Source organism: Rothia mucilaginosa, assembly GCF_964211445.1.
GTDB lineage: Bacteria > Actinomycetota > Actinomycetes > Actinomycetales > Micrococcaceae > Rothia > Rothia mucilaginosa_E.
The window spans coordinates 1-108,013 of the sequence record NZ_CAXOQT010000004.1 but is presented as its reverse complement, the minus strand read 5'-3'; the positions used below and the strand labels follow the sequence as shown (position 1 = coordinate 108,013).

General features: G+C 57.8%; 66 protein-coding genes and 1 tRNA gene. 12 read left to right on the top strand and 55 right to left on the bottom strand.

Annotated features, from left to right (window positions below; translation table 11 throughout):
* Positions 1 to 326: 326 nt before the first annotated feature.
* The 3 genes from AB8E48_RS01835 to AB8E48_RS01825 all read right to left on the bottom strand — a co-directional run bounded on the left by AB8E48_RS01835 (position 327) and on the right by AB8E48_RS01825 (position 3,823).
* Positions 327 to 902 carry an HIT family protein gene (locus tag AB8E48_RS01835; protein ID WP_049342029.1) on the bottom strand — a complete coding sequence of 192 codons (576 nt, stop codon included), beginning with the start codon at positions 900 to 902 and terminating at the stop codon, positions 327 to 329.
* Between the two features lie 87 nt (positions 903 to 989).
* The gene (locus AB8E48_RS01830; RefSeq protein ID WP_368885592.1) at positions 990 to 1,637 is read right to left on the bottom strand and encodes an aspartate ammonia-lyase; all 648 of its coding nucleotides are present in this window, start codon (positions 1,635 to 1,637) and stop codon (positions 990 to 992) included.
* Between the two features lie 509 nt (positions 1,638 to 2,146).
* The gene (locus tag AB8E48_RS01825; protein WP_368885591.1) at positions 2,147 to 3,823 is read right to left on the bottom strand and encodes a potassium channel family protein; all 1,677 of its coding nucleotides are present in this window, start codon (positions 3,821 to 3,823) and stop codon (positions 2,147 to 2,149) included.
* Positions 3,824 to 4,013: 190 nt separating this feature from the next.
* Between AB8E48_RS01825 and AB8E48_RS01820 the strand changes: the two genes are divergently transcribed.
* On the top strand, positions 4,014 to 4,916 hold the full coding sequence (locus AB8E48_RS01820; protein ID WP_368885590.1) for a hypothetical protein: 903 nt from the start codon (positions 4,014 to 4,016) through the stop codon (positions 4,914 to 4,916).
* Between the two features lie 240 nt (positions 4,917 to 5,156).
* Positions 5,157 to 8,063, top strand: a complete 2,907-nt coding sequence (locus tag AB8E48_RS01815) for an FAD-binding and (Fe-S)-binding domain-containing protein (protein WP_368885589.1) — start codon at positions 5,157 to 5,159, stop codon at positions 8,061 to 8,063.
* A gap of 126 nt (positions 8,064 to 8,189) precedes the next feature.
* On the opposite strand, the gene AB8E48_RS01810 is transcribed toward AB8E48_RS01815, so the two are convergent.
* The 10 genes from AB8E48_RS01810 to AB8E48_RS01765 form a co-directional block, all read right to left on the bottom strand.
* A complete protein-coding gene (locus AB8E48_RS01810; RefSeq protein ID WP_368885588.1) occupies positions 8,190 to 9,440 on the bottom strand; it encodes a hypothetical protein in 1,251 nt (416 codons plus the stop codon).
* Positions 9,441 to 9,539: 99 nt separating this feature from the next.
* On the bottom strand, positions 9,540 to 10,919 hold the full coding sequence (locus AB8E48_RS01805; protein WP_368885587.1) for a hypothetical protein: 1,380 nt from the start codon (positions 10,917 to 10,919) through the stop codon (positions 9,540 to 9,542).
* Positions 10,920 to 12,108: 1,189 nt separating this feature from the next.
* Positions 12,109 to 13,392 (bottom strand): hypothetical protein, encoded by a 1,284-nt coding sequence (locus AB8E48_RS01800; protein ID WP_368885586.1) that lies wholly within the window; start codon positions 13,390 to 13,392, stop codon positions 12,109 to 12,111.
* A 57-nt stretch (positions 13,393 to 13,449) separates the two neighbouring features.
* Positions 13,450 to 15,225 (bottom strand): hypothetical protein, encoded by a 1,776-nt coding sequence (locus AB8E48_RS01795; protein ID WP_368885585.1) that lies wholly within the window; start codon positions 15,223 to 15,225, stop codon positions 13,450 to 13,452.
* Positions 15,203 to 16,576 carry a hypothetical protein gene (locus tag AB8E48_RS01790; RefSeq protein WP_368885584.1) on the bottom strand — a complete coding sequence of 458 codons (1,374 nt, stop codon included), beginning with the start codon at positions 16,574 to 16,576 and terminating at the stop codon, positions 15,203 to 15,205. The genes AB8E48_RS01795 and AB8E48_RS01790 overlap by 23 nt, the downstream gene beginning before the upstream one ends.
* A 395-nt stretch (positions 16,577 to 16,971) precedes the next feature.
* Positions 16,972 to 19,005: a threonine--tRNA ligase gene (gene thrS, locus AB8E48_RS01785; RefSeq protein ID WP_294628531.1), complete on the bottom strand. Its 2,034-nt coding sequence runs from the start codon at positions 19,003 to 19,005 to the stop codon at positions 16,972 to 16,974.
* Between the two features lie 131 nt (positions 19,006 to 19,136).
* On the bottom strand, positions 19,137 to 19,604 hold the full coding sequence (locus AB8E48_RS01780; protein ID WP_368885583.1) for an ArsR/SmtB family transcription factor: 468 nt from the start codon (positions 19,602 to 19,604) through the stop codon (positions 19,137 to 19,139).
* Between the two features lie 277 nt (positions 19,605 to 19,881).
* Entirely contained in the window at positions 19,882 to 22,596 is a 2,715-nt protein-coding gene (locus AB8E48_RS01775) for a Rib/alpha-like domain-containing protein (RefSeq protein WP_368885582.1), read from the bottom strand.
* A gap of 933 nt (positions 22,597 to 23,529) precedes the next feature.
* Positions 23,530 to 24,420: a fumarylacetoacetate hydrolase family protein gene (locus AB8E48_RS01770; RefSeq protein WP_368885581.1), complete on the bottom strand. Its 891-nt coding sequence runs from the start codon at positions 24,418 to 24,420 to the stop codon at positions 23,530 to 23,532.
* Positions 24,421 to 24,525: 105 nt separating this feature from the next.
* Entirely contained in the window at positions 24,526 to 25,224 is a 699-nt protein-coding gene (locus AB8E48_RS01765; protein ID WP_368885580.1) for a biotin/lipoate A/B protein ligase family protein, read from the bottom strand.
* Positions 25,225 to 25,606: 382 nt separating this feature from the next.
* Here AB8E48_RS01765 and AB8E48_RS01760 point away from each other — a divergent pair, with 382 nt between their 5' ends.
* Both AB8E48_RS01760 and AB8E48_RS01755 read left to right on the top strand, forming a co-directional pair.
* Positions 25,607 to 27,103 (top strand): anion permease, encoded by a 1,497-nt coding sequence (locus AB8E48_RS01760; RefSeq protein WP_368885579.1) that lies wholly within the window; start codon positions 25,607 to 25,609, stop codon positions 27,101 to 27,103.
* A gap of 214 nt (positions 27,104 to 27,317) precedes the next feature.
* Positions 27,318 to 28,799 (top strand): glycoside hydrolase family 1 protein, encoded by a 1,482-nt coding sequence (locus tag AB8E48_RS01755; protein WP_368885578.1) that lies wholly within the window; start codon positions 27,318 to 27,320, stop codon positions 28,797 to 28,799.
* Positions 28,800 to 28,970: 171 nt separating this feature from the next.
* On the opposite strand, the gene AB8E48_RS01750 is transcribed toward AB8E48_RS01755, so the two are convergent.
* The 10 genes from AB8E48_RS01750 to AB8E48_RS01705 all read right to left on the bottom strand — a co-directional run bounded on the left by AB8E48_RS01750 (position 28,971) and on the right by AB8E48_RS01705 (position 44,551).
* On the bottom strand, positions 28,971 to 30,134 hold the full coding sequence (locus AB8E48_RS01750; protein ID WP_368885577.1) for a GNAT family N-acetyltransferase: 1,164 nt from the start codon (positions 30,132 to 30,134) through the stop codon (positions 28,971 to 28,973).
* A 44-nt stretch (positions 30,135 to 30,178) separates the two neighbouring features.
* On the bottom strand, positions 30,179 to 33,067 hold the full coding sequence (gene uvrA, locus AB8E48_RS01745; RefSeq protein ID WP_368885576.1) for an excinuclease ABC subunit UvrA: 2,889 nt from the start codon (positions 33,065 to 33,067) through the stop codon (positions 30,179 to 30,181).
* 141 nt (positions 33,068 to 33,208) lie between these two features.
* Positions 33,209 to 33,982: an MBL fold metallo-hydrolase gene (locus AB8E48_RS01740; protein WP_368885575.1), complete on the bottom strand. Its 774-nt coding sequence runs from the start codon at positions 33,980 to 33,982 to the stop codon at positions 33,209 to 33,211.
* 1,290 nt (positions 33,983 to 35,272) lie between these two features.
* Positions 35,273 to 36,985 carry a formate--tetrahydrofolate ligase gene (locus AB8E48_RS01735; protein WP_005508799.1) on the bottom strand — a complete coding sequence of 571 codons (1,713 nt, stop codon included), beginning with the start codon at positions 36,983 to 36,985 and terminating at the stop codon, positions 35,273 to 35,275.
* A gap of 234 nt (positions 36,986 to 37,219) precedes the next feature.
* Positions 37,220 to 38,263 (bottom strand): zinc-binding dehydrogenase, encoded by a 1,044-nt coding sequence (locus AB8E48_RS01730; RefSeq protein ID WP_368885574.1) that lies wholly within the window; start codon positions 38,261 to 38,263, stop codon positions 37,220 to 37,222.
* A 298-nt stretch (positions 38,264 to 38,561) separates the two neighbouring features.
* Positions 38,562 to 39,539, bottom strand: coding sequence for a class 1b ribonucleoside-diphosphate reductase subunit beta (gene nrdF / locus AB8E48_RS01725; protein ID WP_049342043.1), 978 nt, complete (start codon positions 39,537 to 39,539; stop codon positions 38,562 to 38,564).
* A 147-nt stretch (positions 39,540 to 39,686) separates the two neighbouring features.
* Complete coding sequence (gene nrdE, locus AB8E48_RS01720) at positions 39,687 to 41,867, bottom strand: class 1b ribonucleoside-diphosphate reductase subunit alpha (protein ID WP_070615837.1); 2,181 nt, start codon at positions 41,865 to 41,867, stop codon at positions 39,687 to 39,689.
* Positions 41,840 to 42,370 carry a class Ib ribonucleoside-diphosphate reductase assembly flavoprotein NrdI gene (gene nrdI, locus AB8E48_RS01715; protein WP_368885573.1) on the bottom strand — a complete coding sequence of 177 codons (531 nt, stop codon included), beginning with the start codon at positions 42,368 to 42,370 and terminating at the stop codon, positions 41,840 to 41,842. Before nrdI ends, nrdE begins: the two co-directional genes overlap by 28 nt.
* A 73-nt stretch (positions 42,371 to 42,443) precedes the next feature.
* On the bottom strand, positions 42,444 to 42,668 hold the full coding sequence (nrdH, locus tag AB8E48_RS01710; protein ID WP_296545116.1) for a glutaredoxin-like protein NrdH: 225 nt from the start codon (positions 42,666 to 42,668) through the stop codon (positions 42,444 to 42,446).
* A 773-nt stretch (positions 42,669 to 43,441) separates the two neighbouring features.
* On the bottom strand, positions 43,442 to 44,551 hold the full coding sequence (locus AB8E48_RS01705) for an App1 family protein (protein WP_294628986.1): 1,110 nt from the start codon (positions 44,549 to 44,551) through the stop codon (positions 43,442 to 43,444).
* Positions 44,552 to 44,728: 177 nt separating this feature from the next.
* Here AB8E48_RS01705 and AB8E48_RS01700 point away from each other — a divergent pair, with 177 nt between their 5' ends.
* The 3 genes from AB8E48_RS01700 to AB8E48_RS01690 all read left to right on the top strand — a co-directional run bounded on the left by AB8E48_RS01700 (position 44,729) and on the right by AB8E48_RS01690 (position 47,688).
* A complete protein-coding gene (locus tag AB8E48_RS01700; protein ID WP_368885572.1) occupies positions 44,729 to 45,847 on the top strand; it encodes a polysaccharide deacetylase family protein in 1,119 nt (372 codons plus the stop codon).
* A 219-nt stretch (positions 45,848 to 46,066) separates the two neighbouring features.
* Complete coding sequence (locus tag AB8E48_RS01695) at positions 46,067 to 46,819, top strand: DsbA family protein (protein ID WP_368885571.1); 753 nt, start codon at positions 46,067 to 46,069, stop codon at positions 46,817 to 46,819.
* A gap of 284 nt (positions 46,820 to 47,103) precedes the next feature.
* On the top strand, positions 47,104 to 47,688 hold the full coding sequence (locus AB8E48_RS01690; protein ID WP_368885570.1) for an excalibur calcium-binding domain-containing protein: 585 nt from the start codon (positions 47,104 to 47,106) through the stop codon (positions 47,686 to 47,688).
* Positions 47,689 to 47,765: 77 nt separating this feature from the next.
* On the opposite strand, the gene AB8E48_RS01685 is transcribed toward AB8E48_RS01690, so the two are convergent.
* The 4 genes from AB8E48_RS01685 to AB8E48_RS01670 all read right to left on the bottom strand — a co-directional run bounded on the left by AB8E48_RS01685 (position 47,766) and on the right by AB8E48_RS01670 (position 54,969).
* On the bottom strand, positions 47,766 to 49,154 hold the full coding sequence (locus AB8E48_RS01685) for a hypothetical protein (RefSeq protein WP_368885569.1): 1,389 nt from the start codon (positions 49,152 to 49,154) through the stop codon (positions 47,766 to 47,768).
* 2 nt (positions 49,155 to 49,156) lie between these two features.
* Entirely contained in the window at positions 49,157 to 50,080 is a 924-nt protein-coding gene (locus AB8E48_RS01680; RefSeq protein WP_368885568.1) for a hypothetical protein, read from the bottom strand.
* A gap of 5 nt (positions 50,081 to 50,085) precedes the next feature.
* A complete protein-coding gene (locus tag AB8E48_RS01675; RefSeq protein WP_368885567.1) occupies positions 50,086 to 52,026 on the bottom strand; it encodes a hypothetical protein in 1,941 nt (646 codons plus the stop codon).
* Positions 52,027 to 52,179: 153 nt separating this feature from the next.
* Positions 52,180 to 54,969 carry a Z1 domain-containing protein gene (locus AB8E48_RS01670; RefSeq protein ID WP_368885566.1) on the bottom strand — a complete coding sequence of 930 codons (2,790 nt, stop codon included), beginning with the start codon at positions 54,967 to 54,969 and terminating at the stop codon, positions 52,180 to 52,182.
* 296 nt (positions 54,970 to 55,265) lie between these two features.
* Here AB8E48_RS01670 and AB8E48_RS01665 point away from each other — a divergent pair, with 296 nt between their 5' ends.
* Complete coding sequence (locus AB8E48_RS01665; RefSeq protein ID WP_368885565.1) at positions 55,266 to 56,423, top strand: DNA cytosine methyltransferase; 1,158 nt, start codon at positions 55,266 to 55,268, stop codon at positions 56,421 to 56,423.
* A 21-nt stretch (positions 56,424 to 56,444) separates the two neighbouring features.
* Positions 56,445 to 57,623: a restriction endonuclease PLD domain-containing protein gene (locus AB8E48_RS01660; RefSeq protein WP_368885564.1), complete on the top strand. Its 1,179-nt coding sequence runs from the start codon at positions 56,445 to 56,447 to the stop codon at positions 57,621 to 57,623.
* Between the two features lie 112 nt (positions 57,624 to 57,735).
* On the opposite strand, the gene AB8E48_RS01655 is transcribed toward AB8E48_RS01660, so the two are convergent.
* The 17 genes from AB8E48_RS01655 to ileS form a co-directional block, all read right to left on the bottom strand.
* Entirely contained in the window at positions 57,736 to 58,008 is a 273-nt protein-coding gene (locus AB8E48_RS01655; protein WP_070847853.1) for a hypothetical protein, read from the bottom strand.
* Positions 58,009 to 58,051: 43 nt separating this feature from the next.
* Positions 58,052 to 59,068: a polysaccharide deacetylase family protein gene (locus tag AB8E48_RS01650; RefSeq protein ID WP_368885563.1), complete on the bottom strand. Its 1,017-nt coding sequence runs from the start codon at positions 59,066 to 59,068 to the stop codon at positions 58,052 to 58,054.
* Between the two features lie 317 nt (positions 59,069 to 59,385).
* Entirely contained in the window at positions 59,386 to 60,762 is a 1,377-nt protein-coding gene (locus tag AB8E48_RS01645; protein WP_368885562.1) for a glutaminase, read from the bottom strand.
* Between the two features lie 298 nt (positions 60,763 to 61,060).
* On the bottom strand, positions 61,061 to 62,041 hold the full coding sequence (locus AB8E48_RS01640; protein WP_368885561.1) for a cation diffusion facilitator family transporter: 981 nt from the start codon (positions 62,039 to 62,041) through the stop codon (positions 61,061 to 61,063).
* A 112-nt stretch (positions 62,042 to 62,153) separates the two neighbouring features.
* Positions 62,154 to 62,226, bottom strand: a tRNA-Ala gene (locus AB8E48_RS01635).
* Between the two features lie 193 nt (positions 62,227 to 62,419).
* A complete protein-coding gene (gene rsfS, locus AB8E48_RS01630; RefSeq protein ID WP_044142238.1) occupies positions 62,420 to 62,857 on the bottom strand; it encodes a ribosome silencing factor in 438 nt (145 codons plus the stop codon).
* A gap of 67 nt (positions 62,858 to 62,924) precedes the next feature.
* Entirely contained in the window at positions 62,925 to 63,974 is a 1,050-nt protein-coding gene (locus tag AB8E48_RS01625) for a sulfite reductase subunit alpha (protein WP_368885560.1), read from the bottom strand.
* Complete coding sequence (gene nadD / locus AB8E48_RS01620) at positions 63,967 to 64,716, bottom strand: nicotinate-nucleotide adenylyltransferase (protein WP_049354513.1); 750 nt, start codon at positions 64,714 to 64,716, stop codon at positions 63,967 to 63,969. Before nadD ends, AB8E48_RS01625 begins: the two co-directional genes overlap by 8 nt.
* Positions 64,717 to 65,115: 399 nt before the next feature.
* Positions 65,116 to 66,723: a GTPase ObgE gene (gene obgE, locus AB8E48_RS01615; RefSeq protein ID WP_070831046.1), complete on the bottom strand. Its 1,608-nt coding sequence runs from the start codon at positions 66,721 to 66,723 to the stop codon at positions 65,116 to 65,118.
* Positions 66,724 to 66,916: 193 nt separating this feature from the next.
* Entirely contained in the window at positions 66,917 to 67,174 is a 258-nt protein-coding gene (gene rpmA / locus AB8E48_RS01610) for a 50S ribosomal protein L27 (RefSeq protein ID WP_005505766.1), read from the bottom strand.
* A 40-nt stretch (positions 67,175 to 67,214) separates the two neighbouring features.
* Entirely contained in the window at positions 67,215 to 67,526 is a 312-nt protein-coding gene (rplU, locus tag AB8E48_RS01605; RefSeq protein ID WP_005505764.1) for a 50S ribosomal protein L21, read from the bottom strand.
* 496 nt (positions 67,527 to 68,022) lie between these two features.
* Positions 68,023 to 71,826 carry an Rne/Rng family ribonuclease gene (locus tag AB8E48_RS01600; RefSeq protein WP_368885559.1) on the bottom strand — a complete coding sequence of 1,268 codons (3,804 nt, stop codon included), beginning with the start codon at positions 71,824 to 71,826 and terminating at the stop codon, positions 68,023 to 68,025.
* 567 nt (positions 71,827 to 72,393) lie between these two features.
* Positions 72,394 to 72,633, bottom strand: a complete 240-nt coding sequence (locus AB8E48_RS01595; RefSeq protein WP_368885558.1) for a nucleoside-diphosphate sugar epimerase — start codon at positions 72,631 to 72,633, stop codon at positions 72,394 to 72,396.
* A 282-nt stretch (positions 72,634 to 72,915) separates the two neighbouring features.
* The gene (locus AB8E48_RS01590; RefSeq protein WP_368885557.1) at positions 72,916 to 73,578 is read right to left on the bottom strand and encodes a vitamin K epoxide reductase family protein; all 663 of its coding nucleotides are present in this window, start codon (positions 73,576 to 73,578) and stop codon (positions 72,916 to 72,918) included.
* Positions 73,579 to 73,914: 336 nt separating this feature from the next.
* The gene (locus AB8E48_RS01585) at positions 73,915 to 74,592 is read right to left on the bottom strand and encodes a TenA family protein (RefSeq protein WP_368885556.1); all 678 of its coding nucleotides are present in this window, start codon (positions 74,590 to 74,592) and stop codon (positions 73,915 to 73,917) included.
* A 433-nt stretch (positions 74,593 to 75,025) separates the two neighbouring features.
* Positions 75,026 to 76,696 carry a folylpolyglutamate synthase/dihydrofolate synthase family protein gene (locus AB8E48_RS01580; RefSeq protein WP_368885555.1) on the bottom strand — a complete coding sequence of 557 codons (1,671 nt, stop codon included), beginning with the start codon at positions 76,694 to 76,696 and terminating at the stop codon, positions 75,026 to 75,028.
* A gap of 115 nt (positions 76,697 to 76,811) precedes the next feature.
* The gene (gene ileS, locus AB8E48_RS01575; RefSeq protein ID WP_368885554.1) at positions 76,812 to 80,153 is read right to left on the bottom strand and encodes an isoleucine--tRNA ligase; all 3,342 of its coding nucleotides are present in this window, start codon (positions 80,151 to 80,153) and stop codon (positions 76,812 to 76,814) included.
* A gap of 1,485 nt (positions 80,154 to 81,638) precedes the next feature.
* On the opposite strand from ileS, the gene AB8E48_RS01570 reads away from it, so the two are divergent.
* Both AB8E48_RS01570 and AB8E48_RS01565 read left to right on the top strand, forming a co-directional pair.
* Entirely contained in the window at positions 81,639 to 82,574 is a 936-nt protein-coding gene (locus AB8E48_RS01570) for a DUF6318 family protein (protein ID WP_368885553.1), read from the top strand.
* A gap of 355 nt (positions 82,575 to 82,929) precedes the next feature.
* On the top strand, positions 82,930 to 83,910 hold the full coding sequence (locus AB8E48_RS01565; protein WP_368885552.1) for a DUF6318 family protein: 981 nt from the start codon (positions 82,930 to 82,932) through the stop codon (positions 83,908 to 83,910).
* Between the two features lie 157 nt (positions 83,911 to 84,067).
* Here AB8E48_RS01565 and AB8E48_RS01560 read toward each other — a convergent pair whose 3' ends face one another.
* From AB8E48_RS01560 to nirB, 4 genes are all read right to left on the bottom strand, one after another.
* Complete coding sequence (locus AB8E48_RS01560) at positions 84,068 to 85,921, bottom strand: ABC transporter ATP-binding protein (RefSeq protein ID WP_368885551.1); 1,854 nt, start codon at positions 85,919 to 85,921, stop codon at positions 84,068 to 84,070.
* A complete protein-coding gene (locus AB8E48_RS01555; protein WP_368885550.1) occupies positions 85,914 to 87,698 on the bottom strand; it encodes an ABC transporter ATP-binding protein in 1,785 nt (594 codons plus the stop codon). The genes AB8E48_RS01560 and AB8E48_RS01555 overlap by 8 nt, the downstream gene beginning before the upstream one ends.
* 520 nt (positions 87,699 to 88,218) lie before the next feature.
* Positions 88,219 to 89,130 (bottom strand): uroporphyrinogen-III C-methyltransferase, encoded by a 912-nt coding sequence (gene cobA / locus AB8E48_RS01550; RefSeq protein WP_308561302.1) that lies wholly within the window; start codon positions 89,128 to 89,130, stop codon positions 88,219 to 88,221.
* A 1-nt stretch (position 89,131) separates the two neighbouring features.
* Positions 89,132 to 91,801: a nitrite reductase large subunit NirB gene (nirB, locus tag AB8E48_RS01545; RefSeq protein ID WP_368885549.1), complete on the bottom strand. Its 2,670-nt coding sequence runs from the start codon at positions 91,799 to 91,801 to the stop codon at positions 89,132 to 89,134.
* Positions 91,802 to 92,345: 544 nt separating this feature from the next.
* Between nirB and nirD the strand changes: the two genes are divergently transcribed.
* Positions 92,346 to 92,672 carry a nitrite reductase small subunit NirD gene (gene nirD, locus AB8E48_RS01540; protein WP_368885548.1) on the top strand — a complete coding sequence of 109 codons (327 nt, stop codon included), beginning with the start codon at positions 92,346 to 92,348 and terminating at the stop codon, positions 92,670 to 92,672.
* 103 nt (positions 92,673 to 92,775) lie between these two features.
* Here nirD and AB8E48_RS01535 read toward each other — a convergent pair whose 3' ends face one another.
* From AB8E48_RS01535 to AB8E48_RS01505, 7 genes are all read right to left on the bottom strand, one after another.
* A complete protein-coding gene (locus AB8E48_RS01535) occupies positions 92,776 to 93,516 on the bottom strand; it encodes a sirohydrochlorin chelatase (protein ID WP_368885547.1) in 741 nt (246 codons plus the stop codon).
* Positions 93,517 to 93,617: 101 nt separating this feature from the next.
* On the bottom strand, positions 93,618 to 96,404 hold the full coding sequence (locus AB8E48_RS01530) for an HtaA domain-containing protein (RefSeq protein WP_368885546.1): 2,787 nt from the start codon (positions 96,402 to 96,404) through the stop codon (positions 93,618 to 93,620).
* A gap of 195 nt (positions 96,405 to 96,599) precedes the next feature.
* Complete coding sequence (locus AB8E48_RS01525; protein WP_368885545.1) at positions 96,600 to 98,225, bottom strand: enoyl-CoA hydratase; 1,626 nt, start codon at positions 98,223 to 98,225, stop codon at positions 96,600 to 96,602.
* A 337-nt stretch (positions 98,226 to 98,562) separates the two neighbouring features.
* Entirely contained in the window at positions 98,563 to 100,392 is a 1,830-nt protein-coding gene (locus AB8E48_RS01520) for a hypothetical protein (RefSeq protein ID WP_368885544.1), read from the bottom strand.
* 514 nt (positions 100,393 to 100,906) lie between these two features.
* Positions 100,907 to 102,688 (bottom strand): propanediol dehydratase, encoded by a 1,782-nt coding sequence (locus AB8E48_RS01515; RefSeq protein WP_368885543.1) that lies wholly within the window; start codon positions 102,686 to 102,688, stop codon positions 100,907 to 100,909.
* Positions 102,689 to 102,987: 299 nt separating this feature from the next.
* Complete coding sequence (locus AB8E48_RS01510; protein ID WP_368885542.1) at positions 102,988 to 104,916, bottom strand: adhesin; 1,929 nt, start codon at positions 104,914 to 104,916, stop codon at positions 102,988 to 102,990.
* A gap of 749 nt (positions 104,917 to 105,665) precedes the next feature.
* Positions 105,666 to 107,495, bottom strand: coding sequence for an LPXTG cell wall anchor domain-containing protein (locus AB8E48_RS01505; protein ID WP_368885541.1), 1,830 nt, complete (start codon positions 107,493 to 107,495; stop codon positions 105,666 to 105,668).
* Positions 107,496 to 108,013 lie beyond the last annotated feature (518 nt).

Sequence of the window (108,013 nt, the reverse complement as noted above, 5' to 3'; positions counted from 1 at the left end):
AGCTGAGGCGCTGACCTCTGTGGTTGAGGCAGGGCGCTTACCCTGCCAAGCCCGAAAGCGATCGGTGACCGCTATTTTTCGGTGAGCTATGCGGTGTTCATGGAAGCCGGAAGCTTCCCCGCAGCCTTGCTGCATTTAAAACTTTGCCATATCCAATGGACATAACATCATTCAAATACGCGTCGACTGCCTAATCTGCGCATTTATGAAGCAAGTTTTTTCTGCACTGGTTGGCAAATTGAAGGAACTAGTGCAGATTTTCAAACTCACCAAGCCTGCCAACCGGTCGCAGGACAGTCTAGACCGGGCTGTCTAGACCGGGCCGTCTAGCTGAGGCGAGCAAACCCCTCCGCAATAGCCACACGCATATCATCCAGCGTGCGTGACATGGTCTTGGTGTGAGCGATAATCGGCAGGAAGTTCGTGTCCCCACTCCAGCGCGGCAGAATGTGCTGATGCAGGTGATCAGCAATGCCCGCACCGCCCACCTTGCCCTGATTAATGCCAATGTTGAAGCCGTCATTATGCGACACCTCGCGCAGAACCTTCATGGCGAGCTGCGTCAGCTGCGCAATCTCCATGGTTTCTGCCTCGGTCGCATCATCATAGAACGGGATGTGGCGGTACGGGCAGACCAGCAGGTGCCCGGGGTTATACGGGTAGAGGTTGAGAATCACGAAGGCATGCTCGCCGCGGTGCACAATCAGCGACTCCTCGTCACTGCGGCTGGGCGCGGTGCAGAAGGGGCAGGTCTTCTCGGTATAGTCCTTCTGGCCGCCGCTCACGTAGGCGGTGCGGTGAGGGGTCCACAGGCGCTGGAATTGGTCCGGTGCGCCGGGCAGCTCGAAGGAATCCTGCACCGAGGCTGCGGTGCCGTGCTCGGGGGTCGTGTTCTCGCTCATAGTCCCATTCTATAGCCCGCGCGCGGCAACAGGAACGCCCCGCCCGTCATGCGTGCCAGATATGAGATAACTCCCCCGGCAGCGCGCTTAGCTGTGTTGCTTTTCCAAGTGAATGATGCGGGTGGCACCCTCAAAGGTCATGGGGAAGCTCAGCACGCCGTCCTCCATGACGAATTCCTTAGTTTCCTTATCGGAGGCGTACGGCGCGTGGCTCAGCTTCGCGCGGTCCACGCGCGAAATGTAGCTGAAGTTGCCGGTCTTCGCCTCGAAAGTGCCGACCCAGAAGGGGGTTGCCAGCTCTTCGTGGTTCAGGTGGTAGGTGACCTCGATAATGCCGTCGTGAATGACGGCGTCCATGTAGTTTTCAAGGTTAGTGGAGTCCTGCTGAACCCAGGTGCCGTCCATGATTTTCTGCGAGCGTGCAACGGCTGCCGAGGAAGGCATGGGCGCAGCGGTGGATACGACAGGTTCCTGATTGCTGGTGCTATCCGGCGCGGGGGTCTCAGTGGGCTGGGTTGCGGTCGGGTGAATCGACGGATCCTGCGAGACGCCAGCCGCCGCCTTAATTCCGGTACTGTCGTCGCCGGGGGCGGAAACAGCGCTAGGCTCGGCAGTCTCAAAAGCAGCCTGGTCGACAATAGCGGTTGCGGAGGCATTATTCGGTGCGGATGCGCACGCGGTGAGGGTGAGCGCGCCGAGTAGTGCGAGCACGCTCAGAGTGGACTTAGGTGCCACGAAGGTGTCCTAACAGAGTATGTGTTTGAGTGAGTTTGTGAGTTGAGTGGTGCCTTCTCCCCGTGAGTGAGGTGGGGATACGACGACACCCCGTAGCGTATTTGGGCTACAGGGCGTTCGATAACCGGCACGGTAGATAGTTTATAGGCTCTGGCTAGGAGTTTCACCAGTGGCGGCCATTTTTAAAAGATAGTTTGGTCACATTAGACCTTAAGTTGAGGGGTTTTTCACGCATACGAGCCCCAATTTTCACTCCGCGCGGGCTAATTTTGCCTCGACAAGGCAAAATATCCCGCACGATGGTGTGGCACGGTGGCGTGGGTGGCAATTTTCCTGCCTTCATCTTGCCTCCGCGTGGGCTCGGCACCCAAACCCACCGCTTCAATAAGTATGCGGTGTGGGTTTGAGCGCCAAGCCTCAACTGAACTGTTATATCTGCGCTGCTATCTGCGCTACCGCAACCGAGCCGCTACAGCCCGGTTACTGTCCGCAGGGTATTTGCGAGCGGACTACTGCTTGCGGGAACGTAGCGAGGACTTCTCACGAATAATCGTGAACGTCTGGCGGGTCTCCTCCAGCAGGGCGACCGGCTCCTGCTCGCGCACCGCAACCTCATGAGATGCCGAGGAGTCGGCAGGTTCACCAGCCCGCGCGGCGCCGGGCGCGGTGTTCGGGGTAGCCTCCGCAGAAGCTGCCGCAGCAGCACCCGGAGCGCCAGGAGTACCAGGGGCAGTAAAGCCCGCGGCGGCGCTGAAACCGGCGCGGCGTGCCGCCTCCGCATCCGAAGGAACCGGGTGCACGCCGTCCTCATCCACAACCTCACGCAACGTGTAGTCGTGGGCTTCACGGCGCGCATACTCACGAGCCAGCAGGGCACGCAACTCAGAAATCTCCTGGCGAAGATCGTCCACGTCAGCCTTGGTTGCGGGGTACTCCTGCTCCTCCCTGCCACCAAACTTTTCGATAATCCAGCTCGCGAGCGCACCGGTAGCAACCGCGACCAAGCCCCCGCCGTACAGCATGACGATCACGGCGATGACCCTGCCGATACCGGTGACCGGGTAAACGTCTCCGTAGCCGACCGTGGTGAGGGTCGTGAACATCCACCAGTAGGCGGTGGGCAGGTCACGAATCATCGCGCCCGGCTCGGAGGACTCCACCGAATAGATCGACAGGGCAAACATGATGATGAAGATCGCGGTGTAGCCGAAGAGCTTCATCCCCAGTTCGGAGAGCCTCTTATATTGGCGGTTGGTGGTCAGGTGCATCATGGCGAGGAAGCTGACAATACGCCACGGGGGCAGCAGCACGATGGCCAGGTTCATCAGGTTGTGCGTGATGAAGTAGAGTCGCCGCGGCGCCAGGTACAGGCGCACGCAGTAGTCGGCGGCGAAGAGGCCCCACAGAATCATCTGAATGATGTTGAGGTACCCGTCGTACGGCTCCTGAATGCGTGTGCTCATGATGGGCGCGGCGAACGCGAGCAGGTACAGCACGGACGCCACGAACATGGGCGTGGAGGAGCGGTCTTCCCACGCGGCCAGGTTCTTCTCGCCGCGGTACTTGCTGAGCGTGCGGAAGAGGCGGGTTCGCGGAGTGCGACGCGGCGGGTCCGTGACGGTGCGGGTGACCGTGCGGATGGTCGTGGTGTGCGTTTCAGGTTCGCCCGCGTCAATAATCTCGGCGGCACTATCAGGGTTACCCTGGGTGCCTGCCTTCTGGGTGCCAGCTTTCTGGTCGCCCTTGCCGTGCGGGTGATGCGTGGTGCGGGTGATGCGACGCTCCTCGCGGTGCGTACCGTCCGGCGCGTCGGTGGTGGCGTATTCTTCGACGACCTCTTCGTAGTCGTCGTCGGGGTCCAGGTCGGTGGAGTAGACGGCACGGCTACTGTCGAGGCGCATGGCATCTACCTGGACGGTGTTTGCTGCTGCAGGGCTCTCCTCTGAGGGGCTAGCTACTCCAGTACTGGTTGCCGCAGCATTAGTTTTGGCGGCGCTAGTTTCTGCCGGTGCCGCCTGGGTATAACCAGCCTGTGCCGTATTCTCTGCGGCGGCTTCAGATGCAGAGGTTTCAGATGCAGCACTTTCAGCGTGCACGGGGGCATCACCCGTCGGGCTGCTCGACTTATTGGGTGCTGTGCCGTTCTTTACCGTGTTTTCTGCCTGGTTCTGTTCCGCCTTATCCATAGTGTGAATGATACTCTGCCTTGCAATCCTCGCCCGGTTATTTCTTTGCGCTGTGCTCTTTGCGCGGCGGTCTTTACACTGCGCCGCAGTTTTTGCACGGCGAGCATTTAACCTGACACAATATGTGGTGTACCAACCACTGTGGCCGTGCTGCTGACGTAGCGCTGCTGCCCCGCACATCGGAGTGCCCATGACTCACCAGCACACCACTTCCTCTGCTTCTCGCCCCGTCTTCTTCCGCCAGCTGAGCTTCCGTCAGCTGGGCGCTAGCCTCTGCCTGTCGGGTGCGCTTGCCGCCGCCCTGGGTGGGTGCGCCACCTTGAACTCCTCCCCTTCTGCTTCTGCGGAGGCTTCGTCTGAGCCGACTGCGGCGAGTCACGCGACGGCGCCAGTACTTCAGGATTCTGAGGGTTTTCGTCTGTTTACCGGTCACGGCGCTGTTGAGGAGGCGGTCTTTGAGGGCCCGGCAGCGCCCGCCTCCTATTCGTATGTGGAGTTTGAGCGTCGTGGTGAGCCGGAGGGCACGATGAAGGTTTCGGTTGCGGATGGTTCGGGCACCACGGTTGAGGTGGTTGCTGGCGGTTCGGGTGAGGGTGCGGGCGTGTGGGTTCGCAATACGGCGAGCGCGCTGGCACCGAGCCCTTCTGGTTCCGCGAAGTCTGCGGGTGCGGTGAGCGTGCCGTATAGTTCGGCGCGTGTGACGGCGTCGACGTCGCAGCTGACTGATGATGCTCAGTGGATGGTGTCGGTCCGTGCGGCGGGTGTGGACTCTTCGGGTGAGTTCACTGCGCCGGATGGTGTGCCGTTGACGAGTCAGGGCGCGGAGGTTGGCGAGATTCAGATGCAGGGCAGCCGTGGTTTTGTGCACGATACGAGCGGCGGTTCGGTGGCGGTGGAGAATCGTTCGGATGCGAAGATGACGGTGTATTGTGCGGGTGTGGACCGTAAGGAGCGTAGTGTGCCTGCCGGTGGTCGCGTGTTTGTGGAGGATTTGGGGGTGCGTGCTTCGGCGGGTTCTCCCCTGTTCTGTGGCGTGGTGACCTCTGATAGTACTGCCAGCTGGAATGTTACGGCGCTCGGCGGGCGTGCCTAAAAAATTCCAAATCGGCCTGCGGGCAGGGTAGCTGCCTCCTTCAGGCTCATACAAAAACCCACGGGATACCAAGAAATACAAGGGAAAACCAGATTAATACCCGGCATATGATGACCACCCAATATGGTGACAAGTAGTCGCCAAGCTTAGCCATAACTAACCAGAAAAGACGGTGTTCAAAGGAACATACTGGATAACGGACAGCATACACACCCTTCACCAGTAAGGAAGCTCAAGATCATGACCGTCGTGTCAAACACGTCCGAAGCACTCAAGTCCCCCTACGAAGACACCCTCAAGCGCCTGCTCTCTGACGCACGCGCCGAGGCAGTCGAATCCAGCGTCTCCGAACTCGAACGCCTGGCAATCTCGCACGACGCATCCCACTACCTGCTCGTGCCCGCCGGCCTGATTCGCCCCGACTCCACCGAAGACGTCGCAAACATCTTCCGCGCAGCCGGCGACCTCGGCCTGCCGCTGACCTTCCGCTCCGGCGGCACCTCCCTCTCCGGCCAGGCAAGCGGTGACGGCCTCATGGTCGACACCCGCCGCCACTTCAAGAAGATTGAAGTCCTTGAAGACGGCAAGAAGGTGCGCGTGCAGCCCGGCGCGACCATCATGATGGTCAACAACTACCTGGCACCCTACGGCTACAAGCTCGGCCCCGACCCCGCATCCTGGTCCGCCTGCACCATCGGTGGCGTGGTCGCGAACAACTCCTCCGGCATGTCTTCGGGCACCAAGTACAACACCTACAACACCCTCGACTCCATGGTGTTCGTGCTCCCCAGCGGCACCATCATTGACACCGCCGAGCCGGACGCCGACCAGAAGCTGCGCTCCCTCGAACCCGAAATCCACGAGGGCCTGCTGCGCCTGCGCAAGCGCGTGCTCGAGAACCCCGAGTCCATGGCGAAGATTCGCCAGCAGTACTCCATGAAGAACACCATGGGTTACGGCCTGAACTCCCTGGTCGACTTTGAGACCCCCGTCGACATTCTGCAGCACCTGCTGATCGGTTCGGAGGGTACCCTCGGCTTCGTTGCTTCGGCAACCTACCGCACCCTGCCAATTCTGAAGAATATTTCCACCGGCCTGCTCGTGTTCGACAACCTGATTGACGCGGCACGCTCCGTGCCCGAACTGGTCGCTAACAAGCTGGCAACCGTCGAGCTGATGGACGCCACCAGTATTCGTGTGGCTCAGCGTACCGGCCAGGCTGCGGAGGCGCTCGCCGCCATCGACGTGAAGGATCACGCCGCCCTGCTGGTTGAGTTCCAGGGCAACTCCGAGCAGGAGCTGAGCGACCTTGCCGCCGCCGCAGCACCCATGTTCAAGAGCCTGCCGGTGGCATCGCCGGTGTCGATGACCAGCAAGCTGTCCGAGCGTAACGCCCTGTGGGCGGCACGCCGTGGCCTGTACACCACCGTCGCGGGTAACCGCCCCTCCGGCACGAACGCGCTGCTTGAAGACGTGGTCGTGCCCGTCGAGGTTCTGGGCAACACCTGTAGCGACCTGACCAAGCTGTTCGACGCACACGGCTATAAGGATTCCGTGATTTTCGGTCACGCGAAGGACGGCAACATCCACTTCATGCTGAACGAGCAGTTCCGCGACCCGAAGCAGCTGGACCGCTACCGCGAGTTCACCGAAGAAATGGTTCAGCTGATTCTTGCCGCTGACGGCTCGCTGAAGGCTGAGCACGGTACCGGCCGCATCATGGCGCCGTTCGTGAGCCGCCAGTTCGGTGAGGAACTCTTCGACGTGATGCGCCAGATCAAGCGCCTCATTGACCCGAAGGGCTTCATGAACCCCGGCGTGCTGATCACCGAGCCGAACACCGACTACGTGACCGACCTGAAGGTCGCTGAGACCGTTGAGGAAGAAGTCGACCGTTGCGTGGAGTGCGGCTACTGCGAGCCGGTCTGCCCCTCCCGCAACCTGACCCTCACCCCGCGTCAGCGCATCGTGATGCGCCGTGAGATTGCCGCCGCCGAGGTGAACGGCGACCACGAACTCGCCGAGCGTCTGCGCAAGGAGTACGAGTACAACGGCATCGACACCTGCGCCGTGGACGGCATGTGCCAGACCCGCTGCCCCGTGAACATTAACACCGGTGACCTGATTCGCCGCCTGCGTTCTGAGAACCAGGACAAGCTGGCTGCCGCCGGCTGGAAGGTCGCCGCGCAGCAGTGGGGCATCATGGACAAGGTCGCCGGTAAGGCCCTGACCGTGGCGAAGAAGCTGCCGTTCCCCGTGGTGCACGGCACCACCAACATTGCCCGCAAAGTCATGGGCGACGACATGGTTCCCTCCTACAAGAAGGACCTGCCCGTCGGCGGCCCGGCACGTAAGCCGCACAAGGACGCAACCGCTGAGATTGTGTTCTTCCCCGCCTGCGTGAACTCCATGTTCGGCGGCGTGGACGGCGACGGCAAGCACGACCCGGTCAACGCAACCCAGGCGTTCATCCGCCTGTGCGAGCGTGCCGGCGTGAAGTACCGCATCCCCGACAATATTGGTGAGATGTGCTGCGCTACCCCGTGGAAGTCGAAGGGCTTCACCGACGGCTACTCGGTCATGAGCGACCGCGTGCTGAAGTCCCTGTGGGAGGCTACCGACGGTGGCCGCCTGCCGGTCGTGTGTGACGCTTCGTCCTGTACTGAGGGTCTTGAGGTGATGCGCCAGAAGGTTATTAAGGCGCTTGAGCACAAGATCGTGAACGGTCTGCAGCCGGGCGAGCCGGACTACTCGCGTCTGCGCTTGTACGATGCGGTGCAGTTCGCCGCCGACAACATGCTGGATAAGTTGACTGTGTCTGCTCCCCTGCCGTCGGTTGCGCTGCACCCGACCTGCTCCATGACTCACCTGGGCACTCAGCCTGCGTTTGAGAAGATTGCGAACGCGATGAGTGACGACGTGTACGTGCCGAAGCACTGGGGTTGCTGTGGTTACGCGGGTGACCGCGGTATGCTGCACCCCGAGCTGACCGCAAGCGCTACCGAGGCTGAGGCTGCGGAGCTGAGCGAGCAGAAGAAGTTCGCCGCATACATTTCGGCGAACCGCACCTGTGAGCAGGGCATGACGGAGGCGACCGGCCACACCTACCAGAACGTGCTGCAGCTGCTGGAACGCACCACCCGCTAAACGGCTGAGCGCATAAGCTGACGAAAGAAGGGACCCGGCGGGCTATCTGATGGATAGCCTGCCGGGTCCCTTCAAATTGCTAATCATTTAGATCCAGTCAAGAAAATTCAAGAATCAATGTATCATTTAAATATTAAAATCTTCATCGGATTCAACAATTTTCCTCTTGATTACTGCACCTTTTCCATCCTCGATTACCTCCAACCAGGCAGTACCCGAAACCTTCCCGCCGGTCGGACTCACAGACTTTGGGGAATTAGATTTTTTAGAAATATTTTTATTACTTACATACACTTGCTCACTACACCTTTCAATGAGATACAATAATCCATCATCTTCCATTTTTTTAGTTTTCTCATACTTCATCATTACATCCTCCGAACCTACATAAAAATCTCTCGCCACAGAAACCGCAAATTTATTAAGCAGATTTATATCCATGACATTAGTAAACATCCTTTCATCAATATCGCATTCCTTCAGAACATAGGCTGGAACATGATACATGCCCTTAGAAAAACGAAGTAGTTCAGTGGAAGGGCAAAGAAGAATTACCATTTTAGATGCTAGTGGAATAGAGAATGACACATCGGGATGTGATCCATCGTATTTATACTTAGGAATCGGGCATATTCCAATATCAGGAAGAATAAAATTACCATCCTCACTGATTAGAATAGTTGGCGTATAATTCAAAAGCACATCTTCAAACTCACTAATCCAATTCACCCGAATATTTTGCTTGGAAGTCCAGTATACATTTTTTACATTATTTTCAACCCGTTCAGGATTTATGAACCTATCATAATCTACTCCCGAGTCTTCAAACAGCTTTCGATCATATTCTTCGCCGCCACCTGTAGAGTTGAAATCATATTTATCTCTAATTTTGCCTTCAATATTATCACCTACAAGTGAGGACCTAACCATCATCTGGGCAACATACTTAATAATATAGTTTTTATACACATCAACAGGAATTTGAAGGATATTGTCGGGATTCAAATTTACCCTATCCTTTTCCTTTACATTACCCTCAAAAGCCCTCAGTATTTCATTAGAAATTTTAGAAATTTCACTTTCTACATATTTAAATGAATCATCCAAGCCTATGGCATCTATAATACGGCCCTTATCCTTAGTCACTATCTCATCTGTGTCACTCTCTATCAGGTTTGCGTCAAAGGCGCCACGCCTCCATCCTATATCATCAGCTTTGACCTTGGTGTACCCCTTTTCATCTGTTTCGATACTCGAATACCTCTCTTTATTGAGAATTCTAACCGAAACCTCCTGGTCTCGCGGCCGTCCCTCACCTTGTTGATCCGCAAACCGACCAATAACACTTGCCGGAATTTCGTGATCTCTCTCGTTCATAAACTTCCTCCCTTTTAATAGATAAAATAAGATTATCTACATTATGTACACGATAAAAATCTAGGTTCTCCAATTTATCCTACCTTAATACACTAAAAACTATTTTTTCCTCCCTTCTTGTTGCTCAGCAAATACAAAACTAAGAATTTTTTGAACCCACTTTTGATGAGACAGTCGACTCAAACCAGCCATTATCAAGACAAGGAATGCAAGAAGCCCAAAATAAAAAATAAAACTATGCCAATTATAGACACCATAATTTGCAGTTCCATCATTCAGTAAAGCTACAACCGCCGGAACAACCATTATAATTGCTACCCATAATGCATACCTTGCAAGATTTTCTTGACGTTGAGCAGAGTTAATTCCTTCAACTTTCTGAACAGAATCCATGAGAACATCTAAGTTTTGTTGAAAATGAAGTGCTGATTCAACTTTTTCCATGACAATGACATGTTCTCCACCCCGAGGATTTGTGCGACCCATATCATACATAATATACATTCTGTTGATAACATTATTAATGTCTTTAATTGCTCGTTTATTATCTTCAGCGATATATTCCTGAATCTGATTCGTGTAGTAATTTACAAGCGTGTTTTTCAATACAGATAACATAATTGCATCCAGATGGAATGACTCTGCATGTCCCTGAAAATCAATTGTGAGCTTCCTACTATCCCTATCATGGTCATAAATATAGTAAACTACACCTTTCGATCGCACATAAAAACACCAATCACCATATTTTGAAATATGCAATCCCTTAGGCTTCTCTTTCTTCCATTTTTCTCGAGCGCTTAACGATGGATCATCGCCGGAAGCCAATAAATTCAATTTACTAATAAAATCTATCTTTGCTGAATCTCCTTCTTTGAGCTCATAGAAATTTTTAAGGACATTTGAATCAAAGGAGTCGATGGAATTAACTAAATTAACCTTATACATAAAAGGTCTAATGTTTTTTCTCCACATAACCTTTTGTATTTTCTTCCCTAAGCATTTACCGTCCTTAGAATCAATTATTTTTGCCTCGTGGAGATTAAACCCAGGAATGATAGAATTTACAATAAGGTACTGATATATATCATCTTGCCCAATATCAAATTTTTCGTCCCCGCTGGTTTCAAGCATGACTAAACCAGGCACTTCCGGAAGTGCACAAATATTATTTTCAGCGAATAGAACCTGAATTCTGCTAACACAATAATTATCTTTTATTTTGGAAGCCCTGTCGTCCTTCTCAATATTTCGATAATATCTGTTCCCATTTTCATAGATAAGACCATGGATAGTCTCAGGAAAATTATCCCATCGGCTATCAGCATCGGAGATACGTTCTTCTTTAATACCATTTTCTCGATATTTAACATCGGGGATACCTGCAATCCAGTCTAATCCTTTATCTCCGTTATTATTTTTAAATAATTCCAAACTTTCTTTATCGGTAAAAATTGAAGCCAAAATATATTTCTTCACTGTCTCACTCCTTAAATAATTCTCAGATGTACAAATTTTTTGAATAAACTTCGCCAAAGTCTTACATGCGTGAATGTGTATCTCCTCCTCGAACTTGTAGATAAAATACCTGACGATTAAACACATCTGAGGCGCCCAAAGCGTATCCAGACATCCTTATCCGAATCGCACAATTACCAGCACCTCCGAACGGCAAGGAACGTAAGTACCATCATTCACATTAGCACGAAGACACCCGCCCGGACTAGGAAAAACTCCCCCCACAGCACAACTTTCTGCACCCAACCGCACTCCCCCACCCGCCCCTCCTCAAAGCACACAAAGAAACCACCCCCTCCGCAGCTTGTCGCCGCAGGGGGTCTATATATAGGCTCGATGCCAGTTCGCCAGCTTAGCTGGCCACGGTCAACCGCAGGCAGCCCGCACCGGCCACACCTACCTGAGCGTGCTGCAGCTGCTGGAGCGCACCACCCGCTAAACGGGTTGAGCGCATAGCGGCCCTATAAAGAAGGGACCCGGCGGGCTATCTGAGTGATAGCTGCCGGGTCCTTTCTTTGTCTGTTACAGCACCTATTTTCGACTATTAAATAGTCCAATAATCAATACTGCTATTGAGATACCGTAGAGAATTCCAAGCACCAAGTCGCTGACATTTGACACTACGTTCAAGATAATTGCCAGGATCAAGAACAGCATCCCGACAGGAACATACCTATTCGACTTCATACGCTCGTGCTCCCTCAATAATCAACAGCGACACATCATTTTCGCAGCCATCCAGCTATCCATTTTCTGAATGGCTATGGACGTTTGCCTTACTACTACGCTAGCACTCTGGGGCTAAAAACTAGCCCGCGACACAACTTTCTGCACCCAACCACGCTCCCCCGCCCTCGCATCCTCAATGCACGCAAAAACCACCCCCTCCGCAGCTTGTCGCCGCAGGGGGTCTATATATAGGCTCGGTGCCAGTTCGCTAGCTTAGCTGGCCACACGGTCAACTGCAGTCAGCTCGCACCGGCCACAGCTACCAGAACGTGCTGCAGCTGCTGGAGCGCACCACCCGCTAAACGGGTTGAGCGCATAGCGGCGGTACAAAGAAGGGACCCGGCGGGCTATCTGATGTGATAGCCTGCCGGGTCCCTTTCTGTCGGTTTCAAATATATTTTATAGGCATTTCATAATTTTATTATGTACTATGTTTACTAAAAATATCGGGGACATAGGAAACAATTGACCCTTCCGGTATACTACACGCTTCAACACGAATCAGATTAGGATATTCTTTTCTATCTGGCTTCAAATATTTCAATACATCAATCTTTCTACAACGCCTTTTAGTCCTAAATGTTTCTTCGACAAATTTTTTTAAGTCTGCATAATAATTATCCAACTCAGACTCTCTCAGCTTTCGCTCCTTTTGATTCCTCGATGGAATATAAAGATCCGAGATTATTTCTTTTTTTGTATGTCGCTCAATATTACGATACTCATGCACAGAACCTTTTGTTGCCCCAATGTAAAACTCATACGAATATTTTACGATTTCTTCATTCAGATAATTAATCACCGACCTACCATCTTCAAGAATCCCATTAGTTATATCAATGTAACGTATGGGCAACTTTCCTCTATAAATTCCAGGAATTACATATCGAGGAGTAATTTTCAAAGCCACAGAAGGAGACATTGGCACTAAATAAGCAGGAGGAGTAACCTTACCATTTAGAGCAGAAAATACAACACTCGCTTCCGCTCCCATGTTCTCGTCTACCCTATATGGATCAGTTCCACTTGCAATGGGCGTTATTCCCAAATCAGACAATAAAAACCGCTTTTCTTTATCAACTAATACATCTATTGCATAGAAGTATAAATCAAATTCTTCATACATTTTTATCCACTCCAGTCTAGTCCATTGAATCGAATTCTTTGGCTCAACTATTACTTCATGATTTACAAGATTAGAAATTTCATCGCCACTATCCTGCACACCCAAAGAACGCAAAGCCTCACCTATGGACAAAATTCTACGCTGCTTATCCATTCCCCCCAAAGATGAGTCTAGCCAGTCACCAATAAATTCACCTGTTATCTTAGAACGAACATAAAGATGCGCAATGTATGGAATAAGAATATTTTTATAACGCTCGGCTGTTAATTCTTCTTGCTTTTCAAAAGCGTCAATTAGTTTCGGTAAATCTTTTTCTACTTTTTTAAATTTTTCATCTAAAGCAATTGCGTCACGTACTTCATCATTAGCATCAAGGCCAGATTCGTTATTATTCAAATCTGAACTAAAATCTGAATCAAAGCTCCCTAGCTCCCACCCGATAGAGTCTGCTGTTTTAAAATCAATCGAATGTTTATTAGCATACTTTATATATACCTTATTATCTCTAGAATCTGCTTCTTTAACAGTCGAAAATCGTGCTATAACACAAGCTGGAATTGTGTGGTCCCTCTTATTCACGTCTCCTCTTTCCGGAAATAGGTAAAATTATATGGATTAAAATTGATTAGCACTTCCTTAACATGGCTCAACTAAATTTTTATACTTGCCCTCCCCCTTTATGAATCTACGCCATTCATCATCAGAAATATCAAATGGCATCCGCACAGAGTCACATTCATACATATTTAGGTTTCCTGGTTTCACGTTGCCCTTGTGATATGAATACAAAATATCAAACTCATCAAATTTTTTTTCACCTCTTTTATCTATACATTCTTTCCTAAAAGACATATACTTCTTAAAGTCTTTAATTCCATCTACAGACCTTAGAACCATAACCAGACTTTCGAGAGATATGATATGAACTCCTTCAAGGTACATTGGAGAAATATACTCTGAAGCATGGATAGACAGCGAAATAATCTCATACTCTTTCATGCTCTTAGGAATAGTATAATTTGCAGATTTAGATTTAATAGGCTTTATTTCTTCCCCGTTTTTAATTAGCTTCACACGCTTATTCAACTGCTCAATAGATTTTGTTATATATCCCTTCTTCCCAAACGCTCGCTCCGCAGACATATTGAGTTTGCCATATCTCTGATTTATTTTACATTCACCAAGTATCACAACTTCTTCATCTGATTCCCAAGCTATAACATCTGTCTCGTTAACATCCTTCTTTTTAATATAAAAAGAATCAGCACAATCAGGTTTAAGATAAAGTCTGAAAAATTTTAGAACAATATCTTCAAAGGCTGCACCACGCTTTCCAGATTCTCTGTCTAGTTTATTAAAAGGAATTTTATAGAGCCCCATTGTAGCTTCATGCCCATCACACATATATATATTTCCATTATTATATTTTATAAATTGCATCATCTCATCATCACTAGCATATCTTGACTCAATATTAACAATATCCTTTAGATTATATTCTTCCATTAGTTCCCCCTTATTTTTAGACAGATATTCAATAAACCGTTGGCTTCCATATCCCTTATTACTTATAGGGGATCCAAAGTTCTCCAAATATTCAGAATAAACGTATCCAAGAGTATCTTTTCGTTCTTGATAATTTTCTCCCAATCTTTCCTGGATTTCAGAAAATTTTTCAACCTGGAGCATCTTATCAATAATTTCAAAGCTAACCCATGAAAACCTTACTCGCATTGATTTCAAACGAGCGCATGCATCTTGAATTCGCACAGCATCCTGGCTATCCAAAGGAATATTTCCAATATTTTTTAGTTGTTCTTTATTCAAACATTTACATATTAGTAGCTGCTCCTTAAATGAATTATAAACGGACAAATCTACAGAAGATACATAATTATCTATTCTACTTATAGATATTTTTCCATAAAAATGGTAATCAATAATTCCATCTTCAAAAATTAAACCTAACTTCAATGGACCATTTACCATAACAAACTCTTCATCAGAATCTCTTTGGGCAAATATCTGATCCACCACTTCCTCTCCCATATTTCTTGTTTGTATCCATCCATGTTGCTCACCATTCGGGCCAATGCACTCCTCGGGAGATACTCCTTCTACACCATATATTTTATTCAGCTTTCTACGAACCATATCATCAGTTTTAGGGAAAAATCTGGAAGTTATACCCGAGGAACACAGCAAACAACAGTTTCGAAATAGACTTTTATCTAAATCAGTCACTAAAGAATTAAAATCTTTTTCAGGGCAATCATCTGAATCTACATCCACATTTATTTTTTCGACACTTCCAATACTGGTGGATCTATCAGTAGATTCTTCTAACGCAAAAAAATTTCGAATCCAATTTAGTAAATTTTTACGCATTTTACTCGCCTTCCTCTCCTTCAATTTTTTTATAAATAATGAATGCAACCACAGCAACAATAACTAAAATTTTCCAGACCCAGCAGAGAGGGTGGGGAATACCGATATCTTTCAAAACTGATGAACCATCATTCAAAAATGAGACCACTCCAGGAATAATCATTGCTATCGCTACTAACAATGCATACCTTGCAAGTTTTTCTTGACTAATAGCAAGATTTTCCTGCCTTTGCACAGAGTTAGCCTCTTCAATCCTGTTAGTAGAATCTATCAGAACATTCAGATTATCTTGAAAATGAAGAGCATCTTCGACCTTTTCCATTGCAATATTATGCTGCCCGCCCCGTGGAACTGTACGACCCATATCATACATAATGAACATTTTATTAATAGTGTCATTAATCTTTTTAAATGCCATATTATCACCCATTTTAATGTGATTTTGAATTTGACCTATATAATAATTAACAAGGATATTTTTTAGAATTGACAGCATTATCGCATCCAAATGGAATGATGCCGCATATCCTCGGAAAAAGTGCGGCAAAACTTCCCCATCAATTTTTTTAGGCTGGAAGGGAATGTAGTAGACTATGCCCTTTGAGCGAGCATAGAAACACCAATCACCGGACCCCAAAATTTTCAAACCCCTAGGGCTCTCTTTATCCCATTTTTTTTGCGCATCATATGAGGCCTTCTTGCCATCAGTATGAAGATGTAATTTATTAATAAAGTTTATTTTACGCAGATTGTCATCCATAATATTCTTAGGAGTATCAAGTGAGTCAGAATAATTAATAATACTCATTTTAAACATAAATGGTTTAATATTCTTTTTCCACATAGATTTCTGTAGCTTATAGCCTTCGGATTTACCCTTATGCCTTTTCGCCTCTTCATTATCAATTTTAAGTCCAGGGATTAATTGATTTTTAGCAAGGTATTGGTACACTTCTTCAATATCGATTTTAAATTCTTTACCTGTTTCTTCTTCGGGCACCTCAACCTCAAGTACCGCCAACCCTGGAATTTCATCTGATGAACAAATATTTTTTTCAGATAGAAGCACTTGAATACGAGTGACAGGATACTTATATACCTTTTTCATTTCCTTCACTTCAAGGCAAATTTTTAGGTTCTCCATGTAGTATCTATGTTCATCTGCATACAGCAAATTCCAAATACTCTCCGGAAAATTATCCCATCGGTCTTCAGCATTAGAGATACGTTTTATAATTTGGTTTTTTTCTTTTCTCCAATATTTCACGCCAGGTACACCTGCAATCCAGCCAACACCTTGGTTTCCGCCATTATTTTTGAATTCTTCTAAACTTTTTTTATCAGTAAAAATTGAAGCCAAAATATATTTCTTCATTGTCTCACTCCTTAAATTATTCTTAGACGTACAAATTTTTTGAATCAAATTCTCTAAATTTTAAATACGTGAATATACATCTCCTCCTTGAAATTATGGATACTATGTCCGGCACTATAAATATCTGCAGAACGCTTAGTTTTATCCAGACATCTTTATCCGAATCGTATAATTACCGGCACTTACGAACGGCAACGAACGTTAGCGCCATCACTTACACTAGCACGAAGACACCCGCTCGGACTAGGAAAAACTCCCCTCACAACACAACTTTCTGCACCCAACCGCGCTCCCCCATCCGCGCCTCCTCAAAGCACAAAGAAACCACCCCCTCCGCAGCTTGTCGCCGCAAAGGGGGTGGTTTCTATATATGAGCTAGACCAGCAAGCCTAGTACTACTCAGCAGCCTCCGTGCTGGGCTTGGGGTCTTCGTTCACGCGGTTGCGGATATGCTCCACAATACGTGCCACAGCTTCATCCACGGGCACACCGTTCTCCTGCTTGTTACCGCGGAAACGGAACGAAACAGCGCCGTGCTCCGCATCCTCACCGCCAGCGATCAGAATGAACGGAACCTTCTCAGTAGACGCGGTACGAATCTTCTTGGTGAAGCGATCCGAACCGTAATCCACCTCAACACGCACGCCGTGCGCACGCAGCTTGTCCGCAATCTCGGTCATGTAGTCGTTGAACGCCTCAGCCACCGGAACACCAATAACCTGAACCGGCGACAACCACGCCGGGAACGCACCCGCATAGTGCTCAGTCAGCACACCCAAGAAGCGCTCAATCGAGCCGAACTTCGCCGAGTGAATCATGACCGGCTCCTGCACGGTGCCGTCAGCAGCCTGGTACTCCAGACCGAAACGGCTCGGCTGGTTGAAGTCGTACTGCACGGTCGACATCTGCCAGGTACGGCCAATCGCGTCCTTCGCCTGAACCGAAATCTTCGGGCCGTAGAACGCAGCTCCACCCGGATCCGGAACGAGCTCCAGGCCGGTCTCCTTCGCAACCTGCTCCAGAACCGCGGTAGCCTCTTCCCACTGCTCATCAGTACCGATGAACTTATCCTTCTTATCGCCCTCAGTGTCGCGGGTCGACAGCTCAAGGTAGAAGTCAGTCATGCCGAAGTCCTCAAGCAGGCTCAGCATGAACTTCAGCAGGTGACGCACCTCGTCCGGTGCCTGCTCCTTCGTCACATACGAGTGCGAGTCGTCCTGAGTAATCATGCGCACACGGGTCAGACCCTGCAGCACGCCGGACTTCTCGTCACGGTACACGGTGCCGAACTCGAAGAAACGCAGCGGCAACTCACGGTACGAACGGCCACGAGAACGGTAAATCTCGTTGTGCATCGGGCAGTTCATAGCCTTCAGACGGTAGTGACCGTTATCCAGCTCCATGGGCGGGAACATGCCATCCGCATAGTACGGAAGGTGACCGGAAGTGTAGAACAGGTCTTCCTTCGAAATGTGCGGGGTGCTGACGTACTGGAAACCCTCCTGAATGTGGCGGGTACGCACGTAGTCTTCCATCTCGCGCTTAATCACGCCACCCTTGGGGTGAATCACCGGCAGGCCGGGGCCAATGTTCTTCGGGAAGGAGAACAGGTCCAGCTCACGGCCCAGGCGGCGGTGGTCGCGGCGCTCCGCCTCAGCGATGCGCTCCTTGTACGCCACCAGCTCTTCCTTAGTCGGCCATGCGGTACCGTAAATACGCTGCAGCATGGGGTTCTTCTCAGAACCGCGCCAGTACGCACCACCGGCACGCATCAGGGCGTAGCCGTTAGCAATCAGCTTGGTGTTCGGCAGGTGCGGGCCGCGGCAGAGGTCCTTCCAGACGGTCTCGCCGGTCTTCGGGTGCACGTTGTCGTAGATGGTGATTTCACCCTCGCCGACCTCCACGGATGCGCCCTCGGCAGCATCCGCACCAGAACCGGGGCCCTGGGTCAGGGAGAGCAACTCCAGCTTGTACGGCTCGTTCGCCATCTCAGCAACAGCCTCGTCGTGGGTGACCACGCGGCGGCGGAACAGCTGGCCGGACTTGATGATCTTAATCATCGACTTCTCGATCTTCTTCAGATCTTCCGGGGTGAAGGGCTCAGCCACATCAAAGTCAAAGTAGAAGCCGTCAGTAATGTACGGGCCAATACCCAGCTTGGCGTCCTTGCGGTACTCCTGCACCGCCTGCGCCATCACGTGCGCAGCAGAGTGGCGCAGAACGTTCAGGCCGTCCGGCTCGTGAATGAAAACCGGCTCAACGGAATCGCCAGCAGACAGCTCGTGGGAGAGATCAACGAGCACGCCGTTCACACGTGCCACAACGATCTTCGGGTCGTCAGCGAACAGCTCAGCGGCAGTCTTCGCGGTAACCTCGCGCTCCTCACCAGAAACGCTAATAACAATTGCTGAAGAATCAGCGGCAGACATAAGTCTCCTTAACTCAGGCGCGCGCGGCCGCTCGGGGCGCCGCGGGTGCGCATACTATTCCGCACTGTACTGGTGCACGGACACACACCATCTTACAACGGCTCCCAGCCAACGCTCAGCTTGAGGGCAGACTAGTCCGCATGATGCTCACGCGTATGCTCATACACGTCAACCACAATGTGGCTAATATGGTCGTCCTTCAGACGGTAAATAGTGGTGCGGCCCTGCTGCTCACGGTCAATCACGTGCGCCTCACGCAGGATGCGCAGATGATGCGAAGCGAGCGGCTGCGAAATACCCAGGCAGGTGTGCAGTTCGCTCACACTGTGCGGGCGGTGCATCAGGTGATGCGCAATCGCCAAGCGCAGCGGGTTAGCGAGCGCAGAGAAAATCGCCACGGACGGGCCGAACTGTTCCTCCCAATCCTTGGGGCCGGAGCCTTCGAAGAGAGGTACGGAGGCGGGCGCCTCGTGGCTGTGTTCCGAGGCGTGCTCGGCGACGTGGTCCGCTACATGCGCCGATACATGCTCGGCGCCGTGGTCAGCGTGGTTGTGGGTGGTGTTAGTTTCGTTCTGGTCTGTGTGGTGGCTCTGAGTCATAGTATTTTCACCTTAGGTACAGGAAGGGGGCACGTCAAGAAAGTTACGCCTGCGCGGCGGCTTTCTTGAGCGTGCCCCTCTCCCCTATGTGCACTTGTGTTCGCTAGTGCGCTGATGCGGTTGCAGCTGTCGGGTTGTTATAACTGTCGGTGCGCTGTCATTGTGGCGGCAACATCGTGGACCACCGCCCTCCTAGAGCGGTTCATCACATTGCGGTCATAATGCCAAGCGCTGCGCTGTAACTGCGTCAGCTCGCGGGTATGAAACCCTAGAGCACCTAGCGGTTAGCGACTGCCACCTGCAGGTAACCCTCAGCGGACTTTACGCCCTTGTCGGTCACTGCGCGGTAGCGGACCAGCGGTGCGAAGCCCTGCTTATTCTTAGCGGATACTGCGATGCCCTGGGTGCCGTCGGGCAGGGTCACCACGCGGTAGGTGCCGTACTCGTCGCTGTATGCGCTGACGACCTGGCCGCGCTGGTTCAGCAGCTCCAGCTTCTTCACGGTCTCGCCGCGGCTGAATGCGCCGAAGGATGCCTCGTCATTGTTCAGGACTGCCACGTTCTGGGTGGTGCCCGAGTACAGGGAGACGGAGTCCTCACGCGCGATGGGGCTGTTCTTATCCACCACGTGCACCTTCAGCGGGATCGAGTACAGCTGCGCGGCGGAGCCCTTCTTCGCCTTCACATCGGACATGCGGGCGGGCGCCTTACCGGTGCGGTTCACGGTGATGTTCGTACCGTTATCGCGGCGCAGGTCCCAGGTGGTGCCGGTGACATCGTGGGTGTTCAGGTCAATCGAGTAGGTGCCGGTCTTGCCGTTGGAGGCAAAACGGATGCCGGTCTCCGCGCTGGAGAACTGGCCGCCAGCAGTGTTGACCTTCTCCTTGTTCACCCAGCGGCTGGGGCGGAAGTTCGGGGTCTGCTCGATTTCCTGGAAGTTGTAGTCGCGGGCGTAACGGTAGTTCGGGGAAACCTTGTGCGACTGGTGCACGCTCTGCGCAACCGCAGTCTCGCCGGAGTAGACGGTGGCGTGGTGCTCGGCGGGCTGGTAGAACACGCCGGAGCCGGTGCCGGTCTTACCGTAGGCGTTCGAGGGGTACTTGAACTTCACGGCGTCCGAAGACTGGTTCACTGCCGCGTTCTGGGTCTCGGCGTCGCTGATGCGTTCCGCCTTGGGGGTGCGCACGGCGGAGCGGCGCACGGTCACGGGGCGTGCAATCTTGTGTGCGTCAGCGTTCGAGTCGGCAGCCTGGTTGTTGCTCTGCGGCAGAACCTGGGTGCCCTCGCGACGTGCCGTGTTCTCAGCGGACTCAGTGTAGTTCACGGGCATCCACTGCACCTGGTGCCAGGGGAACTGGGTGCCGGTGAAGCCGCTGGGAACGAAGCTTGCGAACATTGCCGCCAGCTGCGGGTCTTCCTTGTACACGTTCTTACCCTGGCGGGCGTAGGGCGCGTAGGAGCTTGCCGCCTCCAGGTTGAATGCGTTGGTGAAGAGGTTATGGTCCGAAAGGATGAAGCCGTACTCCTTCATCGCGGTCAGAATCATGCGGCTGAGCTGGTCGTCAGCGTGGCCGGTGTTTGCCAGGTGCTCTTCCACGTCAAAGCTTGCGGGCAGGAAGCCGCGCTGACCCGCGCGGGGTGCGTTCGGGTACTTGCTCGCGTTAATCTTGCCGTCGGTGCCCTTCGCGGGGAAGGAGGAGACCAGCGCCGCATAGTCAGCCGCAGTAATGGACACCATGTGGTTGATCTTGCCTGCCTTGAGCTCGTCCACACCAATCTGGGTGAGCTCGTTCGCCATACCCACCACGGAGGAGGTGCCGTTCTTGAGGGTCAGCCAGTAGTTGTCCTCGCCCACGCCGCCGAAGTTCGGCTTAGCGAGCATGTAACCGCCAGAGGATACGTGGTAGGTTGCCGGGTAGTCGACCGCCACGGGGATGTCCACGGTGCCACGGGTGCCAGCGGGAATCTTGTAGGTAATCTCGCCGGTGCTCTCGTTGATGGACGCGCCGGGCACGTTCTTCGCCAGGCGGAACTTCGCGCCGCGAGCAATCGGGTAGGAGGTGCGGGCGTTGCCGGACTTCGCGTCGATGCTGACGGGTGCCTTAATGGTGACGGTCTGACCTGCGTTGCCGCGGCCGACGTTATCGTACTGAATCTTTGTGCTCTTGGGGGTGGACGCGTTGCCGCCACCCACCTGCACGCGGGCGGTGCTGGTGTAGGTCTGTGCGTCTGCATCCTTGATGAACTTGAAGTAGGAGCGCCAAATGCCGGTCGCCTCATCGTACAGGGCAACGGACTGGTCGCCGGAAAGGCCGTGGTCCTCGGCAAGCCACTTCGGAATCGGGATGCCGCCGGTCAGGATGCGCTTGTTCTCCGCGTTGGCGTTGACGCGGTTGTCGCGGGAGACGACCTCGACGTACTCCTGGTGCGGGTTCGCGGAGTTCACGGCGAGGGTCGGGATGTTCTCGTGGCCGCCAACGGTCTGGGCGCGGTCCTTCTTCACGGTGCCCGCGTTGATGGCGGTGGTGATGGGGTGGTTGCCCGCATCGGCGGAGTATTCGAGGAAGGTGCGGCTGATTTCGCTACTGTTGGCTGCGACGGCTTCGGTGCCGGTAAGCTTCTGCGCTGCGAAGGAGTCGCTGGCGAGCTTGCCGCTCAGAGGCGAGGTGTTCTCGGTGGTGGTCAGCTGCGCCTTGGTGAGGGAGGAGTTGACCGGCGCGAGAGTGTCGATGGTCTGCGCCTGCTGGTCGGGGTTCCAGTAGCAGGTCGGACCGGGGGCGACGTTGGTGATGTTCGCGAGGGTCGGCACGGTGCGGTAGCCTGCGTCAACGCAGGTGGTACCGGAGACATTGCGGGTGGAGGCGGTTGCACCGAAGGCCACGGGGAGGTTTGCGCCGGTGATGACGGTTGCCAGTGCTGCGGAGGCAGCGATGGTGGCACGGCGGCGGTTTGCCGGGCGCTGTGTCGGGTTTTTGGATGCAGTTGTGGTCATGTTTTTCTTCCGTTCGTGTCGGCTTGTTTGAGTGAGTGCGTTTGTATGAACAAACACGGACGTGAGTGAAATATGCATCTGAGGGTGTGCCCGGGTGGGTCCTGATCTTCTGGCAGGAATTCTCAGGAAACTCTCAGATAATCCCCATACCCTACATAGTCTTTTGGGCGAACGCAAAACGAGTTTGTGATTCGGGGCACTGATTTTTTGCTAAAGGTTCAAGCTTAAGCTCATATTTCTTTACACCTGTGTGCACTGACAGATGTTCAGGTTTTCGGAATTTGCACCGCAGTGTTTCAGCTTTACTCCTAGTCAGGCGAGGGTAACTTGAGAAAAACGAAAAACGCGCACGGAAAACTAAACCTTCAACCTTAAAGTTCCCGGAATGACGCGCCAAAACCTTCTGTTGAATTTCTCACACGTGCCCACAATTTGGGATTCTGCCCCAGCAGCAGATATGGTCTCAATCACTGAAACCTACACTTTTATGAACCAAAAGACTGTAATTAGGGTGCCCCATACCCCCAGGCAAAGCCCCTTGATTTATCTACTTAGACCCACAGAACCCACCGAAAAACACTAAGATTCACGTAAAAGTTTAAACTTTTCGTGTGTTTGACAGTGTGTAACCATGCATACGCCACAATCCCCCACACGGAGCGCGCTTCGCGGTGTACCCCAAGAATTCCAAGCCACCCACCGGGAGCTTTGAAAGGAATAAAAAACACCCCGCATGCGCCTCAAAAACACATGCGGAGTGCATAATTATTTATTTACGCGGTCTTTCTAGTACACCCCACGGCAGATACCTGCAGACACCGGCGTGGGTTCATCCGCGATTGCTCACAGAGCTACGAGATAACCACGAGAACTACGGCAGGTTTACAGCGCCGCAGGATAGCCACAGCGCAGGATAGCTACAGCATGAGATAGTTACAGTGCGCCCGCCTCCGAGCAGACATTCACCAGCTCGCCAATACCCTCAATGCGGGTGCGCACCGTCTGCCCCGGCTTCAACCACTGACGCGGATGCAACGACAAGCCAACCCCGGCGGGCGTACCCGTCGCCACCAGGTCACCCGGCTCCAGGGTCATGAACCGAGAAATATAGGACAGCAGCTGCGCCGGGGTGAACACCATATCCGCCGTCGTGCCGCGCTGACGCACCACGCCGTCCACCTCGCAGACGAGCTCCAGGCCGACAACCGGGTCAACCTCATCGGCGCTCACAATCACCGGACCGAACGGAGTCATCGCGTCCCAGTTCTTGCCCTGGAACCACTCCGAGGAACGGCCCTGCCAGTCACGCACCGACACATCATTCATGACCGTGTAACCCATCAGGGCATCAAGCGCCTGCTCCTCCGTGGCGTTACGCAGGCGAGCGCCCACGACCAGGCAGAGCTCAACCTCCCAGTCGACCTTCGTACTGCCGGTGCCGTCATCGGCGGGCATGCGGATCTGCTCGCCGGGGCCAATCAGTGCGTTCGGGAACTTCGCGAACAGCGCCGGGTACTCGGGCACCTCAAGGTTCATTTCTGCGGCGTGGTCGCGGTAGTTCAAGCCGGCGCACACAATCTTGCCGGGCTTATCCAGCGGGCGAATAAACGGCAGGGAATTCCACAGCTCCTCGCCGTGACCCATGACGGTCGCGCCGTTCTCTTTCAGGATTGCCACGGCGTTCTTCGGGTCGCCAAAGTTCAGACGGAACCGGCTGTAGAAATTCAGTAGCGGGCTGAGCTTCGCCGGAAGCTCGTACACGGTCTCCTCAAAGAAGCAGACCGCGCGGCTGCCCTTCGAGTCTTTAATCTGTGCCCAACGCATGGATGCTCCTTCGCTTCAGGTGGGGTAAATCGGGGGTAATCGGGGTGGTTTAGGGGTAAAAGTCAGAGATAAAACAGGCTGGTGAAAACGAGCCCGGTGAATCACCTAGTGAAAGCCGTTTTGGGCGTACACCTCAACGATGGCGTCTTCCAAATCTTCCATGAGCAGGCTCGGGTTCGCGTCCTGTGCGGCGCCGACCGTGGCGGGGTCCAGCTCCATGCCGAGAGCACGGTACACATCCGCAGTGACCGCCCGCAGAGGCGCAGAATCAGAGACCACGATGCCGGTACTGAACCACCAGCCGCCGGTCACCACGCGCTGAGCGGTGCCGACCAGCTTGATGCGGCCACCACCTGCGGATGCGGGCAGCTGCGCGTGCACCGAATACTCGCCGGGGCAGTACTCCCCCGGAATCTCACCCATGCGCGCATCCACGCCGACCTCACGCAGCGCCTGCGCGTACATGGAACCAAACAGTTCGTAGCGTAGGGTGTTACCGCTGCGGGCGTCGGAGGCGGGCTGAAAATGGTCCACGACCAGGCACCCCTGATGGTAGGCGGCGGCATGCCCACCGACCTTGCGCACCAGCACCTCGAAGCCGTGCTCGACACACGCCGCAGAGGCTTCCGCGAAGCCGGGGTTCAGCTCATCACGGCGGCCGAACGCGACCGTCGGGTTCGGCTGATACATGCGCAAAGTGGCTTCACGCTTGCCGGTTGCCACCTCGCGGAGCATCTGCACCGTCTGGTCGTGGTGAATAAGGATTTCGCCGGACTCGGGGCCGGTCTCTCGAATAATCTGCACGTTCCTATTTTACGTTGCGCCCATCACGCTGGCGTGTGGGTGGCGGGGCGTCTCAAGGGCGACCCAGGAGCAGCTCAGGGGTAGCTCAAGGGCGGCGCATTCCTCGGCGCTCGCCCGGTGCTCTCCTCGGCTCTCCCCCGGCGTTCTCCCCCGGTTATTTTCCGCAGAATACCACCCGCCGATACACCCAGCCATATTCACATTTTTTATGCTGAATTTCTTCACTCCGTGAATCCAAACCATTACGATTAAAGGACTACGTGGCATCCCACACGTTGCCACAAGTACACAACACAGCATGACAACGCAGAAGAAACGCGCACACCGTGACGGAGCCACCCGCCACGGACCAAACTGTACGTTTCACATAAGGAGTACGGACATGTCACAGTCCACGAACACAGCGGCCGCCGCCGCATCCAAACCGGAGGTGAACGGCAAGGAGGCGACCGCAGCCCGCAAACAGCGAAACAAGCTGATTCTGCACGTTGCCATCATCCTCGTAGCAACCCTCGCCATCTGGTTCGTTCCCGCCCCCGAAGGCGTCGACCCGCGCGGCATGCACATGCTCGCCATCTTCGTCGGCACCATCCTCGGCCTGATCCTGCAGCCGCTGCCGACCCCGTCCGTGGCGCTCGTCGGCCTGGGTGCCGCGATGATTACCGGCACCATGGCGGCAAAGAACGAGGCGCTGACCGGCTTCGGCAACTCCTCCATCTGGATTATTGTTGCCGCGTTCTTCATCGCCGACGGCTTCCTCATTACCGGCTTGGGCAAGCGCATCGCCCTGCTGTTCGTGCGTGCGCTCGGCAAGTCCTCGCTCGGTCTGTCCTACGGTATGGCAATCACCGACCTGGTTCTCGCCCCCGCCACCCCCTCCAACACTGCGCGTGCCGGTGGCGTGATCTACCCGATTATCCGTTCCCTCTCCGAGGTCAACGGCTCCACGAACGAGACCCCCGAATCGCGCCGTAAGCTCGGCTCCTACCTGCTCATGACCGAGGCGCAGGTCAACACCATCACCGCCGCCATGTTCGTGACCGCGATGGCCGGTAACCCGCTGGCGCAGAAGTTCGCGCACGACCGCGGCGTCAACCTTGACTGGGGCACCTGGGCGCTCGCCGCTATCGTTCCCGGCCTTACCGCGCTGATTGTGATGCCGTGGATTATGTCGAAGATTTACCCGCCGACCATCAAGAAGACCCCGGACGCACCCGAGCACGCCCGCCAGGAACTGCACGAAATGGGCCCCATGAGCTCCAAGGAATGGATCATGCTCGGCACCTTCGTGATGCTGCTGGTCCTGTGGGTTACCGGTACTTCCCTGGGTATTGACGCCACCAGCGCCGCGTTCTTCGGCATCGCAATTCTGCTGGTCACCAAGGTCCTGACTTGGAAGGACCTGGCGAAGAACTCCAGCGCATGGTCCACCCTCATCTTCTTCGCCGTGCTCGTCGGCATGGCGGACCACCTCAAGAAGCTCAAGGTCGTGGACTGGATTGGTCAGCAGGCCGCCCACAGCGTCAGCGGCATGGCCTGGCCCCTGGCCTTCACCGTGCTGGTTCTGGCGTACTTCTTCATCCACTACATGTTCGCTTCGAACACCGCCCAGATCGTGGCCCTGTACGCCGTGTTCCTCGGTGCGGCGGTTACCGCCGGTGTTCCGCCGATGTTTGCGGCGCTGTTCCTCGGCTTCATGGGTAACCTGATTGGCGGCATCACCCACTACGCCTCCGGCCCGGCAGGCGTGTACTACGGTTCCGGCTACTTCAGCGTGAGCGAATGGTTCAAGATCGGCTTCATGGCGGCTATCGTGAACCTCGTCATCTGGGGGTCGGTTGGTACCGCGTGGCTGTTCGCACTCGGCTTCGCTAACTAGTAGCGCAGGCCCCCGCGATAGCGTAGCTCAGCGTCAAGCGCTCTATAAAAGCCCGGTATTCTCACGTGAATTTTCGTGTGAGGATGCCGGGCTTTCGCGTACCCGCAGGACGGTCTGCGCGGCGGTTTTTGCCGCGGTTACAGTGCGAAATCTAGCAATCCCCCACCCCCTCCGCTAGGGTAGAAGAAAGACCCAAAGCACCCTGGAGGATGCCGTGCATCAGGACCAGCACATCACCGCCCAAACCACCTCTTTGCCCAACTCCAACCCGGCGCTGACCGAGCCGCAGCCGCTCGGCGCATTCCCTGACGGGTTCCTCTTCGGAGGCGCCACCGCTGCCAACCAGTTCGAAGGCGCCTGGAACGAAGACGGCAAGGGCCCCAGCCTGCAGGATGTGCTGCCCGCCGGCGGCCTGTACCCGCGCACTGCGGAACCCACCGAGGACAACCTCAAGCTGGAGGGCATCGACTTCTACCACCGCTACCGCGAAGACATAGCCCTGCTCGCAGAGATGGGTTTCAAGGTCTTCCGCTTCTCCATCGCCTGGTCGCGCATCTTCCCCCGCGGCGACGAATCCGAGCCGAACGAGGCGGGCCTCGCCTTCTACGACCGCGTGCTCGACGAGCTCGAAAAGCACGGCATGGAGCCGCTCATCACCCTCAGCCACTACGAAACCCCGCTGCACCTGGTCGAACAGTACAACGGTTGGACCAGCCGCGAACTCATCGGCTTCTACGAACGCTACGCCCGCACCGTGTTCGCCCGCTACGGCAAGCGCGTAAAGTACTGGCTGACCTTCAACGAAATCAACTCGATGTTGCACCTGCCGTTCATGTCCGGCGGCATTAACACCCCGGCGGATCAGCTCAGCGACGCAGACCTGTACCAGGCGATGCACCACGAGCTGGTCGCCTCCGCACGCGCCACCGCTGCGGCACGCGAACTGGCACCCGGCGCGCAGATTGGTTGCATGATTCTTGCTATGCCCACCTACCCGCTCACCCCCGACCCCGCCGATGTACTCGCCGCCATGCAGACGGAGCAGGCGAACTTCGCGTTCGGTGACGTGCACGTGCGCGGCGCCTACCCCGGCTACTTCCTGCGTGCCCTGCGTGAGAAGGGCGTGGAACTGAACATCACCGAGCAGGACCGCGAAGACCTGAAGAACACCGTGGACTTCGTGTCCTTCAGCTACTACATGTCCACCTGCGCCACCGGTGACCCGGCACGAGGCGAGCGCGGCGAAGGCAATATCCTCGGCGGCGTGGCGAACCCGACCCTGCCCGCCAGCGAATGGGGCTGGCAGATCGACCCGACCGGCCTGCGCGTGGTCCTCAACCAGTACTGGGACCGCTGGCAGAAGCCGCTGTTCATCGTGGAGAACGGCCTGGGCGCCCGCGACGAACTGGTCGAGGTGAACGGCGAACTCACCGTGGAGGATGACTACCGCATCGACTACCTGCGCCAGCACCTGCACGCCGTACGCGAGGCGATTGAGGATGGCGTGAACGTGCTCGGCTACACCACCTGGGGCTGCATCGACATGATTAGCGCCTCCACCGCGCAGATGTCCAAGCGCTACGGGTTCATCTACGTGGACCGCAACGACGATGGCACCGGCACCCTGGCACGCTACCGCAAGAAGTCCTTCCACTGGTACCGCGAGGTGATTGCCAGCAACGGCGCGGAGCTTTAGAGAGTTAGCCGCAAGACGCTGAAAGCCGAGAAAATCCCGGCGCGCGAAACTCGTAGCCCGTGAAACTCACAGCGCGTGAAATTCAGCAGCAGAAAGCCCCCGAGACTCCAATCTCGGGGGCTTTCTGTATATGCGTTATGCCTAGCTCGGGCGGCTCTAGTCCATGGACAACTAGTCCATGGGCAAATCGTTCAGGCTGGTGGAGACATACTCCCACCAGGTCGGCACCAGCCCAGCGTTCATCGCCACCCTCTGCGACAGCATATGCGACGGGCTCGTACCGTAGAACGGCAGGTACCCCTCCGCCAGGGTGAGTCGGGCGGCATCACGCACCAGGGAACTGGCGATGCCGGCACCGCGCCAGGCGGGCAACACATCAATACCAATCTGGCGCATAATCGGCGAATCATCGCTCAGGCCAACCATAGCGATAGGGTCTGCGAGCGCGGGGCTCTCCCCCGCTACGGCTGCATCAGATGCCTCAGGTGCGTCCTCGTCCACCGGGTATGCGGCAAGCACCAGCCCATCCGGGCGGCGTTCACTAAAGCCCAGCGCGTTCGAGTAACGCTTATCCCCGCGGAACGACTCGATCTGCTCAGCATCCAGCAGCTCCACACGCAGGCGGGTCACGCGTGCCTCAGTGTCCTCCGGGTCAACCTCAAGCGCACCCGCGGAGGCGTTTGCCTCCCTGCGGATGGTGCGTTCGCCGGTGATTTCGGCAAGCAACGCCGCCTTCAGCTCTGCGGGGTCAACGCGACGCATCATGCCCACACCGGGCACGGCACACTTGACCTCCTGTGCCTGCACGCCCTCGGGTACGACCGAGTTCAGCAGGGCGCGGCCGGGCGTGTAGTAGATGCTCGTGCCGCTGACCTGCTGGGTGTAGGGGGTGAGCAGTTCATTGAGCTGGCGAAGCTGCGCGTAGTCGCCGAGCCAGTTCGACTGGTCGCCGAGCATGTAGTCAATCGCCTTCTCCAGCACGCGCGGATGCTTAGCGCAGAGAATGCCGACGCTCGCGTAGTTGGCGACGCGCAACTCCCAGATGTCGTCGTTGCGGCGGCGTGCGGCACCCATCTTCTCGGAGGGAGGCTGCACGGTGGCGAGCAGCGGCAGGCTCTCGGCCTCGGGATTGTCGCGCATCTCTTGAAGGGCGCGGCTAATCGAACCGGGCGCCTGGCAGAAGTCCGCCTCAAGCTGGGTGTGCAGGATGTGCCGCGCCCGGTCCAGGGTGGTCACGGCACCGCGGTTCACAGCGTCTCGGCGCGCACCGAAGCCCGCAGCACCCGCAGAGTGCTCGGCTCCCGAGTTAGGTTCGGTTCCTTGAGTATCAGTCACGTAGGTTTCCTCTAGTTCAAGTCTCGGCTAGTTCAAGTTCTCGACTAGTTCAGAATCTCGGCAAGGAACGCACCGGTGTGCGAGCCCTTCACCTGAGCCACCTGCTCCGGGGTGCCCTCGGCAATCACGGTGCCGCCGCCGCTACCGCCTTCGGGACCCATGTCAATAATCCAGTCGGCGCACTTGACCACGTCCAGGTTGTGCTCGATGGTGATGACGCTATTGCCCTTGTCGACCAGCGACTGCAGTACGGCGAGCAGCTTGCGAATGTCCTCAAAGTGCAGGCCGGTGGTCGGCTCGTCCAGCACGTAGATGGAGCGGCCGTTGGAGCGCTTCTGCAGTTCGGTGGCGAGCTTCACGCGCTGCGCCTCACCGCCGGAGAGGGTGGTTGCGGGCTGACCCAGGCGAATGTAGCCCAGGCCCACGTCCACGAGGGTGTTCAGGTGGCGCGCAATCGGGGTAAACGCGGCGAAGAACTCTGCCGCCTCTTCCACGGGCATTTCGAGCACGTCGGCAATGGTCTTGCCCTTGTAGTGCACTTCGAGGGTTTCGCGGTTGTAGCGCTTGCCATGGCAGGTTTCGCAGGGCACGTACACGTCCGGCAGGAAGTTCATTTCAATCTTCAGGGTGCCGTCGCCGGAGCAGTCCTCGCAGCGGCCGCCCTTGACGTTGAAGGAGAATCGGCCCGGGGTGTAGCCGCGCATCTTCGCTTCGCTGGTCTCCGCGAAGAGCTTGCGGATATGGTCAAACACGCCGGTGTAGGTGGCCGGGTTCGAGCGCGGGGTACGGCCGATGGGCGACTGGTCCACGTGAATGACCTTGTCCAGGTGCTCCAGGCCGTCGATGCTCTTGTGGCGGCCGGGTACCTGCTTGGCGCCGTTGAGCTTGTTCGCCAGGGCGGTGTACAGAATGTCGTTGACGAGGGTGGACTTACCCGAGCCGGACACACCGGTCACCGCGGTGAACACGCCCAGCGGGAAGGACACGGTCACGTTCTTAAGGTTGTTTTCGCGGGCGCCGCGCACGGTCAGCTGGCGTTCCTTGTCCACGGGGCGGCGGGAGGCGGGCACCTCAATGTTGCGGCGGCCAGCCATGTAGTCGCCGGTGATGGACTTGGTGTTCTTCAGCAGCTCCTCGAAGCTGCCGGAGTGCACGATTTCGCCGCCGTGCTCGCCTGCGCCGGGTCCTACGTCCACGATCCAGTCGGCTTCGCGCATGGTGTCTTCGTCGTGCTCAACCACAATAAGCGTGTTGCCCATGTCGCGCAGCTTAGTCAGGGTCTCAATGAGGCGGCGGTTGTCGCGCTGGTGCAGGCCGATGGAGGGCTCGTCGAGCACGTAGAGCACGCCAACCAGGCCCGAACCAATCTGGGTGGCGAGGCGGATGCGCTGCGCCTCACCGCCGGAGAGCGTGCCGGCGGAGCGTGAGAGGGTCAGGTAGTCCAGGCCCACGTCCAGCAGGAACTGCAGGCGCGCGTCAATTTCCTTGAGGACCTGCTCGCCAATCTTGGCTTCGCGGGTACTGAGCTGCAGACCGCGCACGAAGGCGAGTGCGTTGGCGAGGGACAGGTCGGTAATGTCTGCGATGGACTTGCCGCCGACCTTCACGCCGAGGATGGTTGGGTTCAGGCGTGCGCCACCGCAGGAGGGGCAGGCGACCTGGCGCATGTACTGTTCGTAGCGGTCGCGGGCGAAGTCCGATTCGGTTTCTTCGTGCTTGCGCTTGATGTACGCCTTCACGCCTTCGAATCCGGAGGTGTAGCGGCGTTCGCGGCCGAAGCGGTTGCGGTAGGACACCTCGACCTTGTAGTCCTTGCCGTCCAGGATGGCGGCGCGGGTCTTGGCGGGCAGGTCCTTGAAGGGGGTGTTCAGGTCGAAGCCGAGCTCCTCCCCCAGGCCGGCGAGCAAGCGCAGCCAGTATTCGGTGGTTGCTTTACCCTGCGACCAGGGGGCGATAGCGCCCTCACCGAGGGTCAGGTCGGGGTTGGGTACGAGCAGTTCGGTGTCGACTTCCAGGCGCGAGCCGATGCCGTCGCAGGCGCTACACGCGCCGAACGGCGAGTTGAAGGAGAAGGCGCGCGGCTCGATGGTGTCGATCTGCAGCGGGTGGTTGTTGGGGCAGGCGAGGTTTTCGCTGAAGGAGCGGGTGCGTTCGGGGTCGTCCTGCTCGCGGTCCACGAAGTCGATGAGCACGCGGCCGTCGGCGAGCTTGAGCGCGGTTTCGATGGAGTCAGTCAGGCGCTGGTGAATACCGTCCTTGATAACGATGCGGTCGACGACCACCTCGATGGTGTGTTTGTACTGCTTGGCGAGCTTGGGCGGGTCGGAGAGCTGCACGGTTTCGCCGTCCACGCGGGCGCGCGAGTAGCCCTGGGTGAGCAGGTCCTTGAACAGGTCTACGAACTCGCCCTTGCGTGCGCTGACGACGGGTGCAAGAATCTGCAGGCGGGTTCGTTCGGGGTACTCCTGCAGAATGTCCACGATCTGCTGCGGGGTCTGCTGGGTGATTTCCTCACCGCATTCGGGGCAGTGCGGGTGACCGATACGCGCCCAGAGCAGACGCATGTAGTCGTAGATTTCGGTGATGGTACCGACGGTCGAACGCGGGTTCTTGGAGGTGGACTTCTGGTCGATGGACACCGCCGGCGAGAGACCCTCGATGAAGTCAACATCGGGCTTGTCGACCTGGCCGAGGAACATACGCGCATAGGAGGACAGCGACTCGACGTAGCGGCGCTGACCCTCCGCAAAGATGGTGTCGAAGGCGAGGGAGGACTTACCGGAGCCGGAAAGGCCGGTGAAGACAACCATCGCATCGCGCGGAATGGTCAGGTCTACGTTCTTGAGGTTGTTTTCGCGGGCACCCTGAACCCGGATGCTGGTCAGATCGTTCGCTTTGAGTGCGGTGCTTCCGTGTGCCGGGCGGGGTGTCATCGAAAATCCTTTCGTCTTAATCTTCGAACTTAAATTCTACACCCTCACGCCTTTCACCGGCGAGATTATGCGGGCGGTGAAGGCATGAGGGTGCAGTACTTATATGAGGTGGACTAGGAGGCGCAATTCGTCAGGCGCGGTTTACCAGCCGCGGGTTGCCCAGTCTTCCAGGTGGGGGCGCTCGTCACCGAGGGTGGTGGAGCGACCGTGGCCGGGTAGCACGATGGCGTCGTCTTCGAAGCCGCCGAAGAGCTTTTCGAGCACGTTGGAGAAGAGCTCACCGAACTGCTGCGGGGAGTCGGTCTTACCCACGCCGCCGGGGAAGAGCGAGTCGCCGGTGAACAGCAGGGTTGCGGGGGTGCCGTCTTCCCAGGTGGTTTCGAGGGTGTAGACGATGGATCCGGGGGTGTGGCCGGGCACGTGCAGGGCGCGGATGACGGTGTCGGAGCGGTAGAAGTCGAAGCTTTCGCCGCCGGTCAGTTCCTCTTCGACGGTGTAGTCTTCCAGCTCCTTAATTTCGGCAACGTCAGCTGCACCCGCGGAGGTAACAGCACCGGTGAGGTGGTCGAGTTCCTCAATAGCGCGGATGTGGTCCCAGTGGCCGTGAGTAACGAGGATGCCGGTCAAACCGATAGCACGGGGCTTGAGGGAGTTGAAGTCTTCTTCCTTCTCTATGACGCGCACGCGGCGGTCCTCAGAGTCGGTCAGTTCGAGCTGCGGGCAGTCATTCAGGAGCGCGTCGAGGGTGAAGGCGTAGAGTTCTTCTGCGTCGGCTGCGGGGTCGATGAGCACCTGCTCGCCGGTGGCGCGCATGGTGATGAGGTAGACGCTATTGTCCATCTCGGAGACGCTGAGCGCGCGGACGGTCAGCTCGGGGTTCTCAAAGATAAGAGTGGGTTCGGGGTAAGTAGTCATAGTTCCAGTGTAGGGGTTGCGACAGCCCAGCAGGCACCTATGCGTAATACTCCCCTATCAGCGCATTCGGCATTGAACGTGCGGGATGCATGTGCGGGATGCGTATGGAACAGACTCCGAAGCAAGCTCGGCACAGATTAGACTCAGTGAGACTCAGTGCGGATTAGGCAGGCTCCGGTTGAGATTCCAACTGAAATTCGAAAGTTAAACAGAGAAGCGACTGCGCATCGATACACAGTCGCTTCTCATGACACCCAGGGGTATCTATCACTCACTCAAACACAAGCAACCCGAGGACTTTGGAAATCTCACGATTACTTGATGACTCAATAGTAGCGAACTTTTTGGGGGCTGTTTTACAACCCAATTTGGTACGGAGAGCCAGTTTTAGTGACCCATGCCTCAATGTAATCATTCTGTAATAAAAAGAGGTGTTTTTTAGGGTATCCATACGTACCAATTTCATTTTTTTCGACTTTATATGTGACTTATTTCACCCAAAATAATTTTAGATTTTCCCTCTTTTGGCACTTTAGTGCACCTTTAACTTGAGCTTCATGCTCACCAATCATAAAGGCTCAATACCCGGTTTTAGCCCGGTATTCCGCGGAAGTAGAGGGTTAAGGTAAAAGTATCTTCAAGTAGTTGCAACTACATAAACCGGAAAAAATGCACCGCCCACCGTTCAAAATCTGCACAATTATTCGCGCGAGGGCAAAATCAATTGGTCTGTTTTACCCCTGTAGACTCCCCTTAAAGTGGAGGTTTTATTACAAAACAATAATATTGCACCCCTCGTTAGGTTCATTGAGCACACCTAGTAAGCCCCTCCTAAAAAATCAAAATACCTAGTCAACACCATATTTTCACACAATGCAAGATAGTGGGCTATTCAAAAATCAACCTCCAAAGATTGTTTAATAAAACCTGACCTTCAAGCATAAATAGAGCCCAATTATTAACCCGCACGTACCAATTCCACCCTCAGATTAGGCACCCCACAAGCCTCAATGAAAGATTGAAAGTCCCCTCCACCAGGGGTTTCAGATTCCTTCGCTCCCCTGGATTCCCCCTGATGTCAGCCCAGTTTCAGCCTGGTTTCAAACTCGTTTTCAGATACGTCTTCCTTTCTCTCAAGCGCCACAAACCCGCCTCATGCACACAGCAAAACCGCCAATCATATACCACCGGGCACACGCTACCCGGACACAGCAAAGGCGGCGCCCCTCCCCCGCTCTGGGGGAAGGAGCGCCGCCTCCACTAGCTATATATCAGCTGGAACAGTCCACCTTAGGACAGACCGACCATCACGCCGTTCTCGTCGAAGCCGATGCGCTCAGCTGCGGGGCTCTTGCTCAGGCCCGGCATGGTGCGCATGGTGCCGCAGATTGCGTAGACGTAACCAGCACCTGCAGCCAGGCGAACCTCGCGCACGGGCAGGGTCCAGCCGGTCGGTGCGCCCTTCAGGGTTGCATCCGAAGAGATGGACAGGTGGGTCTTCGCGATAACCACGGGCAGGTGCGAGTAGCCCAGCTCAGCGAAACGCTTCAGCTGCTTAGCGGCAGCGGGAGCAATGGAGATGCCGTCCGCACCGTAGACCTTGGTCGCAACCTTCTCAATCTTGGTCTCGATGGAGTCCTCAAGATCGTAGGTGTACTTCAGATCCGAAACGTCGTCACATGCCTCAGCAACCACGTCTGCCAGGTCGGTGGTGCCCTTACCGCCCTCAGCCACACCGCGGTGGATAGCGACGCGAGCGCCAGCTTCCTCAGCGATACGGCGGATGGTCTCGTGCTCGGACTCGAAGTCGGTCGGGAAGGCGTTGATTGCCACGACCGGCTGAACACCGAAGTTGCGCACAATCTCGATGTGCTTCTTCAGGTTCTCTGCGCCCTTCTCGACGTCGGAGGGGCTTTCCTGCAGCATGCCTTCGGGCAGGGGCTTGCCGGGAACAATCTTGTACAGGCCGGAGTGGGACTTCAGGGAGCGCACGGTTACGACGAGCACTGCTGCGTCCGGCTTCAGACCGGAGACGCGGCACTTGACGTTGAAGAAACGCTCCGCACCCATGTCGGCACCGAAGCCAGCCTCGGTAATCACGTAGTCGGAGTACTCCAGGCCAACGTAGTCGGCGACCACGGAGGAGTTACCGGTTGCGATGTTGCCGAAGGGACCCGCGTGAATCAGTGCGGGAGTGTGCTCCAGGGTCTGCAGCAGGTTCGGGTTGATTGCGTCTGCCAGGATGACGGACATTGCGCCGTCAGCCTTCAGGTCGGCTGCGGTGACGGGCTCGCCGTCGTAGTTCAGGCCGATGACAATCTTTGCCAGGCGCTCACGCAGGTCCTTGAAGGAGGTTGCCAGCGAGAGAATCACCATAATTTCGGAGGCGCTGGTGATGTCGAAACCGGTCTCGCGGACCACGCCGTCCATGCGTTCGCCCAGGCCCACGACGATGTTGCGCAGGGAGCGGTCGTTCATGTCGATAACGCGGCGCCACTCGATTGCGCGCGGGTCGATGCGCAGCTCGTTGCCGTGGTGCAGGTGGTTGTCAATCATGGCGGCAAGCAGGTTGTGTGCTGCGGTGACGGCGTGGAAGTCGCCGGTCAGGTGCAGGTTCAGCTTCTCCATGGGAACGATCTGGGAGTAGCCGCCGCCCGCTGCGCCGCCCTTAATGCCGAAGGTCGGGCCCATTGCGGGCTGACGCAGAGCCAGGATTGCCTTGCGGCCGGTCTGTGCGAAGCCCTGTGCGAGGGAGACGGAGGTTGCGGTCTTACCCTCACCGAGCGGGGTGGGGGTGACAGCGGTAACCACGATGTACTTGGAGCCGCGCTTGCGGGCGGTCTCTGCGTTGGTGGTTTCGTCGAGGAGGACCTTAGCGACGTACTTGCCGTAGGGTTCAAGGCGATCTTCGCTGATGCCATTGTCTGCTGCGATCTTGTTAATGGGCCAGAGATCGGCGGCAAGTGCGATTTCGAGGTCGGAAGGGAAAGGCTTCTTCGTCATTGTCATCCTTCGAGTTGTACGAATCATGCTCTTTTATTCTATGCCTTAGCTCACGCATTTGTCCCTCACCTCGCCGAACTCCGACAAATAAACTCAATTTTTAATGCACTAATCCCCGCACCCGGTACCCCACGCTCACGTGGAGCGGGCAGGGTCGGTGCGGGGATCAGTAGCGCATACGCGCCGAGTTACCGGGACGGTGACCGGCACAAGAACCGGCGCTACGACCGGCTATTACGGCATGGTCAGCAGAACCTTGGTGGCGGTGCGCTGGTCCATTGCCTCGTAGCCCTTAGCTGCCTCGTCGATGGGCAGGACCAGGTCGAAGACCTTACCGGGCTCAATTTCGCCCTTGTAAATCAGGTCGATGAGGGTCAGCAGGTACTTGCGCACGGGGGCGGGGCCGCCCTCCAGGTGAACCTGCTTGCCGAAGAGCGCATCGGTGCCGATGGAGCTATCGTGCGGCACGCCCACGAAGCCGATGTAGCCGCCGTGGCGTACGCAGCCGAGAGCCTGGTCGAAGGACTGCTGGGTGCCAACAGCCTCCGCCACGCCGTGTGCGCCCACGCCGTCGGTGAGCTCCATGACCTTGGCGATGCCCTCTTCGCCACGCTCCTCCACGATGTGGGTTGCGCCGAATTCCTTAGCGAGCGCCTGACGTTCGGGGTTGCGGGACATGATGATGATCTTCTCCGCGCCGAGCTGCTTAGCGCCGATGACTGCGCTCAGGCCGACCGCGCCGTCGCCAACAACGACGATGGTCTTGCCGGGGGCTGCGCCAGCTGCGTCCGCTGCGTACCAGCCGGTGCCGAGCACGTCGGATGCCGCCATGAGGTGCGGAATCTGCTCTGCGGTGGGTGCGGCGGGGGTCTTGACGAGGGTGCCGTCTGCGAAGGGTACGCGGGCGTATTCTGCCTGGGTGCCGTTGGAGCGTGCGCCGATGAAGGCGTCGCCAGCTGCGATGGCCTTGAGGCAGCGGGAGGGGTAGCCTGCGGTGCAGGTTTCGCATTCGCCGCAGGAGATGCAGAAGGAGCCTACGACGAAGTCGCCGGGGGCTACGGTGGTGACCTCGGAGCCGACCTCGACGACTTCGCCGATGTATTCGTGGCCCATTGCCCGGTGGTCGACGGGCTGTGCGCCGCGGTAGGGCCACAGGTCGGAGCCGCAGATGCAGGATGCTGCGAGCTTGATGATGGCGTCGGTAGGTTCGAGCAGGGTCGGCTTCTCAACTTCGTTGACGACAACCTTGCCGGGGGCTTCCATAACAACTGAATGCATGATGTTCCTTTCAAATCTGCGTTGATAGTTAGTCGTATCAGAGTACGCCCCGCACCCCGATATATCAATAATTTTTTATGCTACGGGGTGAAGGTAAAAATTCCGGCAACCGGAATCGGTAAAACCGCTCTCGCTCCCCTGTTTCTGCGCGTCTTTTCCCCCGCTTCCGCACCCGGTTAAACGGCGGAACCCCCGCGCATCCACAGTGGACACGCGGGGGTTCCGCTCGGTTTATCTCAGCCTGATATCTCACAGCGAGAAAGGGTGCTTAGAAGTCCCAGCCTTAGAGCTTTCAGCCTTAGAAGTCCCAGTCCTCGTCCTCGGTGTTCACAGCCTTACCGATCACGTAGGAAGAGCCGGAACCGGAGAAGAAGTCGTGGTTCTCATCAGCGTTCGGGGACAGTGCCGACAGGATCGCCGGGGACACGTTAGTCACAGACGCCGGGAACATCGGCTCGTAGCCCAGGTTCATCAGAGCCTTGTTAGCGTTGTAGTGCAGGAACTTCTTAACGTCCTCACTCCAACCCACACCGTCGTACAGGGAGTGGGTGTACGCCACCTCGTTCTCGTACAGTTCGTACAGCAGGTTGAAGGTGTACTCCTTCAGCTCTGCCTGACGCTCCGCGGACTCCTTCGCCAGGCCGCGCTGGAACTTGTAGCCAATGTAGTAGCCGTGCACTGCCTCGTCACGAATAATCAGACGAATCAGGTCAGCGGTGTTGGTCAGCTTCGCGTGCGAAGACCAGTACATGGGCAGGTAGAAGCCCGAGTAGAACAGGAAGGACTCCAGCAGAGTGGAGGCAACCTTCTTCTTCAGCGGGTCGTCACCGGTGTAGTAGGACAGAACAATCTTCGCCTTCTTCTGCAGGTGCTCATTCTCAGCAGCCCAGCGGAACGCCTCGTCAATCTCCTTGGTGGAGGCGAGGGTCGAGAAGATCGAGGAGTACGACTTTGCGTGCACGGATTCCATGAACGCAATGTTGGTGTACACGGCCTCTTCGTGCGCGGTCACAGCGTCCGGCAACAGGGACACAGCACCGACAGTACCCTGGATGGTGTCCAGCAGGGTCAGACCGGTGAAGACGCGCATGGTCAGCTGCTTCTCTTCCTCGGTCAGGGTCTTCCAGGAGGGCACGTCGTTGCTCAGCGGCACCTTCTCCGGCAGCCAGAAGTTACCGGTCAGACGATCCCAAACCTCAAGGTCCTTCTCGTCCTCAATACGGTTCCAGTTGATAGCCTCGACCACGTGGTCGACGAGCTTCACCTTTTCGCTCATTAGTAATTCTCCGATTCTTAAGGGGCGGTTACGGTGCCACGCGCGGCCAGCCAGTCGCGCAGGCGGTTTGCGTGTTTACCGTAACCGCCCCTTCCAGTCTTTAGTTATAGTGTGCCAGCTCAGGCTGAATGCGTCACAGCATTCGGGCTAGAGCATGCAGGATACGCAGCCTTCAACCTCGGTACCCTCAAGAGCCATCTGACGCAGACGGATGTAGTAGATGGTCTTGATGCCCTTACGCCATGCGTAAATCTGGGCGCGGTTGATATCGCGGGTGGTTGCGGTATCGCGGAAGAAGAGGGTCAGCGACAGGCCCTGGTCCACGTGCTGGGTTGCCACGGCGTAGGTGTCGATGATCTTCTCGTAACCAATTTCGTAGGAGTCCTGGTAGTACTCCAGGTTCTCGTTGGTCATGTACGGTGCCGGGTAGTAGACGCGGCCGAGCTTGCCTTCCTTACGGATCTCAATCTTCGAAGCAATCGGGTGAATCGAAGAGGTCGAACCGTTGATGTAGGAGATGGAGCCGGTCGGCGGAACAGCCTGCAGGTTCTGGTTGTACATGCCGTACTGTGCCACGTCAGCAGCCAGCTGAATCCACTCTTCACGGGTGGGGATGTGGTGCTTAGCGAACAGCTCGCGGGTACGCTCAGTCTGCGGTGCCCATTCCTTCTCAATGTACTTGGCGAAGAACTCACCGGATGCGTACTTCGAGTTCTCGAAGCCCTCGAAACGCTGACCGCGTTCCTTAGCAATCTGCATGGAGGCGCGGATTGCGTGGTAGGCGACGGTGTAGAAGTACATGTTGGTGAAGTCCAGTGCTTCTTCGGAACCGTAGTAGACGTGCTCGCGTGCCAGGTAGCCGTGCAGGTTCATCTGGCCCAGACCCACGGCGTGGCTCATGTTGTTGCCGCGCTCGATGGAGGGTACGGAGCGGATGTCGGACTGGTCGGAGACGGAGGTCAGCGAACGGATCGCGGTTTCCACGGTCTTGCCGAAGTCGTCACCGTCCATGGTCAGTGCAATGTTCAGCGAGCCGAGGTTGCAGGAGATGTCCTTACCGACGGTCTCGTAGCCGAGGTCAGCGTGGTAGGTGGACGGCTCGGAAACCTGCAGGATCTCGGAGCACAGGTTGGACATGATGACCTTACCGGCGATGGGGTTCGCGCGGTTGACGGTGTCTTCGAACATCACGTACGGGTAGCCGGACTCGAACTGGATCTCTGCGATGGTCTGGAAGAACTCGCGTGCGTTGATCTTGGTCTTGGTGATGCGTGCATCGTCGACCATCTCGTAGTACTTCTCGGAGACGTTGATGTCGGAGAAGGGCACGCCGTAGATGCGTTCCACATCGTACGGGGAGAAGAGGTACATGTCCTCGTTCTTCTTCGCCAGCTCGAAGGTGATGTCGGGGATGACAACGCCCAGGGAGAGGGTCTTGATGCGGATCTTCTCGTCAGCGTTCTCACGCTTGGTGTCCAGGAAGGCGTAGATGTCGGGGTGGTGTGCGTGCAGGTACACGGCACCGGCACCCTGACGTGCGCCGAGCTGGTTTGCGTAGGAGAAGGCGTCTTCCAGCAGCTTCATGACGGGGATAACGCCCGAGGACTGGTTCTCAATCTTCTTAATGGGCGCACCGGACTCGCGCAGGTTGGTCAGGGCGAATGCCACGCCGCCGCCGCGCTTGGAGAGCTGCAGTGCAGAGTTGATGGAGCGACCGATGGACTCCATGTTGTCTTCCATGCGCAGCAGGAAGCAGGAGACGAGCTCGCCGCGCTGCTTCTTACCTGCGTTGAGGAAGGTGGGGGTTGCCGGCTGGAAACGGCCGGAGATGATCTCGTCGACGATGTCTTCGGCGAGCTTCTCGTTACCTTCTGCCAGCAGCAGTGCCACCATGCAGACGCGGTCCTCAAAACGCTCCAGGTAGCGCTGACCGTCGAAGGTCTTGAGCGCGTAGGAGGTGTAGAACTTGAAGGCACCGAGGAAGGTCGGGAAGCGGAACTTCACGGCGTAGGCGCGCTTGAACAGGTTCTTAATGAACTGGAAGTTGTACTTGTCGAAGAGTTCCGGCTCGTAGTACTGGTTCTCGATTAGGTACTCGATCTTCTCTTCCAGGTCGTGGAAGAAGACGGTGTTGTTGTTGACGTGCTGCAGGAAGTACTGACGTGCTGCCTGGCGGTCTGCATCGAACTGGATCTGGCCGTTCTCATCGTAGAGGTTCAGCAGCGCGTTCAGCTCGTGGTAGCTCATACCCTTGAACTTCTCGGGCACGCTCTTGCCGTTGTGGCCTGCACCGAGAGTTTCTAGTGCTGAGGGCAGTTTTGCGTCCAAAATGCTTCCAATCCTTCGTTGACTTTTTCTACATCTGAATCGGTGCCCATGAGCTCAAACTTGAAGAGCACGGGCACATCGCACTTCTTGGCGACAATATCTGCCGCGATACCGAAGAGCGGACCAAAGTTGGTGTTGCCGGAGCCAATCACACCGAGCATGTGGTTGCGATTCTGCTCCACGTTCAGGAATTTAACCACCTGCGGGGGAACGTTACCGGCGCCTTCAGGCTTGCCGTAGGTGGGGACGATAAGCACGAACGGCTCATCAAGAATGAGGGTGTCCTCGCCGGTGCGCAGCGGCAGGCGGAGGCGGCGGGCACGAATCTTCTCCACGAACTTGTGGGTGTTACCTGAGATGGAGGAGAAGTACACGATGAGTGGTGCTGTGTCGTCCAGTTCGACCTCGGTCGCTCGACCCTCAGAAGCGTTGCGTGCATCCATAAGAATCTTGCGGATTTCTGCGTGCTCGTCGACGGGGGTGGGCGTGAGGGCGGTACTCAACGTGTACTCCTTATCTCTTGTGCCGGGTGTTCCGTACCGATTCCGTTTGTGTGGGTTTCGGCCGGGTTGGTTGTTACGCTGCCAGAGCGTTGATCTTGTCGGGCTGGAAACCGGACCAGTGTTCCTCGCCTGCGATGACAACGGGTGCCTGCATGTAGCCGAGGGACTTGACCATTTCGAGGGCCTGAGCGTCTTCAGTGATATCAACCTTGGTGTAGCTGATACCCTTCGCGTCGAGGGCGCGGTAGGTCATGTTGCACTGGACGCACTGGGGCTTGGTGTACACGGTCACTACCATTGGGGTGCCTCTTACTTTCTCCCGCTCAGGCGGGGTTATCTCGTGAATGAATCTGGCGTGTTTCGTCGGTGGTTCGCCACGTGTTGTTTACGGCGGGCGCTGTGCCGTCCGCTGCCCCCTCCTAGTGGGGTGTGGCGGTTTCCTGCACTGGGGCAGGGCGCTTAAGGTGCCGTAGTGGTGGAACCGAGTATTAATACTACATCTAGTGTCGAGAAATTTCTTCACCACAAGATGATGTGGTGCAAGGGTCGTGTTTCGTTCGATAAACCCACAGCTGAACCCACTTAAGAGGGGGTGTCTACAGATTATCCACACCCTGCCCCGGGGCTAGTTCGCCGTATTTTCGCGGGGTGTGTCAGGTTATCCACAGGTGGGGTTTAAGTTGGGCAGGATTTTTAAGGGTTCATTCGCCCGCTGAGTTGAGGTTTAGTTAACCTCATGTATGCTTTCGGGGGCATAAAACCCGGCAGATTCGGGCTTGATTTTAAAGAGATCTTAACTCTCCCCCGTTCTTGCGCGGAACGGCGCGGTTTTAAAGCAGAATGGACTTTCTTAAAGGCGGGGGTTAACCCCCTTCGAGCGGGTTTAAGCTGTGTGATTAAGGCTGTAGAAAAGATTTTTAACTCTTTTTCGGTAGCCGGTGTGTCGTGGGTTTAAGTTGGTTAATTCCGCTGAAACGCCAAAACCCACCGCATATACCGGTATTTCACGGTATTTACGGTGGGTTTACTGGGTATAGGCGCTGGTTTTAGCAACCGGCGAGCAGTAACCGGCTAGAAATCGATCAGGCCCAGCTCACGCAGTTTCTTACTCAGTGTTACGCCGTCGGTGGCTTCAATCCACAGCGGCGAGCGCATCATCTGTTCGGCACGGTAGTCGCTCCACACGCGGCCGGAGGCGAGCATGGTCTCCCCCACGGTCAGGTTGCGGATGACGATTGCCGCCACGTTGTCCGGGTAGCGTACCGCGAAGCCGTTGTAGATGTACGGGTCGCGCTGCCCGTCGTCGCCGACGAGAATCCACTTCATCTGCGGGAATTCCTCGGCGAGGCGGCGCAGGGACTCGACCTTGTGGTTGGTGCCGGAGCGGAACCAGCGGTCGGGGGTGGGGCCCCAGTCGGTGAGTAGGAACGTGCCGCGCGGGTAGCCGTTGCGGCTGAGGAAGCGGCGCAGGGTCGGGGTGATGTTCCAGGCGCCGGTAGACAGGTACATGAACGGCGCATCCGGGTGGCTGCGGCGGATGCGGTCGGTCATGACCGCCATGCCGGGGGTGGGGATGCGTGCGTGCTCATCGAGGATGAAGGAGTTCCAGGCGGCGACGAGGGGGCGCGGCAGCATGGTGACCATGACGGTGTCGTCGACATCCATGATGACGCCGAGCTTCTGGCTTTCGGGAACGATGTAGACGCTGGTTGCTACGGCGCGGGAGCCGGGCACGTACATGACGACTTCGTGGATGCCGGGTTCCAGGTCAATGGTGAGTTTGACGTCGAGCACGCCGCCGCGGTCGGTGTATGCCTCGTACTTGGTGCCGCCGATGACGATGGTGACGGGCGCATCCGACATTGCGGTTGCGGTGAAGGAGCGCCAGCCGCGCATGGGGTTGGCGGTGTCTTGGGTGCCGTCGACGACCTGCAGGAGGCGTTCGAGGGTGACCGTCTTGTAGAGGGCGCGGGCGATAACGCGGACCCAGCCGGGGTTTCCGTCGGAGGCGGCGCGTCCGTAGCCTTCAGTGGGCACGAGGATAGGCTCGCGTCCGGCTGCGATGGCGCGCTTTTCTCGCCACCGGTGTAGCCGGTCTGCAACGCGGTAGCCGATGTTGACTGCCTCGTCGGCAGCATCGTTCACAAGGTTGCGCAGTTCGTGAGTGCCCAAATTCTCCATCCCACTAGTGTAGCGGAGCGTTACCGGCTTGCGGCTTCTTGGTTCTGTGTTCTTACGCCTAGTTCTTATACCTATTAATACTGTGGTGCTGAGCTCGCGGTGTGATGTGCGCATTATTTAGGGTGTATTCGCTGTTCAGATTCGTTCCTTGCAGGTGGGGGCGTTATCCTGGAAGGTATGACCCACTCACAGCCTAACCGCCGACTTTTTGTGCTCGGCACTGCTATGCTTCCGCTGATTGCTGCCTGCTCGAAGAAGTCGAATGACTACGACGGCACCAGCGGTAATTTCACTCCGTATCAGGCTGGCGGCGAGACCTCTGCTGCCGCTACTCGCCCCGCGCCCACGAATTCGCCGACGGTTGCCGCTGCTGGCAACCCGGTTGATAAGCCGCGCGAATGGCCCGGTATCGGCAACTCCCTCGTTGGTGACGGCAAGTATGTTGCGTGGACTGTTGATGACGGCGCGAGCCCGGAGGCGATTCGCGGCTACGCTGAGTTCTCGAAGCGTACGAATACTCGCCTGACGTTCTTCATTAACGCTTCGTACACCGGCTTCAAGGAGCACGTGTCGTTGCTGCGTCCGCTGGTTCAGAGCGGCCAGATTCAGGTTGCGAACCACACGTACAACCACGCTGACCTGACCACCCTGGATGCTGAGGGTGTGAAGGAAGAGCTGCAGCGTAACGAAGACGAGATTATGAGCATGTTCGGTGTCTCGTCGAAGCCGTACTTCCGCCCGCCGTACGGCCGTTACAACGATACGGTTCTGAAGGCTGCCGGCGAGATTGGTTTTACCCGCCCGGTCATGTGGAACGGCACCACTGGTGATGAAGCGAAGACCAGCTCCCGCGTGGTTTACATGCGCTGCATCCGCTACATGCTGCCGCAGCAGATTGTGTTGGGCCACCTGAACTACGAAACGATCATCCCGATTCTGGATAAGGTGAAGGGACTGATTGATGACCGCGGCCTGACTGCGGTGACGATTCGTGACTACTACGGTGATGCCTCTGAGGAAGAGATTAAGGCGGCGGCTCCTTCGCCGACCCCCACTCCGGAGGAGCACACCCCGTCCCCCGAGGCGACCACGGAGGCAACCCCTACCCCGGAGCCGACCACTGAGGCTCCGACTCAGGCACCGACCACCCGCTATGAGGATGAGGTTGCGGCTAGCCAGCAGGCGACGACCGCTCCGGCGGCAACGACTGCTCCGGCTGCTCGTGCGACCGCTGCACCGGCGGCTACTACGGCGCCGGCGGCTTCGCAGAACGCTTCGGCGACTGCCCGCCGATAGGTTGGTGTAGACCTTCCCCGATGAAGCCCCCTTGACCCGGCTCCCGTACGGACATTCCTGTATTGAGATTCTGTACGGACCGGCGCGAGGGGGCTTTGCCGTGCCCGGCGGGAATAATCGCGGGTAATAGCCGCGGGAATAAGTACGGCAGCCGGGGCGTTAGGTGAGCGTATAGTGGCGGCAGTGTGCCGCATCCGAGTGTGAGAGGAATAGATGACAATGCGTATTGATATTTGGTCCGATATTGTGTGTCCCTTCTGCTACGTGGGCAAGCGTAACCTGGAGCTGGCGCTCGCCGAGTTTGAGCACCGTGACGAGGTTGAGGTGGTGTGGCATAGTTTTGAGCTGGACCCGTCGGCTACGGAGCATCCTGCCGGTTCGCTGCCTGAGCTGATTGCGGGCAAATATCAGATGCCGCTGGAGCAAGCGATTGCGAGCCAGGAGTCGTTGGCGGAGCGTGCCCGCGAGGTGGGTTTGGATTTCAATTGGCGGCAGGCGCGGTACGGTAACACGTTTGATGCGCACCGCGTGATTCATTATGCGGCGGAGCAGGGTTTGGCGGCGGCGGCGCAGGAGGCGTTTAAGCTGGCGTACTTTACACAGGGCCGTTCGGTGCAGGATCACGAGTCGATTCTGGATATTGCTTCTGAGATTGGTCTGGATACTGCTGAGGTTGAGGCGGTGTTGAAGAGTGACCGTTACGCGGCGGATGTGCGTGCTGATGAGCAGTTGGCGCGTCAGCTGGGCATTAATGGTGTGCCGTTCTTTTTGATTGAGTCGAAGTGGGCGGTGAGTGGTGCGCAGCCTGCGAAGATGCTGGTGCAGGCGCTGCGTCAGGTGTGGGAGGAGACTCACCGTGTGGAGTTCCTGAACCCGCTGGCGGGCGCGGTTGGTGACGTCACTGGTGACGGCGCGGGTAGCAATGCTGCGGAGGCGGGTCCGTCCTGCGATGTGAACGGCAACTGCTCCTAGCCTCAGTCTGGGTGGAGCTAGCGGTTCTGGTTAGAGCTGTCTCGGCTGGGGTGCTACTCCCCTAGCGCCCCGGCTGGTGTCCCCTAGATATGGCGAAAGCCCCCTTGTGCTGGTTCTGCGTGAACCGGTGCGAGGGGGCTTTGCCGTGCCCGCACGTTGTATCTTTCATTGTCGGGTTCTTTGTGGGTGGCTCGATGTTGTCTGCGGGTGGGGCGGTTTTCCTTTACACTGGAGTGTGTGTTCTACGGTGAACACGCTTGTCCACTCACTTCTAAAGGAATATTGTGTTGAAAATTCACGCCGCGACCGCTGGTGTTCTTGCGGGTGCTCTGTTGCTGACTGGTTGTTCTTCGTCTGTTCGTGCTCCGAAGTCTACGCCGTCTGCGTCTTCGTCGGTCTCTGCTTCGGCTAGCCCCTCTGTTTCGGCTTCCCCTACTGCTTCTTCGACACCGAGTGCGTCTCCTTCGGAGTCTCCTACCCCGACGGTAACCCCGTCGCCTATTCCGACGACTGAGGCTCCCGCGCAGGCTCCGTCCCAGGCACCGGCGGCTGAGGCGCCTTCTGTGGCGGCGCCGGCGGCTCCGGTTTCTGAGGCGCCCGCTCAGCCGGCTCCCGTTCAGCCGGTGCAGCAGGCTCCGGTAGCTACGGAGGCACCCGCCCAGCAGGCTCCGGCGGCTGAGGCTCCTGCTCAGCAGGCTCCTGCTCAGCCGGTGCAGCAGGCCCCGGCGCAGTCGAGTGTTTACTATGAGTCGTGTGCTGATGCTCGTGCTGCGGGTGCTGCGCCTCTGTATCGTGGTCAGCCTGGTTATCGTCCGGGTCTTGACCGTGATGGTGACGGCGTGGCATGCGAGCCGAAGAAGAAGCATTAGGCTTCTGCCCGTTCTTATAGCGAAAGCCCCCTTGTCCTGGTTCTTAGTTGAACCGGGGCAAGGGGGCTTCTTACTTTTTAGCGCTTCCAGGGCATGTTATCCCAGAACTGTCCCATCTTAGATTTGGGAGGCGTGAGCTTACTCCTGTGAGTCTTAGCTTCAGAAGACTGCTTATTAGCTTCTTCATCCGCGGTTACTTCAGAGCTTTCCTTGTCCAACTTCGCCTTGAGCTTGCTCTGCGGAGTTCGAAGACGTGACGGACGTTCCTCAGGTTCCTCGTCAACGTAGTACCCGTACTGTGTTGAGCTAAAGAGGTTTGATTCGCGGAATTCGTTAACCGGCACAAAGAACGGTTGAGGTTCTGCAGGTTCCTGAGCCTCAGACTCTTCAGCATCAGATTCCTCAGCTTCAGGCTCCGCGGGTTCGATAGCCTCAGCAACCTCGAGGTCTACAGGTTCTTCCTCCTCTTCAGTCTCCTCATCAGAGAAATCCTCATCGTAGCTTTCGTCGTACTCGTCAGCCTCGGTATCCAAGTCTTCTGAGTCTTCCGACTCTTCAAGCTCTACCTCTTCCGACTCGTAGTCTTCTACAGCTTCAGATTCCCAGGTATCTTCATCCTGTTCTTCGGTGATACCCTCCTGTAGCTTGAAGTCCTCGATAACGTCGTTCTTGATGGTCTCAAGGAGTACACACATATCCTCGTACGATTTGTGCTGCACCATTTCAACGCCCATACGCACCGTGAGCTCTTCCGCGATTTTACGTTTGATATCACGGGCAGAGACTCCCCTCTCCAAACCGTAATCACTGGGTACGCCCACAGAGTTTAGAGTTCGAGCAAGAGCCAACGCCAAATCGCGGTTTGTCGAGATAGAGGTTCGGTCAAGAATCTGGTTGAGGTCATCTTCCGTAAGGTAGCCTCCCTCATCCATGACCTCACCCAGGAGGTCATAGGTCAGCCAGGTTCGACGTAGCACGTGACGGCGCAGGTTGCCGATATGTCGAACTTCCTTTGAGGGGGCAAAACGTGCAAAAGCAGCCGCAGGAAGAACCCTCAGACCGATAAACTGCCACACCTCAATAGATTCAGCTTCACCACGAATCATATGCAGGTTCTTGTGCAAGGCCTTACCGATACGGTGAGAGTACTCGTACTTCCACTTATCCCGATCATCAGCAAAAGCCTTAAGATTCTCGAGCTCTTTATCTACGATTGTGCGGAGATTCTCCAAAGTCTGCTTTGGAATCTCGTTGCCGCCAATGTTAAGAATCTCTAGGTTGGTGTCAATATTTCCACAATCCACGTTGCGTAGCGGAACCCCAGAGTTTTTCCATTGCTGTAGTTCATCATCCGCGGAGAAATCATCCAGGCGGTAGTAAAGATACTGTTCTTCCTGCTCGGCAGGCGCCTGAATATTCTCAGGAGTAGCATCCTGCTGTACAGGTTCCACATTCTGCTGAACCATATCTACTTCCATCCCTTCTGCATATATCCGGTAATACCGTCAATCTTGCTCTGCACGGAATTCCAATCCCTCTTCAGCGCATCAATAAGTTCCGGAATTGTCATTGAGAAATTCTCGGAAATAATCTTCTGCGCCACGATTTGGAACTGCTCGCAATTTCCTTCAGTGAGTTCTTTCTGTGACGTATACACAGAAGTCTCGTTCAGATGCGAAATATAAATTTCTCGCACAAGAGTTGCCAGGAAATCTCGAGAAATAGCGGGTTCTAGAATCTCATAATCCTTTTCGTCCCCTCGCACCAAAGCCTTACAAACCGGGTGTTTCGTATTCACAAATACTCGCACGCATCGTGAATACAACGCCTCCGGATTACTGGCATTGCACCTTACAACCCAGGGAGCATTTTTATCCCACTCTCGCACTCGAGAAAAATCAAGCTGCGAGAACGGCATACCAGCACCCTTAGCGCTCAAAGACAGGCTGTCCTCTTGCACAGCAATATAGGCGGTTTCATCGGTGTTATATCCATCGATATTTAGGGCACCCGCCACTAGAGCTGCTCGGAGCTTTAGTTCTCCCGCAACCTTACGTCCAGGAATCTTGGCGCTAACAACCGCGACAAATGATTCCGAATCAAGCTGAACATCTCGACTCTCTTCAATGACGCTCCAGTGGGTCGGTCGACACTGGACCTCACAAATCAGTCGAGGCAGAGACTCCTCATTGCCCAGTACTCGACGGATTCCTTCAAGCTGTACTTTGACGGAAATGGAGAGCTCCAGATCAGTGTCGTAATCCCAGATGGAGGGCAACTTATCCGGGTCAACAATTTCGCCGTTCTGATTACGAATATCCCATTCGCCCCACTCCACTTCATTCGGGAAAAGGGTGAGATGAGGATATGCCTTTACACGCTTACCTGCCATAGCTATTAGCCCTCCACCTCAAAAATATAGGTCTTACCCTTACGCAGCGTGATGACCACAGACCCCTGGTTCTCCTCGGATTCTTCAGGGCCGTCCCACTGCACATAAACATGCCCCACCTTTTGGGTGTCGTTAGCGTCAGGGCCCCAGCCTTCGCTCCACGAAGGCTCAAGGTCGTGCGAGTCTGTGTACTCCAGAGTCCTCTCATCACCGGTTGCGATAGAGACCTTGATACCAATACGCTGACCAGCCTTCCAAGCGCTACTGCAGGAGAAGCTAATGAAATACTGCACATAATCAGGGTTCTGCGGGTGAACGCCAGTCATCGATGCAGACTCAATCGATACCGAGGCACGACGAACAACGCCACCAGGGCGCTTTTTATTCTTACCTTCGTCCTCTTCCGTCAGCTCAGTAACGACACCGCCTCCGGAGGACATAATCGGATTGAATCGAGCAAGCTTCTGCGAAATCTTCGACAAAGAACCCAGTGACCCGCTATCGCGCTTAGTGTCCTTCGATTCGAAAAGACTCTTCAGGCTCTTAGTGATATTCGAAGCAGCATAAACAACAATGTTCTTGTGCTTAGCATTTTCGAGAGAGCTCGGGTTCCATTCGTCATGGGCCGGAGGTTCAGCCTCTCGGAAGGCAACATCCGTTTCAAGGTCGGGCTTGAATACGCCGTACCAGGTGGCCTTTGAATCGTCCAGGTCATTTACTTTTCGGTATTGGACAACCAATTCAGCCTCATTACGCATCAAACATACAGTGTTTTGCGGATAGATGGACCTTTCAGCGTTAATATCGTACGCACCTCGAGCAATCCTTAGATATCCAATATTATAGGAATCCCTGGCTCGCTTAAAAACAAAGCTCTTATAGTAGAAAACACTGTCAAATGGGTCGGCATCAAAATTCATCCTTTTAAGCTCAGCCATTTTCCGCACGTCAATAAGAGAAGAACAGAGCTGCTCAATTCCCTTATATTCAGGATTATTCTTAAGGTCCTGGATTAAGACAGGCTTATTGTTAATCCTGATATCCATAGACCTATTTCCATCTTCAACATCCAATTTGGGCCAAAGATGGTACATCACGATATTTTGAATTTTTTCGTGGGAACGGTCAATAATTCGACTCGGATCATCCGGAATCTTACCTTCATCGTCTGATACTTCCATAAGCTCTGCTGGCTTTGCATCAACGATAAGAATTGAAGTGCCAGTTTCTCCGTTATTAAAGTGACGAGAGAAAATAGCCTCACCCAGCCGACGAGCAGGTTCTCCCGTCAACGGGAGAATGTTACCCGTTCCCTTAACTGTTGGGCCCTCATATCCCCACCAATGGCGACCGGTGTAGTTTCGACCGTCATACGTATATTCTTTGCCGAGAGCGACAGCAATAAGTCGGTAATCAATCTCGCCAGTTTTGGTCTTAAAGGCAGACCAGTAAATAACAGATTGAGACTCGCTCATATTAAAAGCAGCCGTTTTACCGAAGCCGTATGAGCCACCGTTACCTTGACCCTTGTTATCGCTACCAAGGTTCATCGTGAGGTTAACAAAGTTCTGGCTCTCCCCTTCCTCAACGGCTTCGTCTGGGCGGTCCGGGCCATCAAGACCGACGGTGCCGCGGTCCCAGAACTCCAAGAAGTAGACGTCGCCGCGGTTAAAAGTCTGGTCGAGACCGGTGTACTTGCTGTGAATCTCAAAACCAGCTGCAAATACCTCATTCCTCAGGGTATTCAGCACGCCCTGATTGGCGTGCCGAACCAGGCAGCCAAACTCCGGCATGCGCCCTTCAAGGCGTGCGTCCCACGAGTTCTGGGCCATCTCTCGGGTGACCAGAGCAAGCGGGCTCAGATTGGGGCGACCCAAGGTACGCGAGGCACCTCGAGCAGAAATCGAACCAGTGTTTTTAGGAAGGGGGAACCAGTTAAGGCTCACGATGTTATCTCCTTGCCCTGTAGAAGTTGTGGGCACTATTGAATCGTATGGGCGTGTGTTGCTGAGGGAATAAAGCTCCGGGGTGGCATTATCCGGTGAAATGCCACCCCGAAACCTATACCCACTTTTGGGTATTCAAGAAGCTACCTGAGGTTACTCCTTGTAGTCGCCTTCATCATCGCTGTCGACTGCATCCAGAATCGAGCTGTTCTCATCCAACTCTTCCTCATCAAGAGCCAGATCCTCAACCTGCTCAGGAACAACCGAGATGAAGTTGCTGTAGTCGGAACCTGCAACCTGGGGAAGAACCACAGCGTGCAAGACGACCGGTGCAACAGCGTCAAGGTCACGACGGCGAGCGCCCGGCTTAGCCTTCGAGTGGGGGTTGACCACGTAAATGACCAGAAGCGGCACGTTACCTTCAACATAACGAAGGTTTAGCTGTGCAGCTCGACTCGTACGCTTCTTTTCAGATTTCCCAGTGTTCTTCTTTTCCTTTTCTTTCAGACCCTCAAGCAGATCTTTGTACTCCTGATTTCCCGTGTTAGCGAGAATCTTGAAGTCCAGAACCGGAGTCTCACCCGCAGCGATAGCCCTCAAATCAACGATGCCAGATTCAGAGTTAACGTGTGCACTACGAGTTGCCATGCGAATGTCCAGACCAGCAAAGTTCTGCTGCGGCATATCCTTCTGGGTGCCGGAGTAGACGACAACGTTCCAGTCCTGGTCGGCGTACTTCTCAATCCACTCAACCAGCTTGTCCGAGCCAGCTTCGTAATGCGAGGAGTGTGCCTTGAAGTCCTTCAAGTAGGACAGCACGACATCCACAGGCACGCCAGTGAAGAGGTAGCTACCGTTGTTCTTATCCTGCACTACCTCATGAGTACTCGAGATAGAGCCAACAAGGGACTCGAATACCTGAATATTGTGGTTCAGGATTTCGGCGTTCTTCTCTTCGAAGCGAGTCAGCTGATGGAGCTTACCGCTGTAATCAACGGTAAGCGCCTTGGCATGACGCATCTTATTGGCAGCGGTAACCTTTAGCACACCAGGGTGAGTACGAATCTTCACACCAACGGTCTTGGGGGTGCTACCAACGATACGAATTTCTTCGCGGATCTCATCCTCGACACCGGCAAGGTGACGGTAATAGTCCTGAAGGTCCCTGGTCGTCCACAGACGAATCAGGTCATCATAGCCGGGGCGGAAACCGAACCAGCGGCCCATCTGCAGAAGAGTATCGTAGGTCTTGCTCGTCCTGAGGTAGTACGAGCTAATCAAGCCTTCAAGGGTCAGACCACGGGCGAGAGTATTACCGCCGATAACGACATAGGTAGCCGGCGAATCTGCGTCATATTCCAGGCGCTCATCCGAGGAACCGTTGTCCACAATGCACTTGGTCTCGCGGACGACCTGACCCACAGCAAGCTTCAGCTCATCCCATTCGGGGTAAATCTCTTCAGGGCGGATAGCCTGCATACGAGCAACTTCGCGTTCGTACAGACGCTGCATCGCATCGTTAATTTTAGGACTGCCGTAGTTTTCCTTCAGCTCTGAGATGTAGTCCTCAATCACCTTCACCGCTTCGAAGTGAGTCTCAACCCTGTGCGAAAGGTGAATCAGCATCGAGCTGTGCTGCTTCTTCTGAGTGCGACGACGACGAAGAGCCGTGGCAATCATAAACCACAGCACTGCAGCTTCAAGACTGGGAACCATCTCAGGCATGTAGTCCCCACCATCCTTACGAGTAGGAGGACGCAGAATCTTTGCTTCCTCTTCCTCAATATCGCGGACAGCATCGACATCTACGCCATCGTTGAGTACGCCGTCTTCGTCCTCGGTAGCCCACAGCGGGGTACCAAAAATACGGGACGCACCAACGTAGCCATTCGGGCGTTCCAAAGCGTAGATGAAGTCGGAGGGGTACAGACCCGGGTAACGCTCAATAGTTTCGCCCTCGGGGTTCTCAGGATTATCCGATTCTACGTGCTCGGTGTAGCGGTCCTCGTCATTCGGGTCCATCAGAACGTTAGCGAAGGGAGTCGCGGTGTACGCCACGTAGGAGCCATGCTGTACCTGATCCCAAATCTGGCGGAGAAGTCGGTTAATACCGGAGTACGCTTCATCTTCCTTCGCGGTATTGGGAGTCGCCTGATCCGACTCATCATCTATGATAAGCACGGGAACGTCATCCAGCAGACCTTCTCGGTTTGCAGATTCCATATGCTTCAGCAGATTCTTCAAGCGGCTGGGGTTCTTCTTTACCACAGCAAAAACAACACTATCCTTAGTGCGCAGAGCGTTGAGGAGAAGGCCAGAATCCGAAGAGATATCGCCCTTGACACTGGTCAGAGGGAAAACAGACTTCCCAGCATTCTGGAGCGCGGCAACAACATCGCCGTCCAAACGTTCCTGAGTCTGACGACGCAGGTTGTTGTACATACCCGCCAAAACAATGACGAAACGGTAACCCTCGTCAACCGCCTTGGTGATAACCGCCGAGAAGTTCGCGGTCTTACCGGACTGCACGTAGCCGACAACAAGGCCCTTGTGAGTCAGATTCTTCGTCGCGGGGTCGGCAAGAAGGCCGACAACTTTGCCGGATTCCTGGTGAATAGTGGACGTACCGTCCTCACCAATCTTCTTGGTAAGCTTCCTACGCAGGTGGCTCCATCCGGCAGTATCGGGCTTCGCAGCATCGTACCAGTGGTGGTAGTCTTCCTTGGCCGTAGCGGCCTCATCGAACTCGCCCTTGGCGTTCGCGGCTTCACGTTCCTGAATGCTACGAAGTGCCTTCTCATAGATGGGAACGACTACATCTTCAGGAATAGGCACGGCAACCATACCGTCAATTACCTGGCGGCAAGCGTCTTCGTACGAGATGAGTTCACGCGCAGCAGTGTCATAAATCTGCTGTTCCGGCTGGGAAATTTCCTCGGCCATTTTTCTCCTCGTTGAAAAATAGAGATGTGAGTGTTTATGGGAGCCAATGGTTAGCTTCCTCTGTGAGTTTATCACTCGTTCTCACACGTCAACACAGCTTTTCGTCATCACGATGCGCCATCAATCTACTAGAGCCAGGTTGTTTTACTCCATGCAGCAAAATCTACTCGGGGTAAGGGTGCGAGTAAGGCCCCCGGGCTGCTATTCTTAGAGGGTTTAACTCTGAATATATAGAGACGGTAAATCTATGTATTCAACCGGCACCTAACACAGCACTATGACTTGCGGAGAACCTTATGGCTGAGAAGCACACATCATCCTCACCCACAACCTACAAAATGGGTGAGCTCTTCTGTGGCCCCGGCGGCATTGCCCTGGGCGCGCACAACGCTGCCGATAAGGTTCCCGGAATCAAGGTTAAGCATGCCTGGGCTAATGACTACGACCCCACGACTGCAGATACCTACCGCGAAAACACTCCCGGTGCTTCTGAAGAGACCGTGTACGTTGGTGATGTCCGTGAGCTCGATACCGACGCGCTACCCCCGATTGATGGTTTTGCATTCGGTTTTCCCTGCAATGACTTCAGCCTCGTAGGAAAGCAGAAGGGCCTAGACGGTACCTACGGTCCCCTCTATTCCTACGGAATCAACGTGCTCAAGAGTCACAAGCCTGAATGGTTCGTGGCAGAAAACGTGGGTGGTCTCTCCGGTGCTAATGAGGGCCTTGCGTTCCCCTACATCCTGCGTGAAATGCAGCGTGCAGGGTACACCGTTGTCGCTCACAAATACCGCTTCGAAGAGTACGGCCTCCCCCAGGCTCGACACCGCATCATTATCGTAGGCCTGCGTAATGACATTGCCGCGAAGGGTGCAGAGTTCAAGGTTCCAGCTCCTACCACTCTTGAACCTTCAAAGATGCGCACCTCTAAACAGGCGATTACCGAACCGCCCATCCCCGAGTGGGCAACCAACAACGAGCCGACCCGTCAGTCTGAGGTGGTGAAGCAACGCCTCGCCTACATCAAGCCCGGCGAGAACGCTTTCAACGCTACCGATATGCCTGAGGAACTGCGCCTCAATGTACGTGGCGCTAAGCTCAGCCAGATTTATAAGCGTCTGGATCCCAATAAGCCCGCGTACACCGTCACCGGCTCCGGTGGCGGCGGAACGCACATCTACCATTGGGAAGAGCCCCGCGCTCTCACCAACCGCGAGCGCGCACGCCTGCAGACTTTCCCTGACTGGTACAAGTTCATCGGCAGCAAGGAGAACGTACGTCGCCAGATTGGCATGGCGGTTCCTCCGGACGGTGCGCAGGTCGTGTTCGAGGCTCTTTTCAAGACTCTTGAAGGAATCTCCTACGAGAGCATCGAACCGAATATTGATGTAGAGAAGCGCATTCAGGCGATGGAAGATAAGCTCGAGGCAGATAAAGAAGACACTCTTTTCTAGGTAAAAGAAGGACGTATTCCCATGGAAATTTATTCGTCACTCATGGGCGACAACCTCGCTGAGCTTGTTCTCCAATCGCCGTATCCGCAGGATGATTGCGCTGGCCATGAGCTGTGGGCGGTTACCGGGTATATCTCGCGAACCACCATTCTCAGCGCCCTGTACCAGGCTGATTTCACCCCCGGACGTCGTTCCAAGGAAGCCGGCCATTGGGGCGAGATGAGCAAGTTCACCCCCACTTCTACCACGCCTAAGATTCATCTTCTGATTGGTATGGCACGAGACGGTGCGGTGAGCATTACGACTCATAAAATCCTCAAGGGGTGGGTCAAGGCTAGTCGCGGGTTCCTGGATATTCGTTACCCGGATCCTCGCGTCTCTCCCCTGGTGCATACCAAGCTCTACGCTTGGGCGCAGAACGGCTCTTTCGATATTGCCTATGCTGGCTCAGCTAACCTGTCGACGGATGGTCTCAACATTGGTCGTGACGCTTCGGAATGCCAGCAAGAAAACATTCTTGTGCCGGTGTCGGTGGAGTACGCGGAGAACTATATCGACACGCTTTTCGGTGCTTCGCTGAGCTGCACCGACCCTGTGGTTGATTCTCTCTTCACCTTCCCTGAAGCACCCGCGGACGTCCTGGCGAATAAGTCCCTGCCTCCGGTTCCTCCGCTCCCCGAACCTGAGACGGAACGTGAGGAACGACTGAAGGACTTCTCCTCCATCAAGCTGTACCTCTACAGCCACGCGGGCAAGGGTTCTTCGTACAATTGCGGTTCCGGTATTAACTGGGGCCTGCGAGATATCCGAGCCAATAAGGATGAAGCTTACTTCGCTGTTCCTGCGAACATTGGGCGGTCCAACTTCTTCCCGGTGAAAAACACCCCCATTGTGGTGCATTGCGATGACGGTGAAGACCTCATCATGCGCGTTGCCAGTGGTTCCGACCGTTGCGGTAAGGACATGTCGACTATCCCGAACTCCGAGCTTGGCTCGTATATTCGGAAGCGTATGGGCCTCGACGAAGGCACCAAAGTCGGCATTCGCGAGCTGCTCGATTACGGTCGAACCTACGTCACCATCACCCGCACCTCTGAGGGTAACTACTATCTGGATTTCTCCCCCGAGACGGCAGAACCCGATGAGTTCGCGATGCAGACTCCAGAGATTGTCAACGAGTTTTCTCATGAAGACGAATAGCTCCCCTGGCTTCTGCCCGTTCTTATAGCGAAAGCCCCCTTGTACCGGTTCTTTGTTGAACCGGGGCAAGGGGGCTTCGTTATAAGCCTAGTCTTCAGCTCCGCCGGTGAGGTTAGCGCGGCTGGTAGGCGCGGGCACGCTCAGCGCGAGCACGGCGCGCCTCCGCATCCTGCAGGACCGGCACCAGCATACGCACCACCTGCTCCATGCCACGCAACACCATCTTCACCCACAGGGTCACCGACCACGCCGTCGCCAAACGCGGGTGGCGGGTACGCATCCAACGCACACCCTGAAAAGAGACCGTGTAATACAGCAAAAACAGCAGCGCCTCACGGAAACGGTGCACCTGCCGAAGAATAGGGTTCTGAGGAAGCTTCGTCATGCCTCCCAGTATACCCACCAGACCCCGCCGGGACTCCCCCGCGCTACCCGTAATAGTCGCGAATCGTCACCGTCTTCAACCCGCGCCGATCCAACAACGCCCGAATACGGTCCAGCTCAGACACCACACCCCGATAATTCAAATGCCCAATCACAATATGCTGAGCCAACGCATACTTCTCCGCATAGGCATACACCTCAGCCGAAGAAATATTAGACGAATCCGCCAACGACCCAAACCACAACACCGGGCGCGTAAAACCACACGACGCCGCAGCCGCCAACACGCGCGCATCATAATACCCGTACGGCGGGCGGAAATACGGCTTCGAAGACACCCCAAACAGCCGCCTAATCTCCTCATCATTACGGGTCAACTCCTGGACAATCTGCTCATCCGTCAGGCTCGTCAACGCCGCATGACTATACGTGTGGTTCGCAATCTGCAACTGGCCGCTCTTCACCAGCGGAAGCAACAAGTCACGATGCTGCTTAAACGCCGGGTACTGACCGTTGATAAAGAAGGTCAGACGCGTGCCGGTACGGTGTGCGAACTCCGCGTAGGCGCGCACCACCTCCGGGTCGGCGCCGTCATCGACCGTCCACGCAATGTACTTACCTTCACCGGGCAGGCCGGTCTGCGGGCCGGTCCAGGCGCGCGCCGCGGGCACAGGGTTCGACGAGGTCGCGGTCGCAGAAGCCGTCTTAGATGCCGCGGCGGTCGGGGATGCAGAACCCGATGCGGAGCCAGATGCGGAAGGGTTAGCCGCCGCGCTTGCCGAAGGAGTCGCCGAGGCGCTACCGGAAGCACCGCCCGATGCAGATCCGCTAGCCGCCCCGTGGGTGCCTTCCGCCGCGGACGGGGTGCAGCCGGTCAAGCCAAGACCCAGCACGCCGAAGCCCACCGCGCCCAGACCAAAGGTACCAACGTGGCGCAAGAGTTCCCGTCGCCCCATGGAGGCGCGGGCAGAAGTACCCGATACTGCTGGGGTAGCGGCGGGGTCAGCGATAGCGGATTGACGAGGAGCGATAGGTGTTTCTGAGTGTGGAACAGTGTTCATATTATGAGTGTATGATGAGACCGCCGTTAGATATCGAAAAATTCAAAATATTACTTAATGATTAACAACGCTACCAATAACGAACCTTTACGCGTTTTCCTACCGGTTCCTCACCAGAGACCACACTCGACACGCTACAGATTCCAGCGCCGCGCTACAGATTCCAGCACCGCAAGCGCCGCCACGATACAGCAAAAGGCCCCTCCCCCAGAACGCGTTCACAACGCGCCCAGGGAAAGGGGCCTCAATCTATAAAGTTCACGAAACCGTGGAGCCAAGTACTCGGCTAAAACCTACTCGAATTCAGTCTCTACCGGCTACTCCGCCTCAGCAGGCTCCGACGCCTTCAGTGCTTCCAGCGCCGCCGCCTCCGCAGCCTCTTCAGCATCAGCCTCCGCCACGCGCTCAGCATCCGACTCTGCAGAAGTCACCGCCGCCGGGTTCGTCAGAATCTTCACGCCCATGCTGCGCAGCGCATCCGTGTTCGTAATCGTCTCGTCATTATCAATCAGGTACACCTTGTACCCGTCATTCCGCAGACGACGCATCAGCTCCAGGAGCATGCTCTGAGCGACCTCATCCACCGCGTACACGCGCGTCACATCCAGGGCGACCTTCGAGCCCTCCATCGGGGCTTCCACAATCTCACGGATCACGCGCTCCACACCCGCAAAACGGATGCGGCCCTGCAGCTGAATCAGGCGCATCGAATCCTCGCCCGAACCAATCAGGTAGTTCGCGCGCAACGCCGAACGAGCCACCGTCGGCACGTTCATCACGTGCATGCCCATGTCGTCCGAGAACTGCTCGAACAGCTCCACACCGCGCACACTGTTGCCGTGACCGTCCAGGCGCGGGGAGAACGTCGCCACACCCAGCTGACCGGGCACCGCACCAATGATGCCGCCGCCCACGCCGCTCTTCGCCGGAACGCCCACCTGGGTCGCCCAGTCACCCGCCGAGTTATACATGCCGCAGGTGAACATGACGCTCAGCACCTGACGCACCACAGTCTTAGGAACCACCTGCTCACCCGTCACCGGATGCACACCGTAGTTCGCCAGAGTCGCCGCCATCAGCGCCAAATCCTTGACCGTCACCATCAGCGAGCACTGGCGGGTATAGCCCTGCACCGCCACGGTCGGGTCACCAGTCAGGATGCCGTGGCCGCGCAGCATATGCGCAATCGCGTAGTTGCGGTGCGCGTGCTCCAGTTCCGACTCGTACACGCGCTCATTCACCGACAGGCGGCGGCCCGCAAACGCAGACAGACCAGAAATGACGCGCTCCATGCGCTCGCCCTGCGTCGCGCCGGGAGGGCCCACCAGCGAATGGGTGGTAATTGCGCCCGCGTTAATCATCGGGTTCAGCGGCTTACCGGAGCCATCCTCCAGGGACAGCTCATTGAACGGCTCACCGGAAGGCTCCACGCCCACCTTCGCAAGCACATCATCATAGCCGCGATCCGCGAGCGCCAGGGCGTACACGAACGGCTTAGAAATCGACTGGATCGTGAACTCCACATCGGAGTCACCGGCGGCGTACTGCTCACCATCAACCATGGCGATAGACGCGGCGAGCTTGTCCGGGTCCACGGCGGCAAGTTCCGGAATGTAGTTTGCCAACTCACCGGAGGTATCAGAAGCGACCGACTCGAGGGTCTCGGTCAGGTAAGTGGCAATAGGTGAATGCATGGTATTCCGTATCTGCTGCTAATCGTGGTTGTTCTCGTCAAAAATTCCAGGATGCGCCCGCCCGCTGTTCCGTTTCAGCTATTCCGTTTCAGCTGGGCTGAGGCGCTCATCGTTGCAGGCTACCGCGGCTACCAAACTAAAGAGCCAGCCAGCGGGCCTGTCAAAGTGTGCGGGTGAGGAGCACCTTTTGCTCCCTAAAGAGTGTATCTTTTGCGTGTTGAAGCCACCAAATATAACGGTCACTACTCCCCCGCTATTTCAGCCCGCAGAAATCATACACGCAAGGTTTTCAGGTGGCTTACGGGTGGCGAATCGAAGCCGACTCGCGGCCGCCCAGCTCGGCGGTCTCCAACTGGAAGGTCGAGTGCTCCACCGACACCTCAAAATGGGTCGCCACGCAGGAACGAATACGATCCAGAATCGCCACCGCAGAGCCGTCATGGAAGCACGAATCGGCAACCACCACGTGCGCGGTCACCACCGGCAGACCGGTCGCCACCATCGAGGCGTGCACATCGTGCACCTCCACAACGCCGTCAACGCGCAGCATGTGCTCACGCATCGCGTCCAGGTCCAGGCCGTCCGGGGTAAACTCCATGAGCACCGCCGTGGTCTGCTTCATCAAACGTACTGCACGCGGCACAATCAGCGCCGCAATGAATAGACCCGCCAGGGCATCCGCCTGGTAGAAGCCGGTCAGCCAAATCACGATAGCCGCCACAATCACGCCCAGCGAGCCCAGGGCGTCATTGAGCACCTCCAGGAACGCGGCACGCATATTGAAGTTCGAGTTACGGCCCGAAGCCAGCACCGCAATACCAATAGCGTTCGCGACCAGGCCAACCACACCAAAGATCAGCAGTTCGGTACCGGGCACCTCCGGCGGAGCGAACAGGCGATGCACGCCCTCCACCGCCGTGTAGATACCCACCGCCAGCAGTAGCACCGACTGCCCGAGGGCGGCAAGCACCTCAATACGGCGGAAACCCCACGTGCGGCGCGAGGTCGCCGGGCGGGTCATGAGCGAAGCCGCCATGAGCGCAACCAGCAGACCGGAGGCATCCGTAATGGCGTGCGCCGTATCAGTCAGCAGCGCAAGACTACCCGTCACCAGCGAGCCAATCGCCTGCGCCAACACAATAACGAACGCCAGGCTGAACGCAATCAGCAGGCGCGGACGCATCGAGGCGGCTTCCTCCGGGCTCGGGGCATGCGAATGGTCGTGCCCATGGTGATGCCCGTGATGCCCGCCGTGGCCGTGATGTGCGTGCGCTCCCATGCACTACTCCTCAACTATGAACTGCGTTGTTGACTATCGAGAGTTATCAGTGGATAACAAAATCGCCCGATTCACAAGAACCGGGCGACAAGCTCCTCAACCGAGGAAAACGTGGAGATAAGGGGACTCGAACCCCTGACCCCCTGCATGCCATGCAGGTGCGCTACCAGCTGCGCCATATCCCCATATTCTGTTAGTAACCTCAACGAGGCAACATGAATATATTACACACACCCCAGTGAGTGATGCAAACCCGCGCGCCAAAACCACAAAAGTTACCGGCGGGTAAGCCAAAGGCTCAGCAAGAAGGGCGGGCCCCGCGGCACCGTACAGTGCCAGCAGAGCCCACCCCTCATCAGCTAAAAATCAAGCGAAGACTTACGCCTCATCCTGAGCGGGAATGATGCGCGCAGCATCCTCCTCAGTCTCACCCTCGATATCGAAGGGAGCCTCGTTCTCAACGCCCAGCTCAATACGCGGAGCCTCAGCCCACAGACGATCCAGAGCGTAGAACTCGCGGTCCTCCTCATGCTGAACGTGCACGACAATATCGCCGAAGTCCAGCAGAATCCAACGGCCCGAGGAACGACCCTCACGGCGGACCGGCTTCAGATCAGCCTGCTCACGCAGAGCGTCCTCAACCTCATCCGCAACAGCGTTCACGAGGCGCTCATTGTGGGCAGAAACCACCAGGAAGCCGTCAATCAGACCCATCGCGTCGGATGCATCCACAGCGAACAGGTTAGTTCCCTGCTTCTCCTCCGCAGCGCGGGCAGCAATGCGCAGAGCCTCAACCGAGGACTGTGCAGCAGTCATATTTTCCTTTCTTGCCGGCAGAATACCCACCAGCAGCACCCACCCGAAGGGGGCGCATTCTCACGGCCTACTTAGGGCCAAAAATCATAATCAGACCAACAACGACCAGGGCGAGCAGCAGCACAATCCACAGCCACGCCAGGGAGGCCTTCTGCGCAGGCTGTAGAACCTCTTCAGCCTTCTCAACAGCGCTCTTAGAAGCAGACTCTTCCTCAGACTCCTTGGAAGCCTCAGCAGAAGGCACCGGAGCAGACTTAGATTCAGAAGCCTTAGACTCTCCATCTTCAGAGTCCTCTTCAGACTTTTCAGCAGTCTCCTCGACCAGCGCCTCTTCGGGATCCTGACGATCCACCATGCGCTGCAGCAGCTCCTCAACCTCATCCGGGCTCAGAGCAACAGTCGGGTCACCGTCCACCGAATCCACGGTGTCACCAGCGGAGGCGCTATCCAACACGCTCAGGTCAAGACCCTGCGCGTTCACGGCGCTCACGCGGGTGGGCAGCTCGTCAGCAGACTCTTCAACCTCAACAGCCTCAACGGTCTCTTCCTCAACGGAAGCGGCCTCGGTCTCCTCAACCTCAGCAACGGAGCCGTCCAGCTCCTCAACCTTCGGCTCATCGCGCACCAGGTACTGGTGCAGCTTGGGCTCCGGCTCCTCCTCCTTGACCACGGCAATCACCGGGATCGAAGAAGTCATCGGGTTATCCACCGCGGAGGGGCTGGTCGCATCCACACGGTTCTGCGCAATCTCCTCAGGGCGCAGCACACGCAGGCTACTGGTCAGAGGAGCAGGCTCGTGCAGCTTCTCCTCATCGTTCGCCTCAGTCTCAATCTTGCCCTGAGCCGCCAGCGCCGCAAAACGACGCTGAACAGCCAGAACCTGCGGGTCAATAGCACCCGCATGAATCACGGAGCCCATGTTCGCAACAGGCTTCGCGGGCTCACCGCGGCGGGCTGCACGCAGGTACTCGGCAACTTCTTCACGGTAGCGGGCAAGACGACGCGGACCCATCACCTTAGTAGGCGGCGGCACCTCAATGCCGTCCTCGGTCACGTACGTCTCGTAGAGGTACGCTTCGTCCTCGCTATAGGGCTTCGAACCCGTAGCTTCACTCATGTGTTCCCTCATTATTCGTCGATTGGGGTGCCTGCCCAGACTCATCCTTCACGCGGGGCAAGCCGTCACGGTACGCCGTCAAAGCGTCCTTCTTGTACAGGCCATACTTAGCAATGTACTGCACCACACCATCCGGCACCAGGTACCAGATGGGGGCATCCTCAGCTGCTCGGCGACGAATATCGGTCGAAGAAATCGCCATCGCAGGAATCTTCAGAGTCGTAATATGACGACCCTCAGCCAGCGGCGGATCCAGCTCATGATCGGGGCGAGTCACACCCACAAAAGTCGCCAAATCCCACAGCTTATGGGCATTGCGCCAGGTCATAATCTGGCTGATCGCGTCCGCGCCGGTAATGAAGAACAGGTCAGCATCCGGGCGCAGGGCGCTCAGCTCGTTAAGCGTATCAAAGGTGTACGTGGCGCCGCCACGGTCAATATCAATACGGCTCACCGTAAAACGCGGGTTCGACGCGGTCGCAATCACCGTCATCAGGTAGCGATGCTCAGCGTCACTCACGTGCCGCTCCCCCACCTTCTGCCAGGGCTGACCGGTCGGAACGAACACGACCTCATCCAGGTCGAACACGGCGGCAACTTCACTAGCTGCCACCAGGTGTCCGTGGTGAATCGGGTCAAAAGTTCCACCCATCACGCCCAGACGCACCCGACCGGGAGTGCGCGGGGGAATCGACTCGGTGCTCGGAGCACCAAAATCAAGGTGAACAGGCTGGTCAGTCACAAATGCCGTCCTTGCTGGGGACAGAGACCGCACCACGGCAACTTGGGAGCCGCCACAGGCGCGGATGCGGGCAGGTACACAGAAGGCACGCAACACCGAAAAGGTGCCCGCGTACATTCCCCTCTATGCTACCTTCTTACGGTCAAAAACACCGAAATGACGGGGGTGAGCTAAGCCGCCAGTGGAATACCCAGCCAGCACGCCCGCCCACACGCTCACCCGCGTGTTCCGACGCGCAAAACCAGTGCAAGAGGCGGCGTAAGATGCCGTACAAGAGGCTGCGTAAAAGGCAATCAAAGCGTCAGGAAGAAAGAGCGCCGCGCACCGGAGCGAACCCCGGCACGCGGCACCAATACCTAACGACCAAGCATCAGCCAGGCAACAGCTAACGCTCAGCTATTAGTCATCAACGTTCGGCATGTCGATATTCTCGTCGACCTTGCCTTCCTTCAGCTTCTTGCGGTACTCGACCGACTCGGTCCACACGCCTGCAACACGCTCGGACTCCAGCTCGGCACGAGCCTCCGCCTTCGCGTCCATACGCTCCTTGTACTCCACACGCTTCTGCGCACGAGTCGGGCGAATAATCTCTTCCAGACGAGCGTCCGTACCACGCGGGGAGGACAGCAGCTCGGCGCCACCGACCATGGTCGGCTCCCAATCGAAGATGACCGAGTTGTCGTTCTCACCAATCACCACGGCGTCACCGGCACGAGCACCAGCCTTGAACAGCTCATCCTCAACACCCAGGCGCGCCAGGCGGTCCGCCAGGTAGCCGACAGCCTCATCATTATTGAAGTCAGTCTGCTGAATCCAACGCTCAGGCTTCTCACCAATCACGCGGAACAGCGGCTCAAGGTTACGCTCCTCGCGGCGAATAATGAACTCCTGCTTCTTCTTACCGCGGAAGCCCTTCGGGCGAACCACAGGAGCCTCAACCACCACGCGCTCCGCTTCCTTCTCGGCAGCGGCACGAGCTACGCGATCCTCCTCCACGAGCTTTGCCATCGCAAAGATCAGGGATTTCAGGCCCTCATGGGAAGCCGTCGAAATCTCGAAGACCTTAAAGCCCATCTCCTCAAACTCGGGGCGAACAAACTCCGCTAGCTCACGAGCCTCAGGAACGTCAATCTTATTGAGCACCACAATCTGCGGACGCTCATGCAGCGGCACGGTCACACCCGCAGTCGGGTCAACCTCGTAGTTCTGCAGCTCGCCGCGAATCACCTCAAAGTCGCTAATCGGGTCACGGCCCGGCTCCAGGGTAGCGCAGTCAATCACGTGCACCAGAGCCGAAGAACGCTCCACATGGCGCAGGAAGCGGTGACCCAGACCGCGGCCCTCAGAAGCGCCCTCAATCAGACCCGGCACGTCCGCGACGGTGTAGCGAACATCGCCCGCCTGCACAACACCCAGGTTCGGGATCAGAGTGGTGAACGGGTAGTCAGCAATCTTCGGACGCGCCGCAGAAATCGCAGCAATCAACGAAGACTTACCCGCCGACGGGTAACCCACCAGAGCCACATCCGCAATGGACTTGAGCTCCAGAACAATATCAGCCTCTTCACCGGGGGTGCCCAACAGAGCAAAACCGGGGGCCTTACGCTTAGCCGAAGCCAACGCAGCGTTACCCAGACCGCCCATACCGCCACGCGCAGCAACATACTCGTCGCCCACACGCAGCAGGTCAGCCAAAACATTACCCTCGCGGTCCTTCACCACAGTACCCTGCGGCACGGTCAGAATCAGATCCTCACCGTTGAAGCCGTGGTGCATATCGCCACGACCAATATCGCCATTCGGGGCGTGCTGATGCGGGCTGTGGTGGTACTCCAACAGGGTCGTGGTCTGGTTATCCACGCGCAGAATCACCGCGCCACCATTACCACCGTTACCACCGTTAGGGCCGCCCAGGGGCTTAAACTTTTCACGTCGCACGGAGACGCAGCCGTTACCTCCGCGACCGCCAGATACATGCAAGACCACGCGGTCCACGAACTCTGCCACGGGTTCTCCTTATCTTGAACATCTTCACTTCGCCGCCGCACGGCACACACCAATCATGCTGCGGATGCGGCGGCAGGCGCGACCGGGTTGGGGTGCGCCTCATCGTGGAGCCTAGCACGGGCATCCACGGCATTCGAGGTCATAGCGAGAGGGGGTAGACTAACGCCTACCCCCTCTGCCCTAGCGGTGAGTATTACTCAGCTGCTGCCAGGATGTTAACGACCTTGCGGCCCTTGCGGGTACCGAATTCGACGGTGCCTGCTGCCAGAGCGAACAGGGTGTCGTCGCCACCGCGGCCAACGTTCAGGCCGGGGTGGAAGTGGGTGCCGCGCTGGCGAACGAGAATCTCGCCTGCGTTGACGGACTGGCCGCCGTAGCGCTTAACACCGAGGTACTGGGGGTTCGAGTCACGGCCGTTACGGGTGGAGCTTGCGCCCTTCTTGTGTGCCATTCTGTATTCCTACCTTAGGGTTGAATTCCGGTCGTCTTAATTACGCGTTGATAGCGGTAATCTTGACGGTGGTCAGCTCGGCGCGGAAGCCCTGACGCTTCTTGTAACCGGTCTTGTTCTTGTACTTCTGAATAACGATCTTCGGACCGCGCAGGTCCTCAACCTTCTCAGCAACAACCTTGGCGGAAGCCAGGGACTTTGCGTCAGCGGTGACCTTGTCACCGTCGACGAGCAGCAGCACGGGCAGCTCGATGGTGCTGCCGGGCTCGCCTGCAACACGGTCAAGGGTAACGAGGTCGCCGACGGAAACCTTCTCCTGGCGGCCGCCAGCGCGTACAATCGCGTATGCCACTATGGGACTCACTTTTCTCGACAACTTGCTTCTTGGATCTCACTCGGATGAGCAGCCTGCGCTTTCATTGCTGTGCGCCCTCCCCCGCCGGTCGAATAACCGCGAAAAGGAGGAACGGCCCGTGCGTTCCGACGGGATTGCCCGCCGGAGCCAACACGCGAGGCTCACCGGTGGTGTCTCTCTCCCGCACGTTCCAACCTCGGCCGAGTACTCGACCGAGCCGAAGACGATGCGGGTGGGAGCGGTGTCTCCCGCTGGCCCTGCGTCGATAGGGCTTCACTGAGATAAACACCAGTCCTTAAGAATACGGCATGAGGGACGGGCCGCGCAATAGATAAATTTGCGGAACGCACGAAGTCGGCACGTGATGCTACTCAACCCCGGCAGATACACCGCAGATAAACCGGGCATAAAAAACCCCGGCGAGGTGGATTACTCCACCCCGCCGGGGCGCAACATACACACCATCGGAATTCCGATGATCGGAAGCTAAAGACTAATCGTCCTTACCTTCACGCTTAATATCGGCAGCGGCAACGCCAATGCCGAACAAGACAGGAGCCGAAGCGTCATCAGCCACCGGAGCCACATCCGCAACAGAAGCGGAAGCAACCACGGAACCCTCAGCACGCTCGGAAGCGTCAACAGTTACTACCTTAGCACCAGCGCCAGCGCTCGACGCCGCACGGCGAGTGCGACGCTTACGCGGGGTCGAACCGGGCACCTGAGCCGCAGGCTTCTGAGCCTCCTCAGCCGGAGCCTCAGCCTCAACTGCGGCAGGAGCCGAACCGATCACACCGGTCACAGCCGGAGCACCAATCACGCCGGTCACCACCGGGCGAGACTCAGTCTTCGCGGACTTCTCAACTTTACCATCCTTTGCGGGTGCCTGCTCAGATGCCACATTCTGCTCAGTTGCCACGCTCTGCTCAGCAGCCTTCTCGGCACGCTTCTCATCAGCGGCACGACGCGCACGGCGGCGGGACGCACGCGGAGTCTCGCGGACATCCTCAATGCGCAGATCCTCACGCTCAACACGCTTGGACTCCTGAGCCTTCTCGGAGGTTGCCTCAGCGTTCTGCTGCTCGCGGTTCTGACGCTTCGCCGCACGATCCTCGCGGTTCGAACGGAACGAGTCACCCTCAGTGCGGGCAAGACGGCCAGCCTTCTGAGAAGCACGAGCCTTCGCCTCGCCAGCGCGAATCGCCTCGAAACGATCCGAAGAGCGGCTAAAGCGCGGGTCGAGCTCCGGGTCAACGTGGTGCTCGTCCTCCAGCGCACCCGCACCGGAATCCTCCACAGCGGCAATATCCGCATCGGTCAGCTCGCGGCGCTGGCGGTTACGAGAAGACTTCTTCTCGCCACGCTTGGACGAACGACGCTCCTCCGAACGGTCCTCTGCAGAACGCTCCTGGTCAGAGCCCTTCGAAGAATCCTCAGCGGATTCCTCCACACGGTCGAACGCGCTCGCCAGCTGCTCCAGGGAGAAACCGCCCTGCTCGCCAATCCAGTTACCGCCGGTCACCTCAGCGACCTTGTCCTCACGCTGAGCAACCTCCGCGTGAGCCTGCTCGCTGGCAGCCTCGGCAATACCCTGAATCTCCTGCTCAAGCGACAGCTCAGCGGTCTCCGCGCGGCGCGAACGCTTACGGCGCTTACGCTTCTTACGGGTCGAAGTGGTCTCCTCCGAAGCCTCATCAGCCTGAGCGGACGCGGCAGCCACCGCAGCCATAGCGTTACGGCGCTCAGCCTTCTTCGACTCCAGGGCGTCCTGCTTCTGCTGGTCACGAGAATCCTCGCGAGCAGCCGCACGGGCACGCTTACGGTCATTACGCTCGTGACGGTGGATGTAATCCGACGCGCCACCGCTACGACCGCTCAGCGGCTGATCGTGCACAATCAGGCCACGGCCAGCACACTGCTCACAGGGCTCCGAGAAGACCTCAAGCAGGCCGGTGCCCAGACGCTTACGGGTCATCTGAACCAGACCCAGCGAAGTCACCTCAGCCACCTGGTGCTTGGTACGGTCACGGCCCAGGCACTCAATCAGGCGACGCAGAACCAGGTCACGGTTCGACTCAAGCACCATGTCAATGAAGTCAATGACGATAATGCCGCCGATATCGCGCAGACGCAGCTGACGGACAATCTCCTCAGCAGCTTCCAGGTTGTTCTTGGTGACGGTCTCTTCCAGGTTGCCGCCGCTACCGGTGAACTTACCGGTGTTCACGTCCACCACGGTCATGGCTTCGGTGCGGTCAATCACCAGCGAACCACCCGAAGGCAGGTACACCTTGCGGTCCAGAGCCTTCGCCAGCTGTTCATTGATGCGGTAGTGGTCGAAGAGGTCGTCATCGCCGTCCCACTGCTGCAGGCGGGAGACCAGGTCCGGCGCCACGTAGGTCACGTACGCCTCGATGGAATCCCAGGCGTTCTCGCCCTGAACGATCATCGCAGTGAAGTCCTCGTTGAAGACGTCACGCACGGTCTTAATCATCAGGTCGGGCTCCTGGTAGAGCATCTCCGGAGCCAGCACCTTGCGGGAGTTAGCCTTCTCCTGAATCTCTTCCCACTGCGCACGCAGACGGTTAATGTCGTGGGTCAGCTCCTCTTCAGAAGCACCCTCCGCCGCGGTACGAACAATCACGCCAGCGCCCTCGGGCAGCTTGTCCTTCAGAATCTTCTTCAGGCGAGCACGCTCGGTGTCGGGCAGCTTGCGGGAAATACCGGTCATGGAACCACCCGGCACGTACACCAGGAAGCGGCCGGGCAGGGAAACCTGGCTGGTCAGGCGGGCACCCTTGTGACCGATCGGGTCCTTGGTGACCTGCACCAGAACCGAATCGCCGGGCTTCAGGGCGTTCTCAATCTTGCGGGGCGCACCGTCCAGACCGGTGACATCCCAGTTGACCTCACCCGCGTACAGCACAGCGTTGCGGCCGCGTCCAATATCAACGAACGCAGCTTCCATGGACGGCAGAACGTTCTGAACCTTACCCAGGTACACGTTGCCAATCAGGGAATCCTGCTGGGTCTTAGACACGAAGTGCTCAGCCAGCACACCGTCCTCAAGCACACCAATCTGGATGCGGCCGTCCTTCTGACGAACCAGCATCTGACGGTCTACAGACTCGCGGCGAGCCAGGAACTCAGCCTCAGTCACGATGTGGCGGCGGCGGCCCAGGGAGCGGGACTCGCGGCGGCGCACACGCTTCGCCTCCAGGCGGGTAGAACCGCGCACACCGGTCACGGTGTTGGATGCGTGAGAGTCAGCCAGGCGCGGCGCACGCACCTTGGTGACGGTCTCAACGTCATCATCAACACCGCCCTCAATCTCAATATCTTCGGTACCGCGGCGACGGCGACGGCGACGGTGGCTCGTCACCTCAGCCTCAGCGGCAGCCTCCTCGCGGCGGCGCTCCATGCGCTCCTTACGCTTCTGCTCCTCGGCAGCGGCGCGGCGTGCCTCACGCTCCAGCTTGGCGGCAACAGCGAGCTCGCTCAGCTCCTCCGGCTCGGGTGCCATGAACAGCGGCATCGCACCCATCGGGGTACGCGAGCGCAGCTCCTGCAGCTTCTCGCGCTGCAGGTCGCTAATGGTCTTGACGGGCTCGGGAGCTACTTCGGGCTCCTCAGTAGCGGGTTCCTCAGCTGCAGGCTCTGCGTCTGCGGAGTCAGCCTCAGTGTTCTCAGCCTGCTTCTCGGCAGTCTCCTCGGCCTCAACCTCGGCTTCTGCGGCGGCCTCGCCCTCAACGAATTCAGCTTCGGCAGTCTCTTCTGCGGCTTCTTCGGTCTTTTCTGCCTTGGTCACCTTCTCGACCTTGGCGATCTCTTCGACCTTGGCGGTCTTCTCCACGGTCTCGGTCTTAGCAACCTTCTCAACCTTGGCGACCTCTTCAACCTTCGCGGTCTTCTCGACGGTCTCGACCTTAGCAGTCTTCTCCTCAACAGCAGGCTCAGCCGCCTTCTTCTCAGCAGCCGCAAACAGGCTATCCAGAGTAGAAGCAACCTCGGTCTCAGACGCAACGGGAGCGGCAACCTTCGGTGCCGGCGCGTGCTTAGCCTTCGCGTTACGCAGGTTGGTCAGGCCAGCAGCAATCGCCTCATCCAGGGGAACCTCAGGAGTCTTCTCCTTCTTCGGGCGACCCGGACGGCGGCGCTCAGTACCCTGCTGAGCCTCAGAGCTCTCACGAACATTCTTACGCAGAGTTTCACGGGTCTCTGCAGAGGCGTTCTTCTCCTCCGCGAGGGCGTTCAGCGCCTCAAAAACCCCAAGTTCGACGTTCTTCTCGTCAGACATTAATCTTCTTTCGTTACACCCTGCTCCGCACCGCAAGGATTTTAACAGCGCGCATACAGCGCAAAGCCTAGTTGCTGCCACCGCGGCTCAAGCCTCACCCTACGGTGCGCGTTCATCGGCGCTTCAGTCGAGCACTATCTCATTCAGTGCCTCAGCCGTAGGGGGCGAGCGGGCGGAACGCAGAGCGCGCCGCGACGGTCACAGCCACCTCGCTCTCGAGCACGGCACGCTCACACCCTTCCTGGGTGCCCTGCCGGTCTTCGGGTTTCTTCGCCGAGGCGGGCGGCCCGCGCGGCGCGACAGTTATGCTCCGCGGCTTATAGCCGGCGCTCATCGGGTACTCTCCCTCGATGCGTTGGTGGGGATCTTCATGCGCGTGCGGGGCGCACAAGACACCGTCTTTCATTATACCCGGTAGCGGGTGCCTCAAAGCCACCCAGGACCCCCAATCCAGGCATCACTTCCCACCAGGATGCGCGGGCACTGCGGCGAGCACCATAGCGGGTACAGCAAAGCCGGGCGTGCCACTACGCACCACCCGGCTTCAAAAGTTCTTGAGAGGAGGGACTAGCCCAGACCCAGCTCCGCGTCGCGCGCCTCACGAGCCTGCTGAGCAAGCTTCGGGTCAGTCGGCAGGTACTCCGGACCGGAACCGGTCGCAAACGGAACACCCAAAATAAACACGAACGGAGAAACCACCAGCAGAATCACCCACAGCAACGAGAAGTGACCGGCAGTCAGCAACAGCAGGGCAGTCAGAAAAATAACGGCAGCAGCGCCCATTGCGGCAATTCCGGCAGTCTTCACGGTTCTCCTCGAAGGGGTATCAAGAATCTAGTGTCCAGCAGAACGGCGGGCAGTCGACGCCGCAGGTGAACCCCGCGAACGGTCCCGGCTGATGCCGCTCATGAATATACCTGACCATTATACGCACCCGCGCCGCCTCCCCGCTGACTTCACGGCTCGGGTCACCGGCGCCTCCCCCGCTACCCACCGCAATCTACCCGCCACCTTCTTCCCGGCACAATCTGCCTGCGGGTACAGCAACGCCCCGGCACCAACAGGCACCGGGGCGGTACAGCTCAATGCTTAGCGCATCATATTCACAATGACCTCAAAGAAGCGGATCACAATAATGCCGAAAATCAGGATCAACCACAGGCTAATCGCAAACCACGACCAGCCGCGAGCGCTCTCACGCATCGACTGCGACGCCGGGATAACCCCCAGCGAAACATTGCGGACCGTGGTCTTCACAAAAAGCGTGATGGTCATAACCCACACAATCATGCAGAACAGGCACAGGGCGTTGATCTGGAAGGTTGTCTGGTACCACAGCCACATGATGAACGCGGTCGCAGCCGCCAAACCAATGTCCATGCAGACCCAGAACCACTTCTTGAACTGTGCACCCGCCATCATCGCGGCGCCGATAGTCACCACAATCGAGAAGCCCACCAGGCCAATGAACGGGTTCGGGAAGCCGAAAGCCTCCGCCTGCGGGGTGCGCATCACCGTACCGCAGCTGAGCAGGGCGTTAATATCGCAGACCGTGGAGTGACCAGCATCAATATAAATCTGCAGGCGCTCATACACCAGAATCGCCGAAGAAATCAGCGCAATCAGACCCGCACCAACCAGCCAGAACCCGAGCTGTCGATCTGAGTAGCCAGCCCGGGTTCCCCTGCGCCCCTGCTGCTCTTTCTTCTCAGCGTGGTTAGGCTCGGTAGTACTCGATGCGGCGGTACTCATACGACTCCTTTAGATAGTGTGTTTCACCTCGTGCAGTAGCGGGTACATACCGGCGCGGCATAGCCAGCACCCCGGAAGCGGTACCCCATTTATCCTAGCCTCTCACAACACCAAATGGCACGCCATCAACCTATATGTTCCGTTTTATGACGTGCTATTTTACGCAGATGGGCGCGTTTTCGGGGCTTTTTCAGGGTTCGTTCGGGGCGCTTTCGAGGTGTCTTCGGGAAGTCTTTAACGCGCGAAAACCCCCGGGAGGCGCCCGCAATTTAGCGGCGGGCGGAACCTTCCGGGGGTCTCCACGGGATATTTCTAGGGCTTTATCCGGGGCATTACTTAGGGCAGCGGGTGGGTGTACGAATCGTCAAAGAACTGCTGCTCCAGCTCCACCGCGCGGCTAAAGAACTCGCGAGCAGCCTGCGCATCCGCCGGACCCACACGGTCCAGCTCACGGCGCAGGAAATCAACCAGCTCACGGAACTCCGGGTAGTCGTGCAGGGTAATCCACTCGTTGTGCACAAACGAATCCGGGCGCTTGGCGGGAGCCTTCGACGCCCAATCCAGGTACAGGCCCTCGCAAACCACCAGCACCGACAGAATCGCCGCGTAGCTACCGCTCGCCGCCGCATCCAGGAAGAGGCGCTTGAAGCCGGTGGTCGCCTCCGTATCGGGCATGGAATCACGCTGATGCTCGGTCACGCCCAGAGTCTCAAAGCAGCGCAGGAAGTAGGTGTTCTCGTCACCGGCAATTTCGCCCGCGAACTGCGCCAGGCGCAGGCGGCCCGCAAGAGTGTCAGCGTTGGCGATAGCGCCACCAATCAGCGCGAGGAACGTATCAAGGAAGCGGTAGTCCTGCACCAGGTACCCCGCCATAACCTGCGGGGCAATCGAGCCGTCAAAAAGCTCAGCAACAAAGCGGTGATTCGTGGCGGAGAGCCAGGTGGCAATGTTCTCCTGGCGTAGGGACTCGGTGAACGAATCGGTGCCGATCAAATCGGTGAAGGGTGCGGGCATGATGGGTGCCTTTCGCTATGTGGCATACCGTCGCTGGTATGCGTATGTGTGCGGGTGTGTTGGTGCGGCCTCGAACGTTGGGGCCGGCGCCTCAGTGAATATAGCACCGTGGCGGGCAGGCGCGCCCGGTTTTGTGTGCTCGGTGCCCAAAAATTTTCGTTATTTTCGATTTCTGGGAGGGTGGGGGTGGGGTACGCCGAAGAAAATCGGGCGATTGGGGTTAGGTGAGAGCCCCTGGGAACGCGTGAGGGAACGTGGGTTCGAGTGGGGTTCGAGTGGGAGCGCGAGGGCAGAGGCAAAAGACAGAAAGGCGGAGGCACAAAAAGGCTGGGTGCGAAAAAGCGGGGCACCGCTCCCCCAGCCGGTAATACTAGCCCAGTAAAACCAACCGGAGAGCGGCACCCCGCCTTCTCGTCAATAACCTCAGTGGGCTTTATTCGTCTTCGGAGTCATCATCACCGAAGAAATCATCGGTGTACGAATCACCCAGCGGCAGGCCCAGCGAATCCTCAAGCGAAGAACCCGCCGCAGACTCGCCGCCCAGCTCGGCCATGATGTCGTTCAGCAGCTCGTCCGGCTCCGCCTCAGAAGCCGCCGCAGCCGCAGCCGCAGCCGCCAGAGTCGCCGCAGAGGCGGCACCGGCAGAACCGGCGTACAGGCCAGCCTCGGCGGGCAGCTCGTCCGGCAGTTCCTCCGCCTCGGCACCGGGGGTCTTCTCCTCCGCATGCGCAGCCAGCAGGGTGCGTGCCTCACCAATCACGGTAATCGAGCCGGTAATCAGCACACCCGCCGACTCCTGCTCGAAGAGGGAGTTCTCCATGGCGGTGGCAATCGCCTCATCCAGGTGCTCGAACACCTCAATCGAATCTTCGTCCAGACCAGCGTCCAAGGCGAGTTCGTGCAGGCGCTCCGGGGCAATCGCACGCGGCGAATCCGACGCCGCCAGGTACAGGCGGAACGTGCCGTCCGAGGCGTCCACGTACTCTTCGCGCATGGTCTCAAACATGCCCAGAGCATCCTTCTCACCCAAAATACCGACCACCGCGTGCAGGTGCGACAGCTTAAACGCCTCCGTCAGCGCAGCCGCGGAAGCACGCACACCGTGCGGGTTGTGACCCGCATCCAGGATGGTCAGCGGCTCGGTGCGCACAACCTCCAGGCGGCCCGGCGAGCGCACGGTCTCGAAGGCCGCGCGCACGACGTCCTCGGGCAGCTGACGCTGACCGCCGAAGAACGCCTCCACAGCGGCAAGAGCCACCACGGCGTTCTGCGCCTGATGCGCACCGTGCAGCGACAGCGGCACATCCGGGTACTCGCCCGCCAGGCCGCGCAGGGTCAGCAGCTGACCGCCGACCGCAAGCTCGCGGGAGACCACGCCGAACTCCACACCCTCGAAGGCGAAGGATGCTTCCTTCTCGCGGGCGGAAGCGAGTAGCACATCCGCCGCTTCCGGGTCCTGTGCGGCAGAAATCAGGAAGCCGCCGGGCTTGATAATGCCGGACTTCTCGGTCGCAATCTCGGCGAGGGTTTCGCCGAGCATGTCGGTGTGGTCCAGACCGATCGGGGTGACCACGGAGACCACGCCGTCGGCAACGTTCGTGGAGTCCCAGGTGCCGCCGATGCCGACCTCGAGCACCACCACATCCACCGGCTCGTCCGCGAAAATCGCGAAGGCAAGCACGGTAATGGACTCGAAGAAGGTCAGGGCGGGCTCGCCGCGGGAGGTCATCTCCGCGTCCACAATCTGCAGGTAGGGGGCGATTTCGTCCCAGATGCGCACGAAGGTGGCGTCCGGTACGGGTGCGCCATTGATGCAGATACGTTCGGTGACGCTCTCGAGGTGCGGGCTGGTAAAGCGGCCCACGCGCAGGTCGTGGCCGAGCAGCAGCGCCTCAATCATGCGGGCAGTGCTGGTCTTGCCGTTCGTGCCGGTGATGTGGATGACCGGTGCGGCACGGTGCACGTCGCCGAGGATTTCGACGGCGCGCGCCACGGCGTCCAGGCGCGGTGCCATCTTGTTTTCGGGTGCTCGCGCCAGCAGTTCACCGTAGACTCGCTCCACGCCCTCGGGGTCGGGAATTGCGGGGTAGTTCTTCTCGCTCATTGTTCTCCTCACTGGGATAGCCAGCCGGTGCCGGCAGGGGCCCGCCGTGCGGCGGGATAGACGACGGGCCGCCCCGCCCGGTAATGGGGCGGGACGGCCGTACGGTTCAGGCGTTTTATGCCTTGGCGACGCTAATGCTCAGCTCGTCTGCTTCGCTCAGCTGCAGGGACACGGCGAGGGTTTCGCCGGTCACCAGTGCCTCGTTGGCACGCAGAGCCGCCAGAGTTTCCTCCGGTGCCGCGATGCTCAGGTTGATGCGGTCCGCAACGTTCAGGTCGGCATCCTTACGAGCCTGCTGAATAGCGCGGATGGTGTCGCGGGCGATACCCTCGGCAACCAGCTCGTCGGTCAGCTCAATGTTGAGGACCAGGAAGCCGCCGGGCAGAACCGCAGCCGCAGTGTGCTCAGCACCCTCAGCGTCAGCGGCAACCACGGTTGCCAGCTCGTATTCGCCCTCTTCCAGAGCCAGGCCGCCGTCCAGAGCCTTCACGCCGACCAGGACGGTACCGTCCTCGGTCACGGTCCAGTCACCGGACTTGGATGCCTTAATGGCAACCTGCACCTGCTTGCCCAGGCGCGGGCCAGCGGCGCGAGCGTTCACCTTCAGCTGCTGGGAGATGCCGTAGTCGGCCGGATCGACGGTGTCGGCGCTGACCAGCTCCACCTGGCGCAGGTTCAGCTCGTCCTCGACGATGTTCGCGAAGTACTCCGCGCCCTTCTCTCCGAAGGCGGTACCCAGGGCAGCGAACTGCTCGGGTGCGATCGCCACGGTCATCTTCTGCAGCGGCTGGCGCACGCGGATCTTCTTTTCCTTGCGCAGTGCCGAACCGGCGGAGCAGACCTCACGCACGGTCTGCATGAGAGCCAGCAGGTCAGACTCATCAGCGAAAGCGGACGCCTCGGGCCAGTCAGCCAGGTGCACGGAGCGTTCACCGGTGAGGCCGCGGTAGATTTCCTCGCTGCTGAGCGGCAGCAGGGACGCGGCAACCTTCGACACGGTCACCAGTGCGGTGTAGAGGGTGTCGAATGCGTCGGTGTCTTCGTTGAAGAAGCGCTCGCGGGAGCGGCGCACGTACCAGTTGGTCAGTGCGTCGGCGTACTGGCGCAGGTATTCGCAGGCGTTCCAGATGTCGTAGGAATCCATCGCGGCGGTGACCTGCTCGATGAGTTCGCGGGTCTTGCCGAGGATGAAGCGGTCCATCACGTGCTGCGAGTCGTACTTGAGCTTGGCGCTGTAGCCTTCGCCGTTGTTGGCGGCGTTAGCGTACAGGGCGAAGAAGTGGTAGACGTTCCACAGCGGCAGCATGACCTGGCGAACACCCTCGCGGATGCCCTGCTCGGTCACAATCAGGTTGCCGCCTCGCAGAATCGGCGAGGACATCAGGAACCAGCGCATTGCGTCGGAGCCGTCACGGTCGAGGACCTCGGAGACGTCCGGGTAGTTGCGCAGGGACTTGGACATCTTCTGACCGTCCGAGCCGAGCACAATACCGTGGCTGATGACGTTCTTGAACGCGGGGCGGTCGAAGAGCGCGGTTGCCAGCACGTGCAACACGTAGAACCAGCCGCGGGTCTGACCGATGTACTCGACGATGAAGTCTGCCGGGTAGTGGTTCTCGAACCATTCCTGGTTCTCGAAGGGGTAGTGCACCTGTGCGTAGGGCATGGAGCCGGAGTCGAACCAGACGTCGAGCACGTCTTCCACGCGGCGCATGGTGGACTTGCCGGTCGGGTCGTCCGGGTTCGGGCGGGTCAGCTCGTCGATGTACGGGCGGTGCAGGTCGGGTTCGCCGTCCTTGTTCAGGGGCAGGCGGCCGAAGTCTGCCTTGAGCTCTTCGAGGGAGCCGTACACGTCGATGCGCGGGTAGTTCGGGTCGTCCGAAACCCACACGGGGATCGGGGAGCCCCAGAAGCGGTTACGGGAGATGGACCAGTCGCGTGCGTTCTCAACCCACTTGCCGAACTGGCCGTACTTCACGTTCTCCGGGATCCAGTTGATCTGCTTGTTCAGCTCGTACATGCGGTCCTTGAAGTCGGTGACCTTCACGTACCAGGAGGTGATTGCACGGTAGATGAGCGGGGTGCGGCAGCGCCAGCAGTGCGGGTAGGAGTGCACGTAGGACTTCTCGCGAATCAGCACATCGTCTGCCTTGAGGGCGTTGATGATGGTGCGGTTCGCGTCGAATGCCTGCACGCCTGCGATTTCTGCCAGGGCGGTGGAGCCGGAGGCGGTGGGCTCGGCGAAGAGGTTCAGGAACTTTGCGCCTTCGTCGAGGGAGAGGATCACGGGGATGCCGTAGCCTTCACAGACCTTCTGGTCGTCTTCACCGTAGGCGGGTGCCTGGTGGACGATACCGGTACCGTCGGTGGTGGAGACGTAGTCGGCGACCAGGATCTGCCAGGAGGTTTCGGTGCCCCACTTTTCGGTGTCTGCGAAGTAGTCCCAGAGCGGGGTGTAGCGCACGTGCTCGAGCTGGGAGCCGGTGTAGCGTGCGGTGACGGCTGCGGCTGCATCCTGTTCGGGCTGGTCGCCTTCGTAGCCGAGGTCCTTGGCGTAGGAGCCGAGCAGGTCGGAGGCGAGCAGGAAGGAGCGGCCCTCGAACTTACCCGCGCCGGGTACGACGGAGTATTCAATCTCGGGTCCGACGGCGAGTGCCTGGTTGGTGGGCAGGGTCCAGGGGGTGGTGGTCCATGCGAGTGCTTCGACGCCGTCGAGCTCCGCGGCAACCTTCTCGTCAGCACCGAGGGCGGTGTCTGCGGTGAGGCGGAATGCGACGGTGACGGTCTGGTCCTGGCGGTCCTTGTACACGTCGTCGTCCATGCGCAGCTCGTGGTTGGAGAGAGGAGTCTCGTCCTTCCAGCAGTAGGGCAGCACGCGGAAGCCCTGGTAGGTCAGGCCCTTGTCGTAGAGGCGCTTGAACGCCCAGATGACGGACTCCATGTACTCGACGTTCAGGGTCTTGTAGTCGTTCTCAAAGTCGACCCAGCGTGCCTGGCGGGTGACGTACTTTTCCCACTCGTTGGTGTACTTGAGCACGGATGCGCGGGCAGCGTCGTTGAAGTTGTCGATGCCCATTTCGAGGATTTCGCGCTTGTCGGTCATGCCGAGCTGCTTCATTGCCTCGAGTTCTGCGGGCAGGCCGTGGGTGTCCCAGCCGAAGCGACGTTCTACCTTGTGACCGCGCTGGGTCTGGTAGCGTGCGACGAGGTCCTTGGCGTAGCCGGTGAGCAGGTGGCCGTAGTGGGGCAGGCCGTTAGCGAAGGGAGGGCCGTCGTAGAAGACGAATTCGTTTTCACCGTTTTCGCCGGCGGGGCGGTTCTCGACGGATGCGGCGAAGGTGCCGTCCTTCTTCCAGTAGTCGAGGACTGCTTCTTCCAGCGCGGGGAACTTGGGCGATGCGGTGACGCCGCTTCCTGCGGCTTCGAAGGCACTCGCCTTGGGGTATACGTTAGACATTGGGCGCGCCCTTAATCTGTTGTTCTCAACGCTGAGATACGGGTGACGGGCGCGGTACGCGGGTGCGTGCACTCGTCACCTCTCAGCGGGTGAGGGTTGACATGACGGGTGCAAGGACGCCTGGGCATCGCTGATTGTTCCAGGCTGTGCCAGGGGTTCAGGATGCGGCGCGGTACCACCTTGCTTACTGAGTTAACCAGCTCAACGCACCGAACCCTCCCGGGGCTAGCGGGGTGTCGCGGTGCTTGTCCGCGATACCTAGCCACCGGAAGAGCGGCGCGTTGGGCGGGTATCAGTCGCTTATTACAGCTATATCGGGCTTAACCGTCCGGTTCTACTGGGACTACATCTCTTCCGCTAAGACACCCTCGCCGCAGCGATTGGCGGGTGTCCGCAGGTGCGGTCCGTTCTTCCGAATTGCTCGCCGGTGATGGCCGGGTCGTTGCAAACACTAATAGTTTATGTGGCTTTTGTGCTTGTATGCAACCCCGCGGGGTGTGGGTTTGAACAGTTCCGGGCGGGCGGAGGATGCGCGGGTGCGCAAAACAGAATGGTTCTTCGTTCGGCGATATATAGAGCGAGTAGGGGGCTTAAGGGGTCCCACCCCACCCCACACTCGGGCGTGTTTAAGGATGTATGTTTTTACATTCCCCCGGTGTTGCTTTAAGTGGGTTTCAATTTTTTCGGGAGAACCCACGGAATTGCAGTCAGTGCAACCACAAGATATGGGGTGAACACCGATGTAATTCCACTAGATATTCACCCCTGCAAGTTTTTAGTCCCTCAACATCCCGTGTGGGAACCGGTTTTTCTAAATCTTCAGGCAGTGCATAGTGGGTGAATAGAGTGCATATTTCGGGAATACCGAGCGAATTTCCCCTTGTTGAATCGGGTATTTCTCCCGCGGTACTCAAGGCTTTCTCAACGCCCGAAGAGTGAGGTAGTCGCAGTCCCATCCCCCACCCTCGGGAAATATCAAGGCACAGTTCCCTCGACCACCCAAGCCGTAAATATGATTGAAATCACTTAATTAGATATGCGTACACCCCCTCACCAACCAGCCATTTCCACCAAATAGCTCCCCACCAATAGAATGCACTCGTAATACTTTACGGTGATTGATATCTTGAGCCCCCTATAGACTCCCAGGAATTACTAAGGTGCCTTTTCGTGCATTTTGAGCTCAAAATAGTCTAAAATGAATCGTGCAACACATCAATGACGATTCGATAGCATCTGCCCTCTCACCGGGGTGTGAACATAGCAGTCTCAAAGATGAGTTCACCGCGTATCCGTTCGCTTCAACGGCAGCATGTACGCACTCGAGGTCACTTCCGGACAGGGATTAAACCTGACAGGGCCAGAAACCACCGCAGACACGCAAGGTTTCGCCCCTCTATGTAGCCTCACCCAACACGCCATACAACCACGCGCCCGCCGCCGGGTGCCCCGAGCCCGCCTCGGCATAATTCAAGGAGTTCACCGATGCTCTCACCCGACCGCTCTTCGAGCACCCGTTCCGCCGTTTCCCGCCTTGTGAGCCGCCGTACCCTCCTGTTGGGTGGCGCCGTCTCTCTGCTGGCGGGTTGCGCCTCCGATATTCGCCCGCTGAGCGAAGAGGCGAAGGCTAAGATCGGTTCCCCCGCCCCTTCTGCGAGCGCGACCGCTAGTTCTTCTGCGAGCACTTCCGCTTCACCGTCTGCTTCGGCGACTGCATCAGCAAGCGCTAAGAGCAGCTCGTCCAGTGCGGCACGCGTACCCGTATCTGAGGATGCACTCGTCGAGGGTTGGGAAAAGTACCCCGGTCCGCTGAAGCTGACCGGCGAATACATGGGTGAGTACCAGCCCGCAACGGATTCTTCCCCGGCGAAGAACGTGCCCAAACCCCTCAAGACCGTTCCGCACCGTGAGGAACCGACCTTCCAGGGCGCCTACGAGACTCTGCGCGCCTACTACAGTGCTCAGATCACCGCACTCAAGGATGGACGCTACGCAGATCAGGCGATTGAGCTGACCTACCCGGCAGACAAGAGCGCCATCGACGAGGTTAAAGCAGTCAAGGAGCTGTATGAGCAGAACGGCTGGTACATGGACTTCACGTGCACTATTTCCATGCGGAATACGGAGCCTCGAACCGCCCTGAAGAACGGTGACGGCTACGTAGAAATCATGGTGGACGCCAAGTACTCTGCCACCGCCATCCATCAGCCGGACGGCACCGAGCGCAAGATACCGGCGATTACTCAGGTAGCCATTCCGCACGTGATGCTCTACACCGAGGGTAAGTGGTGGCGAATCGGCAACGACTATCTGAACGAGCGTCTGAATGGCGGCAAGGGCTCTTCCGACTCTTCTAGTTCCGGAGGTCCCAGCTCTGCCGGTTCTAGCGGTTCTTCGGGTCGCGGCTCCACTAAGGTCTAAATCCGCAGGGGCATAATTCCGCTACCCCCGGTCGAGACTAGCCCCGGTCGAGAGCCGCCCCGTCTCATCAATTCCACACGCACGAACTCAAAGTCGTGACGGTACACCCCCTGTACCTCACCGACTTTGGGTTATTGTGCCTTAAAGACAATGTCCAGGGTTTTTTGACGAAGTTTTAAAACCAGTCTTCTATAGTAAGAAGTGGATACTTCATACCGCCGCAGTTCACGCTTCGGCACACTCGTATCCCGGTACCCCCCCCTGTACCGCGCACCATACAAAACGATGAGGAAGAGTCTCTCGTACGCATCGCAGCGTTGCGAGCTACCTCGATCAACCACTTTCAGGAGATACCATGTCCTTCCGGCCGAGTGCACACACCAGCTTCTCTGCTAACGACCGAAACGGATTGACCCGCCGCGCCGTTCTTTTTGGCGGTCTGACCGCCGGTGCTTTGGCTCTAGCAGGATGCGCTTTCAACAAGGATATTCGCCCCACCGGTACCGGTGATACTTTCTCCGGTTCCCCCAGCGCCTCCGCTTCACCCTCAGCTTCGGCTTCTGCGTCGCCTTCTGAGTCTGCCTCGGCTTCGGCATCCGCTTCGTCGTCTTCGTCCTCGTCCTCGTCAAGCCGTAATAGCGCGAAGATTATTCCGTCCGACGAGTTTTTGAAGGACTATAAGAAGTATATTGGCGACGTCAAGTACGAATACAAGCCGGCTATTGCGCACTATGTTGAGCCGACCGAAACCTCCCCCGCGAAGAACGTTCCGATCCCGGTCATTGATACGGTGGCTCAGCGTACCGTCTCCCTCGAAGGTGCCTACAAGACCCTGGCGGGCTACCAGAGCGCGTACATCGCCGCAATGTACAACGGCGACCTGCAGTACCTTAAGGGCCTGGTCCACGGCGCTGACACCACTCTGACCAACAACCTGAAGGCTATTGCCAAGCTCTACGCTGCGGGCGGTTGGACTAAGGACTACGAGAGCAAGCTGAGCATCCGTGACGATCTCAATGCGAAGGCTCTTGCCTCTTCCGATTTGGCTGTTGTGGCGTTCCCCTGCCGGGATGTTGTCAAGGAATACACCATCTACCAGAAGGGTACCGGTGAGCCGCAGAAGGCAAGCACCCTGGAAGTCGTGATCTACGTGGTGTACGCCGAGGGCAAGTGGCGCGTAACCAGCCGCGAGTACTTCGTGTCGAAGTACAGCGACGAATTCCGCCAGGTCTTTGAGGGTCCCTCCTCATCGGCTTCGGCAAGCAAGTCCAGCGGTGGCGGCTCCGGCAGCTCCGGTGGCTCTAGCTCCGGTAGCAGCAACGATTTCAAGATTTAGTCGCTCAACTTAGCGGTCATAAGAATAAACGACCCTGAGCATGAGGCGGGGCGGGTATCAGCTGATCCCCGCCCCGCCTTTCATCTGCACTAGTAAACGGCCGCGTCACTACCATTTGGACCGAGCGAACTAGCACGAGAGTCCTCGAAAAGGTCCGCTAGAGCTTCCAGCCCGCCGCATTCACGCGCGCCTGCCAGAAGGTGCGGTACACGCCCGGCACCGCCACGAGCTCCTCGTGGGTACCAATCTGCGCCAGGGCGCCATGCTCATCAAGCACCACAATCTGATCGGCGTCACGTACCGTGTCCAGCTTGTGCGCAATAACCAACACGGTCGAACGTTGCCGCAGACGGCGAATGGACCGCTGCACCGAGGCCTCGTTCTCGGGGTCCAGGGCGCTCGTCGCCTCATCAAAGAGCAGGATAGGTGCATCCTTGAGCAGGGCGCGAGCAATGGAAACACGCTGGCGTTCACCGCCGGAAAGACGGCCTCCGCCCTCACCCACACGGGTCTGCCACCCCTCCGGCAGGCGCGCCGCAATCTCATCGGCACCCGCCAGGGAGGCCGCCCGAAGCACTTGCTCGTCAGTGGCGTCCTCACGGCCCACGCGAATGTTCTCCATGAGGGTTCCGTCGAAAAGATACACGTCCTGGAAAACCATCGAAAGCTGAGCCATGAGCTGCTCGGTGCGTTGCTTGCGCACATCCACACCACCCACGCGCACCGTACCGGAATCAACATCCCAGAAACGGGCCAGCAGCTTGAACACCGTGGTCTTACCGCTGCCGGAAGGACCCACGATAGCTGTGAGCGACCCCGGTTCGGCGGTGAAGTTCAGCGAACGCAACACCGGAACGCCCGGCGTGTAAGAGAAGCTCACATTCTCAACGCTCACACTGCCAGGGTCGCTCAGGTGCGCTGGCTCCTCGGGTACGGGGAGCGGCTCAGACGAGAGGATTTCGTGCACGTCCGCGAGCGGGATACGCGAGCTCTCCGCGCCCACCAGGAAGCTGACCGCGTCCTGAATCGCGCGAGTGAAGCGCAACATCACGCCGATGAACACCACGGTCGAGACAGGGTCAAGCGAGCCGGTCAGCGCCATCTGCACCGACACGTAGATGAGCGAAACCGCCACAATCTGGGTGCTCATGCCACCCAACACGAGGGCAAGAGTCGAAATCCACAGGGCACGCACGCGACGGCCGTGACTGCGCTCAATAGCCGAGTAGAGCGGTTCATAATTGCCGCTCCTGCCCGCGGAGCGCAGGGCGCCCTGGCACGAAGCGTACTCCACGATGCGCGAGGATAGCTCACGCTCAAGCGGGTCGGTCAGCGAATGCGAGTAGTGCTCCAGACGGTTTGAAAGCACCGTCAGCGCCGCAATGACCAGTAGCGAGGCGGCAAGGGTAGCGCCCAGCACTGGCTGCCAAATAAGCACACCCACCATGAGCACGAGGGCCGCGATTGTGTTACGCAGAACCGGCACCGCCACGTGAGCGATACCCGTACCGATGGACATAAGACCCTCAGTGACCAGGCGCGACATACGCCCGTTCAGGCCCGCATCGAACCAGCCCAGCGGCAGGCTCGCCAGGCGATCGCCCACCTTCACCAGCATGACGCGCAGACCTTCCAGGGCGGCGCGGTAGGCGCCCAGGTTCATGGCGTAGGTGCACACCCCGCCGACGACGGCGCATACGCCCAGCACGGTGAGCCAGCCTCCCAGCCCGAGACCCCATGCCGGTGCAGACGATGCGAGCGCCGCCACGGTGGGAATAATGGCAAGGTATACGAGGCCCTCCACGATACCGCCGGCAGTCACCCAGGCGAGCGCACGGCTCAGCTGGGCGTTACCCCGGTCGTTGAGGAGCCCCCGGTACTGGCGCAGAAGGAGCGGGTCACGCATGTACCCGACCGCGCTGTGCGACGCCTCCCGACGGGCGGCGCGGTACGCGGCGGTGCTTACCGTGTTGCTCATAGTGTCATCAGATTTAGCAACTGTCTTAGTCACGGTTCTCTCCTTCCTCGGATTCGTCATCGGTCAAGTCCTCAGCGACGAATCGGGAAGGCTCTCCCCCACTGAGTGAACGCCAATAGGGGTGCTCTGCCAACTCTTCGGCGGTTCCGCGCGCGGTGATGCGACCACCCTCCATGATGCAGATTTGGTCTGCTCCAGCAACCACTTGGGCAGTGTGCCCGATGACCAGCACCGTACGGTCGCGGGTCAGCTCGGTGAGAGCCCGCTGAATCTGCGCGGCGCAATCCGGGTCGGTGTTGGCGGTAGCCTCGTCCAGGATCAGGATGGGCGCGTCGGTGAGCAGTGCCCGGGCGATAACGATGCGCTGCTTCTGTCCGCCCGAAAGGTTCGTGTCCTCGCCGATGACCGAGTCCAGGCCGTTCGGCAGCTCACGAATGTCCTCCCAAATCTGGGCGCGGCGCGCGGCCTCAATGACCCGTTCGTCGTCGGCATCGGGTACAGCCAGGCGAATGTTATCGCGGATGCTGGCGCGCAGAATCTGTGCCCGCTGTAGCACAAAAGCGACCGTGCGGTACAGCTGCTCCTCGCTCATGGTGCGCACGTCCGTGCCGTCGATGAGCACGCGCCCCTCATCGGGGTCTTGGAACCGTGCCAGCATGGTGGCGAGGGTACTCTTGCCGCTGCCGGAGGGGCCCACAAGCGCGGTGACGGTACCCGGCGCGAGGCTCAGGGTTACCCCATCCAGCGCCTTCACCGCCGATGGGGTTGCCGCGGAACCATCCTCGCCGGACGACGAGGGGGCCTCGGAAAGCGCCGGAGCCGCTGAAAGCACCGGAGCCTCAGTGCGATAGGAGTAACTGATCCCCTCAAAATGCACACCGGTGCGTTCCTCAGAGGTACCGGGGGCACCCGCATCAGCGCTATCGGCGCTCTCAGGCGGGGCCTGCAGTTCACGCACGCGGGTCAGGTCCACCAGGCGTAGAGCAGCATTACCAGCCATCTGGTACGACCAGGCCGTGTTCGTGATGACGTCCAGGCTCAGGGGAATAACCAGCGCGATGAGAGCGCACACCATAACCTGCGACGTCGAAGCGTGGTTGCCCTGCACCATGAGCGCGCCACCGCCCAGGCTCACGAGCATCACAACCGGCACCGAAATAACCGCCGTGGAGAGCGAAGAACCCTTCAGTAGCGGCCCACACCAATCCCAGTAGAAGTCAGCAAAGCGGCGGGCAGCCTGCGCGAACGCGGCGTGCGCGGCACCGGTTTTACCGAAGGATTTGACGACCTCAATGCCGTCCACGAACTCGACAGCGCGGGCGCTGGTTTCAGCCAGGTAGTCGTCCATATGGGCGGTCTTCTCACCCATGCCGCGAGTCATCCACATCTGCCCAAGCAGGTACAGCGGCAAGGTCGCGATGGTGAGCAAACCCAGCCACGGGTTGAGCGTGAAGCTATACACGAGCAAAGCAAGCGGGGTGACGACCGCAGCGGTAACCTCAACCGGCTTATGCGCGATGAGGGTGTGGATGGTCGTCGTATCGCCCTGCAACGCCTTGCGCACTCGCCCCGAGGAGGTCGACGAGAACCAGCTGAGCGGCGCATGCCCCAGGTGGGTGAGGATGTGCTGCTGCAGGTGGGTCTTGAGGTGCACATCGGCCAGGTGCGTGATCATGAGAGCCACGAAGTACAGACCAATCTGCAGGCCGAAGGCGGCGAAAAGTTCCTGCACCTGCGCCCACACGCGGTCGGCGGGGATGTTCGCTCCCCCGGCGGCGGGCAGCAACAGGTCGCCGAGGCGTGTGAGCACGATGTACGGCCAGATAGCTGCAATACCGGAGAGCGCGCGATTGCCTGACCGGCATAGATACGCTTCTGCACGGGTGCAAGTAGCTCGTTGAGGGCTTCGCGTGAGACCCGCGCCTTCTGCGCGTAGTTCTGGGAGCCGGAAGGTTGCTTTGAGGGCTTCTCCCCGCCCTGCACTTTGGTCGGCACCGCACCCAAGCGCTTGTGTTGAACTGTCGATTCTGCCATAGAATACGCTCCCTCCATTGGGTTGTTCTTAGTTTCAGCTTAACCACAATTTAGGGTGTATTTACAGAAGGTTCGCAGATGTTTCTCAATATTACTTTGAAGGTCTTCCAAACCCGAAGCATCGGCAGAGCCGGCACCATTAACGTTGTCTGCACCGTCAGCAGCTTCACCATATCCCCGGACACAGCAACAGCCCCGCTCCTTGGCAACTAGGAAAACCAAGGATACGGGGCTGTGCAATACTATTTGGCGCGTAGCTGGACTATCTAGCGCATAGCTACCGGGTGCGCCGCCTTCTAAGAGGTGGAACGCTCACGCAGACGCTCGTGAACCTCGCTCACAAAGCGGTTCTGATTATCGCGAGCATAATGCACGACCTCACCGATGACGGTAATAGCCGGTGCCTTAACCGATGCGCAATCCACCTGAGCGTTCTCAAGGGTCGTGACAGTCACGCGCTCCTTCTCAGAGAAACCGTTCTCAATGGTTGCCAGCGGCGTGTCAGCCTCAATCCCACGAGAGAGCAGAGACGCCACCGTATCGGGCAGGGTACGAACGCCCATCAGCAGTACCACGGTGCCCTGGGCGCGCAGGGTCGCCTCAACCGCCGAAACTTCGGTCTCCGACAGGCCGGAGTGACCAGAAATGACGGTGAAAATCGAGGACACCTTACGCAGGGTCACCGGAATCGCCGCACGCGCAGGAACCGCGATGGCGCTGGTGATGCCGGGGATAACCTCAGCCTCCAGGCCGGCGGCGATGCACGCATCCAGCTCTTCAGCACCGCGACCGTACACGTACGGGTCGCCGCCCTTCAAACGCACCACGGTCTTACCCGAGAGCGCGTAATCAATCATGAGCTGCTGGATGCGGGACTGCGGAACAGCGTGCTTACCGGGAACCTTGCCCACATCAACGATGAGGGCGTTCGGTGCATACTCGCCGTACTCCTGCGGGGCGAGGTGGTCCAGAAGAACCACGTCCGCCTCGCTCAGGGCACGTGCCGCACGCAGGGTCAGCAGGTCAGCGGCACCGGGGCCACCGCCCACAATGTAGACCTTGCCGGGGTTCTCAGCAGGCTCGCCGGGCAGAAGAATGCCGCGTTCCGTCACGCTATCGTCCAGGGTGTGCCCGGGCGCCCCGCCCGCGAGCACCTCGTCAATAGTGGCGAACTCGCGGGGCGGGAACGGAGGAATCTTCGGGCACATACTACGCTGCCGGGACCGGGTTGAGGTCACTGGGCTTACCCACGGGAATCTTGGCACCGGTCAGCAGGACGGTGTCGGACTCGCCAGCTTCTGCCGCCGCAATTTCCTCGGGGGTTGCGGGGCGAATCTGCTCGCGCTCCAGCACGTACAGGTGCGAACCTTCGTCGCTGCCGTTGGGCTCGTTGATGAAGGCACGGAAGCGGCGCAGGCGACGCTCGTCCTTCAGGGTTGCTGCCCACTCGTCCTCGTAGGAGTCAACGTGACGCTGCATGTCGCGCTCCAGGTCCTCGCACACCCCCAGGGAGTCCTCGATGAGGACGGACTGCAGGTGTGCCAGACCGTCGCCGTGCTCCTCATCCAGATCCTCAAGCCAGCGAGCGGTACGCTGCAGCTTGTCTGCGGTGCGGATGTAGTACATCAGGTAGCGGTCAATGTAGCGGATAATGTCCTCGCTCGAAGCGTCCTTGACGAAGAGGCGACCGTGAGCGGGGTTTGCACCACCGTTACCACCCAGGTACAGGTTCCAGCCGTTGGTGGTTGCAATCAGACCAACGTCCTTGCCCTGTGCCTCAGCACATTCACGGTTACAACCGGAAACACCGAACTTGAACTTGTGCGGGGAACGCAGGCCACGGTAACGGTTCTCCAGCTGGATTGCCATACCGGTGGAGTCCTGAACGCCGAAGCGGCACCAAGTCGAACCCATGCAGGACTTCACGTTACGCAGGGACTTACCGTATGCCTGACCGGACTCGAAGCCGGCATCCACCAGGCGCTCCCAAATGTAGGGCAGCTGCTCCAGGCGAGCACCGAACATACCGATACGCTGTGCACCGGTAATCTTCACGTACAGGCCGAACTCGTCAGCGACCTCTGCAATAACAGCCAGCTTCTTAGCGGGGATCTCACCTGCGGGAATACGCGGAACGACGGAGTAGGTACCGTTCTTCTGCATGTTCGCGAGCGCACGGTCGTTGGTCTCCTGCAGGCCACCTCGGCCAGCATCCAGAACGTAGGAGTTACGGAAGGAGGAGAGAATCGACGCAACGGTCGGCTTACAGATAGCACAGCCGTCGCCACCGTGACCGAAGCGTGCCAGCACGGAGTCGAAGTCGTCCAGGTTGGTCAGGCGCACAGCCTCAGCCAGCTCCGCACGGGAGAAGTCGAAGTGCTCACACAGTGCCTTGGAGACGGTCAGACCCATCTTCTTCATCTGCTGCTCGAGGGTCTTCTGCAGCATCGGAACACAGGAACCACACTGGGTACCCGCGGTGGTGCAGGACTTCAGCGATGCAACATCGTGGTTGCCGTCAACGATAGCCTCGCGGACAGCACCGAAGCTGATGTTGTTGCAGGAACACAGGATTGCGTCGTCGGGCAGCTCGGTGTCGGGGATGCCGTCGCCGCCACCAGCAGCGGTCAGATAGACGTTCGGCTCAGCGGGCAGTTCGCGACCGAGCAGGGGCTTCAGGGAGTCGAAGGGAGCGGTGTCACCGACGAACACGCCACCGAGCAGGGTCTTTGCGTCGCCGCTGGTCACGATCTTCTGGTACATGCCGCGTGCGGGGTCTGCGAACAGAACCTCGAGGCAACCCTCGGTGGTGCCGCGGCGGTCACCGAAGCCAGCGACCTGAACGCCGGAGAACTTCAGCTTGGTTGCGATGTCGAACTCTTCAACCTGAGCTTCTTCATTGTCGTTGAGCAGGTTAGCTGCCACAGCGTCAGCCATAGCGTTAGCCGGTGCAACCAGACCCCAGGTGCGACCCAGCACGCAGGCGACCTCACCAATAGCCCAAATGTGCTCGTCGGAGGAGTGGCATGCGTCGTTGACGAGAATACCGCCGCGCTCACCCAGTGCCAGGTCAGCGTCACGTGCCAGCTCGTCGTTGGGGCGAATACCAGCACCGAAGACCACCATGTCGGCGGGCAGAGTGCGGATTTCTGCATCCTCAGAGGGAGAATCTGCGATGGAGACGGAGACGACGTTGCCGTCAGCGTCCTTGTTGATACCGGAGATGTACACGCCGGTCTCAATGTCAATGCCGGTTGCCTTAATCTGGGCGTTCACGGCGTAACCGCCGCCCTGGTCAACCTCAACGGAGAGCAGCCAGGGAGCCACATCCAGAATGGTGGGCTCTGCGCCCAGGTCCTTCAGACCCTCAGCTGCTTCGAGGCCGAGCAGACCGCCACCGACGACGATACCGCGGGGTGCGCGGCCGAGGGTGGACTGCAGGCGCTTAACCTCGGAGACCATGTTCTTCACGTCGTCAATGGTGCGGAAGACGTGTGCGGCGTCCGAGTTAAGAATGGGGATACGAACCGCGCGGGAACCGGTTGCGAAGACCAGCACGTCGTAGGGGTACTCGTTGCCCTCGGTGTCGGTAACAACGCGGCGGGTGCGGTCAAGCTTCTCTGCGTGGCAGTTGTTGACCAGGTTGATGTTCTCTGCATTCCACAGTTCGGGATCACCGAGGGTCAGGTCCTTCTCGGTGTCCTTGAAGAGCTGCTCAATAGCAACGCGGTCGTAAGGGGTGTAGGGCTCGTCGTTGAGGACGGTGATGGTGTCCGCCGCGCGACCGGCAGCTTCAGCGCCTTCGTGGTACGCGCGTACAAAACGCCACGCAGCGGGGCCTGCGCCGACAACGAGAATGTTGCGGGGGGTGTGCGACATGGATTTTCCTTCCTAGTTGTAATGCAGGTAGTTCATGGCACTTACCTACCCTCAGTTCGCGGCTGGAGCATGCCTGGCACTGGAACTCCTAGTTTCCGTACCGTTGGGCTCGTACCTGGTGCGTACCGAGTAGTTGGAGCGCCCGCTTCTTTAGAATGCATCTGAAAATTACGAAACATTTTTGTGTGGGATTATGTTGTTTTTTCCAGGCAGTCAAAAGGCGTTTTTAACTACGACTTTTATCGTACACTCTAGCGCGGGCTCGAAGCATCGAAAATCCGTATTTTTTGGGAAAATTTTCCAAAAAATCCGCGGAATACCGGGCTGAAATAGGGTATTCTTACCTTACCTAAACTTAATTTAGGTAAGGCTAATCTATGAAATTTTATGCTCCGGTTTTAGGGTAAAAATAACCTTTAGCTTTCCCGCGTGCCCTATTTCCCAATGTGGGTTTCATAAGGTAAACTCCAAACAAAGAACACACGAACCGTTACTGTGTCCTGCACCCGCACGGCGCAGACCACCGCCTCGAAAGGAAACCCCCATGGCAGACAACTGGGTACGCATCTGCGCCGAATCTGACCTCGAAGAAAACTGGGGTGAAGTCGCCCTGGTCGACGGCTACCAGTACGCCATCTACAAGACCAAGCACGGCATCTTCGCCAGCGACCACCTCGACCCGCACAGCCAGGCACTCGTCCTCGCACGCGGCATCGTCGGTGAAAAGAACGGCAACCCCACCATCACCTCCCCCCTCTACAAGGAGGTCTACGACCTGACCACCGGCGAGTGCGTCTCTGACCCCTCCTACTCCATCAAGGTCTACCCCGTAGAGGTCCGCGACGGCGACGTCTACCTCAAGACCGCCTAAGCGCTCAGCTACTTCAGCTACATACAAAAAACCTCGGGAGGTGTGCTCCCGAGGTTTTTTGTATGCGCTTTCAAAAGCCCCACACTAGGCTGGGGGAACAGCTTTAAGCGGCGTCCAGCTGGGCGATAGCCGCATCCATGCGGTCAATAAAGCACTCTGCCACCACAGCGGCAGCCGCAGAATCCTGCGCGTTCACCAGCGGCGCGGCGACCTTCACCGGCAGGCCCGTCGAAGCGGCGTCACGGCGCATCTTACCGGCGAAGAAACCCTCCGCCAGCAGGTAGGTTGCGGCAAACTCAGGCTTGTACTCGGCAACAACCTCGTGGAACTTCGGATCGATAGCGGCAATGAAGCCGTGATGTACCGGGGCGTTCAGCTCCTCAGCCAGCAGCTCAGCGGCACGGCTCATATCCGCGCGACCGTCAGCACGAGACGAACCAGCGGCGCCCTGCACCACGGGAGTCTCACCGGGAGCCCAGCCAGCCTCCTCCAGACGGGTACGAGTCAGCGCGGCAAGGCGGGCGTCCGGGCCCAGAGACTCACCAATGCTGATACGCTCAATGCCGCTATTGCGTGCGGCGCGACGCAGATCCACCTGAGTGTGGAAACCGGTCGACAGCAGGATCGGCACGATGACGCAAGGCTCGTCCTTGGGCAGGGAGGCTGCGGCGTCGTCAACGCTAGGAGACTCCACATCCACGTAGGCGGCGTGAACACGATACTCCACACCGTCGGTGCGCTGAGCCAGCAGACGCTGAATCTGCTCGCGAATCAGCGCGATAGCTTCGCGGCCGGACGCCGAGTCGGTGCCGTGAGAGGTTGCGATTACATTCAGAATAGTCATAGTTCCATTGTATGAAAGGAACACCCCGCTCCCCCACTCATAAACACGAGTGGCGAAGCGGGGTGTTACGCGAAAACTAAAGTTTCAGCGTGCTGAACGGGTTAGTTGCTCTTGCGGCGGCGTGCCACGACCAGGGCGGTACCAGCCGCCAGGGTGATGGCACCGGCTGCTGCGGCGAACATTGCGCCGGATGCGCCGGTCTGCGCCAGCTTCGAGGAGGAGCTACCGGAGGTCGAGCTCGAGGAGCCGCCTGCGGAAGAACCGCCATTTGAGAGGTTATCGTTCGAGAGGTTGCCGAGGGACGAACCTCCGTTGGAACCGCTCACACCGGAGTCACCGGACGTGCCGGAACCGCCGTTGGAGCCGCCGTTGTGGCCGGCAACATTCTGATCGGCAGTGCTGCTCTCAGATGCGGATGCCGAAGCGGATTCGCTCGCGGAAGCGCTCGAAGAAGCCGACTCACTAGCCGATGCGGTCACCGAAGCGCTGCTGGAGCTGCTTGCGGAGCTCGAAGCGCTCGCAGAAGCAGATGCGCTAGCGGACGCCGATGCAGACGCGCTCATCGAGGGGGTTACGGCGGGAACGCTCGGAACCGCGGTCGGGGACGCGCTCACCGATGCGCTCGGGGACATAGAAGCACTCGGGGTTGCAGAAGGAGCTACAGAAGGAGCCACAGAGGCGCTGGGTGCCACGGATGCGGTCGGCAGAGACGGCGAGGTGGGCGCCTCCGAAGGCACTGCAGTGGGTTCTGCAGTCTTGGTGGGCTCAGCGGTTACGGAGGGCTCCACGGTCGGCTCTGCAGACGGTTCTGCGGTCGCAGTGGGCTCTGCGGTAGCCGAGGGCTCCACAGTCGGTTCGGCAGTCACAGAAGGCGCGACGGTCGGCTCTGCAGTCTTGGTGGGCTCCGCAGTCGGTGCCACGGTGGGAGCAACAGTCGGTTCTGCAGTTGCCGAAGGAGCCTCAGTCGGAGCAACGGTTGGCTCAGGTGCCTTAGTCGGCTCAGCAGAGGGCGCCACAGTGGGTGCAACGGTCGGCTCAGCAGACTTGGTCGGCTCAGGTGCCGGAGTCTGTTCCGGAGCCGGTGCCGAGTTCGCCGCCAAGCGGTTCAGCCACAGCTGATCCTCGTAGGTGTTCGGGTTCTCGAAGCTGGTCGGGTAGATAATATCGCCGTTGGGCAGCTCGAGGGCGTTGTAGCCGCCGCTCTTGTCGGTCTTGCGCATCGAGGAGAGCACGACCTCGTTCACCTTGTTCAGGGTGTCATCCATGAACACCAGGCGGGAGCCGGAGGCATCCACCACGACCACGTTGCCCGCGCGGGTCAGGAACATGGTGGCAACCTCGGTCTTCTCGAAGCCCTCAAGGGTTGCGGACTCGCGAACCACGCTGAAAGTGCCGTTCTCGTACTTGAGGATCTGCACCTTACCGCCGGTCCAGTTGTTCCAACGGTAAATGTACCCCTTCGGGCTGACCAGGGTCGAGGACAGGGTGGTGTCGTAACCCGCGGGCGAAGAGTTCGGCACCAGGGACACGCCGGCGCTGCTCAGGTGCAGCAGGTGGCCCTTCTGGACCACGTTTTCGCCAGACGCATCGTAGATGGAGGTCGAGGGCGCGTACACGAAGCTGCCGTCGGGCAGCGGCGCGAGGGTCACGGTGTTGGTGGAGAACGAGTCGCCGTAGTACTCGTCGAGCGAGTAGGCGTTCACGACCTGCGGGTCGATGGAGTCGGGCTTCGGCAGAGCCTGCGAGGTTGCCTTGCCGGATGCGTCAATAATGGTCAGCTTGCCGCCGCCCTGGCCGTCGATGCTGAGGATGCCCCAGGTGTTGTTGGCGGGGTTGTAGCCGATTGCCTTGACGGTGTTGGCGCCGAGGTCTACATCGGAGTAGGTGCCGGAGGAGACGAGCTTACCCTCAGCGGTCACGGTGTACAGCTCGGGCTTGTTGGTCTCGCTGCCGATGACGAGCATGCGGTTGCCGTCAGCGTCCACAGCGAAAACGCCCTTGATTGCCTTCAAGACGCCGGTGTCGGTCATCTTCAGGTTGGAGCTGGTCAGCACGGTGTAGGTGGTGTCGCCGCTGAAGCTCGGGGGTGCCACGTGAACGATGTGGTTCTTGCCCAGACGTGCGGTGTTCTGGGGCAGGTTCACGCCCGCGCCGGTGTTGTAGGACTCGGCGACGCTGTAGGCGCTCTTGGGGGTGTTAGCTGCGTTACCGGTGTAGGAGATGCTCAGCGGGTCGAGGCTGGCGCCTTCGTTGTAGAAGTCGGAGAAGGCGTGGTTACCGTCGGCGGTCAGGTTCGCGGAGATGCCGCTGATGCTAACTACGCCGTCCTTCTCGCTCTGCTTGGCGGTGCCGGTGCTCAGGGTCGCCATCTTGACTTCCTTGGGGCCCTCGAACTTGCCGGAGGCGTAGTTCTTGGTGCGCACGGTCATGTAGAGGGAACCGGTGCCGTCCGCGAGGTTCAGTTCCACGCGGGGGTTGGAGAAGGTGAGGTTCAGGGCGCAACCGGTTTCGGGGTCCTGGCCTTCAGCGCAGTGGCCGGTGAACCAGAGGCGACCGGAAGCCTGCAGGGTGACCTGCTTGCCGTCTTCAGAGACGGTGGTGGAGGTCGGGGTGAAGGTGAACTGCTTTGCGGTTGCGTCCCAGGCTGCGCCGTCGGTCATTTCGCGGGGCATACCGTTGTAGGACAGGAAGGAGGCGCGCACGCCCCAGCCGAAGGATGCGCCGGTGCTTGCCTGGTCGCCAGCTGCGACGTTCTGCGCGGTAACGTTCTGGGCAGCGATATTAATGTTCTCGGCGAGAACGGGTGCCAGGGGCAGGGCGACAGCGCCAGCGACGGCGAGGGCGCAGGCTCCCTTGGAGAGGCGGGTGCCAGATGTGAAAATCTTCATTGGTGTGTATCCATGCTATCGACATTGTTAGGACAGGCTTACTATATCGACAGTGTGAGAATTTCTCAAGATACACACCAAGTGAACCGTTTTATGACAAAGCACCTCACAGCACACTGACGGGGTAAAACACCTACCCCACACCAGCACATCTCAACAGGCAACAGGGGCTGCTACTCCCCCACCCCTACGCGACTAATCCTTCTTCGAGGTGTGCATACGCGACATGCCCAGGGCACCAAGAATCAGGCCACCACCCAGGGTCACCAAAATCGGCAGAAGGGGCGAGCTCTTATCCAAGTTGCGGGTAATCTGCGCCTCCGACGCCTTCACACCATTCGGCGATCCGGGCTCGGTACGCACCTGCGAAGAGGACCCATTGAGAATCGCGGCACGGCGAGACTGCGCCGCCGAATCGGTACCCGAAGGTAGGTTAGAGTCGGGAGTCGCGACCTGAACAGGCTGCGCCTCCTCAGTGCGGTACCCCAGAGCCGAGGAAGACTCGGTAGCAGAACCACCCGAGGGGCGCGGAATAGAAATCGTGGCGTCGTTCGTGCCCGGAGCCATAGCACTGTCGGCCTGAATTCCGCGAGTCTTACTCTTAGACCCCGCAGCGGGTGCCTTCGTACCGGATGCGCCCGCAGTATCAGCGGGAGCCGAAGAAGACGCGGAAGGCGCCGCAACAGGCTTCCCCTCGTTCTTAGCCGAAGAACCAGACGACACTCCACCGTTCTCAGTGGATGCCTGAGTCACCGTAAAACGCACCGTATTGAGCTGAAGGTTACCGTCACCGGAAGCATCGAAAGCCGCTACCAAGTAGGTCCTACCGATCTGCAGGGACGCACCGGGCACGCCAATCACAGCATCGAAAACACCCGCAGAAATGGATTCCGGGCCAACATGAACAATGGCGAGCGCATCACCAACAGTGTTGCCGTTGGAGTCGATTTCCATGACGATCAGGTCGTAGCCCTTGTCATTCCGGGGGAAGTTCGTGGCGCGGACCGTGACGGGCTTCGTGTCATCCTGGGAGTTGCCCTGCGAATCCTGAATAGACATGTGTGCCTTGCCATCGCGCTGGTTCATCGGGTCGTACACGCTGGTGTCTTCGGAGACAACGTACTGGCCAGAAGCGTGGTTCTGCGAGTTATCTACGGTACGGCGAACCGTGTCAGTGGCGGTGGGTGACGTAGCGGTGGGTGAAGGCAGATTCACCGTTTCGGGGGTCGGCTGAGCAGTCGCCTCGCCGTTTTCTGCTTCTTCACGCTCAATATCAACCGGCGGCTCGGTGGGCTTTGCCTTACCGTTGCGCGGATCAGTGGTCTCGACCAGGCGGTTCCCCTGCTCGGTCACAAAAAAATCGTAAGAGGCGCCGTGGGCGGTATCTTCCAGAACAATCACGTACACGACGTTCGAGTCCGACGCGGGGCTCATCAGAAGGTGAAGCTCCCCCTCCTTAGTGCCTTCAGACAGGGTCGGGCTCTCCAGGACGGAACCGCCGTACTCACCGGAAGGGGTGTAGAAGTTCACGTCAACCAGAACGCTGGAAGCCTCCAGCCCCTCAGGGAAGCCTGTCCAGCGCAGAAGGTAGCCACCATCCTTGAGCTGCGCCTTCATAGTGATTTTGGAGGCGGCACCCTGACCCCCGGAGTTCTGTTCAGATTGATCCGGGGTGGCGTTCAGGGTCGTGGTTTTCTGCACGGCAGAGTGCGTCGTGACGGGTGCCTCCGTCGCGACAGAGGGTACAACAAGCCCGCACTGAAGCCCCGCAACCAAAACGGTTGCGGTGACAATACGATGCTTCGCTGAATAAATACTCATGCAATGCGTCTTTTCATGGTGGAAATGTGCGCGCTACTGCTCGTTCTTCACGTGCTGCACGGAGCCCATCGGAGCGTCATGCTTCCGGATTCGTCGTACCGTGCTCCGCTTCGTATTTCAGGTGGTGAAGACCTGACAATAGCTCGCATCTATTTATCGGTTATTTCAACCCTATCACGAACCTTAAGATTTATTCACGCGTGGGTAGAGTTTTTTTGAACACCCTGAACGCGCGACTCGCCCCCACTATCTGCATCTGCAGATAGCGGGGGCGAGCATTCCTCATGAAACGAAAAACATACTATACAGAGCTGGTAAAAAACGCCTGATTAGCGCATTAGCCACCCAAGAAACCGCGGCGGTGAGCCATCCAGGAGGCACCGACCACCAGCGCCAAACCGACACCACCAAGAGCCCAGAAAGCTACACCGTGCTGAGCAACCTCTTCGCTAGCAGGAGCCGCAGTGGAAACCGCAGCCTTCACGCCCTCCTGGCGGTCAGTACTCGGGTTAGAGTACACCTGAACAGCATTCGAGTTCGCAGAAGCAGAACGGTTATTAGTTTCCGAATGGACGACGGGCGTAAAGCTCTTATTGCCGTTACCGGAATTTGCCGAAGCTACTTTTTCCTCATCCGTCAGAGCGTCCAGGTTCGCAGCAACAGCGATAGACGCCAGATCAGAGCCCGAGCTGTACGCCGAAACCTGGTTAGTGCGAGTCGGCTCAAAAGCCGAACGCGGGGTCATCGTGCGTGCCTGAGCCAAAGTCTGCAGAGCCTGACGCTGACGCTCTGCCTTCGCCTCCTGCGCCTTGGACATGGCATTCACCGCATCCAGGGTGGAGCGGGGCGCACTCGTGGCAGACTGGCTGGAGCCCGACTGGGTTGCATCCGAACGGGTAGAGACAACACTGGTAGCAGCGGAGGGGCTACTCTGAGTGCCGCCGGTTGACTCAGCCGCGTTGGCGCTGGGCGTGAGCGATGCGCTCGCATCCTGGCGGGGCAGCTCATCCTTCTTCGAGGAGGTTGCATCACCGGCCGCCTCGCCGCTCACCCTGAAACGCACCGAGACAACTTCTTCGGCATAGTCAGTGTCGTCGGAACGTACCAGGTAGGCGGTGTACACCGAGCCGGTCTTCAGCAGAGAACCGGGCATGCCAATCTCTTCTTTAAACGCGCCGTTCACAATACGGTCAGAGCTGATGTGGGTAATGGACAGCGCATCACCCTTATGGTTGCCACTCATATCGGTCTCAACCACAATCAGGTCGTAGCCTGCTTCATTCGCGGGCAGGCGCTCAGCGCTAATGGTCACCGGCTTGGTAGCTTCATCAGAACGAACCTCCGCATACGCGACCTTCAGTGCCGAAGCGTTCAGGGTCTGGGTATCACGCGAAGAGGTGGAACCACCGGGAACCTGCTCCAGCTTCTGCGTATGGGTCGTAACATTCGGAGTTTCCGAGGATTCGGACGGCGCCTCAACCTTGACCTTATCCTTGCTACCCTTCTGATCGGAGGCAGCGTCCTTCTTCTGCTCCTCCTCACGAAGCTTCTCTAGCGCCTTCAGGTCGTCAATGGTGGGCACCTGGTGGGCGTTTTCTTTCTTGTCCACCATCACCTCGTCAGAGTCGTCCTCTACCGGAATAGTGTGCGGAACGAGGGAACCCTCAGAGATCATGAATTCGCCGTAGCCCGCATCGGAGGTCACCAGGTCCATGGCACTCATGGAGTAGTAGCCTTCCTGGGGCATCTGCGGCATCTCAAAGGTGACGAGCATCGAGCCGTCGTCAGCGCGCTCAACCTGCAGAGCGGAGGGCTCGTAGGTGTCAGTTCCGAGCACCGTGCCGGTGGTGCCGTAGTACTGCACTACCAGGTACACCTTGGAGGCGTCGCCCACGTAGCCGCCTTCGTAGAGGGGCGCGAGCTTAATGGTTGCCTGACCGTCCTTAATGGACTGCACGCGAATCTCGATGGTGTCGATTTCAAGTTCGAGGTCTTCGTAGGGGCATCTCGAATCAAATTCGCTATTAATCAGAGAAGACAGGCAATCATTCACATTAATTGCTTCAGCCTCTACTGCGGAGGCGCTAGGAAGCACAAAAGCGCCTGCACCTAAAGCGGCAGCAAGCGAAAGAGCGTGAATGCGTTTCGGAAGTCGAGCGATAGTCATGTGTGCCATTTCAATCGATACAAGCGCAAAGCGTGGACTAGGGAGGGCTCACCACAAGCCCGGTGTTTCTATCCAAGTATTTGCGCACTAGTACGTCGGTTACATCCTAGCCTAACACGGATATTGCACTAATTGTTGCATTGCATTCATATGCTAAAACTTTATGCCGCAACAATTGCCGAAATAAAAGGGAATTAAATACTTTACTGAGATATAAATAACGCAAAATTCGAATGCTATAAAATATTCCCAGCAGTGCACTAAAAAGAAATTTTTACACCGCCCCAAGGCGCAACAGAGCCACTGTATAACAGTGCCACTATAGAACAGTGCCACTATAGAACAGTGTCACTGTATAACAGAGCCAACCCCCAGGCACGCAAAAGGCGCCCCACCGAACACGCACCCACTCAGTACGCACTCGACAGAGCGCCTCCCGCCCGGCAACTCCCCTACAAGGAGCCACCCACACGCCTCACAGCACTAAACAGCACCAAGAAACGGATGCACTAAACTACTCAGCACTCAGTTCCTCAACACCCTCAAGGCGACGACGATACACATTCACCGCCACAGCAGTACCCACAAAGGCAACCGAACCCAGCAGAGCAATACTCAGCGGCAAAGTACCCTCCGGCAGCGGACCGTTATCCTGAGCACTCGCCTCCAGCTTGGAACCAGAAGAATCACCGCGCGACTTCGAGCTACGCGTATAGAAGCTACCCGAACCGGCGGCGCCCACATTCTCCTGCGGAGAAGCAACAGTCACCGTTTCCCCCTCAGGAGACTGATAACCCAACAAGTTCACCACGGTACGACCCGGTAGCATCACCGCATAACCAGACATCACCATCGTCGAAGGAGCCACCACAGTCTCAGCCACAGAACTACGAGCCTGCGCGGTAATCGCATGCGCCGACTGCTGCGCCTGCACAATATAGCCCAGAGCGCTATCCACCGAAGGAATCTTGGCAACAGAATCGGTCACTAAATCCGAAGCTTCCGCCGAGGCATCCGAGTCAACCGAAGAGCTCGCACGACCCGAAGGCGCCGAAGAACCCACACGCTGATTCACATCAGAAATCACCGGACGAGCAGTAGTATTCGCAGGCTTCGGAGCCGGCTCAACAGGAACAGCACGCTGAATCACGCTCACACCAAAAGCACTGGTTGCCATGAGCTTCAGCTCCTCGGTGGAGTCACCACCCACCACAACCACGCGGTAACGCTTACCCGCATGCAAGGAGGTTCCGGGCACCTTCAAATCAGCAGAGAAAGAAGCATCAGTCACCTGCTGCGGGCTCACGTGAGTGGTCGCCAGCGGCGAACCCACCGCACCGCCATCGGCGGGCATTTCAAAGACCATCACGTCATAACCCAGGCCGCTCTCCGCAACATTCCTAGCGCGCACACTAATCGGCTGCAGCTCATCCGAGCCGCGCAGTTCTGCGGTGGAAATTTCCAGGGTCGCCTCGCGGGTCTCCGCGGGAGCCTGATCGGAGCGGGAGTGCACCAGCAGACGATCCTCGGTCACCTCAGCGGGCGCCGCATCAGCAGCAGACGCGCTCGCCGAATCAGAGGCGCTGGCGGAAGCACTCGCAGAAGGACGCGCCAAAGCGCTCTGCGATGCGGACGGTGCCACAGAAGGTGCCGGGGCAACCGTCGGGTGCGGGCTATCCTTCGCGGTGCTCGGGGATGCGCTGGGGCTCAGGGACACTTCGGGAGCGGGGTTCGCCTCCACACGGTTAGCGCGCGGAACGCCGGGGGTGTCCGGGAAGAAAATGTTCTGGCGGCTCGCCAGAATCTCGTCAACGGTCACACCGTGCTCAGGCATGAACTCAACCGAAACGGTGTCCTTGGTGCGCAGGTCCAGCACCTCAACCATGTACGGCTGCTCAACGTTCAGGCGCTGGTGAATACTGACTTCCAGGGCACCCTCATCGTTCAGAGAGGCAGTCATCTGGGAGGCGGGCACAGTCATAGCTGCCACGGGACCGTCATCAACGGAAATAGCGACCAGGCGAACCTTTAGATTCTCCAGAGAGGTTACGCCGGTCAGCGACAGCAGGGTGTAGTCCTTGCTCTGAGCAACCAAGTCCAGGGTGATGTTGTGGCTAACCACATCGGTGGCAACGGCGATGGGAAGTTCAGGCTTAGGGGACTGCTGAGTCTGTGCATGAGCGGCAGATGCAAAGGTTGCGGGGGCCAGAGTTGCAGGCGCGACGGAGCCGCCCAAACCGAGGGCAGCAGACGCTACTAGCGCCGCGCCGCGAGCAGTTCGCTGCGTGGAAAACATGGTCACCTATTTTCGTGAGTGAGTGTGATGAATCGTCGTGTGACTCCTGCGCCCAAAGGTCGGAAGTAGGCGCAGAATAACGGTTCTCTAATATCGGTGACCGGAGGCGCTTCACAGCGTTTCCCCACCCCGGGTAAACGAGGCGGTAAAGAGTGATAGTACCGTCTATGACAGCACTCTAAATTATAGGTATAACCTTAGAAAAAGTTAAAGATGAAGGGGGTACCCAAATCCTACAATTCGGGCACCCCCTTCATCTTTGTGCATATTTTGCCTAGTGGAGCAATAATTCACGTGTTTTAGCGGCGAGAACTGAGCCACATCTCACTACGGCGACGACGGCTCAAGCGCATACCAGCAAGTAGCGACAGCGATCCAGCAGCACTAATGACCAACATATTGGAGGCGCCGGTAGCCGCCAGCTGCTCACGCTTCTGCCGGGTACCGGCGGTAGCCTTCTGACCGCCAGATGCCTGTGCTTCAACCTTCTGAGCAGAAGCATTCTGAACGGGGGCGCTCTCCCCTGCCTTCTGCTCGGTGGCGGAAGCCTGATCAGCCACGGGAGCAGGCTCTGCAGATACAGAATCGGCAGATGCAGATTCGGTGGGCTCAGCAGGTGCCGAGGCGTCAGTTGCAGGAGCCTCAGCCGCAGGTGCATCCTGCTCAGGGGTTGCGGGCGCGTTATCTACGCTATCGCGCGCAACCGTGAAGCCGCCGTTGACCATGCGCACGGTACCCTGCTCATCCTCCGCTACAGCACTCACGCGGTAGGTGGTGCCGGGCTTGAGTTCCGAGCCGGGAATCTGTACCTGGGCCGTGAAAGCGCCGGAGGCGTCAATCTCAGAGACATCAGCCGAAGCAATCACACCACCGGTTGCTACGCCGTATTCGTCGACAGCATTAACCATCAGGTGCACCGAGTTAACGCCGGTGAAGCCCTCGCCGCGCAGGGTCAGAGTCTTCGCGGAATCGTTTTCAGGGACTACGGTTTCTTCTACGTGCAGGCGGGCGGTCATCACAGGGTTAGCGGTGTTGTTGGTCTGTTCTTCGGTGGTGTTGTGGACGCGGTCAAAGACGGTGTTGCGCGGCAGGCTGTAGTGGCGGCGCGGGTCGTTCTCGGGCAGTACGTGGTCGAACTGCTCGACGGGGCTCACGGCAACTGCCTGCTCAGACTGAACGCTCGGGGTACCCTGGTCGGCCTGAGCCTGCTCAGCCTGGGCGGCCTGCACCTCATCCCCAACCTGTGCCTGCTCCGCCATTGCGCGCTCAGCGGTGGCAACCGGGGCGGAGCCGTGCTGTACATTCCAACCATTCATGAAGGGAACCTCAACTTCCTGGGCGGTGTAACCATTAGCAGCAGAGGGTGCAACCTCAACACTCAGCACGTAACGCAGGTTCTCGTGGACACCCTGCACTTCTTCCAACATGGATCCGGGCACTTCAATGCCGTCCAGGAGGGTGCCGTTCACGACGTCGGCACGTGCGGGAGAAACAGCCAGCAGCATACGGTTACCCTGGCTATCCAGGGCGTAGACGTAGGTCATCACTTCGAAAGCCTGCGCCTCACCCAGACCGGTAACCTTGTAGACCACCAGGTTCTTCTCCTGCGGGATTTCCATCTGACCCGAGAGGATCTGAACATTGAGCGGCTCGTCCTGGGTATTGGTGGGCAGCATTTCCAGGGGTGCGGAGGAGTTATAGGAGGGATCCTCCGTCGCGTAGCCCTTGGCAGGGTCAACCACGGCGGTTGCCACGACGTACTGCTGGTCGGGGTCGAGGGTACCTGCGGGTAGGGTCAGCTGGGTGCTGAAGCGGCCACCTTCTACATCAAGCTCAGGCACGAGGGTCATCGTCACTGCGGAACCACGGCCCAGCGCGTAGAGGGGATACTGGCGGTACTCGCTGACGTACACTGCCACACCGTACCGCTCAACAGGACCACCAGTGAATCCTTCACCACTGACGGTGATGCTCTGGGAGCGTGCGGGGTTAATGACAACGCCCTGCTCTACGTACACCTGAGGGGAATTCTGGGCAACAACGTTTTCGATGGGGGTTGCGTTTGCCTCGGAGGGAGGGTTATCGGGTTCCACCGTAGTCGGTGAAGCCATTCCGCCGGTATTCTGCACCTGCACATCTGCGTGCGCAGCACCAACACCGGTGACGGAGAGGACGGAAGCAGCAATAGCAGCTGTTGCTCGGGTTTTTGAGTGAGCGGGTTCGGGCATGGGACACACCTTTTCTGTGAGTGTGAACGATACCCTCCGGAGGGTGCCACGGATCGAAGCTGGACGGGTGTCTCTTCGGGATTGACCGCTATAACGTACGGACTAGTCATAACGTTCATGTAATGGTGGAAGTTACCGCGAAGGGAATCGCTCTATTTATCGGTAATTCCACACTAACAATACTTTTCTTGTTATTGCTGTAAAGACGCTTTACGTCCCAACTATTTTCCTGTGCAATAACCCACACAGCATATTTTTTACCCTCCAGAACAGCATCAAGAGCACTCAAACTGCATGGACTAGGTAAAATTTTTCAACTCTCCCTTGAAGCTCAAGGTTTTATTGCATGCATATGCAGTTTTAATGGATTTGAGATAAAAATATTCTGCACATTCATGCATTTAATTTATTTCTTTTAAGTGAAAAAATCGCAGGTCACACCGCTTTTCCATGCGCATTCCCTAAAAGAGTGCGTACCAATAACTGCACGCCAAATAACCCAGCAAAATCATTTCGCTACACCGCCCCGTGCCTCCACCCCGCACCTCCACAACGGAAGAGAACACCCGCGCCTCTCCCCAGCTTGCCGCACACGCTTTGCCACCCCCCTCCACTTCAAAACAGCTCAACACAAAACTGCTAGCACGCAAAAGTGCCGCCAATACCCTTTTCAGAGTATTGACGGCACTTGCCACACTCACCGTGCGGTGAGCATAGATTTTCGGAGCCTGGCTATAGAGCCTGAGCTATTAGAGGCTGCGGCGGCGCAGGAGCATCAGTGCGGCACCAGCAATCAGAGCTGCGGCGCCAACGCCTGCGATACCTGCAACGCCCTCAGCACCGGTGTGTGCCAGCTGCTGCTTCGAAGAGGAAGAAGCCGACGAAGAGGTCGAGGTCGAACCCTTGGTACCGGAGGTGCTCAGACCGTGGCCCTTCGAAGAGGTAGCAGCGGATGCGTTGCCAACCTTAGCCTTGGGTGCCTGAGAAGAAGGCATGCGGGTCTCGGTTACGACAACCGAACCGTCTTCGCGCATTTCAGCGGTGAAGACGCTGGTGGTGCCGTCGCCGTTATCGCGAACGGTGGTGTTATCGTCCTCGGTAGCTGCCGGCAGGGTCGGTGCGGGGTTGTTCGCATCGCTCACGGTAGCGGTGGTGACTGCAACCTGGTGTACCAGACCGTTGGGGTCGCTGGTTGCCACCATTGCGTAGGCGTAACCGGGCTGCAGCAGTTCAGCAAGAACGCTGACCTTGACGCGGAAGGTGCCGTTCACGATTTCAGAAGCAGGAATATCGTGGGTTGCCAGAGCCTCACCGGTGATGTTGCCGTTTGCATCCAGGCGGAAGATTGCAATCTGCACGCCGTTAGCAACAGACTCGTGGGTGAAGCCGGAGCCATTGAAGGTCAGAACGTTGTACTGGTCGTTCGGATCCAGGGAAGCGTCCTCGGTGGTGAGGGTTGCGTTCTCCGGTACTGCGGGAGCCTCCGGAGCGGGGGTCTCGTCAGCCTTGGGGGTCTCAGTCTTGGGTGCTTCCGGAGCAGGAGTTTCTTCCTTGGGTGCTTCAGTCTTGGGAGCCTCGGGTGCCGGGGTCTCGTCAGCCTTCGGGGTCTCCGGTGCCGGGGTCACGGGAGCGGGAGTCTCGTCAGCCTTGGGGGTCTCCGGTGCCGGGGTCACGGGAGCGGGGGTCTCTTCGTTCTTGGGCGCCTCGGGAGAGGTGGACTCGGTGACCTTGAAGGAGGAGAGAGCCACGAGCTTCTGGTCAGCCTGAGCAGCCTGAGGGTTGCTCACAGCAACCAGAGCGTAGGAAGCGCCGGCGGGCAGCTTGCTTGCCTCGACAGTGAAGGAAGTCTTGAAGGAGCCATCCTGAATCTGGTCCGCTGACACGGACACGGTGGTAATGACGTCGCCGGTAATCTGCTGGTTCTCATCCAGCGCGTAGATGCTGACCTGAACGCCGGGGCCGACCTTCTCGCCGTAGAAGCCGGTACCAACAACGCTCACGGTGTTAAACTGCGCATCACCGGAGAAGCGTGCGTTCTCGATGGAGACGAAGGGGTTAGCCTGCTTCACCTCGGGAGCCGGGGTGGAGGGGGTGGTGGGCTCCGGGGTTGCGGGAGCAGGGGTCTCAGCCTTAGGAGTCTCTGCCTTAGGAGCTTCAGCCTTGGGGGTTTCAGCCTTAGGTGCTTCGGTTGCCTCAGCCTTAGGAGCTTCAGCCTTAGGTGCTTCAGCCTTAGGTGCTTCGGTTGCTTCAGCCTTAGGAGCTTCAGCCTTAGGAGCCTCGGTAGCCTCTGCCTTGGGAGCCTCGGTCTTAGGAGCTTCAGCCTTGGGGGCTTCAGCCTTGGGTGCCTCGGTTGCCTCAGCCTTGGGTGCCTCGGTCTTAGGAGCTTCAGCCTTGGGGGTCTCGGTTGCGTTGCCGCCAGGCAGGGAAGAAGTCTGAGCGGTTGCCTTCTGGTCGACAACCTGCTGCTGCTGATCAGCGGGTGCTTCTGCCGCGAAAGTTGCCGGGATTGCTGCCACGGAACCGGCAGTAAAGGCTGCCGCTGCTGCGATCTTGTAAACGCGACGGGTAGTCTTCGACATTTTTCCTCGATCTCTGATTATCGGTGTTGAACCTACCGTGGTGCGCCCCCGTCTTTGAAGGTGCAGTAGGCCCATACATGGGTGTGACTGCTAAAAGGCTAGCATTTGCCCCTGGATGTTTAGCCCGCTTACCGTCACCTTTGCACAACTGTAATGAAATCGTTATAAAACCACCCCTTAAGTTGAGGTTTAATGCAGACCAATTCGGGGATTTTGTGCCCATCTACTGACACACGAGGACATATAACCCTATCTTTTGATTGCATTTGAAGAAAATATAGGGTGTTCCATGGGTATTTTTGGCTCACCATTTTCATCTTAGTGAACCTTAAAGTCTCACGTACCACTTTATAGTTCCCTCAAGTTCCCCTTCATGCCTCTCCCCCGCCTCCCAACACCCCACGGGCACCTTCATATATGCCCTCTATTACGCTCTGAGAACGCAGAAAAAGCCCCGCCCGCATCCAACTCTGAACTGCCTCCCGTTTCTTGGACAACAAAACTAAAGTCCAAGAAAC

Coding starts and splice junctions, on each gene's coding strand:
- AB8E48_RS01835 (WP_049342029.1), bottom strand. CDS start 902: ATGAGCGAGAACACGACCCCCGAGCACGGCACCGCAGCCTCGGTGCAG.
- AB8E48_RS01825 (WP_368885591.1), bottom strand. CDS start 3,823: ATGGATAAGGCGGAACAGAACCAGGCAGAAAACACGGTAAAGAACGGC.
- AB8E48_RS01820 (WP_368885590.1), top strand. CDS start 4,014: ATGACTCACCAGCACACCACTTCCTCTGCTTCTCGCCCCGTCTTCTTC.
- AB8E48_RS01815 (WP_368885589.1), top strand. CDS start 5,157: ATGACCGTCGTGTCAAACACGTCCGAAGCACTCAAGTCCCCCTACGAA.
- AB8E48_RS01810 (WP_368885588.1), bottom strand. CDS start 9,440: ATGAACGAGAGAGATCACGAAATTCCGGCAAGTGTTATTGGTCGGTTT.
- AB8E48_RS01790 (WP_368885584.1), bottom strand. CDS start 16,576: ATGAAGAAATATATTTTGGCTTCAATTTTTACTGATAAAAAAAGTTTA.
- thrS (WP_294628531.1), bottom strand. CDS start 19,005: ATGTCTGCCGCTGATTCTTCAGCAATTGTTATTAGCGTTTCTGGTGAG.
- AB8E48_RS01780 (WP_368885583.1), bottom strand. CDS start 19,604: ATGACTCAGAGCCACCACACAGACCAGAACGAAACTAACACCACCCAC.
- AB8E48_RS01775 (WP_368885582.1), bottom strand. CDS start 22,596: ATGACCACAACTGCATCCAAAAACCCGACACAGCGCCCGGCAAACCGC.
- AB8E48_RS01770 (WP_368885581.1), bottom strand. CDS start 24,420: ATGCGTTGGGCACAGATTAAAGACTCGAAGGGCAGCCGCGCGGTCTGC.
- AB8E48_RS01760 (WP_368885579.1), top strand. CDS start 25,607: ATGTCACAGTCCACGAACACAGCGGCCGCCGCCGCATCCAAACCGGAG.
- uvrA (WP_368885576.1), bottom strand. CDS start 33,067: ATGACACCCCGCCCGGCACACGGAAGCACCGCACTCAAAGCGAACGAT.
- AB8E48_RS01740 (WP_368885575.1), bottom strand. CDS start 33,982: ATGACTACTTACCCCGAACCCACTCTTATCTTTGAGAACCCCGAGCTG.
- AB8E48_RS01735 (WP_005508799.1), bottom strand. CDS start 36,985: ATGACGAAGAAGCCTTTCCCTTCCGACCTCGAAATCGCACTTGCCGCC.
- AB8E48_RS01730 (WP_368885574.1), bottom strand. CDS start 38,263: ATGCATTCAGTTGTTATGGAAGCCCCCGGCAAGGTTGTCGTCAACGAA.
- nrdF (WP_049342043.1), bottom strand. CDS start 39,539: ATGAGCGAAAAGGTGAAGCTCGTCGACCACGTGGTCGAGGCTATCAAC.
- nrdH (WP_296545116.1), bottom strand. CDS start 42,668: ATGGTAGTGACCGTGTACACCAAGCCCCAGTGCGTCCAGTGCAACATG.
- AB8E48_RS01705 (WP_294628986.1), bottom strand. CDS start 44,551: ATGGAGAATTTGGGCACTCACGAACTGCGCAACCTTGTGAACGATGCT.
- AB8E48_RS01700 (WP_368885572.1), top strand. CDS start 44,729: ATGACCCACTCACAGCCTAACCGCCGACTTTTTGTGCTCGGCACTGCT.
- AB8E48_RS01695 (WP_368885571.1), top strand. CDS start 46,067: ATGCGTATTGATATTTGGTCCGATATTGTGTGTCCCTTCTGCTACGTG.
- AB8E48_RS01685 (WP_368885569.1), bottom strand. CDS start 49,154: ATGGTTCAGCAGAATGTGGAACCTGTACAGCAGGATGCTACTCCTGAG.
- AB8E48_RS01680 (WP_368885568.1), bottom strand. CDS start 50,080: ATGGCAGGTAAGCGTGTAAAGGCATATCCTCATCTCACCCTTTTCCCG.
- AB8E48_RS01670 (WP_368885566.1), bottom strand. CDS start 54,969: ATGGCCGAGGAAATTTCCCAGCCGGAACAGCAGATTTATGACACTGCT.
- AB8E48_RS01665 (WP_368885565.1), top strand. CDS start 55,266: ATGGCTGAGAAGCACACATCATCCTCACCCACAACCTACAAAATGGGT.
- AB8E48_RS01660 (WP_368885564.1), top strand. CDS start 56,445: ATGGAAATTTATTCGTCACTCATGGGCGACAACCTCGCTGAGCTTGTT.
- AB8E48_RS01655 (WP_070847853.1), bottom strand. CDS start 58,008: ATGACGAAGCTTCCTCAGAACCCTATTCTTCGGCAGGTGCACCGTTTC.
- AB8E48_RS01650 (WP_368885563.1), bottom strand. CDS start 59,068: ATGAACACTGTTCCACACTCAGAAACACCTATCGCTCCTCGTCAATCC.
- AB8E48_RS01645 (WP_368885562.1), bottom strand. CDS start 60,762: ATGCATTCACCTATTGCCACTTACCTGACCGAGACCCTCGAGTCGGTC.
- AB8E48_RS01640 (WP_368885561.1), bottom strand. CDS start 62,041: ATGGGAGCGCACGCACATCACGGCCACGGCGGGCATCACGGGCATCAC.
- rsfS (WP_044142238.1), bottom strand. CDS start 62,857: ATGACTGCTGCACAGTCCTCGGTTGAGGCTCTGCGCATTGCTGCCCGC.
- AB8E48_RS01625 (WP_368885560.1), bottom strand. CDS start 63,974: ATGAGTGAAGCTACGGGTTCGAAGCCCTATAGCGAGGACGAAGCGTAC.
- rpmA (WP_005505766.1), bottom strand. CDS start 67,174: ATGGCACACAAGAAGGGCGCAAGCTCCACCCGTAACGGCCGTGACTCG.
- AB8E48_RS01600 (WP_368885559.1), bottom strand. CDS start 71,826: ATGTCTGACGAGAAGAACGTCGAACTTGGGGTTTTTGAGGCGCTGAAC.
- AB8E48_RS01590 (WP_368885557.1), bottom strand. CDS start 73,578: ATGAGTACCGCCGCATCGAGTACTACCGAGCCTAACCACGCTGAGAAG.
- AB8E48_RS01585 (WP_368885556.1), bottom strand. CDS start 74,592: ATGCCCGCACCCTTCACCGATTTGATCGGCACCGATTCGTTCACCGAG.
- AB8E48_RS01580 (WP_368885555.1), bottom strand. CDS start 76,696: ATGAGCGAGAAGAACTACCCCGCAATTCCCGACCCCGAGGGCGTGGAG.
- ileS (WP_368885554.1), bottom strand. CDS start 80,153: ATGTCTAACGTATACCCCAAGGCGAGTGCCTTCGAAGCCGCAGGAAGC.
- AB8E48_RS01570 (WP_368885553.1), top strand. CDS start 81,639: ATGCTCTCACCCGACCGCTCTTCGAGCACCCGTTCCGCCGTTTCCCGC.
- AB8E48_RS01565 (WP_368885552.1), top strand. CDS start 82,930: ATGTCCTTCCGGCCGAGTGCACACACCAGCTTCTCTGCTAACGACCGA.
- cobA (WP_308561302.1), bottom strand. CDS start 89,130: ATGTGCCCGAAGATTCCTCCGTTCCCGCCCCGCGAGTTCGCCACTATT.
- nirB (WP_368885549.1), bottom strand. CDS start 91,801: ATGTCGCACACCCCCCGCAACATTCTCGTTGTCGGCGCAGGCCCCGCT.
- nirD (WP_368885548.1), top strand. CDS start 92,346: ATGGCAGACAACTGGGTACGCATCTGCGCCGAATCTGACCTCGAAGAA.
- AB8E48_RS01535 (WP_368885547.1), bottom strand. CDS start 93,516: ATGACTATTCTGAATGTAATCGCAACCTCTCACGGCACCGACTCGGCG.
- AB8E48_RS01530 (WP_368885546.1), bottom strand. CDS start 96,404: ATGAAGATTTTCACATCTGGCACCCGCCTCTCCAAGGGAGCCTGCGCC.
- AB8E48_RS01525 (WP_368885545.1), bottom strand. CDS start 98,225: ATGAGTATTTATTCAGCGAAGCATCGTATTGTCACCGCAACCGTTTTG.
- AB8E48_RS01520 (WP_368885544.1), bottom strand. CDS start 100,392: ATGACTATCGCTCGACTTCCGAAACGCATTCACGCTCTTTCGCTTGCT.
- AB8E48_RS01515 (WP_368885543.1), bottom strand. CDS start 102,688: ATGTTTTCCACGCAGCGAACTGCTCGCGGCGCGGCGCTAGTAGCGTCT.
- AB8E48_RS01510 (WP_368885542.1), bottom strand. CDS start 104,916: ATGCCCGAACCCGCTCACTCAAAAACCCGAGCAACAGCTGCTATTGCT.
- AB8E48_RS01505 (WP_368885541.1), bottom strand. CDS start 107,495: ATGTCGAAGACTACCCGTCGCGTTTACAAGATCGCAGCAGCGGCAGCC.